The 115343-nt window shown below is 72.3% G+C and carries 98 protein-coding genes and 2 pseudogenes (1 of these 100 running past the window's edge); 34 read left to right on the forward strand and 66 right to left on the reverse strand.

Features of this window, described 5'->3' with window-relative positions; translation table 11 throughout:
- Window positions 1–354, reverse strand: a complete 354-nt coding sequence (locus tag B0675_RS00005) for a chorismate mutase (RefSeq protein ID WP_081216659.1) — start codon at window positions 352–354, stop codon at window positions 1–3.
- An 11-nt stretch (window positions 355–365) separates the two neighbouring features.
- Entirely contained in the window at window positions 366–1250 is an 885-nt protein-coding gene (locus B0675_RS00010; RefSeq protein ID WP_081216660.1) for an AraC family transcriptional regulator, read from the reverse strand.
- Window positions 1251–1347: 97 nt separating this feature from the next.
- Here B0675_RS00010 and B0675_RS00015 point away from each other — a divergent pair, with 97 nt between their 5' ends.
- Window positions 1348–3168, forward strand: coding sequence for a beta-galactosidase family protein (locus tag B0675_RS00015; protein WP_081216661.1), 1821 nt, complete (start codon window positions 1348–1350; stop codon window positions 3166–3168).
- Here B0675_RS00015 and B0675_RS00020 read toward each other — a convergent pair.
- Entirely contained in the window at window positions 3054–6185 is a 3132-nt protein-coding gene (locus B0675_RS00020) for an endo-alpha-N-acetylgalactosaminidase family protein (RefSeq protein WP_143661042.1), read from the reverse strand. The two genes, B0675_RS00015 and B0675_RS00020, sit on opposite strands and share 115 nt — an antisense overlap.
- A 140-nt stretch (window positions 6186–6325) precedes the next feature.
- Here B0675_RS00020 and B0675_RS00025 point away from each other — a divergent pair, with 140 nt between their 5' ends.
- Window positions 6326–6772 carry a GNAT family N-acetyltransferase gene (locus B0675_RS00025; protein WP_081216662.1) on the forward strand — a complete coding sequence of 149 codons (447 nt, stop codon included), beginning with the start codon at window positions 6326–6328 and terminating at the stop codon, window positions 6770–6772.
- A gap of 117 nt (window positions 6773–6889) precedes the next feature.
- On the opposite strand, the gene B0675_RS00030 is transcribed toward B0675_RS00025, so the two are convergent.
- The gene (locus B0675_RS00030; protein WP_323178203.1) at window positions 6890–7672 is read right to left on the reverse strand and encodes a serine protease; all 783 of its coding nucleotides are present in this window, start codon (window positions 7670–7672) and stop codon (window positions 6890–6892) included.
- 219 nt (window positions 7673–7891) lie between these two features.
- Here B0675_RS00030 and B0675_RS00035 point away from each other — a divergent pair, with 219 nt between their 5' ends.
- Window positions 7892–8785, forward strand: a complete 894-nt coding sequence (locus B0675_RS00035; RefSeq protein WP_081216664.1) for a hypothetical protein — start codon at window positions 7892–7894, stop codon at window positions 8783–8785.
- 125 nt (window positions 8786–8910) lie between these two features.
- The gene (locus B0675_RS00040) at window positions 8911–9657 is read left to right on the forward strand and encodes an ankyrin repeat domain-containing protein (RefSeq protein WP_081216665.1); all 747 of its coding nucleotides are present in this window, start codon (window positions 8911–8913) and stop codon (window positions 9655–9657) included.
- A 94-nt stretch (window positions 9658–9751) separates the two neighbouring features.
- On the opposite strand, the gene B0675_RS00045 is transcribed toward B0675_RS00040, so the two are convergent.
- Window positions 9752–10666, reverse strand: coding sequence for an SDR family oxidoreductase (locus B0675_RS00045; protein WP_081216666.1), 915 nt, complete (start codon window positions 10664–10666; stop codon window positions 9752–9754).
- On the reverse strand, window positions 10663–11457 hold the full coding sequence (locus B0675_RS00050) for an SDR family oxidoreductase (protein WP_241539653.1): 795 nt from the start codon (window positions 11455–11457) through the stop codon (window positions 10663–10665). The genes B0675_RS00045 and B0675_RS00050 overlap by 4 nt, the downstream gene beginning before the upstream one ends.
- Window positions 11458–11539: 82 nt before the next feature.
- On the opposite strand from B0675_RS00050, the gene B0675_RS00055 reads away from it, so the two are divergent.
- The 4 genes and pseudogenes from B0675_RS00055 to B0675_RS00070 all read left to right on the forward strand — a co-directional run bounded on the left by B0675_RS00055 (window position 11540) and on the right by B0675_RS00070 (window position 15076).
- Entirely contained in the window at window positions 11540–12292 is a 753-nt protein-coding gene (locus B0675_RS00055; protein WP_081216667.1) for an enoyl-CoA hydratase family protein, read from the forward strand.
- A complete protein-coding gene (locus B0675_RS00060; protein WP_081216668.1) occupies window positions 12289–13155 on the forward strand; it encodes a CoA-transferase in 867 nt (288 codons plus the stop codon). The genes B0675_RS00055 and B0675_RS00060 overlap by 4 nt, the downstream gene beginning before the upstream one ends.
- Window positions 13152–13874, forward strand: a pseudogene (locus B0675_RS00065) (CoA-transferase); the annotation flags it as partial. The gene B0675_RS00060 and the pseudogene B0675_RS00065, both read left to right, overlap by 4 nt.
- Window positions 13875–14011: 137 nt before the next feature.
- Entirely contained in the window at window positions 14012–15076 is a 1065-nt protein-coding gene (locus B0675_RS00070) for a nitronate monooxygenase (RefSeq protein ID WP_081216670.1), read from the forward strand.
- A gap of 186 nt (window positions 15077–15262) precedes the next feature.
- Here B0675_RS00070 and B0675_RS00075 read toward each other — a convergent pair whose 3' ends face one another.
- Genes B0675_RS00075 through B0675_RS00085 form a run of 3 tightly spaced genes read right to left on the reverse strand, consistent with a single transcriptional unit; the run spans window position 15263 to window position 17876 of the window.
- A complete protein-coding gene (locus tag B0675_RS00075; RefSeq protein WP_081216671.1) occupies window positions 15263–16420 on the reverse strand; it encodes an acetyl-CoA C-acetyltransferase in 1158 nt (385 codons plus the stop codon).
- Between the two features lie 37 nt (window positions 16421–16457).
- Complete coding sequence (locus tag B0675_RS00080; RefSeq protein ID WP_081216672.1) at window positions 16458–17069, reverse strand: TetR/AcrR family transcriptional regulator; 612 nt, start codon at window positions 17067–17069, stop codon at window positions 16458–16460.
- A 15-nt stretch (window positions 17070–17084) separates the two neighbouring features.
- Window positions 17085–17876 carry an SDR family oxidoreductase gene (locus B0675_RS00085; protein ID WP_081216673.1) on the reverse strand — a complete coding sequence of 264 codons (792 nt, stop codon included), beginning with the start codon at window positions 17874–17876 and terminating at the stop codon, window positions 17085–17087.
- A gap of 143 nt (window positions 17877–18019) precedes the next feature.
- Between B0675_RS00085 and B0675_RS00090 the strand changes: the two genes are divergently transcribed.
- Window positions 18020–19165 (forward strand): acyl-CoA dehydrogenase family protein, encoded by a 1146-nt coding sequence (locus B0675_RS00090; RefSeq protein ID WP_081216674.1) that lies wholly within the window; start codon window positions 18020–18022, stop codon window positions 19163–19165.
- Window positions 19165–20163, forward strand: coding sequence for an acyl-CoA dehydrogenase family protein (locus B0675_RS00095; RefSeq protein ID WP_081216675.1), 999 nt, complete (start codon window positions 19165–19167; stop codon window positions 20161–20163). The genes B0675_RS00090 and B0675_RS00095 overlap by 1 nt, the downstream gene beginning before the upstream one ends.
- Here the strand turns inward: B0675_RS00095 and B0675_RS00100 are convergent.
- From B0675_RS00100 to B0675_RS00110, 3 genes are all read right to left on the reverse strand, one after another.
- A complete protein-coding gene (locus tag B0675_RS00100; RefSeq protein ID WP_081216676.1) occupies window positions 20138–21763 on the reverse strand; it encodes a cytochrome bc complex cytochrome b subunit in 1626 nt (541 codons plus the stop codon). The genes B0675_RS00095 and B0675_RS00100 overlap by 26 nt on opposite strands.
- Window positions 21764–21936: 173 nt before the next feature.
- Window positions 21937–22491 (reverse strand): HutD family protein, encoded by a 555-nt coding sequence (locus B0675_RS00105; protein ID WP_081216677.1) that lies wholly within the window; start codon window positions 22489–22491, stop codon window positions 21937–21939.
- A complete protein-coding gene (locus B0675_RS00110; RefSeq protein WP_081216678.1) occupies window positions 22488–23207 on the reverse strand; it encodes a VWA domain-containing protein in 720 nt (239 codons plus the stop codon). The genes B0675_RS00105 and B0675_RS00110 overlap by 4 nt, the downstream gene beginning before the upstream one ends.
- Window positions 23208–23365: 158 nt before the next feature.
- Here B0675_RS00110 and B0675_RS00115 point away from each other — a divergent pair, with 158 nt between their 5' ends.
- Window positions 23366–24265, forward strand: a complete 900-nt coding sequence (locus tag B0675_RS00115) for a chitosanase (protein WP_081221499.1) — start codon at window positions 23366–23368, stop codon at window positions 24263–24265.
- Between the two features lie 182 nt (window positions 24266–24447).
- Here the strand turns inward: B0675_RS00115 and B0675_RS00120 are convergent, their stop codons facing one another.
- The 3 genes from B0675_RS00120 to B0675_RS00130 all read right to left on the reverse strand — a co-directional run bounded on the left by B0675_RS00120 (window position 24448) and on the right by B0675_RS00130 (window position 31587).
- Window positions 24448–25908 (reverse strand): glutamate synthase subunit beta, encoded by a 1461-nt coding sequence (locus tag B0675_RS00120; protein WP_081216679.1) that lies wholly within the window; start codon window positions 25906–25908, stop codon window positions 24448–24450.
- The gene (gene gltB, locus B0675_RS00125) at window positions 25901–30493 is read right to left on the reverse strand and encodes a glutamate synthase large subunit (RefSeq protein ID WP_081216680.1); all 4593 of its coding nucleotides are present in this window, start codon (window positions 30491–30493) and stop codon (window positions 25901–25903) included. The genes B0675_RS00120 and gltB overlap by 8 nt, the downstream gene beginning before the upstream one ends.
- A gap of 362 nt (window positions 30494–30855) precedes the next feature.
- On the reverse strand, window positions 30856–31587 hold the full coding sequence (locus tag B0675_RS00130) for a VIT1/CCC1 transporter family protein (RefSeq protein ID WP_081216681.1): 732 nt from the start codon (window positions 31585–31587) through the stop codon (window positions 30856–30858).
- 271 nt (window positions 31588–31858) lie between these two features.
- Here B0675_RS00130 and B0675_RS00135 point away from each other — a divergent pair, with 271 nt between their 5' ends.
- The 7 genes from B0675_RS00135 to B0675_RS00165 are packed head-to-tail and all read left to right on the forward strand — an operon-like array spanning window position 31859 to window position 39921.
- On the forward strand, window positions 31859–33010 hold the full coding sequence (locus tag B0675_RS00135) for an ADP-ribosylglycohydrolase family protein (RefSeq protein ID WP_241539654.1): 1152 nt from the start codon (window positions 31859–31861) through the stop codon (window positions 33008–33010).
- The gene (locus B0675_RS00140) at window positions 33007–34464 is read left to right on the forward strand and encodes an ADP-ribosylglycohydrolase family protein (RefSeq protein ID WP_241539655.1); all 1458 of its coding nucleotides are present in this window, start codon (window positions 33007–33009) and stop codon (window positions 34462–34464) included. Before B0675_RS00135 ends, B0675_RS00140 begins: the two co-directional genes overlap by 4 nt.
- A gap of 7 nt (window positions 34465–34471) precedes the next feature.
- Window positions 34472–35641: an ADP-ribosylglycohydrolase family protein gene (locus B0675_RS00145; RefSeq protein ID WP_081216682.1), complete on the forward strand. Its 1170-nt coding sequence runs from the start codon at window positions 34472–34474 to the stop codon at window positions 35639–35641.
- Window positions 35629–36993 carry an ADP-ribosylglycohydrolase family protein gene (locus B0675_RS00150; RefSeq protein WP_081216683.1) on the forward strand — a complete coding sequence of 455 codons (1365 nt, stop codon included), beginning with the start codon at window positions 35629–35631 and terminating at the stop codon, window positions 36991–36993. Before B0675_RS00145 ends, B0675_RS00150 begins: the two co-directional genes overlap by 13 nt.
- Entirely contained in the window at window positions 36990–37886 is an 897-nt protein-coding gene (gene rbsK, locus B0675_RS00155; RefSeq protein WP_081216684.1) for a ribokinase, read from the forward strand. Before B0675_RS00150 ends, rbsK begins: the two co-directional genes overlap by 4 nt.
- Window positions 37883–39085: a CoA transferase gene (locus B0675_RS00160; protein WP_081216685.1), complete on the forward strand. Its 1203-nt coding sequence runs from the start codon at window positions 37883–37885 to the stop codon at window positions 39083–39085. The genes rbsK and B0675_RS00160 overlap by 4 nt, the downstream gene beginning before the upstream one ends.
- A complete protein-coding gene (locus B0675_RS00165; RefSeq protein WP_081216686.1) occupies window positions 39082–39921 on the forward strand; it encodes a CoA ester lyase in 840 nt (279 codons plus the stop codon). Before B0675_RS00160 ends, B0675_RS00165 begins: the two co-directional genes overlap by 4 nt.
- Before the next feature lie 61 nt (window positions 39922–39982).
- On the opposite strand, the gene lgt is transcribed toward B0675_RS00165, so the two are convergent.
- From lgt to hisI, 11 genes are all read right to left on the reverse strand, one after another.
- Window positions 39983–41083 (reverse strand): prolipoprotein diacylglyceryl transferase, encoded by a 1101-nt coding sequence (lgt, locus tag B0675_RS00170; RefSeq protein ID WP_081216687.1) that lies wholly within the window; start codon window positions 41081–41083, stop codon window positions 39983–39985.
- Window positions 41084–41226: 143 nt separating this feature from the next.
- Window positions 41227–42003: a thioredoxin domain-containing protein gene (locus B0675_RS00175; protein WP_081216688.1), complete on the reverse strand. Its 777-nt coding sequence runs from the start codon at window positions 42001–42003 to the stop codon at window positions 41227–41229.
- 103 nt (window positions 42004–42106) lie between these two features.
- On the reverse strand, window positions 42107–42922 hold the full coding sequence (gene trpA / locus B0675_RS00180) for a tryptophan synthase subunit alpha (protein WP_081216689.1): 816 nt from the start codon (window positions 42920–42922) through the stop codon (window positions 42107–42109).
- Entirely contained in the window at window positions 42919–44211 is a 1293-nt protein-coding gene (gene trpB, locus B0675_RS00185; RefSeq protein WP_081216690.1) for a tryptophan synthase subunit beta, read from the reverse strand. Before trpB ends, trpA begins: the two co-directional genes overlap by 4 nt.
- A 203-nt stretch (window positions 44212–44414) precedes the next feature.
- Window positions 44415–44645 (reverse strand): hypothetical protein, encoded by a 231-nt coding sequence (locus tag B0675_RS42525; RefSeq protein WP_081221501.1) that lies wholly within the window; start codon window positions 44643–44645, stop codon window positions 44415–44417.
- A gap of 229 nt (window positions 44646–44874) precedes the next feature.
- Window positions 44875–45684, reverse strand: coding sequence for an indole-3-glycerol phosphate synthase TrpC (trpC, locus tag B0675_RS00195; RefSeq protein WP_081216691.1), 810 nt, complete (start codon window positions 45682–45684; stop codon window positions 44875–44877).
- A gap of 165 nt (window positions 45685–45849) precedes the next feature.
- Complete coding sequence (locus tag B0675_RS41210) at window positions 45850–46413, reverse strand: DUF2752 domain-containing protein (protein WP_081216692.1); 564 nt, start codon at window positions 46411–46413, stop codon at window positions 45850–45852.
- Between the two features lie 94 nt (window positions 46414–46507).
- Complete coding sequence (locus B0675_RS00205) at window positions 46508–46753, reverse strand: HGxxPAAW family protein (protein WP_081216693.1); 246 nt, start codon at window positions 46751–46753, stop codon at window positions 46508–46510.
- A 181-nt stretch (window positions 46754–46934) separates the two neighbouring features.
- Window positions 46935–47588 (reverse strand): TIGR02234 family membrane protein, encoded by a 654-nt coding sequence (locus tag B0675_RS00210; protein ID WP_081216694.1) that lies wholly within the window; start codon window positions 47586–47588, stop codon window positions 46935–46937.
- Between the two features lie 265 nt (window positions 47589–47853).
- Window positions 47854–49341, reverse strand: a complete 1488-nt coding sequence (locus B0675_RS00215) for an anthranilate synthase component I (RefSeq protein ID WP_081216695.1) — start codon at window positions 49339–49341, stop codon at window positions 47854–47856.
- Window positions 49342–49352: 11 nt separating this feature from the next.
- Window positions 49353–49766 (reverse strand): phosphoribosyl-AMP cyclohydrolase, encoded by a 414-nt coding sequence (gene hisI / locus B0675_RS00220; protein WP_107482523.1) that lies wholly within the window; start codon window positions 49764–49766, stop codon window positions 49353–49355.
- Between the two features lie 142 nt (window positions 49767–49908).
- Here hisI and B0675_RS00225 point away from each other — a divergent pair, with 142 nt between their 5' ends.
- Window positions 49909–50544, forward strand: a complete 636-nt coding sequence (locus tag B0675_RS00225) for a TIGR03085 family metal-binding protein (protein ID WP_081216697.1) — start codon at window positions 49909–49911, stop codon at window positions 50542–50544.
- A gap of 87 nt (window positions 50545–50631) precedes the next feature.
- Here the strand turns inward: B0675_RS00225 and B0675_RS00230 are convergent, their stop codons facing one another.
- The 13 genes and pseudogenes from B0675_RS00230 to hisD all read right to left on the reverse strand — a co-directional run bounded on the left by B0675_RS00230 (window position 50632) and on the right by hisD (window position 64078).
- Window positions 50632–52020, reverse strand: a complete 1389-nt coding sequence (locus B0675_RS00230; protein WP_081216698.1) for an MFS transporter — start codon at window positions 52018–52020, stop codon at window positions 50632–50634.
- Between the two features lie 19 nt (window positions 52021–52039).
- Window positions 52040–52627 (reverse strand): helix-turn-helix domain-containing protein, encoded by a 588-nt coding sequence (locus B0675_RS00235; RefSeq protein ID WP_081216699.1) that lies wholly within the window; start codon window positions 52625–52627, stop codon window positions 52040–52042.
- A 104-nt stretch (window positions 52628–52731) separates the two neighbouring features.
- The gene (locus B0675_RS00240; RefSeq protein ID WP_081216700.1) at window positions 52732–54156 is read right to left on the reverse strand and encodes a PucR family transcriptional regulator; all 1425 of its coding nucleotides are present in this window, start codon (window positions 54154–54156) and stop codon (window positions 52732–52734) included.
- 113 nt (window positions 54157–54269) lie between these two features.
- Window positions 54270–55871 (reverse strand): annotated as a pseudogene (locus B0675_RS00245) (helix-turn-helix transcriptional regulator); the annotation flags it as partial.
- A 1029-nt stretch (window positions 55872–56900) separates the two neighbouring features.
- Window positions 56901–57875, reverse strand: coding sequence for a dienelactone hydrolase family protein (locus B0675_RS00250; protein ID WP_081216701.1), 975 nt, complete (start codon window positions 57873–57875; stop codon window positions 56901–56903).
- 406 nt (window positions 57876–58281) lie between these two features.
- Window positions 58282–59037, reverse strand: a complete 756-nt coding sequence (gene hisF, locus B0675_RS00255) for an imidazole glycerol phosphate synthase subunit HisF (protein ID WP_081216702.1) — start codon at window positions 59035–59037, stop codon at window positions 58282–58284.
- Entirely contained in the window at window positions 59034–59447 is a 414-nt protein-coding gene (locus B0675_RS00260) for a RidA family protein (RefSeq protein ID WP_081216703.1), read from the reverse strand. Before B0675_RS00260 ends, hisF begins: the two co-directional genes overlap by 4 nt.
- Entirely contained in the window at window positions 59444–60169 is a 726-nt protein-coding gene (gene priA / locus B0675_RS00265) for a bifunctional 1-(5-phosphoribosyl)-5-((5-phosphoribosylamino)methylideneamino)imidazole-4-carboxamide isomerase/phosphoribosylanthranilate isomerase PriA (protein ID WP_081216704.1), read from the reverse strand. The genes B0675_RS00260 and priA overlap by 4 nt, the downstream gene beginning before the upstream one ends.
- On the reverse strand, window positions 60166–60810 hold the full coding sequence (gene hisH, locus B0675_RS00270) for an imidazole glycerol phosphate synthase subunit HisH (protein WP_179165204.1): 645 nt from the start codon (window positions 60808–60810) through the stop codon (window positions 60166–60168). The genes priA and hisH overlap by 4 nt, the downstream gene beginning before the upstream one ends.
- The gene (locus B0675_RS41215) at window positions 60807–60971 is read right to left on the reverse strand and encodes a hypothetical protein (RefSeq protein WP_179165205.1); all 165 of its coding nucleotides are present in this window, start codon (window positions 60969–60971) and stop codon (window positions 60807–60809) included. The genes hisH and B0675_RS41215 overlap by 4 nt, the downstream gene beginning before the upstream one ends.
- A gap of 88 nt (window positions 60972–61059) precedes the next feature.
- On the reverse strand, window positions 61060–61653 hold the full coding sequence (gene hisB, locus B0675_RS00275) for an imidazoleglycerol-phosphate dehydratase HisB (RefSeq protein ID WP_081216706.1): 594 nt from the start codon (window positions 61651–61653) through the stop codon (window positions 61060–61062).
- On the reverse strand, window positions 61650–62756 hold the full coding sequence (locus B0675_RS00280; RefSeq protein ID WP_241539657.1) for a histidinol-phosphate transaminase: 1107 nt from the start codon (window positions 62754–62756) through the stop codon (window positions 61650–61652). The genes hisB and B0675_RS00280 overlap by 4 nt, the downstream gene beginning before the upstream one ends.
- The gene (gene hisD / locus B0675_RS00285) at window positions 62753–64078 is read right to left on the reverse strand and encodes a histidinol dehydrogenase (RefSeq protein ID WP_081216708.1); all 1326 of its coding nucleotides are present in this window, start codon (window positions 64076–64078) and stop codon (window positions 62753–62755) included. The genes B0675_RS00280 and hisD overlap by 4 nt, the downstream gene beginning before the upstream one ends.
- Window positions 64079–64252: 174 nt before the next feature.
- Between hisD and B0675_RS00290 the strand changes: the two genes are divergently transcribed.
- The 4 genes from B0675_RS00290 (at window position 64253) to ybaK (ending at window position 68375) form a co-directional block, all read left to right on the forward strand.
- The gene (locus B0675_RS00290) at window positions 64253–65833 is read left to right on the forward strand and encodes an oxidoreductase (RefSeq protein ID WP_081216709.1); all 1581 of its coding nucleotides are present in this window, start codon (window positions 64253–64255) and stop codon (window positions 65831–65833) included.
- 219 nt (window positions 65834–66052) lie between these two features.
- Window positions 66053–67105 (forward strand): hypothetical protein, encoded by a 1053-nt coding sequence (locus tag B0675_RS00295; protein ID WP_179165206.1) that lies wholly within the window; start codon window positions 66053–66055, stop codon window positions 67103–67105.
- 11 nt (window positions 67106–67116) lie between these two features.
- Entirely contained in the window at window positions 67117–67857 is a 741-nt protein-coding gene (locus B0675_RS00300) for an LON peptidase substrate-binding domain-containing protein (protein WP_081216710.1), read from the forward strand.
- 17 nt (window positions 67858–67874) lie between these two features.
- Window positions 67875–68375 (forward strand): Cys-tRNA(Pro) deacylase, encoded by a 501-nt coding sequence (gene ybaK, locus B0675_RS00305; protein WP_081216711.1) that lies wholly within the window; start codon window positions 67875–67877, stop codon window positions 68373–68375.
- Between the two features lie 307 nt (window positions 68376–68682).
- On the opposite strand, the gene B0675_RS00310 is transcribed toward ybaK, so the two are convergent.
- From B0675_RS00310 to B0675_RS00325, 4 genes are all read right to left on the reverse strand, one after another.
- Window positions 68683–69381 (reverse strand): AAA family ATPase, encoded by a 699-nt coding sequence (locus B0675_RS00310; protein WP_081216712.1) that lies wholly within the window; start codon window positions 69379–69381, stop codon window positions 68683–68685.
- Window positions 69382–69415: 34 nt separating this feature from the next.
- Window positions 69416–70234, reverse strand: a complete 819-nt coding sequence (locus B0675_RS00315) for an ABC transporter permease (protein WP_081216713.1) — start codon at window positions 70232–70234, stop codon at window positions 69416–69418.
- Between the two features lie 88 nt (window positions 70235–70322).
- Window positions 70323–71297 (reverse strand): ABC transporter ATP-binding protein, encoded by a 975-nt coding sequence (locus B0675_RS00320; protein ID WP_081216714.1) that lies wholly within the window; start codon window positions 71295–71297, stop codon window positions 70323–70325.
- A gap of 149 nt (window positions 71298–71446) precedes the next feature.
- Entirely contained in the window at window positions 71447–72664 is a 1218-nt protein-coding gene (locus B0675_RS00325) for an NYN domain-containing protein (RefSeq protein WP_081221504.1), read from the reverse strand.
- Window positions 72665–72888: 224 nt separating this feature from the next.
- On the opposite strand from B0675_RS00325, the gene B0675_RS41220 reads away from it, so the two are divergent.
- Entirely contained in the window at window positions 72889–73065 is a 177-nt protein-coding gene (locus B0675_RS41220) for a hypothetical protein (protein ID WP_179165207.1), read from the forward strand.
- Between the two features lie 148 nt (window positions 73066–73213).
- On the opposite strand, the gene dnaE is transcribed toward B0675_RS41220, so the two are convergent.
- Window positions 73214–76753 (reverse strand): DNA polymerase III subunit alpha, encoded by a 3540-nt coding sequence (gene dnaE / locus B0675_RS00330; protein ID WP_081216715.1) that lies wholly within the window; start codon window positions 76751–76753, stop codon window positions 73214–73216.
- A 268-nt stretch (window positions 76754–77021) separates the two neighbouring features.
- Between dnaE and B0675_RS00335 the strand changes: the two genes are divergently transcribed.
- From B0675_RS00335 to B0675_RS00350, 4 genes are all read left to right on the forward strand, one after another.
- Window positions 77022–78350 carry a DUF2252 domain-containing protein gene (locus B0675_RS00335; protein WP_081216716.1) on the forward strand — a complete coding sequence of 443 codons (1329 nt, stop codon included), beginning with the start codon at window positions 77022–77024 and terminating at the stop codon, window positions 78348–78350.
- Between the two features lie 101 nt (window positions 78351–78451).
- Complete coding sequence (locus tag B0675_RS00340; RefSeq protein ID WP_081216717.1) at window positions 78452–79138, forward strand: hypothetical protein; 687 nt, start codon at window positions 78452–78454, stop codon at window positions 79136–79138.
- 136 nt (window positions 79139–79274) lie between these two features.
- On the forward strand, window positions 79275–80123 hold the full coding sequence (locus tag B0675_RS00345) for a thioredoxin domain-containing protein (protein WP_081216718.1): 849 nt from the start codon (window positions 79275–79277) through the stop codon (window positions 80121–80123).
- 116 nt (window positions 80124–80239) lie between these two features.
- The gene (locus tag B0675_RS00350; RefSeq protein WP_081216719.1) at window positions 80240–81910 is read left to right on the forward strand and encodes an alkaline phosphatase D family protein; all 1671 of its coding nucleotides are present in this window, start codon (window positions 80240–80242) and stop codon (window positions 81908–81910) included.
- Window positions 81911–81967: 57 nt separating this feature from the next.
- On the opposite strand, the gene B0675_RS00355 is transcribed toward B0675_RS00350, so the two are convergent.
- The gene (locus B0675_RS00355; protein ID WP_081216720.1) at window positions 81968–82537 is read right to left on the reverse strand and encodes a dienelactone hydrolase family protein; all 570 of its coding nucleotides are present in this window, start codon (window positions 82535–82537) and stop codon (window positions 81968–81970) included.
- 176 nt (window positions 82538–82713) lie between these two features.
- On the opposite strand from B0675_RS00355, the gene B0675_RS00360 reads away from it, so the two are divergent.
- Window positions 82714–83898, forward strand: coding sequence for a mechanosensitive ion channel domain-containing protein (locus tag B0675_RS00360; protein WP_107482525.1), 1185 nt, complete (start codon window positions 82714–82716; stop codon window positions 83896–83898).
- A 219-nt stretch (window positions 83899–84117) separates the two neighbouring features.
- Here B0675_RS00360 and B0675_RS00365 read toward each other — a convergent pair whose 3' ends face one another.
- From B0675_RS00365 to B0675_RS00385, 5 genes are all read right to left on the reverse strand, one after another.
- The gene (locus B0675_RS00365; RefSeq protein ID WP_081216721.1) at window positions 84118–85704 is read right to left on the reverse strand and encodes a Na+/H+ antiporter; all 1587 of its coding nucleotides are present in this window, start codon (window positions 85702–85704) and stop codon (window positions 84118–84120) included.
- A gap of 79 nt (window positions 85705–85783) precedes the next feature.
- Window positions 85784–86293 carry a GNAT family N-acetyltransferase gene (locus B0675_RS00370; RefSeq protein WP_081216722.1) on the reverse strand — a complete coding sequence of 170 codons (510 nt, stop codon included), beginning with the start codon at window positions 86291–86293 and terminating at the stop codon, window positions 85784–85786.
- Window positions 86290–87234 (reverse strand): RluA family pseudouridine synthase, encoded by a 945-nt coding sequence (locus B0675_RS00375; protein ID WP_081216723.1) that lies wholly within the window; start codon window positions 87232–87234, stop codon window positions 86290–86292. The genes B0675_RS00370 and B0675_RS00375 overlap by 4 nt, the downstream gene beginning before the upstream one ends.
- Window positions 87235–87400: 166 nt before the next feature.
- Window positions 87401–88087, reverse strand: a complete 687-nt coding sequence (lspA, locus tag B0675_RS00380; protein ID WP_081216724.1) for a signal peptidase II — start codon at window positions 88085–88087, stop codon at window positions 87401–87403.
- A 183-nt stretch (window positions 88088–88270) separates the two neighbouring features.
- Window positions 88271–89335, reverse strand: coding sequence for a TraR/DksA C4-type zinc finger protein (locus tag B0675_RS00385; RefSeq protein ID WP_081216725.1), 1065 nt, complete (start codon window positions 89333–89335; stop codon window positions 88271–88273).
- 582 nt (window positions 89336–89917) lie between these two features.
- Between B0675_RS00385 and ileS the strand changes: the two genes are divergently transcribed.
- Window positions 89918–93061, forward strand: a complete 3144-nt coding sequence (ileS, locus tag B0675_RS00390; RefSeq protein ID WP_179165208.1) for an isoleucine--tRNA ligase — start codon at window positions 89918–89920, stop codon at window positions 93059–93061.
- Between the two features lie 327 nt (window positions 93062–93388).
- Here ileS and B0675_RS00395 read toward each other — a convergent pair whose 3' ends face one another.
- The 16 genes from B0675_RS00395 to rsmH form a co-directional block, all read right to left on the reverse strand.
- A complete protein-coding gene (locus B0675_RS00395; protein WP_081216726.1) occupies window positions 93389–94594 on the reverse strand; it encodes a DivIVA domain-containing protein in 1206 nt (401 codons plus the stop codon).
- A gap of 46 nt (window positions 94595–94640) precedes the next feature.
- On the reverse strand, window positions 94641–94925 hold the full coding sequence (locus B0675_RS00400; RefSeq protein WP_028803186.1) for a YggT family protein: 285 nt from the start codon (window positions 94923–94925) through the stop codon (window positions 94641–94643).
- A gap of 53 nt (window positions 94926–94978) precedes the next feature.
- Window positions 94979–95620 (reverse strand): cell division protein SepF, encoded by a 642-nt coding sequence (sepF, locus tag B0675_RS00405; protein WP_081216727.1) that lies wholly within the window; start codon window positions 95618–95620, stop codon window positions 94979–94981.
- Between the two features lie 130 nt (window positions 95621–95750).
- Window positions 95751–96470: a YggS family pyridoxal phosphate-dependent enzyme gene (locus tag B0675_RS00410; RefSeq protein ID WP_081216728.1), complete on the reverse strand. Its 720-nt coding sequence runs from the start codon at window positions 96468–96470 to the stop codon at window positions 95751–95753.
- Between the two features lie 6 nt (window positions 96471–96476).
- Window positions 96477–97214 (reverse strand): peptidoglycan editing factor PgeF, encoded by a 738-nt coding sequence (gene pgeF / locus B0675_RS00415; protein ID WP_081216729.1) that lies wholly within the window; start codon window positions 97212–97214, stop codon window positions 96477–96479.
- The gene (ftsZ, locus tag B0675_RS00420; RefSeq protein WP_081216730.1) at window positions 97211–98407 is read right to left on the reverse strand and encodes a cell division protein FtsZ; all 1197 of its coding nucleotides are present in this window, start codon (window positions 98405–98407) and stop codon (window positions 97211–97213) included. The genes pgeF and ftsZ overlap by 4 nt, the downstream gene beginning before the upstream one ends.
- A gap of 276 nt (window positions 98408–98683) precedes the next feature.
- Window positions 98684–99469 carry an FtsQ-type POTRA domain-containing protein gene (locus tag B0675_RS00430; RefSeq protein WP_081216732.1) on the reverse strand — a complete coding sequence of 262 codons (786 nt, stop codon included), beginning with the start codon at window positions 99467–99469 and terminating at the stop codon, window positions 98684–98686.
- 25 nt (window positions 99470–99494) lie between these two features.
- Window positions 99495–100586 carry an undecaprenyldiphospho-muramoylpentapeptide beta-N-acetylglucosaminyltransferase gene (murG, locus tag B0675_RS00435; protein WP_081216733.1) on the reverse strand — a complete coding sequence of 364 codons (1092 nt, stop codon included), beginning with the start codon at window positions 100584–100586 and terminating at the stop codon, window positions 99495–99497.
- A gap of 6 nt (window positions 100587–100592) precedes the next feature.
- Window positions 100593–101957: a putative lipid II flippase FtsW gene (gene ftsW, locus B0675_RS00440; protein WP_081216734.1), complete on the reverse strand. Its 1365-nt coding sequence runs from the start codon at window positions 101955–101957 to the stop codon at window positions 100593–100595.
- 68 nt (window positions 101958–102025) lie between these two features.
- Window positions 102026–103453 carry a UDP-N-acetylmuramoyl-L-alanine--D-glutamate ligase gene (gene murD, locus B0675_RS00445; protein ID WP_081216735.1) on the reverse strand — a complete coding sequence of 476 codons (1428 nt, stop codon included), beginning with the start codon at window positions 103451–103453 and terminating at the stop codon, window positions 102026–102028.
- Window positions 103435–104508, reverse strand: a complete 1074-nt coding sequence (mraY, locus tag B0675_RS00450) for a phospho-N-acetylmuramoyl-pentapeptide-transferase (RefSeq protein ID WP_081216736.1) — start codon at window positions 104506–104508, stop codon at window positions 103435–103437. Before mraY ends, murD begins: the two co-directional genes overlap by 19 nt.
- Entirely contained in the window at window positions 104505–105911 is a 1407-nt protein-coding gene (murF, locus tag B0675_RS00455; protein ID WP_081216737.1) for a UDP-N-acetylmuramoyl-tripeptide--D-alanyl-D-alanine ligase, read from the reverse strand. The genes mraY and murF overlap by 4 nt, the downstream gene beginning before the upstream one ends.
- Before the next feature lie 4 nt (window positions 105912–105915).
- Window positions 105916–107583, reverse strand: a complete 1668-nt coding sequence (locus tag B0675_RS00460; protein WP_179165209.1) for a UDP-N-acetylmuramoyl-L-alanyl-D-glutamate--2,6-diaminopimelate ligase — start codon at window positions 107581–107583, stop codon at window positions 105916–105918.
- Between the two features lie 57 nt (window positions 107584–107640).
- Window positions 107641–109593 carry a penicillin-binding protein 2 gene (locus B0675_RS00465; RefSeq protein WP_277624232.1) on the reverse strand — a complete coding sequence of 651 codons (1953 nt, stop codon included), beginning with the start codon at window positions 109591–109593 and terminating at the stop codon, window positions 107641–107643.
- 5 nt (window positions 109594–109598) lie between these two features.
- A complete protein-coding gene (locus B0675_RS00470; RefSeq protein WP_081216740.1) occupies window positions 109599–110135 on the reverse strand; it encodes a hypothetical protein in 537 nt (178 codons plus the stop codon).
- A 22-nt stretch (window positions 110136–110157) separates the two neighbouring features.
- Complete coding sequence (rsmH, locus tag B0675_RS00475) at window positions 110158–111162, reverse strand: 16S rRNA (cytosine(1402)-N(4))-methyltransferase RsmH (RefSeq protein WP_081216741.1); 1005 nt, start codon at window positions 111160–111162, stop codon at window positions 110158–110160.
- Window positions 111163–111587: 425 nt separating this feature from the next.
- On the opposite strand from rsmH, the gene B0675_RS00480 reads away from it, so the two are divergent.
- The 4 genes from B0675_RS00480 to B0675_RS00495 all read left to right on the forward strand — a co-directional run.
- Complete coding sequence (locus B0675_RS00480) at window positions 111588–112136, forward strand: carbonic anhydrase (protein ID WP_081216742.1); 549 nt, start codon at window positions 111588–111590, stop codon at window positions 112134–112136.
- A 265-nt stretch (window positions 112137–112401) separates the two neighbouring features.
- On the forward strand, window positions 112402–113439 hold the full coding sequence (locus tag B0675_RS00485; RefSeq protein ID WP_081216743.1) for a MoxR family ATPase: 1038 nt from the start codon (window positions 112402–112404) through the stop codon (window positions 113437–113439).
- Window positions 113439–114800, forward strand: coding sequence for a DUF58 domain-containing protein (locus B0675_RS00490; protein ID WP_107482527.1), 1362 nt, complete (start codon window positions 113439–113441; stop codon window positions 114798–114800). The genes B0675_RS00485 and B0675_RS00490 overlap by 1 nt, the downstream gene beginning before the upstream one ends.
- A protein-coding gene (locus tag B0675_RS00495; protein WP_081216745.1) for a DUF3488 and transglutaminase-like domain-containing protein crosses the window boundary here: on the forward strand, window positions 114797–115343 show its 5' end (the start). 1850 nt of this gene lie beyond the right edge of the window; the window shows 547 of its 2397 coding nt (coding positions 1–547); its start codon is at window positions 114797–114799; the stop codon falls past the right edge of the window. Before B0675_RS00490 ends, B0675_RS00495 begins: the two co-directional genes overlap by 4 nt.

Below are 115343 nucleotides of genomic sequence, written 5' to 3' on the forward strand. Positions count from 1 at the left end.
TCATTGAGGATCTTGACTGGCCGCTCCTTCGCTGGTCAAAGAGTTATCGGCGATCCGCTCATGGTGTCTGATCACTTCAGCGATGATGAAGGTGAGGAGCTTCTCGGCGAAGGCCGGGTCCAGTTTGGCGTTCTCGGCGAGGCGGCGGAGCCGGGCGATCTGGTGGGCCTCGCGGGAGGGGTCGGCGGGCGGCAGCTGGTGGGCCGCCTTGAGGTGGCCGACCTGCTGGGTGCACTTGAAGCGTTCGGCGAGCATGTGGACGACGGCGGCGTCGATGTTGTCGATGCTGTCGCGCAGCCGGGCGAGTTCCGCACGGACGGCGGGGTCGGTTTCCTGGGGCTTGCTGGTGGTCATGTGAGCCAACCCTACGGGGCGGGCGGGGGTTCGATCATGGGTGGATCGTCGGGGTCGGGGACGCGGTTGCTCCAGCCGCCGGGGACGGTGCGGCCCTGTTGTTCGCGGAAGCGGACGGGCGGGATGCCGACGCGGCGGGTGAAGAGGCGGGAGAAGTAGGCGGGGTCGTCGTAGCCGACGCGGCGGGCGACGGCGGCGACGGGCAGGTCGGTGGCGGCGAGGAGTTCCTTGGCGCGGCCGAGTCGGATGCCGAGGAGGTAGTCCTTGGGGCTGCAGCCGGCGCCGCGGCGGACGGCGGTGCGCAGGGCGGCGGGGGTCATGCCGTGGCGGGCGGCGTGGTCGGCGACGGACATCGCCTGGAAGGCGTCGCGGGCGAGGGCCTGGAGGACCTCGTCGCCGTCGGGGGCGAGGTCGGCGCGGGCGCGGCGCAGGGTGACGAGGAGTTCGTGGACGGCGGCGCCGGTCTCGACCTCCAGGAGGGGGTTGCCGCGGCGGGCGGCGCGGGCGATGCGGGCGACGACGGCGCGGGCGGCGGCGGCGTCGGAGAGGGGGACGACGGGGCGGCCGGGTTCGATGTAGCCGAGTTCGGTGTACGTGCTGGTGGCGGGGCCGGTGAAGTCGACGAAGCACTCGTCCCAGCCGGGGTCGGGACCGTAGTGGTGGGGGGTGCCGGGGGTGAGCCAGAGGAGGGCGGGGGCGGTGACGGGGTGGCGGCGGCCGTCGGGGGTGCGGTACCAGCCGCTGCCGGCGCTGACGACGACGGCGACGTGGTGGTCGAGGGTGCGGGGCCCGACGGGAGGCAGTTCGCCGTGCTGGAGGCCGACGCCGAGGCAGGCGAGGCCGAGCCGGAGGTGCGCGGGTCCGGGGGTGAAATAGCGCATCCAGGTGTGGTACATCCGTTTTCGTCCCGCCCGGTCGTTCCTTTGCGTTGCGTCCAATCAGCGCTGATCTTTGTCCATGGACGCGGCCGCCGCCAGGGGTGATCGTGTGGCCATGAGCGAGTTCACGGTGGGGGACACCGATTTTCTGCTGGACGGGCGCCCGGTGCGGCTGCTGTCGGGCGCGCTGCACTACTTCCGGGTGCACGAGGGGCAGTGGGCGCACCGGCTGGGGATGCTGCGGGCGCTGGGGCTGAACTGTGTGGAGACGTACGTGCCGTGGAATCTGCACGAGCCGCGTCCCGGTGAGGTGCGCGACGTCGGGCAGTTGGGCCGTTTCCTGGACGCGGCCCGGGCGGCGGGTCTGTGGGCGATCGTGCGGCCGGGGCCGTACATCTGCGCCGAGTGGGAGAACGGCGGGCTGCCGCACTGGCTGACGGGGCGGGCGCGGACGCGGGATCCGGAGTATCTGCGGCAGGTGGAGCGCTGGTTCCGGGTGCTGCTGCCGGAGATCGTGGCGCGGCAGGTCGACCGCGGCGGTCCGGTGCTGATGGTGCAGGTGGAGAACGAGTACGGCAGTTACGGCTCGGACCAGGTGTATCTGGGGTGGCTGGCGGACCTGTTGCGGGCGGAGGGCGTGCGGGTGCCGCTGTTCACGTCGGACGGGCCCGAGGACCACATGCTGACGGGCGGGTCGGTGCCGGGGGTGCTGGCGACGGCGAACTTCGGGTCGGGGGCGCGGGAGGCGTTCGCGACGCTGCGCCGGCACCGGCCGTCGGGGCCGCTGATGTGCATGGAGTTCTGGTGCGGGTGGTTCGACCACTGGGGTGCGGAGCATGTCGTGCGGGATCCGCGGGACGCGGCGGACGCGTTGCGGGAGATCCTGGAGTGCGGGGCTTCGGTCAATCTGTACATGGCGCACGGCGGGACGAGCTTCGCGGGCTGGGCGGGCGCCAACCGGGGCGGTCAGCTGCACGAGGGTCCCTTGGAGCCGGACGTGACGTCGTACGACTACGACGCGCCGATCGACGAACTGGGGCGTCCGACCGAGAAGTTCTGGCTCTTCCGGGAGATCCTCGCCGCGTACGCGGAGGGGCCGCTGCCCGAGGTGCCGCCCGCTCCCGAGGCGCTGGGCGCGGATGTGGAGGCCGGGTTCGGGGGCTGGGCGTCGCTGGACACCGTGCTGGACGCGGTGGGCGGCGCGGAGGCCGAGTACGCGGTGCCGCCCACGTTCGAGGAACTGGACGTGGACCGGGGTCTGGTGAAGTACGTGGTGGACGTGCCGGGGCCGCGGCAGCCGTATCCGCTGTCGGTGAGCGGGCTGCGGGATCTGGCGGTGGTGTCGGTGGACGGGGTGCGGGCCGGGGTGCTCACCGAGGACGAGCCGCGGCTGAGGGAGCCGGTGGCGGGTCCGGCGCGGGTGGAGCTGTGGGTGGAGTCGCTGGGGCGGGTCAACTACGGTCCGCGCAGCGGGGAGCCGAAGGGCGTCACCGGGGGTGTGCTGCACGAGCGGCAGTATCTGCACGGGGTGCGGGCGCGGGCGCTGCGGCTGGACGCGCTGGACGGTGATGTGGGGCGGGTGCCGTTCGGGGAGGTGCCCGCGGACGGCTCCCCCGGCCTGTACCGCGGCACCGCGGAGGTGGCGGGGGCCGGGGACGCCTTCCTCGAACTCCCGGGCTGGACGCGGGGGTTCGTCTGGGTCAACGGGTTCGGGCTGGGCCGGTACTGGTCCGCGGGACCGCAGCGGGCGCTGTACGTGCCCGGTGCGGTCCTGCGGGAGGGCGTGAACGAGGTGTGGGTGCTGGAGCTGGAGGCGGCGGGTCAGCCGGTCTCGGTCACCTCGAAGGAGTCGAGGGCGAACTCGGCGGTGCCGTCGGCGCCCGTCTTGCGCAGGCCGACCCAGGCCTCGCCGGTGGCGGGTGCGGTGAACGCGTAGGAGTGGGTGGCGGGTCGGGTCGCGACGGGGAGGTCGGTGCGGCTGAGTTCGCGGGTCACCGTGCCCTCGTCGACGGCGGTGATCCAGGCGTACTGTCCGGCCTTCTCGTTCTCGTGGCGGAAGGTCACCCGGTAGTGCCTGCCGGGCTGGAAGCGGACCGTGTGGGGCACGGTCCGGTAGACCAGACCGTCGTTCTCGCCGCGTGACTTGAGGGACTGGGTGCCGTCGACGACATCGTCGATCACCTTGCCGTTCCAGCCGCGTCCGGTGAACGGCGCGTGCCGCTGGGCGATGTGGGTGCGCGGGTCGGTGACGCCGCCCGCGTCGCCCTTCACGAAGGGGCCCCAGCCCTGCGGGACGTGTTCGAAGTCCTCGCGGACGAGGGTGCCGGGCGGGGTGGCCGCGCGGACGGCGGGCACGACGCGGACGTCGGCGAACCGGACGCGCGCCTGTCCGGCCGCCGCCCCGAGCGTGAGGTGGACGGGGCCACCGCCCTCGGGGACGGTGAAGCGGGTGAACATCCGCTGGAACCGGGTGTCGTGCTTGCGGTCGGCGGCGACGTAGTTGCCGGCGGTGGACGTGCTGGTGGTGTTGGAGGCGGTGACACCGTCGGCGGTACGGACCCGGAGCGAGGCCTCGCGGCGGTCGTCCGCGCTCACGCCGACCTCGACCTGGACGGAGGCCGCGTACGTTCCCGGCTTGAGGCGGGTCAGCCGCTGGGAGACGGCGGCGGCGGAACCGGCGGCGACGACCAGCTCATGGTCGCCGACGGCGTTGAGCTCGACGGAGGCGGGTCCGGCGACCGTCCAGCCCTTGAGGGAGCCGGAGTTGAATCCCGGGTCGTGGAGCGGGGTGGCCTCGCCCCAGTCGGGGTCGGCGGCGTCGGCGACCCGGGTGCGGTGGACGACGTAGGGCTGACCGGCGGTCGCGTCGAGGGTGATCCGGCCGGCGCGCACCGGGACGTACGCCTGGAAGGCCCGCCCCTGGTCGGAGAGCCGGTACAGAGCGACTCGCGACAGGCTCTCCCAGCTCTTCGGGAGGCGCCAGTTGCTGCTGCCCCCGTCGGGGCTGTAGTGGTAGAGCTTGGTCGCCTTCCTGGGGTCCCAGGGCAGCAGGTAGGTGCCGCCGTCGTAGACGAGGCGTCCGTCGGTCGTGATGCGGCGGGTGCCGCCGGTGTCGGACACGGCGGTCACGGTGGTGGTCGTGCCGAAGGTGATCTCGTGCTCGCCCCAGGTGCGGATCGGATACGCCTGGAGGTACTTGGCGGGCAGGGAGTGCGTCCAGATCAGGTCGTGGAAGGCGGTCCAGTCGGTCTTGCCGGTCCAGCCCTCGAAGTTGCCCATGCGGGGAACGCCCAGCAGGGTGGGCCACTTGTCGGCGAAGACGTCCTTCTGGTGGTTGCGGACGAAGCGGATGAGCCGTGAGTTGATACCGCGGGAGGTGTCGGGGCCGTAGTCCGTCTCGGTCGCCCAGTGCGACCACAGGGTGGAGCGCTCCAGGCCGTGGCCCCATTCGGAGGTGACGTGCCAGCCCTGGTCGCGCAGGGCGCGCTGGAGGCGGTCGGAGTTCCATCCGGACTCGCGGAAGACGTCGATGTAGAGCGAGTTGAGGGCGGGGTCGGCGTCGCGGCGCAGGGCGGCGAAGCGGCGGACGATGTCGCCGGAGACGAGGTCGCGGCGGGCGTCGATGCGGTAGCTCTGGTCGAGCCAGTCCCACTGCGGGTCGTTCTTGTCGACGAGTGTCTCGGAGAAGGCGTGGGCGACGGGGTAGGACTCGGTGGCGTTGACGTGGACGGCGAAGTCGCTGTTCCACTTCCTTCCGGCCCGGACCAGGGTGTTGAGGTCGTCGAGGCCGCCGGCGCGTTCGTTGTAGTTGCCCGCGTAGTCGGGGTGGGCGGAGTCGTGGCCCTCCGACTGGTAGCCCTTGAGGATCGTGAACTGCCGCAGTCCGTCGGTCGCGAGGGAGATCCGCTTGACGTTGTCGAGGGTCGTGAGGAAGGGGTTGGTGGCCTGCGAGGCGAAGTTGAAGGGGATGTGCGGCACCACCCGTAGGCAGGTGTCCTCGGCGCCGAGCGGGGTGACCATGATGTCGCGGAAGGCGATCGCCGCGTCCTGCCAGTCGATCACCCCGTCGCCGTTGCGGTCGCCGGTGACGACGACGGTGGCGTACGGGAGCGGTTCGGTGTCGGTGGCGCCGGCGGCGCGGTGGGTCCACTGGCCGGGGGCGAGGCGGGCCTCGGTGAAGCCGTCCTTGCGGACGGTGCGGCGCCAGAGTCTGCCGTTCTCCCAGGAGGTGGTGGAGTCGGGCCTGTCGTAGACGGTGTTGGTCTCCAGGGCACCCGCGAGGCCGTGGTGGGCGACGACGGCGTACGCGCATCCGGTGGCCGCTTCCGCCGGGGTGTCCGCGGTCGGTGTGACCAGGGTGTCCCCGCTCTTGGCCTGGTCGAGCTGGACGCGGGCGGCGAGGAGCTGGGCGCCGGGCTGGTCGCTGCGGACGGCGAGCAGGGCGAGGTCGGGGATCTCCAGGGTGCCGACGGGAAGGGTGTCCGTGTCGTCGACGGCGGTGACCCGCCAGGTCACGCGCCGGTCCGTGACGGCGATCTCCACGTCGATGGTGGTGCCGCCGGTGAAGGCCAGGCGGTAGGCGGCCGACGCGGCGCCCGCGGTGACGGTGACGGTCGGGGTGTGCGCGGTGCCGTCGACGAGGACGGCGGCGACCGGGTCGGACTGGGCGTGCAGCACGGCGCCGGTGGCGCGGTCGGTGTAGGTGACGACCTGCGGGAAGGCGGTGGCGACGCGGACGTCGAGGTGCGCGGAGCGGAGGGTGACGGTGTCGTCGCCGGGGGCGGCCGAGGCCGCGGCGGGCAGGCCGAGCACGGCACCGATCCCGGCGGCAGCTCCGGCCGCGACGACGGTGCGACGGGTGGGGGTGAACGTGTCTGAGGGCTGCAAGGCTCTCCTCCTGGGGGGCGACGTTCCGGGGCGCCAGACTGCGCCGCGCGGGGCCGGTGTGCCCATGGACAAAGGAGGGGCAGCAGTTGGACTAACGGCCGCCGGCCCGGCCCGCCGGGAGAAAACCGTTCGGGTCTCCGCGAGGGCGCCGGCCCGCCGGGAGAAAACCGTTCGGGTCTCGGTCAGGGCGTTGGCATACTGCCGGCATGACCGGTCCACACCAGCAGCCCGTGAGCGCCTCGTTGCGGATCGGGGCCAAGGACGCCGAGCTGGAACAGCGGCTCGACGACGAACTCACCGCCTTCAACGCGGCGGCGACCGGGGCGGGCGCGCCCGAGCCGCTCTCGGTGCGGGTGACCGATGCCGAGGGGGCGCTCGTCGGCGGGCTCACCGCGTGGGTGTGGGGCAGTTGCTGCGCCGTCGACATGCTGTGGGTGCGGGCCGACCAGCGGCACGCGGGCTGGGGCGGCAAGCTGCTCCGGGCCGCCGAGGAGGAGGGCGCCCGGCGCGGCTGCACCGAGGTGATCGTCTCCTCCTTCACCTTCCAGGCCCCCGACTTCTACCGCGGGCACGGGTACCGGGAGACCGGCCGCACGGAGGGCATCCCGGGCGGGCACGAGGACGTTCACTTCCACAAGGTGCTGGCCGGCTGACGCCGTGCGGGCGCCCGAGGTGCGGCGCCCCGGGGCGCGCGTGACGGCGCCCGCGGCCGGGGACCGCGGGCGCCACGCGTACCGGTGCCGGTGGAACCCCGGCACCGGAGGCGGTGGTTACAGCCCGGCCGCGGCCCTGGCTATGTCGGCGGCGAAGGTCGAGACCTCGCTGTACACGCCGGGGTAGCCGGGTTCGGCGCAGCCCTCGCCCCAGCTGACGATGCCGACCTGGAGGTAGGCGCCCGTGTCGTCCTTGCGGAACATGGGGCCGCCGGAGTCGCCCTGACAGGTGTCGACACCGCCCTGCGCGACGAATCCGGCGCAGATCTCGTCACCGGGGACGAGATCGCTGCCGTACGCCTGCTTGCAGGTGGCGTCGTCGACGAAGGGGACGGTGGCCTTCAGGAGGTAGCGCTGCTGCGCGCCGCCCTCGCGGGCCGCGCCCCAGCCGGCGACGGTGAAGTTGCCGTTGTTGAACGCGGTGGTGGTGGCGATCTTCAGGGTGGGCAGTTCGATCGGCTTGGCGAGCTTGATGAGCGCCCAGTCCTTGCCCTTGCCGTTGTAGCCGGGAGCCTGGAGGACCTTCGTGGACTTGACCTTGACGGCGCTGCCGCTCTGCAGGTCGACGACGCCGGCGGTGGCGGTGATGGAGGTGTTGTTGCCGGAGCCGTTCACGCAGTGTGCGGCGGTGAGGACGATGCTCTTGGTGTAGAGGGCGCCGCCGCAGCCCATGGAGAGACGGACCATGAACGGGAACTCGCCCTGTGCGGCGCGGGTGCCGCCGACGACGGGTGCGGGGGCGGCCTGCGCGGTCAGCGGCTGGAGCGAGGCGGCGGCGAGCACGACCGCGGCGACGGCGAGCAGTCTTCGGACGAGAGCGGACTTCTTCGGAGACTTCAACGCGTTTCCTTTCGTGGGGGGTTGTCCGCCGGGCAGGGACACAGAAACGCTTGCTGGCATGCTCCTGCCAAGCTGGTGGGGATTATGGGGACCACCGCCGGGTGCGGGCAAGAGACGCGATCCGGCCAGACACGCCAAGGGCCTCACCGCGTCCCCGGCCGCCGGGCGGAAGCCCGCCTACAGTGGAGGGGAGTTCCGGCGCTTTCAGGGGGTGCTGACGTGGCGAACGGCGGACCCGTCGAGCACGGCTTCCCTCACCTGGACACGGTGCGGGCGTCGATCACCGCGCTCTGGAAACGGCTCTCGTACGACACCGTCCACACCTTCTCGGCCAGCGTGGCCCCGGCCGACGTTGCCTTCGCCGACCTGGACGACCTGCACCTGGGCGCCCAGCGCGTGGCCCGCGAGATGGTGCGGCACTACCGGCTCCCGGACGCCCGGATGATCATCGGCTTCCGCGAGATGACGCATGCGGCGAACGTCGAACTCGCGGCCGGGCCGGAGTACTTCATCGAGCTCAACGACCGCTTCCGGACCCACCGCAGGGACATCGGCGCCGCCCTCGCCCACGAGGTGATGCACGTCTACCTGCACCGCCTCGGCCTCGCCTTCCCCGGCACCCGCGACACCGAGATCCTCACCGACACCGCCGCGGCCTACCTCGGCGCCGGCTGGCTGCTCCTCGACGCCTACCGCGAGGACGCCGCCTCCTCGCAGAAACTCGGCTACCTGACCCCGGAGGAGTTCGGGTACGTCCTCGCCAAGCGGGCCCTGGTGTTCGGCGAGGACCCGTCCGTGTGGTTCACCAGCCCCCAGGCGTACACCGCGTACACCAAGGGCATGGCGCAGGCCCGCCGCGACGAGCGGCAGCCCCCGCTGACCGCGGCCGGCTGGGCGGGCCGCCGCCGCTACGCCAAGGACCGCAGACAGGCCCAGGAGCACCACTCCCCCGACCTCGCGGGCGTTCCCTACGCGTTCGTCCCCGACGCCGGTGGCCCGCTGCGCGTGGCGTTTCCCTGCCCGACCTGCCACCAGCGGATCAGGGTGCCGGTCCGCGGCCGGGTCCGCGCGCGCTGCGGGCTGTGCCGGACGGTGCTGGAGTGCGACACCTGACGCACGCGCCGGTGGTGACCGTCGGCGGACGAGCCCGGACATGACGGAGCCCCGGCGGCAAGGGGTGAGAGAGGACACTCCAAAAGCCTTTGCCTCGCGCGTCCTTGGCGAGCGAGGGTCGGAGGATGAGCACCGACGACCCGGCCGCCGCCCTCTTCACCGCCCTCTACGAGGGGGACGAGGACACGGTCGTACGGCTGCTGCGCGCCGGGGTGAGCGCCGAGAGCGTGGACGAGGACGGCCAGAGCGCGTTGTACGCGGCGGCGGTGAGCGACCGGGCCGGGATCGTGCGGCTCCTGCTGACCGGCGGCGCCGACCCCGACCGGCTCAGTCTGGGCACGGACGCCCCCCTGTGCGGCGCGGCCTGCGGCGGGCACGTCGAGGTGGTGCGGGCCCTGCTCGGCGCCGGGGCGGGGCCGGACACGGTGGAGGCGTTCGGCTTCACCGCGCTGACCTGGGCACTGCGGTGCGGCCACACCACGGTCGCGGAACTTCTCCTCGGGGCGGGGGCGGACCCGGACCGGCCGGGACCGTCGGGCGAGGCGCCGCTGGTGACGGCCGCCCGCCGGGGTTCGGTCGGCTGCGTGCGGGCTCTGCTCGCGCACGGGGCGGGAGCGCGGGCCGAGGCACTCGCGGAGGCGCGCCGTCTGCTCACCGTCGGTGTCGAGGCCGAACTGCGGGCCGGTCTGGCCCGCGCGCACGGGACCGGGCACCGCTCGGTCATCCGCCGCCACGGATCCGCCGAGGACGTCACCATCGAGGTGGAACTCCTGGACGCCCAGGGGAGTCCCTTCGCGGGCGACGAACTCCAGACGGGGCACGCCGCGATCCTCGCGCTGCTGACGGCTGCCCCGAAACGGCCCGGGCGCTGACGGCGGCTCCCGGCCACCCCGTGCCCGCACTCCCCTCCCCGTCACGTCCCCTCACATCCCCTCAGGCCGCTCCGTCCTGCTCCGCCCCGGCCGCCTACCGCGCGCCGTACACCGGCCTCGGTGTCGCCGCCTCCGCCAGGAGTTTCCGGGCCGCGTCGCCCGCCTCGGCCGGGGTCCGGCGCGCTCCCCCGTCCGCGCTCGGGCCGGGGCGCCAGCCCTCCATCACGGTGATCCGGCCGCCCTCGGCCTCGAAGACGCGGCCGGTGACCCCGGCGCTCGCGGCCGACCCCAGCCAGACCACGAGCGGCGAGACGTTCTCGGGGGCCATGGCGTCGAAACCGTCGTCCGGCGCCGCCATCGTCCCGGCGAAGGTCCGCTCGGTCATCCGGGTACGGGCGGCCGGGGCGATGGCGTTGACCTGCACGCCGTAGCGGCCCATCTCGGCGGCCGCGACCAGGGTCAGGCCGACGACGCCGGCCTTGGCCGCGCTGTAGTTGCCCTGCCCGACCGACCCCGACAGGCCCGCTCCGCTGCTGGTGTTGACGACTCTGGCCTCCGGTGTGCGGCCCGCCTTGGCCTCCGCCCGCCAGTGCGCGGCCGCGTGCCGCAGCGGCAGGAAGTGCCCCTTCAGATGGACCCGCATGACGGCGTCCCAGTCCTCCTCGTCGAGGTTGACGAGCATCCGGTCCCGCAGGAAGCCGGCGTTGTTGACCAGGGTGTCGAGCCGGCCGTACGTGTCCAGGGCGGTACGGACGAGGGACGCCGCGCCGTCGGTGGTCGCGATGTCGCCGCCGTGGGCCACCGCCTCGCCGCCGGCCGCGCGGATCTCCTCGACGACCCGGCGGGCCGGGCTGTCCGGACCCGGGACGCCGTCGAGGCCGACGCCGAGGTCGTTCACGACGAGCCGGGCGCCCTCGGCGGCGTAGGCGAGGGCGTGCGCCCTGCCGAGTCCGCGGCCCGCGCCCGTGACGATCACGACACGTCCCTCGCACAGCAACGGTGCGCTCATGACGGTTCTCCCAGCTGGTCCTTGTTGACGGTCGCGGCGTCGAGGAAGGCGGGCCGCTCGCCGCCTCCGTGGACGAGGATCGACGCTCCGCTGATGTAGGCGGCCGCGTCCGAGGCGAGGAAGACGGCGGCCGCGCCGACGTCGGAGGGCCGGGCGAGACGGCCCAGCGGGACCGTACGGGCGACGGCCTCCACCCCGTCCTCGCCGCCGTAGTGGAGACGGGCCAGTTCGGTGCGGACCATGCCGACGACCAGAGTGTTGACCCTGACCTCCGGTGCCCACTCGACGGCCATCGAACGGGCCAGGTTCTCCAGCCCCGCCTTCGCCGCTCCGTAGGCCGCCGACCCGGGCGAGGGACGGGACCCGCTCACGCTCCCGATCATCACGATCGACCCCCGGGCCCGCCTGAGGTGGTCGTACGCGGCGAGCGACGCGGTGAGCGGAGCGGTGAGGTTGAGCTCGATGACCCGGGCGTGCCGTGCGGCGTCCGCCCCGGCGAGCGTCCGGTAGGGGGCGCCGCCCGCGTTGTTCACGAGGACGTCGAGCCGGGGCAGCGCGGCGAAGAAGTCCCGCACGGCGGCCGGGTCCCGCAGGTCGACCGGCACGAAGTCGGCTTTCTCCAGGGGGACTTCGGGGGGTCTGCGCGCACAGACCACGACGTGGGCACCCGCCCGGGCGAAGGCCCGCGCGATCCCGGCGCCGACGCCGCGGGTGCCACCGGTGACGACGACGGTCCGTCCGTCGAGGTCCGCGACGGCGCCGTCGCCGCCGGTGGTGTCCAGGTTGTCCACAGGGCCTCCCGCCCGGCCGCGATCGCTGCTAGCTTCGCATCACACCTAACAAACGTTTGGTGGAAAGGTAGCTGATGTGCCCATGGGTGTCTCCACCTCGTCCCCGGAAAAGGGGATTTCCGTCATCACGGCCGACTACCCGCCGGTGAACGCGCTGCCGGTGCGCGGCTGGTTCGAGCTGGCCGACGCCGTCCGCGCGACGGGCCGCGACCCCGGGGTCCGCTGTGTCGTCCTGGCGGCGGAGGGACGCGGTTTCAACGCGGGGGTCGACATCAAGGAGATCCAGCGCGACCCCACCGGCCACGAAGCGCTGACCGGCGCCAACCAGGGCTGCGCGGAGGCCTTCGCGGCGGTGTACGAGTGCCAGGTGCCCGTCGTCGCGGCCGTGCAGGGCTTCTGCCTGGGCGGCGGCATCGGCCTGGTGGGGAACGCGGACGTGATCGTGGCGAGCGAGGACGCCACCTTCGGCCTGCCCGAGCTGGACCGCGGCGCCCTCGGCGCGGCCACCCACCTGGCCCGGCTCGTCCCCCAGCATCTGATGCGCGCCCTGTACTACACCTCGCGCACGGCCACCGCCGCCGAGCTGCACGCGCACGGCTCGGTCTGGAAGGTCGTCCCGCGCGAGGAACTCCGCTCGGCGGCGGTGGAGCTGGCGCGGGAGATCGCCGCGAAGGACGGGCGGCTGATCCGACTCGCCAAGGCCGCCATCAATGGCATCGACCCCGTCGACGTGCGCCGCAGCTACCGCTTCGAGCAGGGCTTCACCTACGAGGCCGGCTTCGGCGGAGTGGCCGGCCGCGTCCGCGACACCTTCGGCAAGGAGGCCCCCCGGTGAGCGACAAGACCATGTCGGCGCAGGACGTCGTCGGCCGGCTGGAGAGCGGGATGACGCTCGGCATCGGCGGCTGGGGTTCGCGGCGCAAGCCGATGGCCCTGGTCAGAGCGCTGCTCCGTACCGACATCACCGACCTGACGGTCGTCGCGTACGGCGGGCCGGACGTCGGTCTGCTCGCGGCGGCCGGCCGGATCCGCAAGCTCGTGACCGCCTTCGCGACGCTCGACTCGATCCCGCTCGAACCGCACTACCGCGCGGCCCGCGAGCGTGGCGCGTTCGAGCTGACGGAGGTCGACGAGGCGATGTTCATGTGGGGCCTGCACGCCGCCGCGAACCGGCTGCCGTTCCTCCCGGTGCGGGCCGGCATCGGCTCCGACGTCATGCGCGTCAACCCGGGCCTCAGGACGGTCATTTCGCCCTACCCCGATCCGTCGTCGGGAGTGCGGGAGGAGCTCGTCGCCATGCCCGCCCTGCGCCTGGACGCGGCCCTGGTCCACATGAACCGCGCCGACCGCGCGGGCAACGGCCAGTACCTCGGCCCGGACCCGTACTTCGACGACCTGTTCTGCGAGGCCGCCGACGCCGCGTACGTCTCGTGCGAGCGGATCGTCGACACGGCGGAGCTGACCAAGGAAGCCGCGCCGCAGACCCTGCTCCTCCAGCGGTCGGCCGTCACGGGCGTGGTGGAGACACCGAACGGCGCGCACTTCACGTCCTGCGCCCCGGACCACGGACGCGACGAGGCCTTCCAGAAGCTGTACGCGACCACGCCGTACGAGGAGTTCGCCGAGCGCTTCCTCTCCGGTGACGAGCACGCCTACCAGAGCGCCGTCCAGGCCTGGCGGAAGGAGCGGGACCAGTGAGCGTCACCCGAGCCGAGTACTGCGTGATCGCCTGCGCCGAGGCCTGGCGGGACAACGGCGAGGTGCTCGCCAGCCCCATGGGCCTCGTCCCGTCCGTCGGGGCCCGGCTGGCCCGGCACACCTTCGCGCCCGACCTGCTGCTGACCGACGGCGAGGCGCTGCTCGTCGGCCCGGACGGCAGCACGGAGGGCTGGTTGCCCTACCGGCGGCATCTGACGACGGTCACCGGCGGGCGGCGGCACGTGATGATGGGCGCGAGCCAGCTCGACCGCTTCGGCAACCAGAACATCTCCTGCATCGGCGACTGGTCCCGGCCCCGGCGCCAGCTCCTCGGAATGCGCGGCGCCCCGGTCAACACCTTGAACAACCCGACGAGCTACTGGATCCCCCAGCACTCCCCGCGGGTCTTCGTGGAGCGGGTCGACGTGGTGTGCGGGGTGGGGTACGACCGGGCGGCCGCCGCGGGCCCGAGCGCCACCCGCTTCCACCGCCTCCCCCGCGTGGTGACCGACCTCGCGGTCCTCGACTTCGCGTCCCGCGACCACTCGATGCGGCTCGCCTCGGTCCACCCGGGCGTCACCGTCGAGCAGGTCCGCGCGGCCACGGGGTTCGGGCTGACGATCCCGGACGACGTGCCGTTCACCCGCGAACCGACCGACGCGGAGCTGGAGTTGATCAGGACGGTGCTCGACCCGAAGGGGCTGCGGGACCGGGAGGTGCCGGACCTGGCGAGCACCCCGGTGAGAGACGACGGAAGCCGCGCCGACCGGGCGCGGGACGACAGGGGCCGGGGGGACAGGGGCCGGGACGAGCGGGCCCGAGGGAGCAGGCCCCCTGCGCGCGGGGACGGCCGCTGATGGAGACGGCCCTGACCGCCCTCGTCGGCGTCCGGCATCCCGTCGTGCAGACCGGCATGGGCTGGGTGGCCGGTCCCCGCCTGGTCTCCGCGACCGCGAACGCGGGGGCGCTGGGCATCCTCGCCTCCGCCACGATGACCCTCGACCACCTCCGCGAGGCCGTCCGGGAGGTCAAGTCCCGCACCGACGCGCCGTTCGGTGTGAATCTGCGGGCCGACGCCGGGGACGCGGGCGACCGGGTGCGGATCATCGTGGAGGAGGGGGTGCGGGTCGCGTCGTTCGCGCTCGCCCCCTCCCGCGAGCTGATCGCCGAGCTGAAGGAGGCGGGCGTGGTCGTCGTGCCGTCCGTCGGAGCACGGCGGCACGCCGAGAAGGTGGCCGCCTGGGGCGCGGACGCGGTGATCGTGCAGGGTGGCGAGGGCGGCGGGCACACCGGCGAGGTGGCGACGAGCGTGCTGCTGCCTCAAGTGGTCGACGCCGTGGACATCCCGGTGGTCGCGGCGGGCGGCTTCCACGACGGGCGGGGGCTGGTGGCGGCGCTGGCCTACGGGGCGGCGGGCATCGCGATGGGCACGCGGTTCCTGCTGACCTCCGACTCGACGGTGCCGGACGCGGTGAAGGCGCGCTATCTCGCGGCGACCGTCAAGGACGTCACGGTGACGACGGCCGTCGACGGGATGCCGCACCGCATGCTGCGCACCGAGCTCGTGGAAACGCTGGAGCGGGCGGGGCGCACGAGAACCCTCGCCCGCGCCGTGCGCCGGGCAGCGGGCTTCCGGCGCCTGTCCGGCCTGACCTGGTCGCGGATGGTCCGCGACGGCCTCGCCATGAAGCACGGCAGGGACCTGACCTGGAGCCAGGTCCTGCTCGCCGCCAACACCCCGATGCTCCTCAGATCGTCCATGGTCGACGGCCGCACGGACCTCGGGGTGATGGCATCGGGCCAGGTGGCCGGTGTGATCGACGACCTGCCGTCGTGCGAGGAGTTGATCGCGAGGGTGATGCGAGAAGCCCGGGAGACCCTCGACCGGCTCGCGGACCCGAGGGTCCCCCTACCGGACTGACGTGCACGACCGTGGCCCCGGGGCCCGGACGTCAGGCGTCCGGGGGCCTCACCGGGCCGAGCTCGGCGGCCGCCCCCAGGAGCCGCCGTCGAAGGCCGTTGCCGGAGGCCGTCGCCAGGCCGCCGACGAAGGCCGTCGCCAGGTCATCGTCAGAGGCCGTCGTCGGACCGTCCCCGGGGGCCGTCGTCAGAGCCGCTCGATGATCGTCACGTTGGCCTGGCCGCCGCCCTCGCACATCGTCTGGAGGCCGAACCGGCCGCCGGTGCGCTCCAGTTCGTGGAGCAGGGTGGTCATCAGCCGGACGCCGGTCGCGCCGAGCGGGTGGCCGAGGGCGATCGCGCCGCCGTTGACGTTGACGCGGTCCGGGTCCGCGCCGGTCTCCTTCAGCCACGCGAGGACGACCGGGGCGAACGCCTCGTTGATCTCCACGAGGTCGATGTCGCCGATGGACATGCCCGTCTTCTTCAGGGCGTGGGCCGTGGCCGGGATGGGCGCCGAGAGCATCCGGATCGGGTCCTCGCCCCGTACGGAGAGGTGATGGACCCGGGCCCGCGGGGTGAGGCCGTGTTCGCGGACCGCCCGCTCGGAGGCGAGCAGCATCGCGGCGGCGCCGTCGGAGACCTGGGAGGAGCAGGCGGCGGTGATGGTGCCGCCCTCGACGACCGGCTTCAGGGCCGCCATCTTCTCCAGCGAGGTGTCGCGGCGCGGTCCCCCGTCGACGGCGACCTCGCCGAACGGCACGGTCTCGCGGTCGAAGCGGCCCTCGTCGGCGGCGCGGATCGCGCGTCGATGCGAGCGGAGGGCGAACTCCTCCTGGTCGCGGCGGGTGATGCCCCACTTGGCGGCGATGAGTTCGGCGCCGTGGAACTGGTTGACGGGGCGGTCGCCGTAGCGGGCCCGCCAGCCCTCGCTGCCCGCGAAGGGGCCCTCGGTGAGGCCGAGTGGTTCGGCGGCCCGGCGCGAGGCGAAGGCGATGGGGATCTGGGTCATGTTCTGTACGCCGCCGGCGACCACGAGGTCCTGGGTGCCGGACAGGACGCCCTGGGCGGCGAAGTGCACGGCCTGCTGCGAAGATCCGCACTGCCGGTCCACGGTGACGCCGGGCACCTCCTCGGGCAGTCCCGCGGCCAGCCAGCAGGTGCGGGCGATGTCGCCGGCCTGGGGCCCGACCGTGTCCAGGCAGCCGAAGACGACGTCCTCGACGGCTGCCGGGTCCACCCCGGACCGCTCGACCAGCGCGGTGAGCACGTGCGCGCCGAGGTCGGCCGGGTGGACCGCGCCGAGTCCTCCTCCGCGCCGCCCGACGGGTGTGCGGACCGCTTCGACGATGTAGGCCTCGGCCATGACGACTCCCTCGCGAGGATGAGTGGTTCGCGTGCGGCTACGTGCGGACGGAGATCCCGTCGAGCACCATCGACAGGTACTGCCGGGCGATCTCCTCGGGACTGTGCTGACCACCGGGCCGGTACCAGGACGCGGCGACCCACACGGTGTCCCGGACGAAGCGGTAGGTCAGCCGGATGTCGAGGTCGGCGCGGAAGACCTCGGCGTCGACGCCGCGTTCCAGCGTGCTCAGCCAGGCCTTCTCGAAGTTGCGCTGCGACTCGGCGAGGAACGCGAAGCGCTCCTGGACGGCGAGGTGGCGGGCTTCTTTCTGGTAGATCGCGACGGCCGCGCGGTGCCGGTCGATCTCCCGGAAGGACTCGGTGACCAGGGCCTCCAGGGTCTCGCGGGGGCCGAGCCCGGCCTCCAGGACGGTGTCGTAGCCGTCCCAGAGCTCGTCGAGGAAGGTCCGCAGGATCTCCTCCAGCATCGATTCCTTGGAGTCGAAGTGGTAGTAGAGACTGCCCGCGAGCATTCCGGCCTCGTCCGCGATCTTGCGGACGGTGGTGGCGTTGTAGCCCTGCTCGGCGAAGACCTCGGCGGCGGTGCCGAGCAGTTCGCGGCGGCGCTCCGGAGTGGCGGTCACCTGGGGCTTCTTCTTGGTAGGCACACGGTCATTGTCGTCCTATGCGTGCTGGCTGCTCACGGACACGACCTCGCCGGTGAGATACGAGGAGTAGCCGGAGGCGAGGAACACGATCACGTTGGCGATCTCCCAGGGCTCGGCGTACCGGCCGAAGGCCTCGCGGGCGGTGAGTTCCTCCAGCAGTTCGGGCGTGGTGACCTTCACCAGGTGGGGGTGCAGGGCGAGGCTCGGCGAGACCGCGTTGACCCGGACCCCGTACGCGGCGGCCTCGATCGCCGCGCACCGGGTGAGCGCCATGACGCCGGCCTTCGCGGCGGCGTAGTGGGCCTGCCCGGACTGGGCCCGCCAGCCGACGACGGACGCGTTGTTGACGACAGCCCCGCCCCCGCCCTGGTCCCGGAGCCTGCGCAGCGCGGCCCGGGTGCATCGGAACGTGCCGTTCAGTGTCACGTCCAGGACGCGGGACCACTGCTCGTCGGTCATGTCGACGAGGGCCGATGTCCCGCCCAGGCCCGCGTTGTTGACGACGACGTCCAGGCGGCCGTGCAGCCGGGCGGCGGTGTCGAAGAGGGCCTGGACCTGGTCCTCGTCGGTGACGTCGCAGGGCAGGGCGGCGACCCGGTCGGCGCCGAACTCCCCGGCCAGGGCCGCGGCGGTCTCCTTGAGCCGACGGGCGTGCGCGTCACTGACCAGGACGCGCGCGCCCTCCTCCAGGAAGCGGCGTGCGGTGGCGCCGCCGATGCCGGCCCCCGCCGCGGCGGTGATGACCGCGGTGCGGCCCTGCAGCAGCCCGTGTCCGGGGACGTACGCCGGACTCTCGACGTCGCTCATGACCCCAAGCTAACCTACCAAACACTTGTTAGGGAAGCGTCCCGTCACCCGGCGAGACCCCGTGACCCCGCCGACGCAGGCACAGCCAGAGTCCCCGTCGCAGTCGCAGTCGCGGTCGCTGCCGCAGCCGAGAGGTGAAGCCGATGGATCTCACCCCCTCCCCCGCCGACGAGGCGTTCCGCGCCGAGGCCCGGACCTGGCTGGGCGCCCATGTCCCGACGGTCCCGCCGCCCTCGCTGGAGACCGAGGAGGGGTTCGCCGCGCACCGCGCCTGGGAGGCCGAACTCGCGGCGGACCGTTGGTCGGTGGTGTCGTGGCCCACGGCCTACGGCGGCCGGGACGCGGACCTGATGCGCTGGCTGGCCTTCGAGGAGGAGTACCACGCGGCGGGTGCGCCGGGCCGGGTCGGGAAGAACGGGATCAGTCTGCTCGCGCCGACCCTCTTCGACCACGGCACCGCGGAGCAGCGGGCGCGGGTGCTGCCGCCGATGGCGACGGGCGAGGTGGTCTGGGCGCAGGCATGGTCCGAGCCCGAGGCCGGTTCCGACCTGGCCTCGCTGGCGTCGCGCGCGGTGCGGGTGGCCGGCGGCTGGCTGCTGAGCGGGCAGAAGACCTGGTCGTCGCGGGCCGCGTTCGCGGACCGCGCGTTCGGCCTGTTCCGCAGCGAGCCCAGCCTGCCGAAACCCCATCAGGGCCTGACGTACCTGATGTTCGACCTGCGCGCGCCCGGCGTCACCGTGCGCCCCATCGGCCGGCTCGACGGGAAACCGGCGTTCGCGGAACTCTTCCTGGACGACGTGTTCGTCCCGGACGAGGACGTGATCGGCGAGCCGGGGCAGGGCTGGCGGGTCGCGATGTCGACGGCGGGCAACGAACGCGGCCTGACGCTGCGTTCACCCGGCCGCTTCCTCGCGGCCGCCGACCGGCTGGTGGCGCTGTGGCGCGACGTCGGCGACCCGGCGGACTCGGCGCTGCGCGACCGGGTGGCGAACGCGGTGATCGGCGCCCGCGCCTACCGGTTGTTCACGTACGCGGGTGCCTCCCGGTTCCTCGACGGGGAGGGCGTCGGTCCGGAGTCGAGCATGAACAAGGTGTTCTGGTCCGAGCTCGACATCGCGCTGCACGAGACGGCCCTCGATCTGCTCGGCGAGGACGGCGAGTTGGCGGACACGGCGTGGTCCGAGGGGTACGTCTTCTCGCTCGCCGGCCCGATCTACGCGGGCACGAACGAGATCCAGCGCGACATCGTCGCCGAGCGGCTGCTCGGCCTTCCGAAGGGGCGCCGCTGATGCGTTTCCTGCTCGACGACGAACAGCGTGCCTTCGCCGCCTCCCTGGACGCGATGCTGTCCGCCGCGGACACCTCGTCGGCGGTGCGGGCCTGGGCCGAGGGCGATCGCGTGCCCGGCTCGGTCCTGTGGTCGCGCCTCGCAGAAGCCGGGGTCTTCGCGCTGGCGGTACCGGAGAAGTACGAAGGTGTCGGCCCCCTCCCTGTCGAACTGGTCGTGGCGTACGTGGAGTTGGGCCGCCACGCGGTTCCGGGGCCGGTGGCGGAGACGGTGGCGGCGGCCGCCCTGCTGGGCGGTCTGGGCGAGCGCGGCGAGTCGGGGCCCGCCGAACGGCTGCTGCCGGGACTGGCCTCGGGCGGGAGTGTCGCCACGCTCGCCATGGACGGCGGGTACGCGCTCGACGCCGACGCGGCGACCGTGCTGCTCGCCGTGGAGGGCGAGAGCCTGTACCGGGCGTCCGGTCACGGTCCGGTGCGCGTGTCCGTGGACCGTGCCCGGCGCCTGGCCCGGCCGGAGGCCGGCGGTGAACTCCTGGCGCGCGGGCCGCAGGTCGCCGGCGCGGTGCGGGAGGCGGTGACGTGGGCCCGGCTCGCGACGGCCGCCCAGGCGCTCGGCGTCGGCCTCGCTCTCCTCGACCGGACCGTCGCGTACGTCGGGCAGCGCACCCAGTTCGGTGTGCCCGTCGGCTCGTTCCAGACCGTCAAGCACCGGCTGGCGGACGCGAAGATCGCCCTGGAGTTCGCCCGCCCCCTGCTGTTCGGAGCCGCCCTGTCGATGACGCCCGCGGACGTGGCCGCCGCCAAGGTCACGGCGGTCGAGGCGGCGTACGCCACGGCCCGGACCGCGTTGCAGCTGCACGGCGCGATCGGCTACACCGCCGAGTGCGACCTGTCGCTCTGGCTCACCAAGGCGCGCGCCCTGCGCACCGCGTGGGGAACCCCGGCCGAGTGCCGGGCGCGGGTGCTGGCCGGTCTCAGTGGTGATCGCCCCCGCTCGTGATCTCCCGGTACTCCTCGGCCGTCGGCTTCGGGACGCGGGCGGAGGGTCCCTGGAGACCGCGCGCCAGCCGGGCCCGCAGCCGCCGGGTGGGGCCGGCCCGGCGGGCCACGCCGTTCGCGTCGACCAGCCTGCCGATCTCGAAGGGCGGTGCCTGCTCGTGCTGGGTGAGGGTGAACCGCTGTGCCGGGGTCAGGGGTTCGTGGACCTCGACGTACTCGCCGTGCGGGAGCCTCTTGATGGTGCCGGACTCCCGTCCGTGCAACACCTTGTCCCGGTCGGCGCGTTGCAGCCCCAGGCAGACGCGCCGCGTGACGACGAAGGCCAGGGCGGGTCCGACGAACACGCCGACGCGGACGAACCAGGTGATCGCGTTGATCGAGAGGTGGAAGTGGGTGGCCCACAGGTCGTTGCCACCGCCGACCAGCAGGATGGCGTACAGCGTCAGCCAGGCGACGCCGAGCGCGGTGCGGGTGGGGACGTTGCGCGGCCGGTCCAGGATGTGGTGCTCGCGCCGGTCGCCGGTGATCCACGCCTCGATGAACGGGTAGACGGCGATGGCGGCCATGATGAGCGGGAACAGCGAGAACGGGATGAAGACACCCAGCTGGAGGGTGTGGCCGAAGGCGTTGATCTCCCATCCCGGCATCACCCGGATCAGTCCCTCGGAGAACCCGAGGTACCAGTCGGGCTGGGCGCCTGTGGTGACCAGGTCGGGACGGTAGGGCCCGAACGCCCACACCGGGTTGACGGTGGCGATCGCACCCATGATCGACAGCACGCCGAAGACCAGGAAGAAGAAGCCGCCGGCCTTCGCCATGTAGACGGGCATGAACGGCATGCCGACGACCGACGTCTGATTCTTTCCGGCCCCCGGGTACTGCGTGTGCTTGTGGTAGAAGACCAGGATCAGATGGGCGACGACCAGCCCGAGCATGATGCCCGGCAGCAGCAGAACGTGGATGGGGAAGAACCGCGGGATGATGTCGTGCCCCGGGAACTCGCCGCCGAACAGGAAGAAGGAGATGTACGTCCCGACGACCGGGATGGACAGGATCGCGCCCTGCGCGAAGCGGACCCCGGTGCCGGAGAGCAGGTCGTCCGGGAGCGAGTAGCCGGTCAGCCCGGTGAGCAGTCCGAGCATCAACAGGGTCCAGCCGAACAACCAGTTGACCTCGCGCGGCTTGCGGAACGCGCCGGTGAAGAACACCCGCATCATGTGCACGAGCATCCCGGCGAGGAAGACCAGCGCCGACCAGTGGTGGATCTGGCGGATCAGGAGTCCGCCGCGCACGTCGAAGCTGATGTCCAGGGTGGACTCGTAGGCCCTGGTCATGATGATGCCGTTCAGCGGCTCGTACGAGCCGTGGTAGACGACCTCCACCCCGCTGGGCTCGAAGAACAGGGTGAGGTAGACGCCCGTGATGATCAGGACGATGAAGCCGTAGAGGCAGACCTCGCCCAGCATGAACGACCAGTGGTCCGGGAAGACCTTGCGCATGTTGGCCTTGGCCAGCGAATAGATCCCGAGCCGGCCGTCGGCCCAGTCCGCCAGCCGCTCGCCCTTGGCCGTCTCGACACGCCGCCCCTCGCGCACACTCATTCGCAGCCCCCTCGGCCCCAGGGTGCCACGCCCTCCCCGCCAAGCCAACGGTGCCTTGCCACTGGGGAGTTGATGCGACCGGAAAGGGCCGAGCGACAGCCCCTCCGGCGATTGAGGAGCGGGCAGCGCCCCCGGGAACGGGACGGGAAGGGGCGGAGGGGGCGAAGAAGCGTCTACGCGTCCACCCGGATCACCGCGACCGGCCCGGCCCCCCGGAGAGTCGCCGGCTGCGCCGACAGCAGGGCGGCGTCGTAGCACCCCAGGGACAGCCCCGCCAGCTCCGCGGAGGAACCGAGTGCCACGACCAGTACGGCCGGCCCCGCCGGGACGGCCACCCCGTCGCCGGGGAGCAGGACCTCGACGCCCGGCGCCACCGAACCACCCCGGTTCCACATGACGTTGAGGTTCACGACGGGCCCTCCGAGCAGCCGGCACCCGGTGGGCAGGCCACCGGGAAAGCCCTGCGGGACGTACCGGGTGTCGACGAGCCTGCGCGCGTCCCCGACCGTCAGGTCCATCCCGGCCCCCTCGACCATGGTGAGGATCCGGTCCACGCCGGCGAAGGCGGAGAAGGGCCCGTCCGCGCGGACGTCGGCGAGGCTGACCCGCCACGCGAAGCCGGACATGTCCGCGCCCTCGGGACGGACGAGGATCTCCCGGGTGACTCCGCCGCCGTTCTTCCAGGGCACGGCGGTCCGCCCGGCGGCGGGCAGGAGCTGGACGCTCATGTGAGGATCCCCTCGGCCCGGGCGGCGGCGAGCCACTGCGGGAACTCCGCGACGAGCCGGTCGTACAGCTCCCCGTCGGTCATCTTCCGCGGGTCCGAACCGGCGTGGAAGAAACCGGCGTTGTCGACGGCCCGTTTCTGCGGGACGGCCAACTCGTCCAGCCTGCGCAGGAATTCGAACTGCCTGCTGGCGGGGTCACCGAACCCTATGAACTGCCAGAACAGCGGGAGCCGGGCCGCCTTGCAGACGTAGCGTTCGGCGGCGAGCTTGTTGATCGGTCCGCCGTCCGTCTGGAAGACGACGAGAGCGGGCTCCTTGGAGCCGCTGTCGAGGTAGTGGTCGATGACCGCGTCCATGGCGAGGTGGTAGCTGGTCTTGCCCATATGGCCCAGCCCGGCCACGATCCGCTCGATCCGTCCGTCGTGGTTGTCGAGGGCGATGTCGGTGACGGCGTCGACGTCGGTGGAGAAGAAGACGACCGGGACGGTGCCGTCGTCGTCGAGGTGGGCGGACAGCCCGAGCACCCGGTCGGCGAGGGCCTGCACACTGCCGTCCTTGTAGTACGGCTTCATCGACCCGGAGTAGTCGACGACCAGGTAGACGGCGGCCCGTTGCCCGCTCAGCCCGTGCTTGGTGAGGGAGACCCCGGCGCTCTTGTACAGGTCGACCAGCGCGGGCGCGGTCTCCTCGACCTTGGTCAGGCTGATTCCGGCCATGCGGGGGCTCCCGTCGTACGAGGGTTGCGGTACGCCGAGGTTACGGCACCGCCCCGGGCCGGGACGGTGCCCACCGGGGCGGGTGCGCGCGTGAACTTCGGGTGCGGCACACCCGTACGCCGTCCCCGCACGCACCGTCCCTGCGTACCCTGTCCGTCATGAAACGTGCGGGTTTCCTGTTATTGGCGGTTGTTCCGGTCCTGGTCACGACAGCGGTGTACTGCGCGCTGCCCGAGCACCCGGCCAGAGCCGATGCAGGGGCGTCCGCACCGGCGTCCCGGCAGGCCACCGGGCGGACCGGAGCGACGGCCGAGCGCGGCGCGGACGACAGGAGGGCCGCCGCCGTGCCGGCGGGGCTCGCGGCCCCCGGCAAGAAGGAGCTGGCCCAGCAGCTGGTGGCCAGTGCCGAGAACTCGACACTCGACTGGCGTGAGGCGTACGCCTATGTCGAGGACATCGGTGACGGCCAGGGGTACACGGCGGGCGTCATCGGCTTCTGCACCGGCACCCACGACCTGCTCACGCTCGTGGAGTCGTACACGAGGAAGCATCCGGACAACGGGCTCGCCCGCTACCTCCCGGCGCTGCGCAGGGTGGACGGGTCGGACTCGCACGAGGGCCTGGACCCGGGTTTCCCGGCGGCGTGGCGCCACGAGGCGACGGTGCCGGCGTTCCGCGCGGCACAGGACGCCGAGCGCGACCGGGTCTACTTCGACCCCGCCGTCCGGCAGGCGCGGCGCGACGGGCTGGGCACCCTCGGCCAGTTCATCTACTACGACGCGATGGTCATGCACGGCCCCGGCACCGGCGACTACGGCTTCTACGGCCTGCGCGACCGTGCGCTGCGCGAGGCGGATCCCCCCTCGAAGGGCGGCGACGAGGAGGCGTACCTCGACACGTTCCTGGACGTGCGCCGCGCGGCGATGCGGTCCCGGGACGCGCACCGCGACACCACCCGCATCGACACGGCCCAGCGCGTCTTCCTGCGCGAGGGGAACCTCGGTCTGGACACGCCGCTGGTGTGGAAGGTGTACGGCGAGACGTACCGGGTGCCGTAGTCCGGCGGCGCCCGCGCGAACACGGCCGCGTGGACCGCCGTTGCGCGGGCATGCGGCGGCGCCTGCCAGGTCGTCCGGTCGGGGACAGGGAGGCAGGCGCCGTCTCGTGTTCCGCACGCCTTTGTGCGGGACGTTCTTGAGTGACCGTCGGGTCACGCGATCGGGGTCACCGATCCGCGGGGTCAGACCATCAGTGAGCGGTCCGTCGGGCGGATCGGGGCGGGCAGGTCGCTCGCTCCGGTGAGGAAGCGGTCGACACCGCGGGCGGCCGAGCGGCCCTCCGCGATGGCCCAGACGATGAGGGACTGGCCGCGGCCAGCGTCACCGGCGACGAACACACCGGGCACGTTGGTCGCGAAGTCGGCGTCGCGGGCGATGTTGCCGCGCTCGTCGAGCTCCAGACCGAACTGGGAGACCACGCCGTTCTCGACGTCGGTGCCGGTGAAGCCCATGGCCAGCGTGACGAGCTGTGCGGGGATCTTGCGCTCCGTGCCCGGCTTCTGGGTCAGCTTCCCGGCGACGAACTCGACCTCGACGAGGTGCAGCCACTGGACGTTGCCGTCCTCGTCGCCCTCGAAGTGGGTGGTGTTGACGGAGTAGACCCGCTCACCGCCCTCCTCGTGCGCGGAGGTGACCTTGTAGAGCATCGGGAACGTGGGCCAGGGCTGGCCCGGGTTCCGCTCCTCGCCCGGCTGCGGCATGATCTCCAGCTGCGTGACCGAGGCCGCGCCCTGGCGGTGGGCGGTGCCCACGCAGTCCGCGCCGGTGTCGCCGCCGCCGATGACCACGACGTGCTTGCCCTCGGCGGTGATGGGGGGCGCCACGAAGTCGCCCTCCTGCACCTTGTTGGACAGCGGGAGGTACTCCATGGCCTGGTGGATGCCGTTCAACTCCCGCCCGGGGGCGGGCAGATCACGGGCGGTGGTCGCACCGGCGGCGATGACCACGGCGTCGTACCGCTTGCGCAGGTCCGTCGCCTTGAGGTCGCGGCCGATCTCGACGCCCGTACGGAAGCGGGTGCCCTCCGCGCGCATCTGCTCGATGCGGCGGTTGATGTGCCGCTTCTCCATCTTGAACTCGGGAATGCCGTAGCGCAGCAGGCCGCCGATGCGGTCGGCACGCTCGTACACGGCGACCGTGTGGCCGGCGCGGGTGAGCTGCTGGGCGGCGGCGAGACCGGCGGGGCCGGACCCGATGACGGCGACCGTCTTGCCGGAGAGGCGCTCCGGGGCCTGGGCCGCGACACTGCCGCTGTCCCACGCCTTGTCGATGATCGAGACCTCGACGTTCTTGATGGTCACGGCGGGCTGGTTGATGCCGAGCACGCACGCCGACTCGCACGGGGCCGGGCACAGGCGGCCCGTGAACTCCGGGAAGTTGTTCGTGGCGTGCAGCCGCTCGGACGCGGCCTGCCAGTCCTCGCGGTACGCGTAGTCGTTCCACTCGGGGATCAGGTTCCCGAGCGGACAGCCGTTGTGGCAGAACGGGATGCCGCAGTCCATGCAGCGCGATGCCTGCTGGGAGATGATCGGGAGCAGCGAGCCCGGAACGTAGACCTCGTTCCAGTCCTTGACGCGCTCCTCGACCGGCCGGGAGGTGGCGACCTCACGGCCGTGGTTCAGAAAGCCCTTGGGATCAGCCATTGGTCGCCGCCTCCATCATCTTCTCGGTGATCGCGGACTCGTCGAGTCCGGCTCGCTCGGCGGCGTCCTTGGCGGCGAGCACTGCCTTGTACGTGCTGGGGATGATCTTGCTGAAGCGCTCCACGGCCACGGGCCATTCGGCGAGCAGCTTCTCGGCGACCGTCGAGCCGGTCTCCTCGGCGTGGCGGCGCACGACGTCGTGCAGCCACTGCCTGTCGGTGTCGTCGAGTTCCTCGACGGCGTCCACGTTGCCGACGTTCACGTTGTCGCGGTCGAGGTCGATCACGTACGCGACGCCGCCGGACATGCCGGCCGCGAAGTTGCGGCCCGTCTCGCCGAGGACGACCGCGTGACCGCCGGTCATGTACTCGCAGCCGTGGTCGCCCACGCCCTCGGAGACCACCGTCGCGCCGGAGTTGCGGACGCAGAAGCGCTCACCGGTGCGGCCGCGCAGGAAGAGCTCGCCGCCCGTCGCGCCGTACGCGATGGTGTTGCCCGCGATGGTCGAGTACTCGGCGAGGTGGTCGGCGCCCCGGTCGGGACGGACGATCACCCGGCCGCCGGAGAGGCCCTTGCCGACGTAGTCGTTGGCGTCGCCCTCCAGGCGGAGCGTGACACCGCGGGGCAGGAAGGCGCCGAAGGACTGGCCCGCGCTGCCGGTGAAGGTGATGTCGACGGTGTCCTCGGGCAGGCCCGCGCCGCCGAACTTCTTCGTCACCTCGTGGCCGAGCATGGTGCCGACCGTGCGGTTGATGTTGCGGATCGCGACCTGGGCGCGGACCGGCTGGGCGTCGGTCGCGGAGTCCGCGGCGAGCGCGTCGGCGGCCAGCTTGATCAGCTCGTTGTCGAGCGCCTTCTCCAGACCGTGGTCCTGCTCGATGACCTGGTGCAGCGCCGCGCCCTCGGGCAGTTCGGGCACGTAGAAGAGCGGGGACAGGTCCAGGCCCTGCGCCTTCCAGTGGGTGACGGCGCGCTCCACGTCGAGGTTCTCGGCGTGGCCGACGGCCTCCTCGATGGTGCGGAAGCCCAGCTCGGCGAGGATCTCGCGGACCTCTTCGGCGATGAACTTGAAGAAGTTGACGATGTACTCGGCCTTGCCGGCGAACCGCTCGCGCAGCACCGGGTTCTGCGTGGCGATGCCGACGGGGCAGGTGTCCAGGTGGCAGACGCGCATCATGACGCAGCCGGAGACGACGAGCGGCGCGGTCGCGAAACCGAACTCCTCGGCGCCGAGCAGCGCGGCGATGACGACGTCGCGGCCGGTCTTGAGCTGGCCGTCGGTCTGCACGACGATGCGGTCGCGCAGGCCGTTGAGCAGCAGGGTCTGCTGGGTCTCGGCGAGGCCGAGCTCCCAGGGGCCGCCCGCGTGCTTGAGGGAGGTGAGCGGCGAGGCGCCCGTTCCGCCGTCGTGGCCGGAGATGAGGACGACGTCCGCGTGGGCCTTGGAGACACCGGCCGCGACCGTGCCGACGCCGACCTCGGAGACCAGCTTCACGTGGATGCGGGCCTGCGGGTTGGCGTTCTTGAGGTCGTGGATCAGCTGAGCCAGGTCCTCGATGGAGTAGATGTCGTGGTGCGGCGGCGGGGAGATCAGACCGACACCCGGGGTGGAGTGACGGGTCTTGGCGACCCACGGGTAGACCTTGTGGCCGGGCAGCTGGCCGCCCTCGCCGGGCTTGGCGCCCTGCGCCATCTTGATCTGGATGTCGTCGGCGTTCACGAGGTACTCGCTGGTCACGCCGAAGCGGCCGGACGCCACCTGCTTGATGCTGGAGCGGCGGGCCGGGTCGTACAGCCGGTCCGCGTCCTCGCCGCCCTCACCGGTGTTGGACTTGCCGCCCAGCTGGTTCATGGCGATGGCGAGGGTCTCGTGCGCCTCCTTGGAGATGGAGCCGTACGACATGGCGCCGGTGGAGAAGCGCTTGACGATCTCGGAGACGGGCTCGACCTCGTCGAGGGGGATCGAGGCGCGGTCCGAGGTGAAGCCGAACAGGCCGCGCAGCGTCATGAGGCGCTCGGACTGCTCGTTCACCCGGTCCGTGTACTTCTTGAAGATCTCGTAGCTGCCGGAGCGCGTCGAGTGCTGGAGGCGGAAGACCGTCTCGGGGTCGAACAGGTGCGGTTCGCCCTCGCGGCGCCACTGGTACTCGCCCCCTATGTCCAGGGCGCGGTGCGCGGGCGCGATGCCGGAGGCCGGGTAGGCCTTGGCGTGCCGCGCGGCGACCTCCTTGGCGATGACGTCGAGACCGGCGCCGCCGATCTTGGTGGTCGTGCCGTTGAAGTACTTCTCGACGAAGGCCTTCTCCAGGCCGACGGCCTCGAAGACCTGGGCGCCGCGGTAGGAGGCGACGGTCGAGATGCCCATCTTGGACATGACCTTCAGGACGCCCTTGCCGAGCGCGTAGATCAGGTTGCGGATGGCCTGTTCGGCCTCGATGCCCTGGAGGAAGGTGCCGGCGCGGACGAGGTCCTCGACGGACTCCATCGCGAGGTACGGGTTGACGGCCGCGGCGCCGAAGCCGATGAGCAGGGCGACGTGGTGGACCTCGCGGACGTCGCCGGCCTCGACCAGCAGGCCCACCTGGGTGCGCTGCTTGGTGCGGATGAGGTGGTGGTGGACGGCCGCGGTGAGCAGCAGGGAGGGGATCGGCGCGTGCTCGGCGTCGGAGTGGCGGTCCGACAGGACGATCAGCCGCGCGCCGTTCTCGATCGCGGCGTCGACCTCGACGCAGATGTCCTCGATCCGGGCGGCGAGCGAGTCGCCGCCGCCGGAGACGCGGTAGAGGCCGGAGAGGGTCGCGGCCTTCATGCCGGGCATGTCGCCGTCGGCGTTGATGTGGATGAGCTTGGCCAGCTCGTCGTTGTCGATCACCGGGAAGGGCAGGGTGACGCTGCGACAGGAGGCGGCCGTCGGTTCGAGGATGTTGCCCTGCGGCCCGAGGGAGGAGCGCAGGGAGGTGACCAGCTCTTCGCGGATCGCGTCCAGCGGCGGGTTGGTGACCTGCGCGAACAGCTGGGTGAAGTAGTCGAAGAGGAGGCGCGGGCGCGCCGAGAGCGCGGCGATCGGCGAGTCGGTGCCCATCGAGCCGATGGGCTCGGCGGCGGCCTTGGCCATCGGCGCGAGGATGATGCGCAGCTCTTCCTCGGTGTAGCCGAAGGTCTGCTGGCGGCGGGTGACCGAGGCGTGGGTGTGCACGATGTGCTCGCGCTCGGGCAGGTCGGAGAGCTCGATCTCGCCGGCTTCCAGCCACTCCGCGTAGGGCAGGTCGTCCGCGAGGCCGGCCTTGATCTCGTCGTCCTCGATGATGCGGTGCTCGGCGGTGTCCACGAGGAACATGCGGCCGGGCTGGAGGCGGCCCTTGCGGACGACCTTGGCGGGGTCGATGTCGAGGACGCCGACCTCGGAGCCGAGGACGACGAGGCCGTCGTCGGTGACCCAGTAGCGGCCGGGGCGCAGACCGTTGCGGTCGAGGACCGCGCCGACCTGGGTGCCGTCGGTGAAGGTGACGCAGGCCGGGCCGTCCCAGGGCTCCATCATCGTGGCGTGGAACTGGTAGAAGGCGCGGCGGGCCGGGTCCATGGAGTCGTGGTTCTCCCACGCCTCCGGGATCATCATGAGCACCGAGTGCGGGAGCGAGCGGCCGCCGAGGTGCAGGAGTTCGAGCACCTCGTCGAAGGAGGCCGAGTCGGAGGCGTCCGGCGTGCAGACGGGGAAGATCCGCTCCAGGCCCTTGTCGCCGAACAGGTCCGAGGCGAGCTGGGACTCGCGGGCCACCATCCAGTTGCGGTTGCCCTTGACCGTGTTGATCTCGCCGTTGTGCGCGACGAAGCGGTACGGGTGGGCGAGCGGCCAGCTCGGGAAGGTGTTGGTGGAGAAGCGGGAGTGCACGAGCGCGATCGCGGAGGCGAAGCGGCGGTCGGACAGGTCCGGGAAGAAGGGTTCCAGCTGGCCGGTGGTCAGCATGCCCTTGTAGACGATGGTCCGCGCGGACAGCGACGGGAAGTAGACACCGGCCTCGCGTTCGGCGCGCTTGCGCAGCACGAACGCGGTGCGGTCGAGGGCGATGCCCTCGCTCGCGTCGTCGCTCACGAAGATCTGGCGGAAGGCGGGCATCGTCGAGCGGGCGGTGGCGCCGAGGAGTCCGGGGGCGACCGGGACCTCGCGCCAGCCGAGGACGGTGAGGCCCTCTTCGGCGGCGATCGTCTCGATCCGTGAGACGGCCTCGTCCGTGCCGTCCTCGGGCAGGAAGGCGATGCCGACCGCGTACGCACCGGCTGCGGGAAGTTCGAAATCGGCCACCTCGCGGAAGAAGGCGTCCGGGACCTGGGACAGGATGCCCGCGCCGTCGCCCGAGTCGGGCTCGGAGCCGGTGGCACCGCGGTGTTCCAGGTTGCGCAGAACGGTGAGCGCCTGCTCGACCAGCGCGTGGCTCGCCTCACCGGTGAGGGTGGCCACGAAGCCGACGCCGCAGGCGTCGTGCTCGTTGCGGGGGTCGTACATACCCTGGGCAGCAGGGCGAGCATCCATGAAGGACCACTTCTGGCCGTTCACGGAGTGCTGGGACGGCTGGCGCGGTGTACGCATCGGCTCTCCCGTCGTCGTCGTGGCATATGACTGATGCCGAGGGACGACGTTGGCCCTCTGCTGGGTGCAAAATTTCGTGCAGGTTACATGATGGAGCGGTTCTCGGGAACCGGATACTTCGTTCCAGCATGCGGACACCGCGGGGGTTGCGGCGGCACCGCGCTCGGCGGTGGAAGATATGGGGCCTCGACGGACAGATCGTTGCTCGTCGGACCTGGTCGCGGCAGGCTTCGTGGCCTGTCACGGGAGTGCTGCGCAGGCGTCATTGCCTGCGGTGCTTACGGCTCATTCCCAGTGGTCAAGTAATCGAAACCGCTGAGTAACAACTACTTATGCAGTCCCTTGCATAAGCGCTCGTCGCGTCATCCTACGGCCGTACCGAACAGGCTGCCCAGGGCGTACGTCACACCGGCCGCGGCACCACCGAGAGCGAACTGCCGCAGCCCGCTGAACCACCAGCTGCGGGCGGTCACCTTGGCGACCACGGCGCCGCACCCGAAGAGGCCGATCATCGCGAGCAGCAGCGCGGGCCACAGGGCGGTCGCGCCGAGCAGGAACGGCAGGACGGGCAGCAGGGCGCCCAGGGCGAACGAGCCGAAGCTGGACACGGCGGCGACGGTCGGGGAGGGCAGGTCGCCCGGGTCTATGCCGAGCTCCTCGCGCGCGTGGATCTCCAGCGCCTGCTCGGGGTCGCGGGAAAGCTGCCGGGCGACCTCGCGGGCCAGCTCGGGCTCGACGCCGCGGCCCTCGTACAGCGCCGCCAGCTCGCGCTCCTCGTCCTTGGGGTGCTTGCGCAGCTCCCGGCGCTCGACCTCCAGCTCCGCCTGGACCAGCTCGCGCTGCGAGGCGACCGAGGTGTACTCGCCGGCGGCCATGGAGAAGGCGCCTGCCGCGAGGCCGGCGAGTCCGGTGATGACGATCGTCTGGTGCGAGACGTTCCCGCCGGCCACGCCGGTCATCAGCGCGAGGTTGGAGACGAGGCCGTCCATCGCGCCGAACACGGCCGGGCGCAGCCATCCGCCGTTGACGTCGCGGTGGGTGTGGTTGTCGCGGTGCGCCTCGTGCAGCGTCGCCTCGGTCTCGATGATCGCCACGGTGGTCCCCCTGAAAACTTGATTGGACGTCTTCCACTTTTCGACAACACCAAAAGTACGCCGTGCCATTCCATCCCGCCAGCAAGGAAAGGCTGCGCTAACCTGGGGCTTTACCCTTTTCCGCTCATCCGTGGCATGACACGCACAGATGTCGACCGGGTGACAGTGGGGCGCGCGAGGCTCTTGTCAACCGCCAAGGTGGGACAGATCCGCAAAGGGTTCCGCGCCCGCACTCCGCGCACCTGCAGGGGCCCTGAGAGGAGAGGCACGTATGGCTTCCATCGCCTGCATTCCCTCGGCCCCGGTTCCCGGGAGCGCCGCCGGTCTCCGCGACCGGGCCCGCGGCGCGCTGCTCGGACTCGCCGTCGGGGATGCGCTGGGCGCCCCCGCCGAGAACATGAAGCCGTCGGAGATCCGTGCCCGGTGGGGCCGGATCACCGGGTACGTCGCCGAGCATCCGGCGGGCACGGACGACACCGAGTACGCGATCTTCTCGGGACTGCTGCTGGCCCGGCACGGGTCGGCGCTCACCGTGGCGCACGTCGAGTCCGCCTGGCACCAGTGGATCGCGGACCTCGACGAGGGCCCGTTCCGCGGGGCCGGATTCAGCGAGCGCGGCACGCTGGAGAACCTCCGCCGGGGGCTCGCGGCACCCATCTCCGCCCAGCACCGGCACGCCTGGAGCGACGGTCTGGCCATGCGCGCGGCCCCCTTCGGGGTCTTCGCGGCCGGGCGGCCCGCCGAGGCCGCGCGGCTCGTGGCGATCGACGGCTCGGTGAGCCACGAGGGCGAGGGCATCTACGGCGGCCAGGCCGTGGCCGCGGGCGTCGCCGCCGCGATGGCCGGCGCCCCCACGATCTCGGTCGTCGCCTCCGCGCTGGCCGTCATCCCGGACGACTCGTGGACGGCCCGTTCGCTGCGCCGCGCGGTGGCGGTGGCCCACCACGGCGAACGGGCGGTGCGCTCCGCGGTGGTGATCGGCGGCTACCCCTGGACCGACCTCGCGCCCGAGGCGGTGGCCCTCGCCTTCGGGGCGTACGCGGCCGCGGACGGCGAGTTCACCGAGTCCGTGCTCACCGCGGTGAACATGGGCCGCGACGCCGACACGACCGCCGCGGTCGCCGGGGCGCTGGCGGGCGCGACCCGGGGTGCGTCGGCGATCCCGGTAGCCTGGGCGTCCGCCATCGGACCGGCCCGCGGCAGCTGCCTCCCCTCCATGGAGGGCCACCACATCCTGGACGTGGCCGAACTCCTGGCCCCGGAGTCCGGGGAGAAGTGGCGGGCCGCTCCGGCCGCCGACCCTCCTGTGGCCCGACCACCCGACGCCTGCGCGCCCCCGGCTCCCCCGGGGGTCCCTCTCCTCGGCACCGGGGCCGGCGTGCGCACCCCTGACGCGGCCTCCGACGGCGAGGTGCGGTCGTGAGCCCCCGCCCGGCCGGGGACATCTCCGGGGAGCACGCGGGCGAGGGAGCGGCGCCGGCGGGGGCCGCGGCCTTCCTGTCGCCGTCCGTCGCGGCGGGCGAGGCGGAGACGCCGACCCTCCTCGCGGGGAACCCTCCGACGGTGGCTCCGGCGGGGGGTGCCGAGCCCGGGACGGTCGGATTCACCGCGGAGACGGTGTCCCCCCTGCGGGCTCCCGAGCCGCCGACGAACGCCGGCGACGCCCGGAACCGGGTGACTCGCCCGGACGAGCTCACCGGCGACGCGCCGGCCGGCCCGGGCACGCCCGGTGAGCCGCTCCGGCGGATCGAGGGGCTGCTGCTCGGGCTGGCCGCCGGTGACGCCGCCGGCTGGCCCGCCGCCCGGCACCGGGCCGCGCGGATGCCGGAGTGGACGCGGCGGCTGACCCGCGAACTGGACACCTTCGCGGAGCAGAACGCCACGACGACCCTGCCCGTGCCGATCGCCCTGAACCAGCCACCGGAGCCGCTGCGGCTCGGCCCGTCGGACGACGCCGAGTGGGCGGCGTTCGCGGCGGAGGCCGTGCTGCGGGCCGGCGAGACCGCGGCCCTCGGCGACATCGGCCACGAGCGCCGGATGCGCGCGTCCATCGACCTGTCCTGGAACGCCGTGGCCAGCGAGGTCGCCGCCGCGGCGGACCGCGCCCCCGAGGTCGAGTCCGCCCTGCTCCCCCTGCGGGCCCGCATCTCGGTACGGGCGGGACTCGGCAACCTCGCCACCGGGCTGCGCCCGCCCGCCACCGGTCACGACAACCCGCACTACTTCGACGACGCCGCCTGCGTACGGGCCTGCGTACTCGCCGTCGCCCATCCGGGAGAGCCCCGACTCGCCGCGGAACTCGCCGAGTTCGACGCCCGCTACACCCAGGACGGCGACGGGGTGCACGGAGCCCGCGCGATGGCGGCCGCCTTGTCCCTCGCGCTCGCCGGGCATCGCGTCGAAGCCTGCGTGGACGCCGCCCTCGCCGAACTCCCGGCCGGTACGGAGATCGGCCGCAACGCCCGGCACGCCCTCGCCCTGGCCGAGGGCAGCGAGAACGCCTTCGCCCTGGTGCCCCTGCTGGAGCACCAGATCGTCGACCACGTCTACAGCTACGGCATCGCGGCGGCCGAGACCGTCCCCGTCGCGCTGGCCCTCGCGATCGCCTCACGCGGCCGGATCGCCGAGGCGGTACCGGCCGCCGCCTGCCTGTCCCGGGTCGCCGACTCGGCCCCGGCCCTCGCCGGGGCGCTCTGCGGGGCGCTCGGCGGGGGCGCGGCCCTCCCCGCCTCCTGGCGCGACGCCTGCCGCACCCTTTCCGGCTGTGCCCTTCCGCGACTGACCGGCACCGATCTGATCGGGCTCGCCGAACTCCTCGAAGCGGCGGGACGCGCCGACCCGCTCGATTCCCCGGAACTGGCCACCCCAGAGGGATGATTCGGGCATGACGCCCAAAGGAGTAGGAACCGGAAGCCTCGACGAACGGATCGCCGGAGCCCTCGTCGGAGCCGCCGTCGGCGACGCGCTCGGCGGTCCCGTCGAGGGGTACTCCCCCGACCAGATCGCCGAGCGCCACGGCGGCCGCGTGCACGGCATCGTGGGCCCCTGGAACGGCGACGACTGGCCCACCGCCCGCCCCATCGCCCCGTACCACAAGGGCGACGGACACGTCACCGACGACACCCTCATGACCCACGCGCTGGTCCGGGTCTACGCCGGCGTCCGCGACCACCTCGACGCCTACTCCGTCGCCACCCACCTGGTCCCGGACCTGATGACGACCCCGCGCTGGATCCCGGAGCTGGAGGCCGAGGCGCTCCCCCTCCAGCGGATCTTCCTCGCCGAGAAGTGGCTGGTGGCCCGGCTGCACTACGGCCACGTCGACCCCCGCGAGGCCGGCTCGGGGAACATCGTCAACTGCGGTGCCGCGATGTACATGGCCCCCGTCGGCCTGGTCAACGCGGCGAACCCGGCGGGCGCGTACGCGGAGGCGCTGGACGTCGCCGGCGCCCACCAGTCCTCGTACGGACGCGAGGCGGCGGGGGTGTTCGCGGCGGCCGTCGCCGCCGCCTGCGCACCCGGCGCGACCCCCGGCTCGGTCGTCGCCGCGTGTCTGTCCCTGGCCAAGGACGGCACCCGCGACGCCGTCGAGGCGGTGTGCGAAGTGGCCTCCCGGTACACGGACTTCGAGTCGGCGCTCGTCCCGCTGCGCCGGGCGGTGGCCCCCTACGACACGGTCGGCCCCGACTACCGGGCCCCCTCCCTCGGCGCGCGACGGCCCTCCCGCCTGCACTCCATCGAGGAACTCCCCGTCGCGCTCGGCATGTTGATCGTCTCCGGCGGCGACTTCCGGCACGCGGTGCTCGGTTCGGTCAACTACGGGCGCGACTGCGACTCCATCGCCACCATGGCCGGGGCCGTCGCCGGAGCGCTGGGCTCCACGGTTCCGCACGACTGGGCGAAGACGGTCGCGGAGGCCAGCCGTCTCGACCTGGACGCCCCGGCGCGCACGCTCACCGAGGTGACGCGGGAGATCTTCGCTCGTGACGTCGAACGCCGCCGGGCCCACGAGACGGCGTACGCGACGCTGACGGGAACACCGTGCTCCGGCTGACCTGGGTGCAGCCCGAGGACCTCCTCGGCCACGAGCTCCACCAGGCGGCCCAGGACGGCCGCGACGCCGCCTCCGTCGCCGCTCGCTGGCGGGCCGCGGGCGGCGGACAGGCCCCGCCGCGCGCGGGCGCCTCGGCGGTCCCGGCATCGCCGTCGCTGCGCCGGCTGGCCCTCGACCTGCTCGACGAACTCGACGCGCTGCCGGCCCCGTCGGCCGACGACGAGCCGACGGAACTGCCCCTGATCAGGGCCCGCTGCCCGCACTGGCCGGCCCCGCCGTCCACACCCGCGCCCCCTCCCGACCCGGCCCGGCTGGAGGCCGCCTGGCTGGGCCGGGCCGTGGGCTGTCTGCTCGGCAAACCCGTGGAGAAGCTCCCCCTCCACGGCATCCGGGCCCTCGCCCGGGCCGCGGGCAACTGGCCCCTCGACTCCTGGTTCACCGCACGGGGCGTCCCACGGGACCTGCTGGACGAGCACCCCTGGAACCGGCGCTCCGCCCCCACCTCCCTCGCCGAGAACATCGACGGCATGCCGGAGGACGACGACCTCAACTACCCCTTGCTGAACGTCCTGTTGCTCCAGCGCCACGGCAGGGACTTCAGCACGGCGGACGTGGCGCGGCTCTGGCTGGACGAGCTCCCCGCCGGCCGCACCTTCACCGCCGAACGCGTCGCCTACGGCAATCTGCTGGCCGGCGTCGAACCTCCGGACACCGCCCGCCGGCGCAACCCCTTCCGGGAGTGGATCGGCGCCCTGATCCGCGCCGACGTGCACGGCTGGACCAACCCCGGCGACCCGGCCGGGGCAGCCGGACAGGCGCACCGTGACGCCGTCCTCACCCACACCGCCAACGGCGTCTACGCGGCCATGTTCATCGCGGCCGTCATCGCCGAGGCCGCCGACGGCGCGAGCGACGTCCACACCTGCCTGCGCACCGGACTCACCGTCGTCCCGCCCGCCTCCCGACTCGCCCGGGCCGTCCGGCACGCCGTCCGACTGGCCCACACCGCGGCCGACTTCGATGCCGTCGTCGACGAACTGCACGCCACCCACCACGGCTACCACTGGGTGCACGCCGTGCCCAACACCGCACTGATCGCCGCCGCCCTCACCCACGCGGACGGCGACTTCGGCGCCTCGGTGTGCCGCGCCGTCTCCGGCGGCCTGGACACCGACTCGAACGGCGCGACGGCCGGAAGTGTCGCGGGACTGCTCGCCGGTGACCCCGCCGCCCTGCCCGACCGGTGGACGAGCCCCCTCAAGAACCGGCTCGCCACCTCCATCGGCGACTTCGACGGCGTCGGCTTCGACGCCCTCGCCCACCTCACACAACGGGAGACCGTTCGCCCATGACCCACATCGCCGTGCTCGGCAGCACGAACATGGACCTCGTCGCGTACGTCGCCAAAGCCCCGCAGCGCGGAGAGACGGTGACGGGCCGCGAGTTCCGCACGATCCCCGGCGGCAAGGGAGCGAACCAGGCGGTGGCGGCCGCCCACGCGGGAGCCGACGTCTCGCTGATCGGCGCGGTCGGCGCCGACGCCTTCGGCACCCAACTCCGCTCCACGCTGGAGCACTTCGGCGTGAACACCGACCATCTGCGCACCATCGAGGGCCCGTCCGGAACCGCCCACATCGTGGTGGACGACGAGGGCGCCAACGCGATCGTCGTCATCCCCGCCGCCAACGGCACCGTCACCGCCCTCGCGCCGGGCGACGAGGGTCTCATCGCCGGCGCCGACGCGCTCCTCCTTCAGCTGGAGATCCCGCTGGAGGCCGTCGTCGCGGGCGCCGAGGCCGCCCGGCAGCACGGCGTGCGCACCATCCTCACCCCCGCACCCGCCCAGTTCCTGCCGCCCCGGCTGCTGTCCTCCATCGACCTGTTGGTCCCGAACCAGCACGAGGCCGCCGCCCTCACCGGGTTCACCGACCCGGCCGGAGCCGCCGCCGCCCTGCTCGAACAGGTCCCGGAGGTCGTCGTCACCCTGGGCGCGGCCGGCTGCCTCTACGCGGCCCGGGGCGCCGAACCCCTCACCGTGCCCGCCCCGGAGGTGACCGCCGTGGACTCCACCGGCGCCGGCGACACCTTCGTCGGCACCCTCGCGGTGGCACTGGCCGAAGGCCGGGAGATGCCGGAGGCGCTCTCCTGGGCGTCGTCGGCCGCCGCCCTGTCGGTACAGCGGCACGGCGCGACGTCGTCGATGCCGTACCGCTCGCAGATCGACGCCGTCCGGTCCGGCTCATGAGCGCCCGACCGGAGGGTGGCTCCCTCGACGGCCTGCGCGTCCTGGACCTCGCGACCCTGTTCGCGGGCCCGCTCGCCGCCACCCTGCTCGGCGACTTCGGCGCCGAGGTCGTCAAGGTCGAGCACCCGAGCAGGCCGGACCCCTCCCGCGGCCACGGCCCCTCCAAGGACGGCATCGGTCTGTGGTGGAAGCTCCTCGGCCGCAACAAGCGCACGATCACGCTCGACCTGTCGAAACCCGGCGGCCGGGCCACCCTGCTCCGGCTCGCCGCGGACGCCGACGTGATCGTCGAGAACTTCCGTCCGGGCACGCTGGAGAAGTGGGACCTCGGCTGGGAGGAGCTGTCCGCGGCGAACCCCCGGCTGATCCTCGCCCGGGTCACCGCCTTCGGCCAGTTCGGCCCCTACGCGCGCCGCCCCGGCTTCGGCACGCTCGCGGAGGCGATGAGCGGCTTCGCGGCGATCACCGGTGAACCGGACGCGCCGCCGACCCTGCCCCCGTTCGGCCTGGCCGACTCGATCGCCGGGCTGGCGACCGCGTACGCCGTGCTGACCGCGCTCAACGCGCGCGACCGCACCGGCGAGGGCCAGGTCATCGACATGGCGATCATCGAGCCGATCCTGACCGTGCTCGGCCCGCAGCCCATCTGGTACGACCAGCTCGGTCACGTACAGGCCCGCACCGGCAACCGCTCGGCGAACAACGCGCCCCGCAACACCTACCGCACGGCCGACGGCTCCTGGGTCGCCGTCTCGACGTCGGCGCAGTCGGTCGCCGAGCGGGTGATGCGGCTCGTCGGCCGTCCGGACGTGATCGACGAGCCGTGGTTCGCGACCGGCGCGGAGCGGGCCCGGCACGCGGACGTCCTCGACGGGGCGGTCGGCGCCTGGATCGCCCGGCACAGCCGGGACGAGGTGCTCGCGGAGTTCGAGAAGGCGGAGGCGGCGGTGGCCCCCGTCCAGGACGTCCGGGACGTCATGACCGACCCGCAGTACCAGGCCCTGGACTCCGTCACCACCGTCGACGATCCCGAGCTGGGCCCGCTGCGCATGCAGAACGTCCTCTTCCGGCTCTCGGCCACGCCCGGCGCGATCCACTGGGCCGGCCGCCCGCACGGCGCGGACACCGACGACGTGCTCACCGAACTCGGTCTGACCGGGCCGGAGATCGAGGCGCTCAGAGCGGAGGGCGCGCTGTGACGGCGGAGCTGCTGCCCCTGACCTACCTGTACGCGCCCGGTGACCGCCCCGAGGTGGTGGCCAAGGCCCTCGCCTCCGGTGCGGACGTCGTGCTCGTCGACCTGGAGGACGCGGTCGCCCCGGACCGCAAGGGGTACGCCCGTGCCGCCACCGCCGAGCTCCTCGCGCAGCGGCCGCCCGTCCCGGTGCACGTGCGGGTCAACGCCCTCGACGGCCCGTTCGCCGACACCGATCTGAAGACCCTCTCGCCGCTGCCCGGCCTGTCCGGTCTACGGCTGCCGAAGGTCACCTCGCGCTCCGACGTCGTCCGGGTCGCGGAGAGCGCGACCCCGGCGGAGGGCGGCGCGATCCCGCTGTACGCCCTGCTGGAGACGGCCCTCGGCATCGAGCAGGCCTTCGACATCGCCTCGTCGCACACGGCGCTGCGGGGCATCGCGATCGGTGAGGCGGACCTGCGCGCCGACCTCGGCATCCGCGACGAGACGGGCCTGGACTGGTCCCGGGCCCGGGTGATCGTGGCCGCCCGTGCGGCCGGACTGCCGCCGCCCGTCCAGACGGTCTACCCCGACATCCGCGACGTGGAGGGCCTGGCCGCGTCCTGCGCGCACGGGCGCGCGCTCGGCTTCCTCGGCCGCGCGGCCATCCACCCCCGCCAGCTCCCCGTCATCGAGCGGGCCTACCTCCCCACTCCCGCCGAGATCGACGCGGCCGAGGCGGTCGTCGCGGCGGCCGCCGCGGAACCGGGCGCCCAGGCCCTGCCGGACGGCCGCTTCATCGACGCGGCGGTGGTCACGGGGGCCCGCCGCACCCTCGCCCTGGCCCGGCGCACGGTCTGAACGACGCGAAGGGGGCGCCGCGTCCTGGAACGCGGCGCCCCCTTCGGCGTACGGGCGGAACTCAGCTCTTCTTGGCCGACCCGGCCTCGTCCCGGGACGCGGCCGACGACGCGGACGGGGCGTCGGACGCCTCGTCGGGCTCCCTCCGAGCCGCGGACGCCTCGGCGTCGGTGGGCTCCGCGGAACCGGCGGAGTCCTCGGCGGCGGGCTTGTCGAGGCCGACCGACGGGGCGTCGTCCGCGTCCTTGCCGTCGGCCTTCTCGGCGTTCTCCGCGTCCGTCCCGGTCTCGCCGTCCGCTCCGGCAGAGGGCGTCGACGTGTCGGCGTCGGAGGGGGCGTCCGGACCGGCGCCGGGCTCCACGACCGCCTCGCGGCCCGGACGCATCCGGGACGAGAGCACGATGTACAGCACCGCGAGGAGGAAGACGCCGATCGCGGTCCAGTCGTTGAGACGCAGGCCCAGGATGTGGTGGGCGTCGTCGACGCGCATGTACTCGATCCAGAACCGGCCCACGCAGTACGCGGCGACGTACAGCGCGAAGGCGCGTCCGTGGCCGAGCGTGAAGCGGCGGTCGGCCCAGATGACCAGCAGGCCGACGCCGATGCACCACAGCGACTCGTACAGGAACGTCGGGTGGTAGTAGCCGGGGACGCGGCCGTCCGTGGAGGACGTGATGTGCAGCGCCCACGGGAGGTCCGTCGCCCGGCCGTACAGCTCCTGGTTGAACCAGTTGCCCCAGCGCCCGGCCGCCTGCGCGAAGGCGATACCGGGGGCGACGGCGTCGGCCCACGCGGGCAGCGGGATGCCCCGGCGGCGACAGCCGATCCAGGCGCCCACCGCGCCGAGCGCGATCGCGCCCCAGATGCCGAGGCCGCCCTCCCAGATCTTGAAGGCGTCCACCCAGTCACGGCCGGCGCTGAAGTACAGCTCGTAGTCCGTGATCACGTGGTAGAGACGCCCGCCGACGAGGCCGAACGGCACGGCCCAGACCGCGATGTCCGCCACCGTGCCGGTCCGCCCGCCCCGGGCGATCCAGCGCCGGTTGCCGAGCCAGACGGCGAGGAAGACGCCGATGATGATGCAGAACGCGTAGCCGCGCAGCGGAATGGGGCCGAGGTGCAGCACACCGCGCGACGGGCTGGGGATGAAGGCAAGTTCCATGGCAGGGTCGACGCTACCGTGCCGGACGCCGCCGACGGCGGGCAGCCCTGCAACGGGTCCATAACGTGCTGTGACCCAGGAGCCCCCGGCGGTGCTGCCCCGGCCCGTCCGACAGGCCGGGGCCACCTGGGCCGAGGGACGGCTCAGCCCTTGTTCTCGGCCTCGACCATCTGCTTCAGCTTGGCAGGGGTCATCGACTGGTCCGCGTAGATGTTCTTGCCGCCGAGGAGCACCGTCGGCGTGCCGTTGAAGCCGCTGCTCTGGAACGCGGCGTTCGACTTCGTGACCCAGCTGTCGTGCGTCCCGTCGTTCACACACTTCTGGAACGCGGGGGTGTCCAGGCCGTCGACCTTGCCGGCGAGCTCGATGAGCTTGGCGTTGTCGGCGAAGGTGTCCTCGGTCTCCTGGGGCTGGTTCTCGTAGAGCACGTCGTGGTACGCGCTGAACTTTCCGGCGTCCTGGGCGCAGGCCGCGGCGTTCGCCGCCTGGCGGGAGCCGCTTCCTCCCATGTTCCCGTCGATCAGCGTGACGAGGTGGTACTCCACCTTGAGCTGACCGGCGTCGACCAGCTCGTGGATGGTCGGGCGGTACGTCGTCTCGAAGGCCTGGCAGGCCGGGCAGCGGAAGTCCTCCCAGACCGTGAGGGTCGACTTGGCGCCGTCCTTGCCGACGGGGATGGCGAGACTGTCCTTGCCGGTGGCGCCCGAGGGCGTCACGACCGGGCCCGCGGCGTCGCTCTTCTTGTCCTTGCCCGAGTTGGCGGCGACCACGCCGATCACGGCCGCCAGACCCAGCACGCAGACCACCGAGGCCCCCACGATCAGCGCGCGCCGGCGCTTCTCCGAGGTCTTCTGCTTCTCTCGCTCCGCCGCCATCCGCTCGCGGGCGCTGCGCTTTCCGTCACGGTTCTTCTCGCTCACATCCGGCAGAACGAACCGGGGAGGCGCAGCGCGCCTCCCCGGTCCAAGGTCCACCCGTTCGAGTGAGCGTATTGTCCGTTACGTACGGACACGCTCTCCGGCGTCACGCCGTTTCGCGCACGCCCTTCGCGAGGTCGCCCGCGAGCGCGCGGACGGCGTCGAGACCGGCCGCCTCGTCCGGGGCGTCCAGCATCAGCTTCACGAACGCGGAGCCGACGATCACGCCGTCGGCGAAGCCGGCCACCTCGGCGGCCTGGGTGGCGTTCGAGACGCCGAGGCCGACGCAGACGGGCAGGTCGGTGGTCGCCTTGGTGCGCGCGACCAGTTCCTGGGCCTGCGCCCCGACCGAGGCGCGCGTTCCGGTGACGCCCATCAGCGAGGCCGCGTAGACGAAGCCGCTGCCCGCCGCGGTGATCTCGGCGAGCCGGGCGTCCTTGCTGCTGGGCGCGACGACGAAGACGGTCGCGAGGCCGTGCTTCTCGGCGTGCTCCCTCCACAGGGCCGACTCCTGCACGGGCAGGTCGGGCAGGATGCAGCCCGCGCCGCCCGCCTCGGCGAGCTCGGCGGTGAACCGCTCGACGCCGTAGCGGTCGATGGGGTTCCAGTACGTCATGACGAGGACCGGCCTGCCGGTGGCCGCGAAGGCCTCCCGGACCGTCCGCATCACGTCCGCGATCTTGAGGCCGCCGCGCAGGGCGATGTCGTCGGCGGTCTGGATGACGGGCCCGTCGAGGACGGGGTCGCTGTGCGGCAGCCCGACCTCGACGATGTCGGCGCCGCCCTCGAAGACGGCCTTGACGGCGGAGATCCCGCCGTCGACGGTCGGGAACCCGGCCGGCAGGTAGGCGATGAGGGCGGACCGGCCCTCAGCCTTCGCGGCGGCGAGCGTGTCGCTCAACAGCTGGATGTTGCCGCTCACTTGGCGTCCCCCTCGATCTCCGCGTGCTCGCCCTCGGCGTCCGCCGGGACGACGGCGTCGGCCCCGGTCTCGTACAGGCCGAAGTAGCGGGCGGCCGTGTCCATGTCCTTGTCGCCGCGCCCGGACAGGTTGACGACGATCAGCCCGTCCTTGCCCAGCTCCTTGCCGACCTCCAGGGCCCCGGCGAGGGCGTGGGCGCTCTCGATGGCCGGGATGATGCCCTCCGTGCGGGAGAGCAGCCGCAGGGCCTGCATCGCCGCGTCGTCGGTGACCGCGCGGTACTCGCCGCGGCCGCTGTCCTTGAGGTGGGCGTGCTCGGGGCCGATGCCGGGGTAGTCGAGTCCGGCCGAGATCGAGTAGGGCTCGGTGATCTGGCCCTCCTCGTCCTGGAGGACGTACGACCGCGATCCGTGCAGGATGCCGGGCTCGCCGGCGGTCAGCGTCGCCGCGTGCTCGCCGGTCTCCACGCCGTGCCCGGCCGGTTCGCAGCCGATCAGGCGGACGTCGCTGTCGGGGATGAAGGCATGGAAGAGGCCGATGGCGTTCGAGCCGCCGCCGACACAGGCGACGGCGGCGTCGGGCAGCCGTCCGGCGCGCTCCAGGATCTGCCGGCGGGCCTCGACGCCGATGACGCGGTGGAAGTCGCGGACCATGGCGGGGAAGGGGTGCGGGCCCGCCACCGTGCCGAAGAGGTAGTGGGTGCGGTCGACGTTGGCGACCCAGTCGCGGAACGCCTCGTTGATGGCGTCCTTGAGGGTGCGCGAGCCGGACTTCACGGCGATGACCTCGGCGCCGAGCATCCGCATCCGGGCCACGTTCAGCGCCTGGCGCTGGGTGTCGATCTCGCCCATGTAGATGGTGCATTCGAGGCCGAACAGCGCGCAGGCGGTGGCCGTGGCGACGCCGTGCTGGCCGGCGCCGGTCTCCGCGATGACGCGGGTCTTGCCCATGCGCTTGGTGAGCAGGGCCTGGCCGAGCACGTTGTTGATCTTGTGCGAGCCGGTGTGGTTGAGGTCCTCGCGCTTGAGGAAGACGCGTGCGCCGCCCGCGTGTTCGGCGAAGCGCGGCACCTCCGTGAGGGAGCTGGGGCGTCCGGTGTAGTGGACGAGCAGGTCGTCGAGTTCGCGGGCGAACTCGGGGTCGGACTTCGCCTTGTCGTACTCGACGGCGACCTCGTCCACGGCGGCGACCAGCGCCTCCGGGATGAACTTGCCGCCGAACGCGCCGAAGTAGCCCTCGGCGGTGGGGACTTGACCCTCGGGGTCGGGAATGAAGAACTCGCTGGGCATGCGGTTACCTCGCAGGGGCGACAGCCCCGGTTACGGGTCGGACAGGGGTCACGGCAGCCGGACGCACCCGCGCTCCGCCGTCACCGACGTGCTCGTCGGTGACACCGTCGCCCCGCCGCGTGCCCCTCCGGACCGCGACGGACGTGCTGTCACGGGAACGGGGGGTGCGGTACCGGCCGGTCCCCCCGGAGGAAGAACCGTGTTCAGGCCGCCTGTGAGGTGGGGCCGGCCGGACGGGACGGGAGCGCGCGTACGCGCCCGGGCCATCGCATGCCGTTGACCTGACCCGGCTCGTCGCCGATGACGTAGCGGACGCGGCGTCCGTGGACGCGGCGGGCGGGGGCCCGGCAGCCGCGCGGACGGCAGCCGCGGGCCAGCCGCGCGTAGGGATCGCGGGCCGAGGAGGCGGCGGGGAGCGCCGCGCCGGACGGCACGAAGGGCCGCCCGGCCCGGGAGCGGCCGGCGAGGTCGAGGGGCCCGTCCGGCGCGGCGGACGGGACGGAGTCCGCGTCGTCCGTGCACGGTAGGGGCGATCCGGCGCGGGACCGGAGGAGATCGCCGGACCGGTCCGGCAGGGCCGACCCCGCGCGCGCCGGTACACCGTCGGGGCGGGAGCCCGGACGGGGTACGGCGGCGGCGAGGGTCGGGGTGGTCACCGGCGGGTCAGTCCCGTCCGTGCCGCAGCGCCGGGTGGGCACCGGCGGCGACGAGGTCGGAGACGGCGGTCTTCGGGTCGCGGCCGGTGACGAGGGACTCGCCGACGAGGACGGCGTCGGCGCCCGCGTTGGCGTACGCGATGAGGTCGTGCGGGCCGCGGACACCGGACTCGGCGATCTTGACGAGGTCGTCCGGGATCTCGGGGGCGACGCGCTCGAAGGTGGTGCGGTCGACCTTCAGCGTCTTGAGGTTGCGCGCGTTGACACCGATGATCTTCGCTCCGGCGTCCACCGCCCGCTCGACCTCGTCCTCGTCGTGCACCTCGACGATCGGCGTGAGCCCGATGGACCCGGCGCGCTCGATGAGGGACTCCAGGGCGGGCTGGTCGAGGGCCGCGACGATGAGCAGCGCCAGGTCGGCGCCGTACGCGCGGGCCTCCCAGAGCTGGTACGACGTGACGATGAAGTCCTTGCGCAGGACCGGGACGTCCACGCGGGCGCGGACGGCCTCCAGGTCGGCGAGCGAACCGCCGAAGCGGCGCTGTTCGGTGAGGACGGAGATGACGGCCGCGCCGCCCGCCTCGTAGTCGGCCGCCAGGGCCGCCGGGTCGGCGATCGCGGCGAGCGCGCCCTTGGAGGGGCTGGACCGCTTGACCTCGCAGATGACCTTGACGCCGTCACCTCGCAGGGCGGCGACGCCGTCCTTGGCCGCGGGAGCCTTCGCCGCGCGCTCCTTGAGCTCGTCGAGGCTGACGCGCGCCTGCCGCTCCGCGAGGTCGGCACGGACTCCGTCGATGATCTCGTCGAGCACACTCACGCGAGCGGCCCCCTTCCCTGCGGTGGACGGTTGAAGCGGTGGAGCAGTCGACCCGGGTTCACCGTCGCTGACGGAAAAGTGGGTCACTGCGATGGTATCCGGAGGAAGGCGTAGCCCTCGCATCCGGTTGACGCCGGTCCCACTACCTGGACATTTGTCATTTGATCAAGGATGCAACCAGCCGCCGAAGGGCAGGTTCCGGACAACCGTGAAGACCAGCACCAACGCGCCCACGCTCCACAGGTGGACCGGTCCGAGGTCGAGCCGGGTGGGCCGGCCGCGCACGACACGGATCACCCAGAAGGCCCACACGGCGGCGAAGACGACATAGCCGGCGACGGCGAGCGCGTTGTCCGTGAGCGCGGCGGCGATGTCTCCGTGGACGAAGGCGTGCGCGCTGCGCAGACCGCCGCAGCCGGGGCAGTACACGCCGGTGAGGCGCAGCAGCGGGCAGACCGGGTAGTGGCCCGGCTGGTTGGGGTCGACGGCCCCGACGTAGGCGAAGGCGCCGACGACGGCCGCGAGCATCCCCGCCGGGACGGCGAGTCGCCGCAGGACCGCGCCGGTGCCCGCCCCCGTCGAAGGGCCTGCGGGGGCCGCCGGGGCCGGAGCGGGGACGGTGTGCGCCGGCGCGGCAGGACCGGTGTGCGGCTTGGTGCCGGACGTGCTCCGGGGTGCGGGGCTCCCGGTCTGCGTCACCCTCTGGGATTCGGCGTTCACCCGACGCATTCTGCCCCGCGCGCGGGGCGGACGCTCGCCCGGTACGCGAAAGGCGGCCCCGGCGGATGTGCCGGGACCGCCTTTCGGCGAAGACCTTCGCGGATCAGGCGTCGGCGCTCGCGGTCTCCCGGGCGCGCGCGACCTGCGGGGAGGAGGTCTTCGGCTGGCCCAGGCCCATGCTCCGCATGACCATGCCGACGACACCACCGAGGGCGACGACGACCAGACCGGCCCAGAAGCCCAGCGGGTCGGCCATCACCATGAAGGCACCCGAGATGCAGAAACCGATGAAGGCGATGATGACACCGGTCCAGGCGGCCGGGGTGTGACCGTGGCTGCTGCCCGCCATGACTTGCTCCTCGTTGCTGTGTGCGTGTGTGAGTCGGACGCTCACCGTCCATTGTCCCGTACGGACGGGTCTGCCGTGAGCCGGGGGTGGCCGCTCGCGCGCCGGTCCGGACAGGTCGGGACGTGCGGCCCGGGGCGTGGGACCCGGCGGGGCGGGGACGCAGGTCCTGCCGGGGCGGGTCTCAGGTCCCGGCGGGGTCGGGGCCGGTCGGGTCCTCGCCGCGGTCCAGGGCCTTCCAGAGGTCCTCGGGGCGGTCCGGGTCCACCGGCTTCGTCCTGCGGGGCCGGGGGGCGCCGTCGCGCTCGTAGCGGCCGGACATGGCGGGCCACAGCCGGCCGTAGCGCACGGCGAGCAGGCCGGCCAGCAGGATCAGCGCGCCGCCCGCCGCGGCCACGTACGGCCAGGCGGTGTGGCTGAGTCCGACCGCGGTGGCGGCGGTGTTGCCGGAGGCGGCGGCGGCCTGTTCGTCGAGGGCCGAGCTGTCGCCCGCGCCGAGGACGGCCGCCACGACCGTGCCCGCGCCGGAGAGGGCGAGCAGCACGGAGACCAGCAGGCGGCCGGAGCGGCGGACGGCGAAGACGGCGACGAGCGCGGCGAGGCCGACTATCGCGAGCGCCGCGGGCACACCCGTGACGTCGCTGCCCTTGGCGGTCAGCGGAAAGGCGCCGCCGGCCACGGTCGCGGTCCCCTCCGCCCAGCTCTGCCGGGTGGACAGCAGGGCCACGGCCGCGCCGAGCGCACCGCTCAGCAGGGCCACGCCAAGGCTGCGGCGGCCGGACCGGGAGGGTCCGGCGGCTTCGGATCGGGGGTGAGGTACAGCAGTCACGTACTCCACTATCGCCTGAACCCCGGGCGAACCGTCACCCGGGGCACACGTGACCCTCGTCCTATTGCCCGCACCGGCCCGGCCGCGCCCCCGGCCGGACGTCCTTCAACTGCCCGCCGCCCGACCGCTCCAGGGGGCCGGTCCGGGCGCGCGAGGGGCACCGCCGGGTGGGCCCGTCCCCCCGTTCGCCGGGGGTGACGACCGCGGCGCCCGGCCTGCGTGACGCCCTCGGCTCGGCCCTCCGGGCCCCGGGGGCTGAGCCCGGCCGCGGGGGTCAGGTGCCGAGGCGGTTCGCCGTGTGGACTGCCCTCAGTACCGCCGCCGCCTTGTTGCGGCACTCCTCGTCCTCCGCCTCCGGGACCGAGTCGGCGACGATGCCGGCGCCCGCCTGGACGTACGCCGTGCCGTCGCGCAGCAGGGCCGTGCGGATGGCGATGGCGGTGTCGGAGTCGCCCGCGAAGTCCAGGTAGCCGACACAGCCGCCGTACAACCCGCGCCGGGAGGGCTCCAGTTCGTCGATGATCTGCATCGCGCGCGGCTTGGGCGCGCCGGAGAGGGTGCCGGCGGGGAAGCAGGCGGTGAGCACGTCGAACGCGGTGCGGCCGGCGGCGACGCGGCCGGTCACCGTGGACACGATGTGCATGACGTGCGAGTACCGCTCGATGGACATGAAGTCGACGACCTCGACGGAGCCCGGCTCGCAGACCCGTCCCAGGTCGTTGCGTCCGAGGTCGACGAGCATGAGGTGCTCGGCGCGCTCCTTGGGATCGGCGATCAGCTCGTCGGCGAGGGCCTGGTCCTCCTGGACGGTGGCGCCGCGCGGCCGGGTGCCCGCGATGGGGTGCACCATCGTCTGCCCGTCCTCGACCTTGACGAGGGCCTCCGGGGAGGATCCGACGACGTCGAATCCGTCGAAGCGGAACAGGTACATGTACGGGGACGGGTTGGTCGCCCGCAGCACGCGGTAGACGTCCAACGCGCTGGCCGTGCAGGGCGTTTCGAAGCGCTGGGAGGGGACGACCTGGAAGGCTTCGCCGGCCCGGATGCGCTCCTTGACGTCCTCGACGGCCGCCCGGAAGTCGGGGCCGCCCCAGAGCGCGGTGTACTCCGGCAGTTCCGAGGGCGGGAGCGCGGCGGGCGGCTGGGAGACCGCGCGCGAGAGGTCGGCCTCCATGGCGTCGAGGCGGGCGACCGCGTCGGCGTAGGCCTCGTCGACACCCGTGTCGAGGTCGTTGTGGTTGATCGCGTTGGCGATGAGCTGGACCGAGCCGTCCCAGTGGTCGAGGACGGCCAGGTCGCTGGTGAGCAGCATGGTCAGCTCGGGCAGCTTCAGGTCGTCGCGTTCGCCGGGGCCGATCTTCTCCAGGCGGCGCACGATGTCGTAGCCCAGATAGCCGACCATGCCGCCGGTGAACGGGGGCAGGCCCTCGCCGTGCGGGGTGTGCAGCGCCTGGATGGTGGCGCGCAGGGCGACGAGCGGGTCACCGTCCACGGGCACGCCGACCGGCGGGGTGCCGAGCCAGTGCGCCTGTCCGTCCCGCTCCGTGAGGGTCGCGGCGGAGCGGACGCCGACGAAGGAGTAGCGGGACCAGGACAGGGAGGTGCGGCCGTTCTCGGCGGATTCGAGCAGGAACGTGCCGGGGCGCTCGGCGGCCAGCTTGCGGTAGAGCGCGACCGGCGTGTCGCCGTCCGCGAGCAGCTTGCGGCTGACGGGGATGACACGGCGGTCGGTGGCCAGCTTGCGGAACGTCTCGAGGTCCATGGCGGCTGACCTTACTGATTCCGCGCGGGTGCACCGGAATCGGCGCCCCCGGGTGCGGTCCCGGCGTCCTTCAGCAGCACGTCGGCGTCGAAGCAGGTGCGGTCGCCGGTGTGGCAGGCGGCACCCACCTGGTCGACACGCACCAGGACGGTGTCCGCGTCGCAGTCCAGGGACACGGACTTCACGTGCTGGACGTGGCCGGAGGTGTCGCCCTTCACCCAGTACTCCTGGCGGCTGCGCGACCAGTAGGTGCAGCGACCCGTGGTGAGGGTGCGATGCAGCGCCTCGTCGTCCATCCAGCCGAGCATCAGCACCTCACCGGTGTCGTACTGCTGGGCGATGGCGGGGACGAGTCCGTCGGCGCCGCGCTTGAGGCGGGCGGCGATCTCGGGGTCGAGGCTGCTGGGCGGAGGCGTGCTGGTCATGCGTGCCATTGTGCCGCGCCCGGCGGACGGACCCGTCCGTTGTCCACAGGCCGGACCTGATGGCCGTCCCCGGGGCGGCCCTGGCCGGATCCGCCCTGTCCTCCACTGGGCGGACCGGCTACCCGGTCGTAGGCTGGCTGGCATGTCGACCCATGCGAAGCGTGAACGACTCCTTCTCGCCGACCTGTTGGAAGCCGTGGGCCCGGAGGCCCCGACCCTCTGCGAGGGCTGGAACTCCCGGGACCTCGCGGCCCATGTGGTGGTCCGCGAGCGCCGCCCCGACGCGGCCGGCGGCCTCCTCGTCAAGCAGCTCGCCCCGCGCCTCGACCGGGTGATGGCGGAGTTCGCCACGAAGCCGTACGAGGAACTGGTCCAACTGGTCCGTACGGGCCCGCCGCGGTTCTCGCCGTTCTCGCTGAAGCAGATCGACGAGGCGTCGAACGTGGTCGAGTTCTACGTCCACACCGAGGACGTGCGGCGGGCGCAGCCCGGCTGGACTCCGCGCCCGCTGGACGCGGTGTTCCAGGAGGCCCTCTGGTCGCGTCTGGAGCGCACGGCCCGGCTGATGGGGCGCGGCTCCCCGACGGGCGTGGTGCTGCGGCGCCCGAACGGCCAGACGACGGTCCTGAACAAGAACACGCCGGTCGTGACGGTGACCGGCGAGCCCTCCGAGCTGCTGATGTTCGCGTTCGGCCGGCAGGCCGTCGCGGACGTCGGGCTGGACGGCGACAAGGAGGCGATCACCAGGCTTCAGGAAGGGAAGCAGCTGGGGATCTGAGGACACCGGGCCGGGAGTCCCCCGCCGCGGCGGTCGTCGTTCGCCGGCCGGCGGCCGTGGGCACCCGGCTCGTTCGGTCGCGCACCGTCAGCGGGGCAGCTCGGCCCGCCGCAGGTCCCGTACGGCCAGCGCGACGACCCCGCCGAGGCCGCACACGACCGCGCTGCCGGCGAAGACCGGTCCGGTGCCCCACCAGCCGATGGCGGCGGCGGTCAGCGGCATGCTGAGCGGGGCGAGGCCGAGACTGACGATGCCGGCGACGGCGGTGACCCGGCCCAGGTAGACGGGGTCGGACTGGGTCTGCAGGAGTGCTCCGCACAGGGCCCCGCTGAGTCCGGCGAGCAGTCCGATGGCGAGGGCGACACCGACGGCCGCGCCCACGCCCGGCACCTGCGCGAGGGCGCCGATGGCGACCGAGCCGCCGAGGAGTGCCGCGGCGCCGGCGCTCCCGGCGCGCGGCAGGGTGCCGCGCCAGGCCAGCAGCAGCGCGGCGGCTCCCGCGCCGGCGCCGAAGGCGGCGACCACGAGGCCCATGCCGGAAGCGCCCCACCCTCGCCGGTCGGCCAATAGGGCCAGTCCCACGTTCAGGGGGCCGACGAAGCCGAGGTCACCGAGGGCGATGGTGACGATGAGCGGGGCGAGGACCCGGTGGCCGCGGATGTAGCGCAGTCCGTCGCGCAGATCGCGCCACGCGGTGGCGGGTCGCTCCGGTACCGCCGCCGTACCGTCCTCGGCGCCGGACACGCGTGCGTGCGGGCCGGACACGTCCCCGCGCGCGGGGGCGCCGTCCGGGTCCCCGGGCGGGCCGACGGCCTCGGCACCGGCGGGCGCCGTGTTCGCCGTGTTCGCGTCGTCGGCCGACGGCGTCTCCCCCATCCGTACGGAGATCAGCAGCGGCACCGAGACCGCGATGAGCAGGCCGGCGAGCGCGAACGCCGTCGCCGAGCCGCCGAGGGCCACGCCGAGTCCGCCGAGGGGCGCGCCCACCACGTTGGCGAACCGGACGGCGAGGCCGCGCATGCCCTGGACCCGGGCGAGCTGGTCCCGGCCGGTGACCCGGGCGGGCAGGGCGCCCACGGCCGGCATGAACACGGCGTCGACGATGCCGAAGACCACGGCCAGCAGCGCCAGCAGCCACAGCCCGGGACGGGCCACGAAGAGCAGCGCGGCGACGGTCAGGACGGCCGCGCACCGCACCGCGTCGCTCCCGATGACCACCCGGCGCGGCCCGAACCGGTCGGCGACCACTCCCCCGCCCAGCATCAGCAGGGCCCGCGGCACGGCACTGACAGCCATCACGAGCCCCGCCTGCGAGGGCGTGCCGGACCGGACGGCCGCCCAGGACAGGGCGATGTAGAAGACGTTGTCGCCGATCATCGAGGCCGTGTAGGCACCGAGCCAGCGCAGTACGTTGCCGTCGCGGTGGGCGGGTCCGGCGGGGGGCCGGACGGCGGGCGGTATCACGGTCGTGGTCATGGACCGGGTCCTCTCGGAGTCAGGCGCGGAACGGGAAACCGTACGTGTGCAGGGCGACGTGCTCGCGCCCCTCGGTGTCGCCTGCCGCCTCGTCCGCGCGGCCCTTCTCGTCGTACTTCCGGATGACGTCGAGCAACTCCTTGTTGAGCGCGATCAGTTCGGCCGGTGTCAGACGCAGGTTGGACTCGGAGTCGGACGCGGCGTCGCCCCATTCGGTGCCCCAGGCGTGCCGCTCGTCCAGGAAGCGCCGGTAGAGGGCGGCCCGCTGGTCGACGACGAGCCGGGCGAAGGCGGTGTGGGCGGCGGCCGTCTCGGGGGCGCTCCGGAAGTCCTCGTCGTGGACGCTCACGCCCTCCGAGGCCGCCTGCCACCAGCGTTCACGGCCGTCTCCGCTGCGCGGCTCGGCCGCCTCGATCAGGCCGTGCTCGGCGAGTTTGCGCAGGTGGTAACTGACCAGTGAGGGTGCCTCGTCGACCTGCTCACCGAGCTGGGACGCGGTGGCCGCACCCGCGACGTGCAGGGCGCGGTACAGCTGCATGCGGAGCGGGTGGGCGATCGCCTTGAGCGTCCCCATGTCGCTGATCCGCCGGTCTTCCTTGCGTGGCATGCCGTCAGCGTAGATACGAAGGGAAAGTTGCGCAATAAAAATTGCGCAACTTTCCTTTCGCGCTGCGGTCGCGGCTCCCCTCGCGGCAGGACGCCGGGCGCCGCTCAGGGGTCGAGCAGTGTGTGTGCGGCCAGCGCCAGGGACAGCTCCACCACGTCCGCCGGGCGGGTCAGCGAGCGGCCGGTGAGCTGCTCGCAGCGGCGCAGCCGGTTGAGGACCGTGTTGCGGTGGCAGTAGAGCCGCCCTGCGGCCCGCTGGGCGGACCCGTCGCAGGCGAGCCAGGCCGTGAGGGTGTCCAGCATGATGTCCCGGTCGGACAGGTCCAGCCGCAGCAGCGGCCCGAGGACCCGCTCGGCGAGCGCGGCACCGAGGGCCGGCGCGGAGACGACGAGCGCCGCGGGCAGGTGCTCCTCCAGCACGACGGTGCCGCCGGACCGCGGGCAGGCCCGCAGGGCGGTGTCGGCCAGCCGGCGGGCGTCACCGATCGCCGCGAGTCCCTCCACCACCGGGCTGACCCCGATCCGGGCCACCGGCGGCGCGGTCAGCCGGCGGGCGATCTCCCCGGCGTCCACGTCGAGTCCGTACGCCCATGGGCGCCCCTCGTCGGGTCCGTCGCCGCCGTCGCCGCCGTCCGAGGGGCGCCCCTCCGTGCCGTACTCCGGTCCTGCGCCGGTGTCGAGGAGTCCGCTGTCGTGGCCGTGGCCGGGTCCGTCCCCGTCGTGGGGGTGACCCCCGAGCAGCACGATGCCGTAGCTGCCCGCGCCATCGCGTTCACGGTCGCGGTACCACAGGACCCGCAGGCCCGAGAGGCGCACCTGGCTCCGCGCGTCGGCGAACGCCCGGCCGGCGGGCACGCGGGCCAGGAGGACCGCGTACCTCCCCTGTTCGGGGAGGCCGAGGGCGGCCGCGGTGGCGGGCAGGTCGGCGATCCGCGCGGTGCCGTCGAGCAGCGCGGCCGTCATCAGACGCAGCCTGTTCTCGCGGCGCCACATCAGCTCACGCTCGGTCTGCCGGTAGGCGTCGGCCACCACCGCGCAGTGGTCGTCGACGAAGTTCCAGACATCCGCGGCCACGTGGACGAGCAGGCGGGCGTCGGCGGGATGCCGGCGGGTCGTCTCGTCGACGAGTTCCTGCCAGATCATGCCGCCGCCGAGACGGAAGGCGCGCAGCAGGGCGTCCAGCGGGAGTCCGCGCTCGGCCCGCGCCCTGCCGATGGCCCAGGAGCAGCGCTGGGCGTCCTCGCGCAGTTCGCCGGGCCGGATCAGGGAGCCGACGTTGAGCCGCAACGACCGCTGCACCTCGTCGCGCACGCCGTCCGCGTCGGCCTCCATGGCCGTGCGGTAGGCGGGTTCACGCTCCCTCAGCAGGGTCATCAGACGCTCGGTCAGTTCGGGCAGGCCCGCCATCAGCGCCCGGGCGGCGCGGTGCAGGACCGAGAGCGCCTCCGCGTCGACGGCGGAGCGCGCGGCCGGTACCAGGGGCCGCCGTCCGGGCAGGGGCCGGCCGTGGGCGGGTACGAGGTGCTGCATCGCTGTCCTCCACCGGAGTCGGCTCGGTCCGGCCGGTCCCGGCGGCCGACGCGCGGCACACGGGTGCTCCGGACCTCCTGATCCCGCAGGATGACATACCGCCCAGTCGGTACCTAGGGGTGTGCGGAGGTCTTCTCCGCGCGCTCCACCCAGCGGGAGAGTTCCACCCGGGAGCGGACCCCCAGGGCGGCGAAGACATTCCGCAGGTGGTGGTCCACCGTGCGGGGGCTGACCGACAGGCGCAGCGCCACCTCGCGGTTGGTCGCCCCCTCCGCCACGCAGCGGGCGATCCGCAGCTGTTGGGGCGTCAGGAGGGCGAGTGGACCCACCGGTTCGGCGGGGCCCGCGTCGCCGGTGGCCCGCAGTTCCGCTCTCGTCTGCGCGGCCCAGCCCAGCGCGCCGCCCCGCTCGAAGGACACGAGCGCGTCCCGAAGGCGCCCGCGGGCCTCCCCCGGTCTGCGCCGCCGCCTCAGCCAGGCCCCGTAGAGGAGTTGGGTACGGCCGCGCTCGAAGTCGCCGCCGGCCTCCTCGTGATGGGCGAGCGCGGCGGCGTACAGCGGCTCGCAGCCGTCCCCGTCGCTCAACAGCGCCCGGCAGCGAGCCAGTTGCGCGGGGGCCTGTGGATCGGCGCCCTGCGCGGCCCAGTGCGTGAACTCGGCGAGTGCCGACCGGGCGGCCTCCGCCTGGCCGGTGCGGGCGGCGGCCTCGACGAAGCAGGGGACGGCGAGCATCCGCAGGGCGAAGTGTCCGTGCCGCGGCCCGGCCCCGATCAGCGGGCCGAGCCGCGCGGCGGCCTCCGGGAGCCGGCCGCGGGCCAGATCGGCACGGGCCCGCGCCCATTGGGACAGGGTGGCGGCCTGCGCGAGACCGTGCGGGGCGGCGATGCGCTCGGCGGCGGACGCGTGCTCCGCGACGGCCTCCTGCGACCCCTCGACGGACGCCGCCAGCGCGAGGATCGCATGGTGGTGGGCCACGAGGTTGCTCTGCCCGGCCGCGAGCGCGGTGCGCAGGCCGTCCTCGGCGTGGGCGCGGGCGCGCGCGTGCCGGCCGGCACGCAGTTCCCCGTAGGCAAGGCGTTCCAGTGCCTGGGCGACCAGGATGCGCGGTCCGCGCGCCCTGGCCACGGCCAGCGCACGGGCGTTGGCCCGGCAGGCGGCGGCGAGGTCCCCGGCCACGAGCGCGGCGCCCCCGGCCAGCAGCAGGGACTCGGGGCCGTCGGGAATCCCGGCGGCCCCCGCCCCGTCGACCACTTCCCGCAACCGCGTCCGTCCGGTGTCCAGGCGGCCCCGCATGACCGCCGACATCCCGGCCCGGTACGCGGCGACCCCGCCGTCTCCCTCCGGCGGCCCGGCCACGTGGTCCGGTCCCCCGGAACGCGCCGCCCCCGCAACGGGGTTCACGTCGTCGGATCCGCGCCGTCCGGGCCCGGGGCCGAGGGCTTCCAGGCAGGCCGCCGCGTCGCCCATCGCCCAGGCGGCCTCCATCGCGGCGAGCCGGGCGGCCAGGGCGCGGGCGGGCTCGGCCTCGGCCAGCAACTCGGCCGCCAGCAGCAGTACTTCGCGGGCGTCGGCGACGGGACCGTCCTGGAGGCCGAGCTGCCCGTTCACCAGCTGGGCCGCCCCGCGGACCACGTCGGGCGCCCCCTCGTACCCGGCGCCCGCGAGCAGCTCCCGCGCCCGGGCCGGACGTCCGGCGAGACGGGCCCGCTCGGCCGCGTCGATGAGCCCGAGGGCGCGTCCGGTCGCGTCGGCGGTTCCGGACCCGGGCAGCCCGGATGCGGGACCGGCGGAATCCGCGCCCGCGAACCCGTCGCCGCCGGCCGGTCCGGCTTCGGCTCCCCCGGCGGGGAGGGCGGGTCCGGCGGATTCCGTACGTCCGTCCTTGCCCGGAGGGACGGTCGACGGTCCGCCCGGGCGGGTGGGCCCGGCGCAGGGCCCCGGTGCGGGACCCGGAAGTCCGGCGGCTCGGGTACGCCCGTCGTCGGCCCGAAGCACGGCCGACGGTTCGCCGGGACGGGCCGGCCGCGTGGCGGACTCCGTTGCGGGGCCCGGGAGTTCGCCGGTGGCCGGAGCGACCCCCGGCGCTCCTCCGGGTCCCGAGCGTCCACCGGCCCGGGCGGTGCCCCGCGGGCCGGTGTCGTATACGGCCGTCGGTCGACGCGGGTCGACCGGCGGCCCCCGGTGCTCGGCACCGTCCTGCGGGTCCCGGCTCCGGGGGCTCCCGGGACGACGTGCGGCCCGTCCGGTGCCGGCGTCGTCGGCGCGGTCGAGCGGCTCGGGGGCGGTCGCTGCGGCCCGGGGTGGAGTGGAGCCCGGCAGGTCGGGGGGATCCGCCGGGCACCCGGGAGGAGCCGGGCGGCCCGGGTCGCGGCTCCGGCCCGGTTCGTGTGCCGCCCCGTGCGAGGGCGGCGTCAAGGCGCTCCGGCCCGCTGTCCGGAGTGGACTTCGCGCAGTCGCGTTTCCCGTCACGACGGTCACGTTACTTCCGCGTAAACGAAGGCGGAAGACCCGCGTTCACTTGCCCGACTCACCCCGGAAACCCGCTGTGACCAGGAAGGACAGGGTGCCGACGGGGTGCCGGCTGGGCGGACTCCCAGGCCCGGGGGGCAAGGCTTGTGCACCGGCACAAGTGCCGCCGCGCCCCGGCCCCCGGCGGTCGCACCCCTCCCGGGGCCGGGCGCGGACGCGGGTGACGGCCACCGCTTCCGGTGGCCGTCACCCGCGCACGGGCGGTGCGGGTCGGGGTCAGGAGGTGTGCGGGCAGTTGCCCCGGTACTCGGCGATCGTCAGGGACGCCTGCGGCAGCGGGCACAGGAACTGCTCGTAGCGGGTGTCGTCGTCGATGAACCGCTTCAGCCACGAAATGCTGTACTTCGCGATCGTGGTGTTCGAGCTGTTGGGCGTGAAGTGGGTGGCGCCCCGCAGCTCCAGGTAGGCCTTGTCGAGCGTGCTCGGCAGGCTCCGGTAGAAGGGCTCGGAGTGCGTGGCCACCGGCGCGATCGTGTCACCGTCGGCGCCCACGATCAGGGTCGGCGTCTTGATCTCCGGCCAGGTGGTGTCGAGGTTCCAGCCGGTGAGCGGGATGGCCGCCTGGAGCGACGGGCGGCTCTTCGCCGCCTCCAGCGTGCCGCCACCGCCCATGGAGTGGCCCATCACGCCGAGCCGGGTGCTGTCGATCCGGGTCCGCACGGAGCTGCGCTGGGTCAGGTAGTCGAGTGCGGCGAGCAACTGCCGCCCACGGCTGTCGGGTTGGTCGAGGGTGGTCAGGGTGTCGATGGTGAAGACCACGAAGCCCTGGGAGGCGAGCCGCGGCCCGAGCCAGGATATGGACGACTGGTACGCGGTGTATCCGGGGGAGATGGCGACCGCGCCGAAGGTCCCGTCGCTCGTCGAGGTCGGGTAGTAGATGGTGCCGCCGCCGAAGCCGGACACCGACAGCGAGGAGACGCTGGTCTGCGAGACGGCGTACGACCCGCGGGTCGCCTCGATGCTGGCCGTCGTGGGGGCGGGGCCGCGCTCGTAGGGGTTCGCGGCGAGCTGCGCAGCGACGGCCGGCTCTGCGGCGGCCTGCGCTCCGGTGGCCTGGGCGGCGACGAGTCCGCCGGCGGCCAGGAGCGCCGCGAGACCGGCCCGCACCAGACGGCTCGTGAGCCGGTGCGGCCGGTGTCCGGACGGGGCGGGGCCGCCGGGAGCGGCGGGGAGTGCGCGGTTCTGCTGCACGGTGGGTGCATCCTCTCGGTGAGGGACGACGGACCCGCACCGCGTCACGGCGCCGCCGTGGCGTGGGTGTCGGATGGCGCACGCCGTGGAACGGCGGGGTCCGTCTCGGTGGTTGCGGTGGCAACTGTCCGGCCCTCGACCGCCCGCGCACATCGGCAGAATCACCGGCCTTGGCTTGCACCCGGCCGCACCCGTCCGACCGGGCGACGGCGACTCCCGCCGTGTCCTCCCCCCCGGCCGGAACCGGCACCGTCCACGCCGGGGACGGCCGGATCGGCCCGCGCACGGACGACGTCACGGCCGGGCCCCCGCGCCCCACGGCCGCAGCACGAGAACGGCCCGCACCCGGCAGCAAGTGCTGCTCGGGTGCGGGCCGTTGACGTCGTACGGTGTCCGGTGAGCGGGACTAGCGGACGGGGTGTCCGGCCTCCCGCAGGGTCTCCTTGACCTCGCCGATCCGCAGATCCCCGAAGTGGAAGACGGACGCGGCCAGTACGGCGTCGGCGCCCGCTCCGACGGCGGGCGGGAAGTGGTCGAGCCGGCCCGCCCCGCCGCTGGCGATCAGCGGAACGGTGACGTGCTTGCGTACGGCCTCGATCATCTCGATGTCGTAGCCGTCCTTCGTGCCGTCGGCGTCCATCGAGTTGAGCAGGATCTCGCCCGCGCCCAGCTCGGCCGCCCGGTGCGCCCACTCGACGGCGTCGATGCCGGTGCCCTGCCGGCCGCCGTGCGTGGTGACCTCGAACGAACCGCTCTCGGTCCTGCGCGCGTCCACGGAGAGCACCAGCACCTGGCGGCCGAACCGCTCCGCGATCTCGCGGATCAGGTCGGGCCGGGCGATCGCGGCCGTGTTGACGCCCACCTTGTCGGCGCCGGCCCGGAGCAGCTTGTCGACGTCCTCGGCGGTGCGGACACCGCCGCCGACCGTCAGCGGGATGAAGACCTGCTCGGCGGTGCGGCGCACCACGTCGTACGTGGTCTCGCGATTGCCCGAGGACGCGGTGATGTCCAGGAACGTCAGCTCGTCGGCGCCCTCGGCGTCGTACACCTTGGCCATCTCGACCGGGTCGCCCGCGTCGCGCAGGTTCTGGAAGTTGACGCCCTTGACGACCCGGCCGTTGTCCACGTCCAGGCAGGGGATGACCCGAACAGCCAGGCTCACGACGCCTCCTCGTCCACCGGGCCGCCCGGACGGAACGCCTCGACCTCGACCTCGACGACCAGGCGCGAGTCCACGAACCCGGACACGATGATCATCGACGAGGCGGGACGGATGGCGTCGAACAGCTCCTTGTGGGCGCGGCCGACGTCCTCCACGTCCCGGGCGTGCGTGATGTACATGCGCGTACGGACGACGTCCTCCCGGCCGAGGCCGAGCTGCTCCAGCGCCGCGAAGGCCACGTTGAAGGAGGTGATCGCCTGGTCGTACGGGCCGCCCTCGGTGATCTCGCCGTCGAGCACGGAGGTGCAGCCGGAGACCAGCACCAGGCCGTTCGGCAGCTCCACCGCGCGGGAGTACCCGAAGGCGTCCTCCCAGGGCGCCCCGGTGTTCACCCGGCGTACGGCGCTCACGCGGACACCGCTTCCAGGGCCTCTTCGAGGGTGAACGCCTTGGCGTACAGCGCCTTGCCCACGATGGAGCCCTCGACGCCCAGCGGCACCAGCTCGGCGATGGCGCGCAGGTCGTCCAGCGAGGACACCCCGCCGGAGGCGACCACCGGACGGTCGGTGGCGGCGCACACGGTCCGCAGCAGGTCCAGGTTGGGGCCCTGGAGGGTGCCGTCCTTGGCGATGTCCGTCACCACGTAGCGGGCGCAGCCCTCGGAGTTGAGGCGCTCCAGCGTCTCGTAGAGGTCCCCGCCGTCGCGGGTCCAGCCGCGGCCGCGCAGCGTCGTGCCGCGGACGTCGAGGCCGACGGCGATCTTGTCGCCGTGCTCCGCGATGACCTTGGCGACCCACTCGGGGGTCTCCAGGGCGGCGGTGCCGAGGTTCACGCGGGTGCAACCGGTGGCGAGGGCGGCGGCCAGGGAGGCGTCGTCGCGGATGCCGCCGGACAGCTCGACCTTGATGTCCATCGCGCGGGTGACCTCGGAGATGAGGTCGCGGTTGTCGCCGGTGCCGAACGCGGCGTCCAGGTCGACGAGGTGCAGCCACTCCGCGCCCGCGCTCTGCCAGGCGAGTGCCGCCTCCAGCGGGGAGCCGTACGAGGTCTCGGTCCCGGACTCGCCGTGCACGAGACGGACGGCCTGGCCGTCGCGGACGTCGACGGCGGGGAGGAGTTCGAGCTTGCTCACAGTGTTCCGATCCAGTTGGTGAGGAGCTGGGCTCCGGCGTCGCCGGACTTCTCGGGGTGGAACTGGGTGGCCCACAGGGCGCCGTTCTCGACGGCCGCCACGAACGGCTTGCCGTGCGTGGACCAGCTCACCAGGGGCGCGCGCATCAGCGGGTTGCCGACCTCAAGGGACCAGTCGTGGACGGCGTAGGAGTGGACGAAGTAGAAGCGCGCGTCGGCGTCGAGCCCCGCGAAGAGCCGCGAGCCGGGCGGGGTCTCCACGGTGTTCCAGCCCATGTGGGGCACGACGTCGGCCTCCAGCGGTCCGACCGTGCCGGGCCACTCGTCGAGGCCCTCGGTCTCCACGCCGTGCTCGATGCCCCGCGTGAAGAGGATCTGCATGCCGACGCAGATGCCCATCACCGGGCGGCCGCCGGCCAGCCGGCGGCCGATGATCCAGTCGCCGCGGGCCTCCTTGAGGCCCCGCATGCAGGCGGCGAAGGCGCCGACGCCGGGCACCAGCAGTCCGTCCGCGTTCATCGCGGTGTCGAAGTCGCGCGTTATCTCCACCTCGGCTCCGGCGCGGGCCAGGGCTCGCTCGGCGGAACGCACGTTGCCGAACCCGTAGTCGAAGACGACGACCTTCTTGGCGGCCGCGCTCACGCCCACACCGCCAGCCGCATCACGCCCGCGACGAGACACATCGCGGCACCGAAGGAGAGCAGCACGATGAGGCTCTTCGGCATCTGCTGCTTGACGAAGGAGTAGATACCGCCGAGGAGGAAGAGACCGACGACGATGAGAATGCTGGAAAGACCGGTCACAGTGTTGTCCCGTTCGCTTCTCCGCCCGCACGGCGCGGCGGTGCGGCCATCGTCGTTGTCTGCGGCCCGGTGGCCGCGCGTGCGTCGCTCACAGTGCGCCCTTGGTGGAAGGAAGAATGCCCTCGGCGCGGGGGTCCCGCTCGGAGGCGTAGCGCAGGGCCCGGGCCAGCGCCTTGAACTGGCACTCCACGATGTGGTGCGCGTTGCGCCCGTACGGCACGTGGACGTGCAGGGCGATCTGGGCCTGGGCCACGAAGGACTCCAGGATGTGCCGGGTCATCGTCGTGTCGTACTCGCCGATCATCGGCGCCATCTTCTCGGGCTCGGTGTGCACGAGGTAGGGGCGGCCGGACAGGTCGACGGTCACCTGGGCGAGGGACTCGTCCAAGGGGACGGTGCAGTTGCCGAAGCGGTAGATGCCCACCTTGTCGCCGAGCGCCTGCTTGAAGGCGGCGCCGAGCGCGAGGGCGGTGTCCTCGATGGTGTGGTGGGAGTCGATGTGCAGGTCGCCCTCGGTCTTCACCGTGAGGTCGAACAGGCCGTGCCGGCCGAGCTGGTCGAGCATGTGGTCGTAGAAGCCGACGCCGGTCGACACGTCGACCTTGCCCGATCCGTCGAGGTCGATCTCGACGAGGACGGACGTCTCCTTCGTCACCCGCTCCACGCGTCCTACGCGGTTCATGCGCTCTGCTCCTTCTTCAAGTCACGTACCGCGTCGAGGAACGCGTCGTTTTCCTCCGGGGTTCCGGCGGAGACCCGCAGCCACGCCGGTACGCCGTTGTCCCGGACCAGGACGCCCCGGTCGAGGATGTGCCGCCAGGCCTCGTGGGAGTCGGCGAACCGGCCGAACTGCACGAAGTTGGCGTCGGACTCGGTCACCTCGAAGCCGAGGGCGCGCAGTTCGGTGACCAGCCGGTCCCGCTCGGCCTTCAGCTGCTCCACGTATCCGAGCAGGACGTCGGTGTGCTCCAGGGCGGCCAGCGCGGTCGCCTGGGTGACGGCCGACAGGTGGTAGGGCAGCCGGACGAGCTGGACGGCGTCCACCACGGCCGGGTGGGCGGCGAGGTAGCCGAGGCGCAGTCCCGCCGCGCCGAATGCCTTCGACATCGTGCGGGAGACGACGAGATTCGGCCGTCCTTCGAGCAGCGGCAGCAGCGAGTCGCCGTGACTGAACTCGACGTACGCCTCGTCGACGACGACCATCGACGGCTTGGCCCGCTGCGCGGCCTCGTACAGCGCGAGGACCGTCTCGCGCGGGACCGCGTTACCGGTGGGGTTGTTGGGGGTGGTGATGAAGACGACGTCGGGCCGGTTCTCGGCGACGGCCTGCTCGGCGGCGGCGACGTCGATGGTGAAGTCCGCGCTGCGCGGGCCCGGGATCCAGGCCGTGCCCGTGCCGCGCGCGATGAGCGCGTGCATCGAGTACGAGGGCTCGAAGCCGATCGCGCTGCGGCCGGGCCCGCCGAAGGTCTGGAGCAGCTGCTGGATGACCTCGTTCGAGCCGTTGGCCGCCCACACGTTCTCGATGCCGACCGGGTGCCCTCCGGTCTTCGTCAGATAGGCGGCCAGCTCGGTGCGCAGCTCCACCGCGTCCCGGTCGGGGTAGCGGTTGAGCCCGCGGGCCGCGTCACGGACCCGCTCGGCGATCCGCTCGACGAGCGGTTCGGGCAGCGGGTAGGGGTTCTCGTTGGTGTTCAGCCGTACGGGGACGTCCAGTTGGGGCGCCCCGTAGGGGGACTTGCCGCGCAGCTCGTCCCGGACGGGGAGATCGTCGATGCCGGTCACTTGCCCTCGGGTACCTTCCATCCGAACCTCGCCTTGACCGCCGCGCCGTGCGCGGGCAGGTCCTCCGCCTCCGCGAGCGTCACCACGTGGTGGGCGACGTCGGCGAGGGCGTCCTTCGTGTAGTCGACGATGTGGACGCCGCGCAGGAAGGACTGGACGGACAGGCCCGAGGAGTGGCAGGCGCAGCCGCCGGTGGGCAGGACGTGGTTGGAGCCCGCCGCGTAGTCGCCGAGCGAGACGGGGGCCCAGGGGCCGACGAAGATCGCCCCGGCGTTCCTGACCCGGTCGGCGACGGCCGCCGCGTCCGCGGTCTGGATCTCCAGGTGCTCGGCGCCGTACGCGTTCACCACGCGCAGGCCCTCGTCGACGCCGTCGACCAGGACGATGGCGGACTGCCGGCCGTTCAGGGCCGGGACGATGCGGTCCTCGATGTGCTTGGTGGCCGCGACCTGCGGTTCCAGCTCCTTCTCCACGGCGTCCGCGAGGGAGACGGAGTCGGTGACCAGGACGGCGGCGGCGAGCGGGTCGTGCTCGGCCTGGCTGATCAGGTCCGAGGCGACGTGCACGGGATCGGCGGTGTCGTCCGCGAGGACGGCGATCTCGGTCGGGCCGGCCTCCGCGTCGATGCCGATGCGGCCGGTGAAGTAGCGCTTGGCGGCGGCGACCCAGATGTTGCCGGGGCCGGTCACCATGTCGACGGACGGGCAGGACTCGGTGCCGTACGCGAACATCGCGACGGCCGTGGCGCCGCCCGCCGCGTAGACCTCGTCGACGCCGAGGAGGGCGCAGGCCGCGAGGATCGTGGGGTGCGGCAGGCCGCCGAACGCGGACTGGGCCGGGGAGGCGAGCGCGATGGACCCGACGCCGGCCTCCTGCGCCGGGACCGCGTTCATGATCACGGAGGAGGGGTACACCGAGCGGCCGCCGGGCGCGTACAGCCCGACGCGGTCGACCGGCACCCACTTCTCGGTGACCGAGCCGCCGGGCACGACCTGGGTGGTGTGCGTCGTCCGGCGCTGTGCGCGGTGGACCAGGCGGGCGCGGCGGATGGACTCCTCCAGGGCCGCGCGCACGGCGGGGTCGAGCTGCTCCAGCGCGTCGGTGAGCGCCTCGGCCGGGACCCGTACGGAGTCCAGCCGGACCCCGTCGAACTTCTCCGCGAAGTCGATCAGCGCCGCGTCGCCCCGATGATGCACGGCCTCGCAGATCGGACGCACCTTCTCCAGGGCGGCCGAGACGTCGAAGTCGGCTCGGGGCAGCAGGTCGCGCAGGGCGGTGCCCTCGGGGAGGGCGTCACCGCGCAGATCGATTCGAGAGATCACGGGGACAATTCTCTCAGACGGCACGGAGACGCCGGACGCCTGTATCAATGGCTGATACAAGCCACCTTGGGTTCACCGGAAGATCCCCTTCACCGATAGCGTTCGGGCGGTCACTGAGCGGGCATTGCACGCATGTACGAAACCCGCGAACAGCCGGGGAGGAAGGGACGTGCCGTGACCGAGGGTGCCGGCGTCCGCACCGGGGACCTGCCGGACGAACTGACCGCCGCCGAGGCCGGGATGTGGCAGGCGTTCCGCAACGGCAGCGTGTACGACCTGCGGTGCGGGGACGGCACCGCCGACGATCCGCACGGCGGCCATCCCTGGGGCCCCGAGCGGAGTGTGCGGGCGCGGATCGTCGCCTGGCTGCTGCTCGACGGGCCGCCGCCCCTGCAGGGCCGGGTCGCCTCCCTGAAGCTGACCGGCGTGCTGATCACCGGAGTGCTCGACCTCGCGGGCGGCACGGTGGTGCCGTACGTGGAGCTGAAGGGGTGCCGCTTCGAGAAGGAGGTCCTGCTGCCGGAGTCCCGCTTCACGACCGTACGGCTGGTGGACTGCGCGGTGCCGCGTCTGGAGGCGGCCCGGCTGCACACCGAGGGCGATCTGCATCTGCCCCGATGCCGCTTCCACAACGGTGTCCGGCTGACCGACGCGCACATCGGTACGGACCTGCTGCTCAACCAGGCCGTGGTCTACCGGGACCGGCGCGGGCGGTCGATCACGGGCGACGGGATGACCGTCGGGCAGGACCTCCAGGCGGAGATGCTGGAGTCGCACGGCGAGCTGAGTCTGCGCGGCGCCAGCGTCGGCGTCTCGCTGAGCCTGCGCGGCAGCCGGCTCAGCAACCCGTACTCCCGGCTCGCCCTCAACGCCCCCCAGCTGACCGTCAACCGCACGGTGTACATGACCCCCGCGGGCCTGGGCAATCCGGTGCTGACCAGCGGCACCACCCCGGCGCGCGGCACGCTGGTGCAGCGGTTCGAGTGCCAGGGCGGCGTCCGCCTGGACGACGGACGGTTCGGCGACGCGCTCGACCTGGAACGGGCCCGTTTCGTCCTCGGCGAGGACCAGGAGCTGTCGTTGCGCCGGGTCCAGACGCCCGAGCTGCGTTTCCTCGGCGAGGCGCCGGAGCGCGGCAAGGTCGTGCTGTCCGGCGCGCGGATCGTCACCCTGGTCGACCGGGCGTCCAGCTGGCCCGCCCCCGGCGCGCTGCACATGGGCGGCTTCGCCTACGAGAGCCTCGTGCCGCAGGGCGCCTTCCCCCTGACCCGGCGCCTGGAGTGGGTGGCGGCGGCGACCGCCGAGTACAACCCGGAGCCGTACGAGCGGCTGGCCGCCGTGCTGCGCGGCTCCGGCGAGGACGAGGACGCCCGCGAGGTGCTCCTCGCCAAGCAGCGCCGCCGCCGCGAGACCCTGCCCCTCGCCGCGAAACTCTGGGGGTACGCGCAGGACTGGACGGTCGCCTACGGGTACCGGCCCGGCCGGGCCGCCCTGTGGATGGCGGTGCTGTGGGCGGCGGCGTCGGTCGCCTTCGCGCACGCCGACCATCCGCCGGTCGACGCGGGCTCGCATCCCCAGTGGAACGCCTCGCTCTTCGCCCTGGACCTGCTGCTGCCGGTGATCGACCTGGGCCAGGTGGGGGCCTGGCAGCTGCGCGGCGGCTGGCAGTGGCTGTCCGCCGCGGTGATCCTCCTCGGCTGGATCCTGGCGACGACGGTGGCGGCCGGAGCGACCCGGCTGCTGCGACGCGGCTGAGGCGGCGGCCCGTACCGCCCGGGGCCGCTCCCGCCGCCCCGTCCGCGCACCTCGCCGTGGGCGCCCTGGACGGTCCCGGAGCAGGTCAGGCCCCACGCGGAGTCCGAGCACCGGAACGAGCCACTCTTTGCCCGTCCTTGACCGGTCCCGAAGCAACCGATCGACGGTTACGAAAGCGTCACCGCCTCCCTCTGGTGCAGCCCCGACCTGCGGTTTTCAATGGTCGACACCATGGCACTGCTGCGCGCTCTCATCCGTACGGCCCGGATGGCACGGAACACCTCCCGCCTCGCCGTCGGGCTGCCCGCCGACGACGAGGTGCTGCTCGACGCGCCCGACGAACGTCTCGGCCCCGCGCTCGTCGCGGCGGGCCGAGGCGAGTACGCCCCCGCCGCGAAACTGCTCGCCGCCACCCGTGAATCCGCCGAGTGGGAGAGCCGCGACCGGTATGCCCTGCGCCTGGCGGCCTTCGCGCGCTCCCGCGACCAGTGGCTGCGGGAATGGCGGGCCGCCGACCCGCACGATCCGGACGCGCTGCTCGTCAGGGCGGAGCTGGCGGTGCGACGCGGCTGGGAGTCGCCCGCGCGGGCCGAGCTTATGCGTGAGGCGAGCCCGCTGATCACCTCCGCCGCCGAGGGCGATCCGCGCGACCCGGTGCCGTGGCGGATCGCGCTCGACCACGCGCGCGGCACGAACCTCGGGCACACCGCGTTCGAGCGGCTGTGGGGCGAGGCCGTCCGGCGCTCACCGCACCACTATGGCTGTCACGTCGCCGCCCTCCAGTACCTGTCGGCGGCCTGGTACGGCTCGCACCAGGAGTGCTTCGACTTCGCCGAGCCCGCCGCCACGGACGCGCTGCCGGGCTCCCTCGTCCAGGCGCTGCCGGTCCGCGCCGCCTTCGCGTACCTCACCGAGGGCGGCGGTCCCGGCGTCCCGCGGAAGCGACTGGACGCGGCCGCCGACCTCGCGATCGAGCTCTCCGCCACCTACGCCGCCGCCGACCCGTGGCCCGCCGAGGTGCGCAACCTGCTGATCTACGTCCTCATCCGCCTCGACCGCTGGCAGGACGCCCTGGAACAGCTGCGCCTCGTCGGCCCGTACGCGACCTCGTTCCCCTGGGACCGGGTCTCCGACGACCCGCTCGGCCAGTTCCTGGAGATGCGCGACGGCGTCCGTCTGGAGGTCGCGGCGGGGCTTCCGCTGCGGGCTCCGCGCCCTGATCGGCATCCAGTCGGTGGGCACGACGGTCGTGATCGCTCCGGCGACCATTAGGCTTTCGCGTCGTGACCACCGTCCGGCTCCCGCTCTTCCCCCTGAACTCGGTGTTGTTCCCCGGGCTCGTGCTTCCTCTGAACGTGTTCGAGGAGCGCTATCGCGCGATGATGCGCGATCTGCTCAAGATCGCCGAGGACGAACCGCGCCGCTTCGCGGTCGTCGCCATCCGCGACGGCCACGAGGTCTCGCCCACCGCTCCCGGCATGCCGGACCAGACCGCCGTGCCCGAGCGCGGGCCCGCGGCCGGCTTCGGCGACGACCCGGTGAAGGCCTTCCACGCGGTCGGCTGCATCGCGGACGCGGCGACCGTCCGGGAGCGCGCCGACGGCAGCTTCGAGGTGCTGGCCACCGGGACGACCCGCGTCCGGCTCCTTTCGGTGGACGCCTCCGGGCCGTATCTGACGGCCGAGCTGGAGGAACTGCCGGAGGAACCGGGCGAGGAGGCGGGCGCGCTCGCCGAGGGCGTGCTGCGTGCCTTCCGCCAGTACCAGAAGCGGCTGGCCGGAGCGCGCGAGCGTTCGCTGTCGACCGGGGCGGACCTGCCGGACGAACCGGCCGTGGTGTCCTACCTCGTCGCCGCCGCCGTGATGCTGGACGTCCCGGCCCGGCAGAGCCTGCTCCAGGCCCCGGACACGGCCTCCCGGCTGCGCGAGGAGCTGAAACTGCTGCGCACGGAGACGGCCATCATCCGTAATCTGCCGTCGTTGCCCGCGTCGGAACTGACGCGCGGCCCGACGAGCCTGAACTGACGCGCGCGGGAAGGCCGATGGCGAAGAAGTCGAAGAAGCAGCAGCCCGGAGGAACCCCGGCGACGGTGGCGCTGACCGAGGCGGGGGTGCCGTACACGGTCCACGCGTACGAGCACGACCCCTCCCACCCGTCCTACGGCGAGGAGGCCGCCGAGGCCATGGGCGTCTCCCCCGAGCGGGTCTTCAAGACCCTGGTGGCGGACGTGGACGGCGCGCTGGTGGTCGCGGTGGTCCCGGTGGCGGGCTCGCTCGACCTGAAGGCCCTCGCGATCGCCGTGGGCGGCAAGCGGGCCGCGATGGCCGACCCCGCGGCGGCGGAGCGTACGACGGGCTACGTCCGGGGCGGCATCTCGCCGCTCGGCCAGCGCAAGAGGCTCCGCACGGTGCTGGACGCCTCCGCGGCCGCCCACGCCACCATCTGTGTCTCGGCGGGCCGTCGCGGCCTGGAGGTCGAACTGTCCCCGGCCGACCTGGCGCAGCTCACGGAGGCGGTGTCCGCGCCCGTCGGACGCGCGTGACGGCCTGACACCGCCACGCGCCGGCCCGGCCGTCCCGGTCACGGCCACGCGCGCGTGCCGCTCGGCGAGGCCCCCGCGGACGCGCCGTGCACGCGCCCTCGACGGATGTCCGGTCCTCGGTTAAGCACGAGGGACATGTCGAAGAGAACGCGCAAACGCAAGTGGCGCACCAGAAAGGGCCGCCCGAACCACGGCCGCCGTCCGGCATGACCCACGCTCCGCAGCACGGCACCGCCGGCCGGGACCGGTCTCCCCCACGGGGCTCCGGGACCGGCCGGCGGTGCACACCGCCCCGGGACCGGTGGGACTAGACGGGGGGCCCTGAGGGCGTCGATCGGTACGGGCTCTGCTGGTACGGATCGGGGTCCCGGGGACCGAACAGGGCGGTGAGGGCCAGATGGACCACCAGCGCGGTCAGCGACCACGCGAGCAGCGCGCCCTTCGCGCCGAGCTTCAGCGGCGCGGAGAACGTGACGCCCTTGCCGACGGCCCTGGCGTGCGCGACCACGTTCTGCGTCGGACCGAGCCAGACGCCGATGCGCCAGGCGAGCAGCGAGCCCAGCAGACCGCCGAGGGCGAGCGCCGCCACCAGCGGCACACCACCGCGCCGGCGCAGCAGGAACACGACCAGCGCGCTCAGGGCCCCGAAGCCCAGGGCGAGAAGAGTGAACGTTCCATCGACGCCGATGGCCTGCTCCCCCTCGGTGTCCTTGATGTACACCGTGGTGTCGTCCGCGATCAGCGGCACGTGGGGTGCCAGCCACCACCAGAGCACTCCGAGGAGCGCCCCCGCGAGCGCCACCGCCACCGTGATCACGGCGGCCTCCCGCAGTTCGGTCTTCATCCCGGGTCCGTCCTGTCCGTAGGAGGCCTCGTACGCCGCCGGGTACGCGGGGTGCGCCGCGGGTCCGTGCGTCTGCGGGGCCTGCCAGGCATGGTGCGGTTGCTGCCGGTCCTGGGGGGACTGTTCGTGCGGCGGCGGAGGTGGAGTCAGCGGAGCGGTCACCCTGACATCGTGCCAGGCCCGGCTGTCACCCGCGTCACCGGACGGCTGCCCGGCGGTAGGCCCAGGTCGCCAGGGCCAGCGAGACGACCCCGACCCCGGCGCAGACGGCCAGATCGCCGAGGACGGCGGCCCAGTCGGGATGGGCGCCGAAGGTGCGGGCGAAGGCCTCGACGCCGTAGGTCGAGGGCAGCAGATCGCGGGCGTACCGGACCACGGTCGGCATCCGGTCCGCGGGCAGCACACCCAGCAGCAGCGCGGCCGACATGCCCAGCTGACCGAGCAGGGTGGCCAGCTCGGGACGGGGGGCGAGCAGCCCGAACGCGGCTCCGAGACCGGCGAGTGCGGCGCCCGCGAGGGGGACGACCGCGGCGAGCACCCACAGATGGGCGAGCGGCAGCCCGAAGAGCACGCAGCCGAAGACGGCGGTGACCAGGGTGCCGGGCACGGTGAAGGACGCGTACGCGCCCGCGGCCCCGAGCACCACGGCCGCCGGGGGCACCGGCAGCGTCGCGTAGTGGTCGAGCCCGCCGCTCGCCCGGAGCTGTCCGAAGTACTGCGCGAGCAGGTTGAGGGCGACGAACGCGACGACCAGGACGGTCGACCCGGCCACCACGGCCCGCGCCTCGGCGCCGCCGTCCACCACTCCGCGCATCATGATCATGATGCCGACGGACTGGAAGGTGGCCACGAACAGCAGCGGGATCCGCGCGACACGGGCCCGGGAGAGCTGCGCCCGGTACACGGCGGCCAGCGACGGCCAGAGCCGCGCGGGCGGCCCCAGTTCCGCGGCACCGGTGTCCGCTGCCAGCGGCAGCGCACTGCCCGGCAGAACTCCGGCGGGTACGACACTCACGTCGAGCTGCTTCCCTTCACTCCGGCAGCCGTCCTGTTCGGCACACGTACGACGCCCTCCTCCCGTACGGATTCCACGCCCCGGGCACTCACGCCTTCACCAGTCCTTGCGTCGCGTGCCCGCCGAGGGCGAGATAGACGTCCTCCAGGCTCGGTGTGGCCAGGGTGAAGTCGTCGAGGGCGGCGAACGCGGCGCCTCCGGTGACCGTGGCCACGGCCGCGCGGGCCTCCTCCGGCGCGAGCCGCAGCGTCCAGCGGCGGCCCGACTCGACCGCGCGGTCGCGCAGGGCGGCGACCTCGGGGACATGCAGCGGGGCGCTCGTACGCCAGACGAGTTCCACCCGCACCTCGCCCGCGACGCGTTCCTTGAGCCCGGCCGGGGTGTCGCAAGCGATGACCCGCCCCTCGTCCATGACGGCGACCCGGTCGAGGACGGTCTCGGCCTCGATGACGTTGTGGGTGACGAGCAGGACCGTGGCGCCCTGGTCCACCCGGCGCCGGTCGACGGCGGCCCAGACGGCGCGCCGGGCGACAGGGTCCATGCCGGTGGTGGGCTCGTCGAGCACGAGCAGCGGGCGCCGCCCGACGAGCGCGGAGGCCAGGCAGGCAAGCCTGCGCTGTCCGCCGGACAGCTTCTTCAGGGGGCGGGAGGCGAGCGCGGTCAGGCCCAGCTCGTCGAGGACGGCGTCCCGCTCGGCCCGCGCCGTGCGCAGGTCGAGTCCGCGCAGCCGTCCGGTGGTCTCGGCGGCGAGGGAGACGGTCAGCTCGTCGAGGGCGGTGGACTCCTGCCCGAGGTAGGCGAGGATCCGAGCGGCCCGCTCAGGGTGGCGCACGATGTCGTGCCCGAGGATCTCGACGCTGCCGCTGTCGGGGCGCATCAGCCCGGTCAGCTGGCGGACCAGGGTGGACTTGCCGGCGCCGTTCGGTCCCAGGAGCCCGAAGATCTCACCGCGGCGGATGTCGAGGCGTACGTCGTCGGTGGCCCTGACCTCGGGCGTCGCCGGGGTGCCCCGACGGCCGCGGACGGCCGGGTAGGTCTTGGTCAGACCGCGCACGGCGCACACGACATCGCCCCTGTGCCCCATCCGGACCGCCTGTGCCGTGCGCGTACTCACGAAGGACGAGAGTACGGGGTCCGATGCCCCGTTATGCGCCCGGGGCCGTTGCAGGACCCCCGAGAGGGCCCTCGCGCGCCCTCTCCGAAGGCTTGCGATCACTCCCCTGCGGGCGCGTGCTCGGCGGTCGTGCGCACGTCGATCTCACGCCAGAAGCCGGCCCGGATCGCGTACCGGTCGTGCTCGTCGATCTGGTCGTCCTTGTGCGCGAGCAGGCCGAACCGGGCGGCGTAACGCAGCAGTTCGCCGTCGACCCGGTGCGGGACGCGGGGGTACATCGCCGACAGCTTCTGCAGATGGCCCGCGTCGGTGAGACGCGCCATCCAGCGGCGGGCGAAGACCTGACCGACCTCGTACGGATCGCCGCCGACGGTGGTGATGTCCTCCTCGCGGTCCGCCCAGCGCTGCTCGGCCGAGGTGAGCTGCGCGAGGGTGGGCAGCGCGGCGGCCTCGGCCGGCTCCGCCACTCCCCCGGGCCGGTCGACCCAGCCCTTGTCCGAGGACCAGCGCAGGGTGGCGTTCGTGGGGTGCTGGGCGGCCTGGGTGCCCGGTCCGCGCAGCGCGGCCAGGTCCTTGGGGGTCGGCACGCCCTTGGGGGCGGGCACGCGCTCCTGGACGCCGTTCTGCGATTCGGCGGCCTGATGGTGCTCGGGCTCAGGCGCGGAGTGCTCGGCCGCCGCCGCGAGGGCCGACTCGGGGAGCGGCGCGGAGAGGATCGCGGCGATCTCCGGGCGCGGCACCGGCGGCGGCGCGCACACTCCGCCGAAGTCCTTCGCACGGACCGCCTTGGTGATCCACACACGGTCGAGGACCCGCCGCTCGTCCGCCTCGGCCACCAGGTCCTCGGACTGGTTGTAGTCACCGTCAGCGGCCTGCACGGCCCACAGGTGTACGGCGACGCCGTGCTCCTTGGCGGCCATCATGCCCGGCAGCAGATCCCCGTCGCCGGTCACCAGGACCACGTCGGAGCAGGCGCGGTTGCGGGCCAGCTCGGTCAGTTCGGCGTGCATCGCGGCGTCCACGCCCTTCTGCGCCCAGCGTCCGTCGCTGCGGGTCAGCGCGCCCAGGCGCACGGTCACCCTGGGCATCACCCGCAATCTGCGGTGCTCCGGCTGCGGTACGCGGTCGGGGGCGCCGTCGAACCAGTAGATGCGCAGCAACGGCCGCTCGGTGTCGGACTCGGCGCGCTCGCGCAGGCCCTGGATGAGGGCGGCGTGGTCGACCGTGATCCGGGAGCGCGAGGGCTCCCCGGCGAGAAGGCTGGCAGCAGCCCCGAGCAGATACCCGGCGTCCACCAGGACGATGCAGCGGTCCACGCGGTCCACCCTCTTTCCGGGAGGTTTGCTTCGGGCTTCCTTGGAGTCTGCCCGACCGTGCGGAGGTTAACGGCCGGAACTCGATCTTCGGCGTGGCGGATCGGGCGAGCACGTACCGACAGGGCTTATTACGCACGGTAATTCTACGAAATGCGCCACTTGCCAGCCTATGTGAATCTGGTCGCGGCCCTGGCCCCTACATCCCCCTCAGGAGGCTGATCACCATGGCGAAGAACAAGAACCGCAAGCAGGGCGGGCAGCAGGACCGCTCCTCGCAGGCCGAGCGTGCGCAGGAGCAGGCGCAGCGGTCGTCGACCGAAGCGCAGTCGCCGATATCGCAGGCGCAGGGCAGCCCCGCCGATGTCGCCCGTAAGCATCAGAAGCGCTTCGGCCACAACTGAGGTCGCTGCGTGGGCCGTTGAGGTCCAGGGTCCGTGGCAAGACCCACCGGGTGATCGAGCCCGGGTATGACCCGAGGGGCGCATCCGCATGCGGATGCGCCCCTCGCGCAGGTCACTTGGTCCGGCCGCCGCGGGGGCCGGTGGGCGCTCAGCCCGCCAGGCAGGACGGGCCGAGCAGCACCTTCAGGTCGCCGAAGAGCGCCGGGTCGGGCTTCACCCGGTGCCGGTCGAGCCGCAGCACCGTGGTCTTGCGCGGGCCCTGGAGCTTGATGCGGACCTCGCTCTCGCCCTTGTGGTGGCTGAGGATCTCGCCGAGCCTGCTGACCATGGGCGGAGTGACCTTCAGCGCGGGGATGGTGAGGATCACGGGCGCGTTGGTCCCGGCGTTGGACAGGTCGGGGACCTGGAGTTCCATCGCGACCAGGCGCGGCACGTCCTCGCGCTTGTCGAGGCGTCCCTTGACGAAGACCACGGCGTCCTCGACGAGTTGGGTCGAGACCAGCTGGTAGGTCGCGGGGAAGAACATGCACTCGATGGAACCGGCGAGGTCCTCGACGGTGGCGATCGCCCACGCGTTGCCCTGCTTGGTCATCTTGCGCTGGAGGCCCGAGATGATGCCGCCGATGGTCACCACCGCGCCGTCCCCGTGCTCGCCGCCGGTCAGCTGCGAGATGCCGGCGTCCGCCTTGTCCGACAGGACGTGCTCCAGGCCGAAGAGCGGGTGGTCGGAGACGTACAGGCCGAGCATCTCCCGCTCCTGGGCGAGCAGATAGACCTTGTCCCACTCGTCGGTGGTGAACTCGACGTCGAGTCCGAAGCCGGGCTCACTGGTGGCCTCGTCGCCCATGCCGCCGAAGAGGTCGAACTGGCCCTCGGCCTCCTTGCGCTTGACCGCCACCACGTTGTCGATCATCGGCTCGAACTGCGCGGTGAGGCCCTTGCGGGTGTGCCCCATCGTGTCGAAGGCGCCCGCCTTGATCAGCGACTCCGTGGTGCGCTTGTTGCAGGCGACGGCCTCGACCTTGTCGAGGTAGTCGGGGAAGGAGCCGTACTTCCCCTTGGCCTTGCGGCTGCGGATGATCGACTCCACCACGTTCGTGCCGACGTTGCGGACGGCGGAGAGGCCGAAGAGGATCACGTCGTCGCCCTGGGCGGCGAAGTTCTGCTCGGACTCGTTCACGTTGGGCGGCAGCACCTTGATGCCCATGCGCCGGCACTCGTTGAGGTAGACGGCCGACTTGTCCTTGTCGTCCTTGACCGAGGTGAGCAGCGCCGCCATGTACTCGGCGGGGTAGTTCGCCTTCAGGTAGCCGGTCCAGTACGAGACGAGTCCGTACGCGGCGGAGTGCGCCTTGTTGAAGGCGTAGCCGGCGAAGGGGACCAGCACGTCCCACAGGGCCTGGATCGCCTCGTCGCTGTAGTTGTTCTCGCGGGCGCCCGCCTGGAAGAGGACGAAGTTCTTCGCCAGCTCGTCGGCCTTCTTCTTGCCCATCACGCGGCGCAGGATGTCGGCCTCGCCGAGCGAGTACCCGGCGATGATCTGGGCGGCCTTCTGGACCTGCTCCTGGTAGACGATCAGGCCGTAGGTGACCGCGAGGACCTCCTGGAGCGGCTCCTCCAGCTCCTTGTGGATCGGCGTGATCTCCTGGCGGCCGTTCTTGCGCTCCGCGTAGTTGATGTGCGAGTTCATGCCCATCGGGCCCGGCCGGTAGAGGGCCGAGACGGCGGAGATGTCCTCGAAGTTGTCGGGCTGCATCTGGCGGAGCAGCGAGCGCATCGGACCGCCGTCGAACTGGAAGACACCGAGGGTGTCACCGCGGCAGAGCAGTTCGAAGGTCTTGGGATCGTCCAGCGGCAGGGCGAGCATCTCCAGGTCGATGCCCTTGTTGGCCTTCACCATCTTGATGGCGTCGTCCATGATCGTGAGGTTGCGCAGGCCGAGGAAGTCCATCTTCAGCAGGCCCAGCGACTCGCACTGGGGGTAGTCCCACTGCGTGATGGTCACGCCGTCGGTGTGCCGCACCCAGATCGGGGCGTGGTCGACGATGGGCTCGCTGGACATGATCACGCCGGCCGCGTGCACGCCCATCTGCCGGACCAGGCCCTCGACGCCCTTGGCGGTGTCGATGACCTTCTTGACGTCCGGCTCGTTCTCGTACATCGCGCGGATCTCGCCCGCCTCGCCGTACCGGGGGTGCGAGGAGTCGGTGATGCCGTTGAGGTCGATGCCCTTGCCGAGGACGTCGGCGGGCATCGCCTTGGTGAGCCGGTCGCCCATCGCGTACGGGTAGCCCAGCACGCGCGCGGAGTCCTTGATGGCGTTCTTCGCCTTGATCTTGCCGTACGTGCCGATCATGGCGACCTTGTCGGCGCCGTACTTCTCGGTCACGTACCGGATCACCTCGACGCGCCGACGTTCGTCGAAGTCGATGTCGACGTCGGGCATGGAGACGCGCTCGGGGTTCAGGAACCGCTCGAAGATCAGGCCGTGCGGGATCGGGTCGAGGTCGGTGATGCCCATGGCGTAGGCGACGATCGAACCGGCCGCCGAGCCACGGCCCGGGCCCACCGCGATGCCCTGGTTCTTGGCCCACATGATGAAGTCGGCGACGACGAGGAAGTACCCCGGGAACCCCATCTGGATGATGACGTCCATCTCGTACTCGACCTGCTTCTGGCGGTCGTCGGGGACGCCGCCGGGGAAGCGCCGCTCCATGCCGAGCCGGACTTCCTCCTTGAACCACGTGATCTCGGTGAAGCCCTCGGGGATGTCGAACTTCGGCATGAGGTTCTTCGCCTCGAACATGCCGCTCGTGTCGATCTGCTCGGCGACCAGGAGGGTGTTGGCGCAGCCCTGCTGCCAGGCGTCCGAGGAGTCGACGGCGTACATCTCGTCCGTCGACTTCAGGTAGTAGCCGGTGCCGTCGAAGCGGAAGCGGTCCGGGTCGGAGAGGTTCTTGCCGGTCTGGATGCACAGCAGGGCGTCGTGCGCGGTCGCCTCGTGCGCGTACGTGTAGTGCGAGTCGTTCGTCACCAGGGGCGGGATGCCGAGCTTCCTGCCGATCTCCAGGAGCCCGTCACGGACCCGGCGCTCGATCTCGATGCCGTGGTCCATCAGCTCCAGGAAGTAGCGGTCCTTGCCGAAGATGTCCTGGTACTCGGCGGCCGACTTCAGGGCCTCGTCGAACTGGCCGAGGCGCAGCCGGGTCTGCAGCTCGCCGGAGGGGCAGCCGGTGGAGGCGATGAGTCCCTCGGACCACTGGGAGATCGTCTCCTTGTCCATCCGGGGCCACTTCTGGAGCCAGCCCTCGGCGTACGCGTCCGAGGAGAGCTTGAAGAGGTTGTGCAGGCCCGTCCGGTTCGCCGCCCAGATCGTCTTGTGCGTGTAACCACCCGAACCGGACACGTCGTCGCGCTTCTGGTGCGGCTGGCCCCACTGGATCTTGCGCTTGTTGCGCCGGGACTCGGGCGCGACGTACGCCTCGATGCCGATGATCGGTGTGACGCCCGCCTTCTTGGCCGTGTGGAAGAAGTCGTAGGCCCCGTGCAGGTTGCCGTGGTCGCTCATCGCGATATGGGTCATGCCCATGTCGTTGCACGCGTCGAACATGTCCTTGAGCCGCGCGGCACCGTCCAGCAGCGAGTACTGGGTGTGGACGTGCAGGTGCGTGAACGGCGGCTTCGACACGGTTGCGGCCTCCAAGAAGAACGATCGGCGACAGGCTGCGGACAGTCTGGGGGGTCAGCGTCGAAGTCTATGACGCCCGACTGACACTCCGCGGAGCATCACCCGTACCTTCAGGCGGGGCCCCGGGCCCGGGGGTGTGCGTTCGCCGCCGGAGGCCGGGCACTCCGGCGTATCTTCGTCCGTTGGAAGTGGACGGACACCCTTGTCCCGGGTGCGGCGCGTCCGCTCCCTCATGTCCCGCACCACCTGCACCAGGAGGCACCCAGCGATGTCGGTCCCGCAGCTCAGCGACGAGCAACGCGGCGAGCAGATCCTCGCCGTATTCGACACCGCCTTCGGCGAGCTCCTGGCCGCCGACCCGGCCGCGTTCCGCGTGAAGTTCCGCAAGATGGCAGCGTCCGCCTTCGCCTTCTACCGGGGCACGGCCGGCCTGTTCTACCACGACCTCGAACAGGACAAGCGCGGCGGCCCGTACCTGGACGAGCGCACCTCGCGCGTGTGGATCCACGGCGACCTGCACGCGGAGAACTTCGGCACCTACATGGACGCCCAGGGCCGCCTGATCTTCAACGTGAACGACTTCGACGAGGCCTACGTCGGCCCCTTCACCTGGGACCTCAAGCGCTTCGCCGCCTCCGTGGCCCTGATCAGCTACGCGAAGGCGCTCAGCGACGACCAGATCACCGAGCTGGTCCGGATCTACGCGGGTGCCTACCGCGAGCGCATCCACGCCCTCGCGACGGGCGCCAAGAACGACGAGGTCCCCCCCTTCACGCTGGACACCGCCGACGGCCCGCTGCTGGGCGCGCTGCGTGTGGCCCGCTCCCTCACCCGCTTCGGACTGCTCGACTCGATGACCGAGATCCGTGACTTCGAGCGCCGCTTCGCCCCGGGCGGCGGCTCCATCGAGCTGGACGCGGCCACCCGCTACAAGGTCCTGGCCGCCTTCGACGGCTATCTGGAGACCCTCCCGGAGTCCTCGCTCACCCGCCCCGACTCCTACCGGGTGAAGGACGTCGTGGGCCGCCGCGGCATCGGCATCGGCTCGGCCGGCCTCCCGTCGTACAACATCCTCCTGGAGGGCAACAGCGACGCCCTGGAGAACGACGTGGTGATCTACATCAAGCAGGCCCAGACCCCGGCCGTCTCCCGGCACATCACGGACCCCGCGGTGCGCGGCTACTTCCAGCACGAGGGCCACCGCACGGTGATCTCGCAGCGTGCCCTCCAGGCGCACGCCGACCCGTGGCTCGGCTGGACCGAGCTGGACGGCGCGGGCCAGCTCGTCGCCGAGGTCTCGCCGTACGCGGTGGACCTCGACTGGAGCGACCTCGACGACCCCGAGGAGATCGCCTCGGTCGTCGCGGACCTCGGCCGGGCCACCGCGGCGATGCACGCGGCGGCGGACGACGACAGCGGCCACTCGGAGCTGGTCCCGTTCTCCACCGAGCGCGCCATCGACGCCGCGATCGCCGGTGACGAGGAGGGCTTCGCCGGTCTCCTGGTCGACTTCGCCCACAGCTACGGCTCCCGGGCGCGCACCGACCACCAGATCTTCGTGGACCTGTTCCGCAACGGACGGATCCCGGGCCTGTAGCCCGGCGGGCCACGCGGGGTCTCCGCAGCACAACGCTCCCGTAACGCACAGGCACCCTTTAGGGGGCTCTTACGGCAGCGCGTGGGAGACTCTCCTCCGCTATGGACATATCCGGGATCCAGCTCAGAGCCGTGCGCGCGGCGGTGTTCACGGCTGTCGTCGTGACGCTGTCCGCCGCGTCGCACGTGCTGCTGTCCCGGGCCCCGCTGCCGCTGACGACCGTGGCCGCGATCGCCGCCGCCGTCTTCGCCGTCTCCTTCGCGCTGGCGGGCCGCGAGCGCGGCTTCGGCCGGATCGCGGCCCTGCTGATCCCGCTGGAGCTGGCCGCCGACACGGTCTTCACCACGGGCCAGCACGTCTGCTACGGCAGCGCGGGCGGCCCGGTCGCCGGTCCCCTGCGCGCCGTGGGCCTGGACGTCCTGTGCGGCGGCGGCAGCGTGGGCACGCCCCTCTCCCGGGTGACCGGCGGGGCGCCCGACCACGCCGGCGTCCTGCTCGCGCACGCCGACCCGGCCGCCGCCTGGCTGCTGCTCGGCGCGCACCTCGCCGTCGGCTTGCTGGCGGCCGCCTGGCTGCGGCGCGGCGAGCGCGCCCTGGACCAGCTCCTCCGCGCGGTGGCCGCCTCGACGTTCCGGCCGCTGCTGCTCGCGGTCGCCGCGGTGACCGTCCGGCTCGCCCCGGCCCGTCCGCTGCCGCGCGCCCCGCGCCGGACGACCGCCGCCCGCACCCTCCCGTTCGTGCACTCCCTGGGCCGACGCGGACCGCCCGTCGCCGCCGCTCTCGCCTGAGCGACCGCTCCCGAGGAACGCCTCCCGAGCGACGGCTCCCCGCAACCGCCCCGCGCCACGGCTCCCCCGGGCGCCGGCAGTCCCCCTCACGTATTCCGCGTACGACACGTGCGCGTCCCCCTTGGAGATCACCACTATGAGCAAGCGGAACAGCCAGTCGGCGAAGACGGCGGCCCGCGAGCGCCTGCGCGTCGAACGCGAGCGTCAGGCCAAGCGCGACAAGGTCAAGCGCCAGGCGATCGTGGCCGGCTCCCTGGTCGCGGTCCTCGCGATAGCCGGCGGCATCGGCTACGCGGTCGTGCAGAACAACAAGCCGTCCCAGTGGGAGGCCGTCGCGAGCGACAAGGTCGTCGCCCCGGCCAACACCACGGGCACGAACGGCACCACGGTCGTTCTCGGCAAGAGCACCGCCAAGAAGACCCTGAAGCTGTACGAGGACCCGCGCTGCCCGATCTGCGCCTCCTTCGAGCAGACCGTCGGCCCGACCCTGAAGAAGGACTTCGACGCCGGCAAGTTCAAGATCCAGTACATCGGCGGCACGTTCCTCGACGGCGACACCGACGACAAGGGCAAGATCCAGATCGGTTCCCGCGGCGAGGGCTCCAAGAACGCCATGAGCGCCCTGGGCGCCGCGCTGAACGTGAGCCCCGAGGCCTTCCTGGAGTACAAGACCGCGCTCTACTCGGCGAAGTACCACCCCGACGAGACGGACGACAAGTTCAAGAGCGACGACTACTTGATCAAGGTCGCGAACACGGTCGCCGCACTGAAGAACAACACCGCGTTCCAGAGTGCCGTCAAGGACGGCAAGTACGACGCCTGGGGCCTGGCCATGTCCGAGACGTTCAACACGAACAAGGACGACGTGAACGGCACCCCGAGCCTGGTGATGGACGGCAAGAAGCTCACCGGAGCGGACGGCCAGGCCGCGCCGATGTCCGTCGCCGACTACACCAAGGCGATGGAAGCGGCTCTCAAGGGCTGACCGACGGCAGGTACACCGGCGACCCAGGCGATCTGAGCGGCCGGCAGGCGAAGAGCGGGCGAACTTTCACAAGTTCGCCCGCTTTTTGGCTGTACCGGTCGGTAACCTGATCGGCCGTGACCAGTCGACAGAGATCATCCGACTCCGCGGGCGTCCTCGACTCCCGTGCCCCCAGCCGCCGTTCGGTCGTCAAGGCCGCGGCCGCCACCGCCGTCCTCGCCGCTCCGCTCGCCGCCGCGCTGCCCGCGCGGGCCGCGACCGGGGCCCCCGCCTTCCTGCACGGCGTCGCCTCCGGTGACCCGTTGCCCGACGGCGTCCTCCTGTGGACCCGCGTGACCCCCGAGTCCGGTGCCGTACCGGGCTCCGGGCTCGGCGCGGACACCGAGGTGAGCTGGACCGTCGCCACGGACAAGGCGTTCACCACGGTCGTCGCCAAGGGCTCCACCGTCGCGACGGCCGCCTCCGACCACACCGTCAAGGCGGACATCCGCGGCCTGCGGCCCGCCACCGACTACTGGTTCCGGTTCTCCTCCGGAGGCACGGACTCCCCGGCGGCGCGTACCCGCACCGCGCCGGCGGCGGACGCGGCGGTCCCCGGTCTGCGCTTCGGCGTGGTCTCCTGCGCCAACTGGGAGGCGGGCTACTTCTCGGCGTACCGCCACCTGGCTGCCCGCAACGACCTGGACGCCTGGCTGCACCTGGGCGACTACATCTACGAATACAAGTCCGGGGAGTATGGCACCCGGGGCACGGTCGTCCGGCCGCACGCCCCGGCCAACGAGATCATCACCCTCGCCGACTACCGCACCCGGCACGGCCGTTACAAGACCGACCCGGACCTGCAGGCCCTGCACCACAAGGCGCCCGTCGTGGCGATCTGGGACGACCACGAGTTCGCCGACAACGCCTGGTCGGGCGGCGCGGTCAATCACACCGAGGGCGCCGAGGGCACCTGGTCGGCCCGTCAGTCCGCCGCCAAGCAGGCGTACTTCGAGTGGATGCCGGTCCGCCCGGCGATCGCCGGCACCACCTACCGCCGGCTGCGCTTCGGCAAGCTCGCGGACCTCTCCCTGCTCGACCTGCGCTCCTTCCGCTCGCAGCAGGCGGCCACGGCCAGCGGCTCGGTCGACGACCCGGACCGTACGATCACCGGCCGCGCGCAGCTCGACTGGCTGAAGACCGGGCTCAAGGCCTCGGACACCACCTGGCGGCTGGTCGGCAACTCCGTGATGATCTCGCCGTTCGCGGTGGGGGCGCTCTCCGCCGATCTGCTCAAGCCGCTCGCCAAGCTGCTCGGACTGCCGCAGGAGGGCATCGCCCTCAACACCGACCAGTGGGACGGCTACACGGACGACCGCCGCGAGCTGCTCGCGCACTTGCGCTTCAATGCGATCCGCAACACGGTGTTCCTGACCGGCGACATCCACATGGCCTGGGCCAACGACGTGCCGGTGGACGCCGGCACCTACCCGCTGTCGGCCTCCGCGGCGACCGAGTTCGTGGTCACCTCGATGACCTCCGACAACCTCGACGACATCGTCAAGGTCCCGGAGGGCAGCGTCTCCGCCCTCGCGTCGCCGGTCATCCGCGCGGCCAACCGCCACGTCCACTGGATCGACACCGACCGCCACGGCTACGGCGTCCTGGACATCACGACCGCCCGCGCGCAGATGGACTTCTACGTCACCTCCGACCGCACGAACCCGAACGCGACCTCGTCCTGGGCCCGCTCGTACCGCACCCGCAGCGGCACCCAGACGATGGAGCGCACCTACGACCCGGTGTAGCACCGGGTCGCGGACCCCTGCCTACGCCTCCGCCTACGCCTCCGCCTCCGGCTACGGCTACAGACTGTCGATGAAGCCGAGTGCCACCTTCCAGGTGGCCTCGGCCGCCTCGGCGTCGTAGTCGGGGAGGTCGGGGTCGGTGTAGAGGTGGCCGGCGCCCGCGTAGCGGTAGACCTCCACGTCGGCGCCGGCTCTCTGCATCTGGAGGTACCAGGCGCTCAGCCAGTCGTCGGTCTCGAACTGGTCGGGCTCGGCTACATGCAGCTGGACGGGCAGGTCGTCCACCGAAGCGGTCTCCGCGATGTCCGACGTGCCGTGCAGCAGGAGCAGCCCGCGGGCCTTCTCGTCGCCGAGGGCCAGCGTCTGCGCGACGGAGGCTCCGAGGGAGAAGCCCGCGTAGACCAGGCCCCGGTCGGAGTAGGGCGCGGCGGCCAGCACGGCGCGCTTGAGCAGCTCGACCTTGCCGATCTCCTCGTTGAAGGCCATGCCCTCCTCCACGGTGTCGAAGGTGCGCCCCTCGAAGAGGTCGGGCGTCCACACCTCGTGTCCCGCGGCCCGCAGCCGGTCCGCCGCCGCGCGCACCGCGGGGCGCAGACCGTACGTCGAGTGGAAAAGCATGATGTCCATGGGTTCCATGGTGCCAGCCGGGACCGACAGCCCAGAACGGAGGCCGTGCCCCGTGTCACATCGACGTCGTGGCACCGCTGATCAGGCGGCGTACGCGGTGCCGCCGTCGCGACCTACCCCGTTTCGCCCGGAGATCACATGTTCATGAACGCCGCGAGCCGGTTACGTTCCTTGGCATGGAGAACGTACTGCGCCCGGTGATCGTCGTCGGCGGCTCGGTCGTGCTCGCACTGCTCATCGGGTGGTCCGTGGACTTCCTGTTGCGTCGGGTGGACGACCGGCACAGAGAGACCTCCCTGTGGGGTCTGCTCCGCCGTGGCCGCATCCCCTTCCAGCTGGTCCTGTTCGCGGCCCTGCTCAGAGGCTCCTTCGACCAGGCGAAGCTGCTGATGGAGCACCGCGTCGGCATCGGCAGAACCCTGACCCTGATCCTCATCGGTGCCGCCGCCTGGCTGGTCGTGAGCATCACGACGGCGATCGTGGACACCTCGTACTCGCGTTACGCGAACGCGCACCGTGATCCGGCGCGGGTGCGCCGGGTCCGGACCCAGGTCGCGCTGATCCAGCGCGTGGTCACCGCCGTCGTCGGCGTGGTCGCCGTGTCCGCGATGCTGCTGACCTTCCCCGCGATGCGGGCGGCGGGCGCCTCGCTGCTGGCCTCGGCCGGAATCCTGGGCATCGTCGCCGGTGTCGCCGCCCAGTCCACGCTGTCGAACCTCTTCGCCGGACTGCAGATCGCCTTCGGCGACATGGTGCGGCTCGGCGACACCGTGGTCGTCGACGGTGAGTGGGGCACCGTCGAGGAGATCACCCTCACCTTCCTCACGGTGCGGACCTGGGACGAGCGCCGGATCACCATGCCGGTGTCGTACTTCACGTCCAAGCCGTTCGAGAACTGGTCCCGCGGCACTCCGCAGATGACCGGGATCGTGTTCCTGCATCTCGACCACTCCGCCCCGGTGGAGGCGATGCGCGGGAAGCTGCGCGACATCCTGCGCGAGTGCCCGGCCTGGGACGGCCGCGACTACGGTCTCGCCGTCACCGACACGACGCCCAACACCCTGCAGGTCCGCGCCCTGGTCACCGCGAAGGACGCGGACGACATCTGGACGGTACGGGTCACGGTCCGCGAGCAGATGATGCGCTGGCTGACCGAACAGCACCCCTACGCGCTGCCCCGGGTCAACACCGCCGAGGCGGTGCTCACGCCCGGTCAGGGACGCCGCGCCGGGCACGACGACCGGGACGGCGGGGACCGCGAGGACGGCGTGCCGTCCCGCTTGCACCGCAGCCGCTACTCGTACTCGTTCGCCAACGCGTACTCCAAGGAGCCGCCCAGGACGGGTCCCGGCCGGGGGTGACCCCCCGGGGTCGCCGCCCCCTCCGCTCCGCGAGCCCGGTCCGGGCCTGCCCGCACCGAACCGCGCGGGCGGGCCCGGACCTGTTCGGGCCGCGGTTCCCGCCCGTCCGGAGCCGGCCGCCCGGGCCTGCCCGCGCCGGTCCGGGAAAGACGGGGTACGGACCCGTCCACGAGCCTCCGGGGAAGCCCTCCGGAGAGGGCGGTGCGGGGTCCTGCCCGGTCAGCGCAGGCTGCGGACGTCGAGATGCCGCAGGACCCGGTCCACGATCTCCGGATCCGCTCCGGGCTCGCTGCGCGCGGACAGCACCTCGTGCCGCGCCGCGCTCATCATCTCCCCCTGGATGCGCCGCATCCGCTTGATCCGCCGGACGCGCTTCTCATGCCCCTCGCGCCGCTCCTCGTCCCCCAGGTCGGGGCTGATCCGCACCCCGATCTCGAAGGCCCGGCGCAGCAGCTGCTCGGAGACCTCCTCCGGGAGCTCCTCCGCGTCCTCGATCTCCCGGAGCCGCTTCTTCGCCGCCTTCGCGGCCCGCAGCGCCAGCTCCTTCTCGAACGCCTTCTCGACGTCCTCGTCGGCCCGCACCCCGAGCTTCCTGACCAGCCACGGCAGCGTGAGCCCCTGGATCAGCAGCGTGGCCATGATCACCCCGAAGGCGATGAAGACGATCTCGTCGCGGTCGGGGAACGGTGACCCGTCGTCCATCTTCAGCGGGATGGCGAGGGCGAGGGCGACGGACGCCACCCCCCGCATCCCGGCCCACCACATGACCACGGTCTCCCGCCAGGACGTGGGGATCTCCTCGTCGTAGTCCCGCTTGGCGTGCAGCCGCTTGGTCAGCCAGGTCGCGGGGAGCAGCCAGGCGAGGCGGACCAGCACGACCACGGCCACGATCGCACCGGCCCAGCCGAGCATCTCGCCCCACCGCCCGGCCGCCGTGCGGAGCGCGTTGTGCAGTTCGAGCCCGATGAGGCCGAAGGCGACCCCGGTGACGAGCGTGTCGACCACGTCCCAGACGGTCGAACCGGCGAGCCGGGTCATGACGTCGTCGGCATCGGTGGCGTACTCCGACAGGAACAGGGCGGTGGTGAGCACGGCGAGCACGCCGGAGCCGTGCAGTTCCTCGGCCAGCACGTACGAGGCGAACGGCACCAGCAGGGTCAGGCCGATCTGCAGCGTGGTGTCGTCGAGCAGGGTCATCAGCTTGTTCGTCGCCCAGCCCAGCGCGACGCCGATGACGACGGCGACGACGGCGGACAGCACCAGGTCCAGGCCGGCCCGCCAGGGCGAGAAGGTCCCGCTGACCGCGGCGGCGATGGCGACGTGGTAGAGCACGATGGCCGTCACGTCGTTGAAGAGCCCCTCCCCCTCCAGGATCGACACCAGCCGGCGGGGCAGGCCGAGCTGGCCGGCGACGGCGGTCGCGGCGACCGGGTCGGGAGGTGCCACGAGCGCGCCGAGCGCGATGGCCGCGGCGATCGGCAGACCGGGCACGATGGAGCTGGCTACGGCCGCCACGACGAGCGTGGTGACGAACACCAGGGCCACGGCGAGCAGGAAGATCGGCCGCAGGTTGGCCGCGAACTGTCTCCACGAGGTCCGCCGCACCGCCGCGTACAGCAGCGGCGGCAGCAGCGCGGGCAGGATCAGCTCCGGCGGGATGTCCACGTTCGGGACGAACTCGGGCAGGGCCAGGGCGATGCCGAGCAGCGTCATCAGGACCGGGGAGGGCAGCCCGAGCCGGTCTCCCACCGGGACGCTGATCACGGCCCCGAGCAACAGCACGAACAGCAGGGCCAACTGATCCACGGTCAGCGCTCCGGCGGGGTCTAGGCGATCATGGTCGATCCGGACCTCAAGCGTGCCATGCCGCTAGGACAAACCCCGCTCACAGGGCCTTGCGCATCGCGCGGTGCGGGATTCCGGCGTCGGGGAACTCCGGGCCGTAGGCCGCGTATCCGAGCCGTTCGTAGAAGCCGAGGGCGTGGGTCTGGGCGTGCAGGTCGACAGCGGCCAGGCCCCGCGCGTGTGCGGCCCGCTCGATGGCTCCGACGAGCGCCGCGCCCACGCCGAGCCCGCGCGCCTCACGCGTCACGGCGAGCCGTCCGAGGGAACCCACGGCCGGGTCCCGGCCGGTCTTCGCCGCGGCCGCCTCGCCGTGCAGGAGCCGCCCGGTGCCGAGCGGTACGCCGTCCTCGCGGACCGCCAGCACATGCAGGGCGCCGGCGTCGTACGCGTCGTACTCGATGTCCTCCGGTACGCCCTGCTCACCGACGAAGACGTCCTTGCGGACCCTGAAGCAGGCCTCGCGGTCGGTCGCCTCCTCGGCGACCCGCACCACGTACGAGGTGCCCGGGGTCGCCGCGGAACCCGCCGCCGTCCCGTCCGCGCCCGTCACGCGTAGCTCTCCTCACGCACCTTGTCGAGGGCCCGCTGGAGGTCCTCGGGGTAGCCGCTCTCGAACTCGACCCACTGCCCGTCACCGGGGTGCTCGAAGCCGAGCCGCTTCGCGTGCAGCCACTGCCGGGTGAGGCCGAGGCGCTTGGAGAGGGTGGGGTCCGCGCCGTAGGTCAGGTCGCCGACGCAGGGGTGCCGGTGGGCCGACATGTGGACGCGGATCTGGTGGGTGCGCCCGGTCTCCAGCTTGATGTCGAGCAGGGAGGCGGCGCGGAAGGCCTCGATCAGGTCGTAGTGCGTGACGGAGGGCTTGCCCTCGGCGGTGACCGCCCACTTGTAGTCGTGGTTCGGGTGGCGTCCGATGGGCGCGTCGATGGTGCCGCTCGTCGGGTCCGGGTGGCCCTGCACGAGTGCGTGGTAGCGCTTGTCGACCGTGCGCTCCTTGAACTGGCGCTTGAGCGACGTGTACGCGTACTCCGACTTGGCGACGACCATCAGGCCCGAGGTGCCCACGTCGAGGCGGTGCACGATGCCCTGGCGCTCGGCGGCGCCGGAGGTGGAGATCCGGTAGCCGGCGGCGGCGAGACCGCCGATGACGGTCGGGCCGGTCCAGCCGGGGCTGGGGTGGGCGGCCACGCCGACGGGCTTGACGATCACGACCACGTCGTCGTCGTCGTGGACGATCTCCATGCCCTCGACGGGTTCGGCGACGATCTGCACGGGCGCGGGGGCCTGCGGCATCTCGACCTCCATCCAGGCGCCGCCGTGCACCCGCTCGGACTTGCCGACCACCGAGCCGTCGACCGAGACCTTCCCCGCCGCGGCGAGCTCTGCGGCCTTCGTACGGGAGAAGCCGAACATGCGGGAGATGGCGGCGTCGACACGCTCGCCCTCCAGGCCGTCGGGCACGGGCAGGGTGCGGATCTCGGGAATGGTGCTCACCCGTCGAGTATGCCGGACGCCCCGGACACCCCCGGACCACGGCCCGAACACGCGTACCCCCGGAGCCCCGGTGGAGCGATTCCTCAGGACGGTTTCGCCGGTGGTTCCCGACCCCCCGCGACGAGCGGGGCCGGGGTGCTCCCCCGGCCCGCCGTCGGGCCGTGCGTCAGTCCTTGTGGACCGTTCCGTCCGGGTCGAGACCCCGGAAGGACAGCAGGACGATCAGGATGCCGCCGCAGACGATCGCCGAGTCGGCGAGGTTGAAGACGGCGAAGTGCTTGGGGGCGATGAAGTCCACGACCGCGCCCTCGAAGACGCCCGGCGAGCGGAAGATCCGGTCGGTCAGGTTGCCGAGCGCGCCGCCGAGCAGCAGCCCGAGGGCGATGGCCCACGGCACGCTGTACAGCTTGCGGGCGAGCCGGGCGATGACGACGATCACCGCGGCGGCGATCACCGTGAAGATGATCGTGAACGCCTCGCCGAAGCCGAAGGCCGCTCCCGCGTTGCGGATGGCCTCGAACTTGAGCCAGTCCCCGACGATCTCGATCGAGTCGTGGTGCTCCAGCTTCGCCACGACGATCATCTTGCTGATCAGGTCGAGGGCGTACGCGAGAACGGCCACCGTGAAGAGCACGGCGATCTTGCGCCTGCCCCTCGGCCGCTCGCCCGTCCCGTCCGCCGCGGACGCCGGGGCGGAGTCCCCGGAGGGCCGCTCGGCCGGGCTCTGCCCGTCGCCGCCGGACCGGTCTCCCGACGCCGTGTTCCCGTCGGAGGTCCCGTCGGACTGCTCCGGCCCGGCAGACGCCGCCCCTGGGATGCCCGGCGTACCGATGATGCGCTCCGCCTCTGCCACGTGAGTGAGTCCCTCGACCTAGGTTCCTGACTGAGGACGAGGGTACGGCACACCCCCGCGGGCCCCCGTGCTCAGGAGGCCTCCCGTGCCGCGCGGGCGGAGCCCTCCCGCGCGGCGCCGGGACCGTCCGCCCCGGGCGTCAGGGGTACGGCGGCGCGGTGCGCGGGAGGACCGGCCGGCGGTTCAGTGCCGGCGCTCCTGCTTCTGCTTGCACTCGACGCACAGCGTGGCGCGCGGGAAGGCCTGCATCCGGGCCTTGCCGATGGCGTTGCCGCAGTTCTCGCAGAGCCCGTAGGTGCCGGCGTCGAGGCGGTGCAGGGCGCGCTCGGTCTGCTCCAGCATCTCGCGCGCGTTGGAGTTCAGGGCCATCTCGTGCTCGCGCGTGATGTTCTTCGTGCCGGTGTCCGCCTCGTCGTCGCCCGCGCCGTCACCGGAGTCCCGCATCAGGCCGGCGAGGGCGGCCTCGGAGGTCGAGATCTCGGCGCTCAGTCGCAGCGCCTCCGACTGGAGCTCCGCACGTGCCTCCTCGACCTCCTCCGGGGTCCAGGGGTCCTCGCCGGGGCGCACCGCGAGTTCGCCGGACTCCGCCGCGGCGGGCCGCGCCTTGGGAACCGCGGTGGCCTTCTTGGCGGCCGTGGCCGTGCCAGGGGTCTTCTTCGCAACCACCGTCGTGGCTCCCGTCGTCTCCGCGGCCTCCGCCGCGCCCTCGGCCGCGGACGCGGCCGTCTTCTTGGCCGTGCTGGTGCTCTTCCGCGCCGTACCCGCGCTCTTCTTCGCCGCGGCCTTTCCGGACGCCTGCTTCTTCGCCGCGGCCGCCGCCCTCTTGGCGGGCACCTTCTTCGCCGCGGCCTTCTTGGCGGTGGCCTTCGTGGCCGCCTTCTTGGCGGGCACCTTCTTGGCGGCGGTCGCGGGGGCACCCGCGTCGGTGGCCTTCCCGCTGTCCGCCGCCTTGGAGGTGCCCTTCTTGTCGGCCGCCTTGGAGGTGCTCCTCCTGGCCGTGGTCTTCTTGTCGGCGGCTTTCCCGGCGACGGCCCCGTCGGCCGTCTTCGCGGTGACGGTCTTGGCCGTCACCGTCTTCGCGGTCACCGTCGCGGCCGGGGTCGCTGTCCTGGAGGTCGTCTTCACCGGTTTCGCCTCGCTCGTCGCGGAAGCCCCCTGTGCGCTCTTCTTCCCACCCACATTCTTGGCCGCCGAACCCGTGGATCTGCCGGACGCCGACTGCTGTACGGCGGTCTTCTTCGCCACCATGGCCGCGGCCCCTTCACATTTTGTGATCTTGCTCGCGCGTCGTGCTGGGACGATAAATCGACTTCTGGCCCGCGGCAACGGGGCACGCCCGCGCATCGCCCGCCCCGCGGGACCCGCGGGGCAGGCATGCATGCGTTGTGCCCAGCTCCCCGCCGGGTAATCCGCCGGGACCGCCGTCCCGGGATCCGGACGCGCGCCCCGTGCCATTCGGGTCACCGCGCAGGCCACGGCGGTGCCCGGGAAATCCGGTCGGCCCCGGTCCCCGGGGCGCCGTACACTGGGCGCAGCGAGAAGCGTGGATGGGGACGAGTAGCGGCGTACGCGGCCAGGAGCGACCCGGGGACGGTGGAAGCCCGGGGGCCAGCGCGACGTGAAGATCACCCCGGAGCCGCCGGCAGAACACCCCTGAGGGGCCAGTAGACCCGGCATCGCGACCCCAATGAGGGGGCTCACCGGTGCGAACGGCGCACGGGCGGGCCAAGGAGGGTGGTACCGCGGGAGCGCGCCGAACACGGCGTCCGCAGCAGCAACGCTCTCGTCCCTCCGACGGAAGGCAGAAAGTCCGTTGGAGGAAGCTCGCCGATGACAGCGCCGACGTACCGCCAGGTGCCCGCCCAGGTCGACCTGCCCGCCCTCGAGCACGCCGTGCTCGACTTCTGGCGCGAGCAGAAGATCTTCGCCAAGAGCCTCGACCAGTCCGAGGGCCGCCCCGAGTGGGTGTTCTACGAGGGCCCGCCCACCGCGAACGGCATGCCGGGCGCCCACCACATCGAGGCGCGCGTCTTCAAGGACGTCTTCCCGCGCTTCCGCACCATGCGCGGCTACCACGTGGGGCGCAAGGCCGGCTGGGACTGCCACGGCCTGCCCGTGGAGCTGGCGGTGGAGAAGGAGCTGGGCTTCACCGGCAAGCAGGACATCGAGGCGTTCGGCATCGCCGAGTTCAACGCGCAGTGCCGTGAGTCGGTGACCCGTCACACCGACGCGTTCACCGAGCTGACGAACCGCATGGGCTACTGGGTCGACCTGGACGACGCCTACCGGACCATGGACCCCGAGTACATCGAGTCCGTGTGGTGGTCGCTGAAGGAGATCTTCAACAAGGGCCTGCTGGTCCAGGACTACCGCGTGGCCCCCTGGTGCCCGCGCGACGAGACGGGCCTGTCGGACCACGAGCTGGCGCAGGGCTACGAGACGATCGTCGACCCTTCCGTCTACGTCCGTTTCCCGCTCACCTCCGGACCGCTGGCCGGCCGTGCCGCGCTCCTGGTGTGGACGACCACGCCGTGGACCCTGGTCTCCAACACCGCCGTCGCCGCGCACCCGGACGTCACCTATGTCGTCGTGACGAACGGCGAGGAGCAGCTCGTCGTCGCGCAGCCGCTCGTCGAGAAGTCGCTCGGCGAGGGCTGGGAGACCACGGGCGAGTCCTTCACGGGCGCCGAGATGGAGCGCTGGACGTACCAACGTCCGTTCGAACTCATCGAGTTCCCCGAGGCCGCGCACTTCGTGGTCAACGCCGAGTACGTGACGACCGAGGACGGTACGGGTCTGGTCCACCAGTCCCCCGCCTTCGGTGAGGACGACCTCAAGGTCTGCCGCGCGTACGGCCTGCCCGTGGTGAACCCGATCCGCCCGAACGGCACCTTCGAGGAGAGCGTCCCCCTGGTGGGCGGCGTCTTCTTCAAGAAGGCGGACGAGAAGCTCACCGAGGACCTCCAGAGTCGCGGCCTGCTCTTCAAGCACGTTCCGTACGAGCACAGTTACCCGCACTGCTGGCGCTGCCACACCGCGCTCCTGTACTACGCGCAGCCGTCCTGGTACATCCGCACCACGGCCGTCAAGGACCGTCTCCTGGAGGAGAACGAGGGGACCAACTGGTTCCCGGAGTCCGTCAAGCACGGCCGCTTCGGCGACTGGCTGAACAACAACATCGACTGGGCGCTTTCCCGCAGCCGCTACTGGGGCACACCGCTCCCGCTGTGGCGCTGCGAGGAGGGCCACGTCACCTGTGTCGGCTCGCGCGCCGAGCTGACCGAGCTGACGGGCACCGACCAGTCGGACCTGGACCCGCACCGCCCGTTCATCGACGCGGTCACCTTCCCGTGCCCGGAGGGCGGCTGCGGTCTGACGGCGACCCGCGTCCCGGAGGTCATCGACGCCTGGTACGACTCGGGTTCGATGCCGTTCGCGCAGTGGGGCTACCCGTACAAGAACAAGGAACTGTTCGAGAGCCGCTACCCGGCGCAGTTCATCAGTGAGGCCATCGACCAGACGCGCGGCTGGTTCTACACGCTGATGGCCGTCGGCACACTGGTCTTCGACAAATCCTCGTACGAGAACGTCGTGTGCCTCGGCCACATCCTCGCCGAGGACGGCCGCAAGATGTCCAAGCACCTGGGCAACATCCTGCAGCCGATTCCGCTGATGGACCAGCACGGCGCGGACGCCGTGCGCTGGTTCATGGCGGCCGGCGGCTCCCCGTGGGCGGCCCGCCGCGTGGGCCACGGCACGATCCAGGAGGTCGTCCGCAAGACGCTCCTCACGTACTGGAACACCGTCGCCTTCCAGGCGCTGTACGCCCGCACCGCCGACTGGGCCCCCAGCGAGGCCGACCCGGCCCCCGCCGACCGCCCGGTCCTGGACCGCTGGCTGCTCTCCGAGCTGCACGCGCTCACCGACCAGGTGACGCAGGCACTGGAGGCCTACGACACGCAGCGCGCCGGCAAGCTCCTCTCGGCGTTCGTCGACGACCTCTCCAACTGGTACGTGCGCCGGTCCCGTCGCCGCTTCTGGCAGGGCGACAAGGCCGCGCTGGGCACCCTGCACGAGGTCGTGGAGACGGTCACGCGGCTGATGGCCCCGCTGACCCCGTTCATCACCGAGCGGGTCTGGCAGGACCTGGTCGTCCCGGTGTCCCCGGACGCCCCCGAGTCGGTCCACCTGTCGTCCTGGCCGGAGGCGGACCTGTCCGCCATCGACCCGGAGCTGTCGCGCCAGATGCTCCTGGTCCGCCGCCTCGTGGAGCTCGGCCGGGCCACGCGCGCGGAGTCGGGCGTCAAGACGCGTCAGCCGCTCTCCCGCGCGCTGGTCGCCGCGACCGGCTTCGAGACGCTCGACCGCGAGCTGCACGCCCAGATCACCGAGGAGCTGAACGTGAGCTCCCTCGCATCGCTCTCCGAGGTCGGCGGCTCACTGGTCGACACGACCGCCAAGGCGAACTTCCGCGCGCTGGGCAAGCGGTTCGGCAAGGGCGTCCAGGCGGTCGCCAAGGCCATCGCCGAGACGGACGCCGCCGCGCTGTCGCTCGCCCTGCGCGAGGGCAACGCCTCGGTCACGGTGGACGGCGAGGCCGTGACGCTGGCGCCGGACGAGGTCATCATCACGGAGACCCCGCGCGAGGGCTGGTCGGTCGCGTCCGACTCCGGCGCCACGGTCGCCCTCGACCTGGAGATCACCGAGGAGCTGCGCCAGGCGGGCCTCGCCCGTGACGCGATCCGGCTGATCCAGGAGGCCCGCAAGAACAGCGGCCTGGACGTTGCCGACCGCATCGCGCTCCGCTGGTCCTCCACGGACCCGGCGGTCACCGCGGCCCTCGCCGAGCACGCGACGCTCATCTCCGACGAGGTGCTCGCCACGGACTTCGCGCAGGGTGAGGCCGACGGCGCCTACGGTGAGCCGTTCACGGACGAGGGCCTGTCCCTCACGTTCCGCCTCCGCAAGGCGTAACACCCCGGCACCGGCCCGCCGGGACCGTACGGACCGAAGGCCCGGGGCCGCCAGGATCTCCTGGCGGCCCCGGGCCTTCGGCATTGCTTCACCCGGACAAGCTCCCGCGCGTGCACGCCCCTTCAGGAAGCGCGGACGACCGCCGCCGCTCAGGCACCCCCGTCCCGGCACTTCCCCGCACACGCCCCCGCCGTCCGGCTCCCGCTCGCCCGCCCGGGAGCCGCCGCGCCGCCGGCGCCTCACGGACAGCACAAAAGGGCGGAGCCCCCGGATGATCCGGGGGCTCCGCCCTGAACGCTGCCGACGCCTAAGGCGTACGCGAGGCCGTCAGTTGTCGTCCTCGTCGATGAGGAACCCGCGCATCGGCGAGGGCGCCTGCTGCATCGGCGACGGGCCCTGGGGCCGCACCGGAGCCATCGGCTGGGTCATCGCCGGCGACATCTGCTGCTGTCCGCCGTAGGACGGCGCGGCCGGAGCCGGACCACCCATGCCCTGGTTGCCGCCGCCGTAGGACGGGGCACCGGCGCCCGCGGGAGCCATGGAGGGCGCGGAGGACGACGGCAGGGAGGCCGCGGCCGGGGTGCGCGGCGGGGCGAGCGAGTCGTCCGCCTGCGTCTCCAGCTGGCGCAGCTGCGACTCCAGGTAGGACTTCAGACGCGTGCGGTACTCGCGCTCGAAGCCGCGCAGGTCCTCGACCTTGCGCTCCAGCGTGGCGCGGGCGGACTCCAGGGAGCCCATCGCGACGCGGTGCTTCTCCTGCGCGTCCCGCTCCAGGGCGTCGGCCTTGGCACGGGCGTCGCGCTCCAGACCCTCGGCGCGGCTGCGGGCCTCACCGACGATCTTGTTGGCCTCGGAACGGGCCTCGGCGATCGCCTGGTCGGCGGTCTGCTGAGCCAGCGAGAGAACACGGGCGGCGCTGTCGCCACCGGGGCCCTGCTGCGGCATCTGCGGACCGTGGCCGCCCATGGGGCCACCCATGGGACCGCCCATCGGGCCGCCCATCTGCTGCATCTGCTGCATCTGGCCGGGACCCTGGCCCATCGGGCCCTGACCCATCGGACCGCCCTGGCCCATGGGGCCCTGGCCCATCGGACCCTGACCCATGGGGCCCTGGCCCATGGGACCGCCCTGCCCCTGCTGGCCACCCTGGCCGCTGGGACCGGCGGGAAGCTGCGGCGCACCGCTGGGCAGCTGGGGCGGGCCACCCATGGGGCCGCCCATCTGCTGCTGCGGCGGGCCCGATATGCCCGCGGGCACGGGAGCACCCGGGCCACCGCGCATACCCTGCGGGGGACCCTGCTGCTGGTCCTGCTGCTCGGGCGGCTTGCGCATCCCCTGCTGCTGCTGGTTCTGCGCGGCCGCGCGCGTGGCGGCGGCCAACTTGGCGCGCAGGTCCTCGTTCTCGCGGAGCAGGCGCGTCAGTTCGGCTTCGACCTCATCGAGGAAGGCATCGACCTCGTCCTCGTCATAGCCTTCTCGGAGGCGGACGGTCGTGAACTGCTTGTTCCGCACGTCCTCGGGGGTCAACGGCATCTCTTCACCTCAACGTAGTCGTCGGCATTCGGCAAGACCGTATCGTTCACAGCCGGCTCACGACGGAGATCAGGATGTAGACGATGATCATCAGTACGAAGAAGGACAGGTCAAGCGCCACGCCCCCGAGACGCAGCGGCGGAATGAACCGCCGCAGAAGCTTGAGCGGTGGATCGGTGACAGTGTAGGTGGCCTCCAGAACGACCACCATCGCCTTGCCGGGTTGCCATGAGCGGGCGAACTGGAAGACGTAGTCCATGACCAACCGGAAAATCAGCACGATGAGGAAGCACATCAGCGCGATGTAGAGAACCTGCCCGACCACGCTCATGATCCCGTGCTTCCCTCTCCCCTGTTTTCCCTGCGGTGTTCCGGTCCTGCGTCTCAGCTCTGGTTGAAGAACCCGCCCTCTGCGATGCGGGCCTTGTCCTCCGCCGTGACATCGACGTTAGCAGGCGACAACAGGAACACCTTCTGCGTCACCCGCTCGATGCTGCCGTGGAGACCAAACACCAAACCGGCCGCAAAGTCGACAAGTCGCTTCGCATCCGTGTCATCCATCTCGGTGAGATTCATGATCACCGGGGTGCCTTCACGGAAGTGTTCCCCGATGGTACGGGCCTCGTTGTAGGTCCGGGGGTGCAGCGTGGTGATCCGGTAAGGCTCTCGTTCCGACACGACCTTGGGCATGATCACCGGGGCGTTCTTCTCCAGGGGCTGACGTTCTTGTGTGATGGATGCCACGGGGGCGATCCGTGCCGGACGCCCGGACTCCGCGGCCAGCGAAGCGGAATGGGGCACCGGATCGCGCGGAGCCGAGGGCTGTACCACTCGTACCGATTCGTCCCGTTGGGACTGGTGCGCCTGATGTGACTGGTGGGGCGGCTCGTGCCGTCGCCGGTCCCGCTCGGGCTCCGGGTCGAGCTCGGGCTCGAAGTCGTCGTCGGGGTCGAATCCCCTGCCGTCGTACCCATCGTCCTCCACGAGGCCGAGGTAGACCGCCATCTTGCGCATCGCGCCGGCCATTGCTCTGAGTCCTCCGCTCTGTGGTGGATCGGCTGACGAACTGCCAAGTGCCTGCGATCCACGAGGTCGTTATGCCCGCCTGCGGCGGAAATGACCATATTTTCTGCTGTGGTCCGACTTCTTGGCGACGTTACCCGAGCCTGGGTCGGACTCCGAGTACCGCAGTACCGACGCGTACATGTGTCGCTCCGGCTGTCACGGCCTGTTCGAGGTCCGAGCTCATCCCTGCCGAGACCATGTTCGCAGCCGGATGCGCCCGGCGCAGGACAGTCGACAAATCCATCAGCCGCTCGAACGCCGCCTGTTGCCGGCCCGCGTACTCACCGGTGAGCGGGGCGACGGTCATCAGTCCGTCGAGCCGGAGTCCGGGAGCCCCGGCGACGAGTTCGCCCAACTCCTCGATCCCGCCGGTCCCCACGCCTCCGCGTTCGCCGCGACCGCTCTCCTGCGCGTCCAGCGCCACCTGGATCAGGCATCCGATCCGGCGCTCGGTCCGCACCGCCTCCTTCGAGAGGGCCGTGACGAGCCGGGCACGGTCGACGGACTGCACGAGATCCGCGTAACCGACCACGGAACGCACCTTGTTGGTCTGCAGCTGCCCGACGAAATGCCAGGTGAGCGGCAGATCGGCGCATTCCGCCGCCTTGGGCGCCGCGTCCTGGTCCCGGTTCTCGGCGACGTGCCGCACGCCGAGTTCCGAGAGAATCCGCACATCGCTCGCCGGATACGTCTTGGTGACCACGATGAGGGTCACCTCTTCCCGCTTGCGACCGGCCGCCGTGCACGCCGTCGCGATGCGGTCTTCCACTTTCGCCAGGTTTTCGGCGAGTTGAGCCTTACGGTCCGTCATGCCCCATCAGTCCAGCCAGACATAGCCCGCGAGCCGCCCGGTGGTGCGGTCCCGTCGGTACGAGAAGTGGTCCCCCGACTCGATCGTGCAGACCGGCGACTGCTCCCGGTCGCGCACGCCGAGCCGTTCCAACTGCGCGTGCACCCCGGCGGTCACGTCGACCGCGGGAGTTCCCCAGCTCGTCTCGGAGTACGCCGCCGGTTCGACGGCGGCGACCTCGGCGCGCATCGCGTCCGGTACTTCGTAGCACCGGCCGCAGACCGCGGGGCCGGTGCGGGCGGTGATCCGGGACGGATCGGCGCCGAGTTCCACCATGGCCCGCACGGCGGCCGGTACCACGCCGGCGACCATGCCCGGCCGTCCCGCGTGAGCGGCGGCCGCCACCCCGGCGACCGGGTCGGCCAGCAGAACGGGGGTGCAGTCGGCGGTGAGGACGGCGAGCGCCAGTCCCCGCCGCGTCGTGACGAGGGCGTCGACGGACGGGATGTCAGCGGAGTCCCACGGACCCTCGACCACCGCGACGTCCGGACCGTGCACCTGGTTCATCCAGACGACCCCGGCCGGGTCGAGCCCGAGCGCCTTGGCGGCCAGGTCCCGGTTGGCGCGTACCGCCCCGGGGTCGTCGCCCACCGCTCCGCCGAGGTTGAGCTCCTCGAACGGAACGGCGCTCACCCCGCCCCACCGGTCGGTGAAGGCGAAGTGGGCGCCGCTCGCGTCGCTCGTTCCGGAGCGCTGTCCTATCACTTCAGGAAGTCCGGCACGTCCAGTTCCTCGGCCGCGCTGTCCGAGTAGGAACGGGACGGCGGGACCGGCGGGGAGACGGGGAGTTCGTTGACCGGCTCCGGAGCGGGCTCCGGGGCCGCGGCCTCCTTCGGGGTGACGCTGCCGAGCGACCCGAAGGACGGGCGGCTCTCGGAGGTGCGCGCCGGGGCGGGCTCCTCACGTCGGGCCGAGGTCGAACCGAGGACGTTGTCCCGCTTGGCCGGCGGCTGACCGCCGTCGAAGCCGGCGGCGATGACGGTGACCCGCACCTCGTCGCCGAGGGCGTCGTCGATGACCGCGCCGAAGATGATGTTGGCCTCGGGGTGCGCGGCCTCGCTCACCAGCTGGGCGGCTTCGTTGATCTCGAACAGGCCGAGGTCGGAGCCACCGGAGATGGAGAGCAGGACGCCTCGGGCGCCGTCGATGGAGGCCTCGAGGAGCGGCGAGGAGATCGCCATCTCCGCGGCGGCCACCGCGCGGTCGTCGCCACGGGCCGAGCCGATGCCCATGAGGGCCGAACCCGCCTCGGACATCACGGACTTGACGTCGGCGAAGTCGAGGTTGATCAGGCCGGGGGTGGTGATGAGGTCGGTGATGCCCTGAACACCGGAGAGCAGGACCTGGTCCGCCGACTTGAAGGCGTCGAGGACCGAGACCTGGCGGTCCGAGATGGACAGCAGCCGGTCGTTCGGGATGACGATGAGGGTGTCGACCTCTTCGCGGAGCTCGGCGATGCCGTCCTCCGCCTGGTTGGCGCGGCGCCGGCCCTCGAAGGTGAACGGGCGGGTGACCACGCCGATGGTGAGGGCGCCCAGCGAGCGGGCGATGTTCGCCACCACCGGAGCGCCGCCGGTGCCCGTGCCACCGCCTTCACCGGCTGTCACGAAGACCATGTCGGCCCCCTTGAGGACCTCCTCGATCTCCTCGCGGTGATCCTCGGCGGCCTTGCGGCCGACTGCCGGGTTGGCTCCGGCCCCGAGGCCGCGCGTGAGTTCCCGGCCGACGTCGAGCTTGACGTCGGCGTCGCTCATCAACAGCGCCTGTGCGTCGGTGTTGATGGCGATGAACTCGACGCCCTTGAGACCGACCTCGATCATCCGGTTGATGGCATTGACACCACCGCCGCCGACACCGATGACTTTGATGACTGCGAGGTAGTTCTGCGGTGCTGCCACGTCGAAGGCCTCTCGCCTCGAGTTACGTGTCGTCGCCTCGCGGTGTTCGCGATCCGACGACTGATGCCGAATGGGACGGTCCGAACGCCGACCCGAACCCTAACGCTGAAGTTTAGGGTTACCAGTGTGTCTGTTCCTTGGACTCTTCCGAACAGGACACTAAGTCGACAAGTGGCGCACGTTCAACGAACACGCCGAACCTCCCGTTTTTCTTTTCACCCTATGTGATCAGGCATGTCACTGCCCAACCAGGGTGCTGGCCTGCACAGATGTGCGTCAACTCCCCGACGAGGCAGGGGCGGTGGGAGCACTCACGTCGAAGTGCCGGGCCTTCGGAGCGGCTTTCATGAGAGCGGTGAGTGTTCTGGCCTTCGCCGGGCCCTTCTCGCCGCTGCCCCACTCCACGGTCCTGCCGTCCTTCAGCTCCAGCGACACGGAGTCGTAGGAACGGACCTTGACCGCGCGGGTGTCCCGGGCGACGGGGGGCGGAATGTCCCCGGCGATCCGGACCGCCGCGCGCACCAGCCGGTCGGCGGGGAAACGGCGCAGCGACTCGGGGCGGGACACGGCCAATTCCAGCGAGGGCACGTTCTTCGGGGCGTCGGAAACGGTGGCGAATCGCACGCCTTCGTCGTCCACTTCGATGAAGTTTGGCCCTTTCTCGATCAGCAGGACCGGAGTCCGCTCGATGACGTTCAGGCTGATTCCGTGCGGCCAGGACCTGACGACGTCGACCGAGTCGATCCGTGGCAGTTTCCGGCGCAACCGCGTCTCGATCGCGCCCGTGTCGACGGAGATCAGCGGGGAACCGACCGGGAGGTCGGCCGCGTTCCGCACCTGTCCGGGTGTCAGGACCTTTGTGCCGGAGGCCGATACACGCTCCAGCCGCAACCAGGGCGAACCGTACAGAACCCACAGCGTCGCGGCACCGGCCAACACCAGGGCGAGGATAAGGATGATGAGCCTATGAGGGCGGCGGAGCCGCCCGAGGAAGGGCGGCCGGGGCGGGCCGGATTCCAGCTTCTGCCGTTCACCGCGCTCGGCGGTCGTCGGTCCGGCCACGCTCCCTGCCTTCCCTCATACGGTCCTAGCGGTGGCGCGAGGCGATCGCCTCGTACACCATGCCGACGAGCAGGTCGTCGGCGTCCCGGCGGCCGAACTCGCTGGCGGCGCGGGACATCTCGTACAGCCGGTGCGGATCGGCGAGCACGGGCAGCACGTTCTGCTGCACCCACTGCGGGGTCAGTTCCGCGTCGTCGACCAGCAGTCCGCCGCCGGCCTTGACCACCGGCTGGGCGTTCAGCCGCTGTTCGCCGTTGCCGATGGGCAGCGGGACGTAGGCGGCGGGGAGCCCGACGGCGGAGAGTTCGGCGACGGTCATCGCGCCCGCGCGGCAGAGCATCATGTCGGCCGCGGCGTACGCGAGATCCATCCGGTCCACGTACGGTACCGGGATGTACGGGGGCATCCCCGGCATCTGGTGCACCTGCGGCAGTTCGTTCTTCGGGCCGACCGCGTGCAGGATCTGGATTCCGGCCTGCTGGAGGTACGGAGCGGCCTGCTGCACCACCTCGTTGAGGCGGCGGGCACCCTGCGAGCCGCCCGACACGAGGAGCGTCGGCAGGTTCGGGTCGAGCCCGAACGCGGCGCGCGCCTCGGGCCGTACCGCGGCACGGTCGAGGGTGGCGATGGAGCGGCGCAGCGGGATGCCGATGTACCTGGCGCCGCGGAGCTTGCTGTCGGGCGTGGAGACGGCGACCTGGGCCGCGTACCGCGAGCCGATCTTGTTGGCCAGGCCGGGGCGCGCGTTGGCCTCGTGGATGATGATCGGCACGCCGAGGCGCTTGGCCGCCAGGTAGCCGGGCAGGGCCACGTAGCCGCCGAAGCCGACGACCGCGTCCGCCTTGGTCCGCTCCATGATCTGCTCGACGGCCTTGATCGTGCCGCGCAGCCGTCCGGGCACCGTGATCAGTTCGGGGGTGGGCTTGCGCGGCAGCGGTACGGCGGGAATGAGCGCGAGTTCGTAGCCGCGCTCGGGTACGAGTCGGGTCTCAAGTCCGCGTTCCGTGCCCAGGGCCGTGATCCCCACGGTCGGGTCCTGCCTCCGCAGGGCATCCGCGAGGGCGAGCGCGGGCTCGATGTGGCCGGCGGTCCCCCCGCCGGCGAGTACGACATGCACCGAAATTCACCGCTCTCCGGACGAACGCGCCGCCGAGGCACGCCGTCGCATCGTGTTCCATCTCCGAGGCCCCGCGGCCCCCGCGGAGCCTCTCACCGCAGCCCGCTTTCTGCCAAAGCGGGGTTGCCGCATGGCGAGGGCCGCCCGCGCGGCGGGGTCGTCACGCGCGAAGGCGATCAGGAGCCCGACGGCGAACATGGTCGGCAGCAGGGCGGAACCCCCGTAGGAGAACAGCGGGAGCGGGACACCGGCGATCGGCAGCAGACCGAGCACCGCACCGACGTTGATCACGGCCTGCGCCGTGATCCAGGTGGTCACGCCTCCCGCGGCATACCTCACGAAGGGGTCCTCCGTGCGTCCGGCCACGCGGATACCCGCATAGCCTAGAGCCGCGAAGAGGGCGAGGACCGACAGCGTCCCCGCGAGGCCCAGTTCCTCCCCGGTGATGGCGAAGATGAAGTCGGTGTGCGCTTCGGGCAGTTGGCCCCATTTCTCCACGCTGGCTCCGAGGCCGGAGCCGAAGAACCCGCCGGAGGCGAGGGCGTAGATGCCGTGCACGGCCTGCCAGCAGGTGTCGTGCGGGCCCGGTTCGGTGGCGCCGATGCACGCCAGCCGGGACATGCGGTTGGGGCTCGTCTTGATGAGGATGAAGCCGATGGCGAGTGCGACGGAGAGCACACCGACGAACAGCCGCGTGGGGGCTCCGGCCAGCCACAGCAGGCCGAACAGGATGGCCGTGAGGATGATCGCCGTGCCCATGTCGCCGCCGAGCATGATCAGGCCGAGCAGCATGAAGGCGGCGGGTACGAGCGGCACCAGCATGTGCTTCCACTGGGTCAGCAGCCGCTTGTCCTGTTTGCGGGCGAGCAGGTCGGCGCCCCACAGGACGAGCGCGAGCTTGCCGAACTCGCTGGGCTGGATCTGGAAGGAGCCGCCGAGGGAGATCCAGTTCTGGTTGCCGTTGATCTCGACCCCTATCCCGGGCACCTGGACCAGGGCCATCAGGAAGACGGCGCCCGCCAGCATCGGGTAGGCCAGGGCCCGGTGCAGCTTCACCGGCATCCGCGAGGCGACCAGCATGAGCACCCCGCCGATGACGGCGGCCAGGAACTGCTTGCGGAAGAAGTACGAGCCGGGCAACGACAGCTGGAGCGCGGTGATCTGCGAGGCCGAATAGACCATCACGAGGCCCAGCACGGTGATCAGCAGGCTGCCGCCGAGGATCAGGTAGTAGGCCGTCAGGGGCCGGTCCCAGGCCCTGCGGGCGCGGGTGACGAACCGGCCCGCGGGGTTGTCGTGGGGGGTGCGGGCGAGGGCGGGGCGCCGGGCCGCCCGCTGCACGGGAGGTCGTCCGGTACGGCTAGTCGGCATCGGCGTCTCCGGGCCACAGCGAAGTCACGCGTCCGTCCCTCCCAGGTTCGCCCGGCGAGCCGGCCGGGTCAGGCGCCGAGTTCGCGAACCGCCTCCGCGAACGCGTCACCGCGCTTGTTGTAGTTGGCGAACATGTCCATGGACGCGCAGGCCGGCGCCAGCAGCACCGTGTCCCCGGGCTCGGCGAGCCCCTTGGCCTCCTGGACAGCCGCGAGCATCGCCCCAGTGTCGGTCCGGTCGAGGTCGACGACGGGTACTTCCGGGGCGTGTCGCGCCAGGGCTTCGCGGATCAGCGCGCGGTCCGCCCCGATCAGGACGGCGCCGCGGAGCCGCTTCGCCGACTTGGCGACCAGCTCGTCGAAGGTCGCGCCCTTGGCGAGCCCGCCGGCGATCCAGACGATCGACTCGTAGGCCGCCAAGGAGGCTTCCGCGGCATGCGTGTTGGTCGCCTTGGAGTCGTCGACGTAGGCGACCTCGTCCACGTCGGCGACGTGCGCGATGCGGTGGGCGTCGGGGGTGAAGTCCCGCAGCCCGTCCCGTACGGCCCGGGCGGGCACCCCGTAGGCGCGTGCCAGGGCCGCCGCGGCAAGGGCGTTGGCGATGTTGTGCGGGGCGGGCGGCCGGACGTCGGAGACCTCGGCCAGCTCCTGGGCGTTCTTCTGCCGGTTCTCGACGAAGGCGCGGTCGACCAGGATGCCGTCGACGACGCCGAGTTGGGAGGGCCCGGGAGCGCCGAGGGTGAAGCCGATCGCCCGGCAGCCCTCCTCGACGTCCGCAGCGCGCACCAGGTCCTCGGTGGCCTTGTCGGCCACGTTGTAGACGCAGGCGACCCGATTGCCCTCGTACACGCGGCCCTTGTCGGCGGCGTACGCCTCCATGGAGCCGTGCCAGTCGAGGTGGTCCGGCGCGAGGTTGAGCACCACGGCGGAGTGGGCGCGCAGCGAGGGCGCCCAGTGCAGCTGGTAGCTGGAGAGTTCGACGGCGAGGACGTCGTACTTCTCCTCGCCGAGGACCGCGTCGAGCAGGGAGACACCGATGTTGCCGACCGCGGCCGTGCGCAGGCCCGCCGCCTTCAGGATGGAGGCGAGCATCTGGACGGTGGTGGTCTTGCCGTTGGTGCCGGTGACGGCGAGCCAGGGAGCGGGCTCCCGGCCGTCCAGGTCCCTCAGCCGCCAGGCCAGTTCGACGTCGCCCCAGACGGGGACGCCCGCCGCCTCGGCTGCGGCGAACAGCGGCTTGCCGGGCTGCCAGCCGGGGGCCGTCACGACGAGGTCGGTGCCCTCGGGCAGGGTCGCGCCGTCACCGAGGCGCACGGTGACGCCGAGCGCCTCCAGTTCCGCGGCCTGCGCCCGGGCCCGGTCGTCGTCGCCGTCGTTGACGACGGTGACGACCGCGCCGAGGCCGTGCAGGACCTTGGCCGCCGGGATGCCCGAGACTCCGAGTCCGGCGACGGTGACGTTCCTGCCCTGCCAGTTGGTCACTTCTTGGCTGCCCATCCTGCGTAGAAGAGGCCGAGTCCGACGATGACGCACATGCCCTGGATGATCCAGAAGCGGACCACGACAAGGACTTCGGACCACCCCTTGAGTTCGAAGTGGTGTTGCAGTGGTGCCATGCGGAAGACGCGCTTCCCGGTCAGCTTGAAGGAGCCGACCTGGATGACCACCGACATGGTGATGAGGACGAAGAGGCCGCCGAGCAGGGCGACCAGGATCTCCGTGCGGGAGCAGATCGCGAGACCGGCGAGCGCGCCGCCGAGGGCCAGCGAACCGGTGTCGCCCATGAAGATCTTGGCGGGCGAGGTGTTCCACCACAGGAAGCCGAAGCAGGCGCCCATGAGGGCGGAGGCGACGACCGCGAGGTCGAGTGGGTCGCGTACCTCGTAGCAGGCGCCCGGGTTGGTCAGGGTCGCCGCGTTGGCGCAGGACTCCTGGAACTGCCAGACGCCGATGAAGGTGTAGGCACCGAAGACCATCGTCGCGGCGCCGGTGGCGAGACCGTCCAGACCGTCCGTCAGGTTCACGCCGTTCGACATGGCGAGAATCATGAACAGGGCCCAGACCACGAACAGCACCGGGCCGATGGACCAGCCGAAGTCCTGGACGAACGAGAGCTTCGTGGAGGCCGGGGTGTTGCCGCGGTTGTCGGCGAACATCAGCGCCAGCACCGCGAAGCTGATGCCGACGATCAGCTGTCCGGCCATCTTCGCCTTGGCCCGCAGGCCCAGCGAACGCCGCTTGATGATCTTGATGTAGTCGTCCAGGAACCCGACCAGGCCCATGCCCGCCATCAGGCCGAGCACCAGCAGGCCGGAGAACGTGGGCGTGTAACCCGTGATCACCTTCGACAGGAAGTACGCGATGATCGTCGCGAGGATGAAGGCGATACCACCCATGGTCGGCGTACCGCGCTTGCTGGCGTGCTCGCGCGGGCCGTCGTCGCGGATGTACTGGCCGTAGCCCTTGCGGGCCAGCAGCTTGATCAGCAGCGGAGTGCCGACCAGAGTCAGGAACAGGCCAATGACTCCCGCGAACAGGATCTGCTTCATCATCGGGCGGAAACCTCACCCTCGGCACCGTCGGAGAGCAGCGCCAGCGCCACCCGTTCCAGCCCGACGGACCTGGACGCCTTCACGAGTACGACGTCTCCCGGGCGCAGCTCGCTGCGCAACAGGTCGACAGCCGCCTGTGCGTCGGACACGTGCACCGACTCCTCACCCCACGAACCCTCGTTATATGCGCCCAGTTGCAGCCAGGACGCTTCCCTGCCCCCGACCGCGACGAGCTTGCCGACATTGAGCCGGACGGCAAGCCGTCCGACCGCGTCGTGCTCGGCGAGCGCCTCGTCCCCGAGCTCGGCCATCTGACCGAGCACCGCCCAGGTCCGCCTCCCCTTGCCCATCGACGCGAGCGCGCGCAGGGCGGCTCGCATGGACTCGGGGTTCGCGTTGTAGGCGTCGTTGACGACCGTCACGCCGTCCGGACGCTCGGTGACCTCCATCCGCCAGCGGGAGAGGGAGCCCGCCTCGGAGAGCGCACGGGCGATCTCGTCTGCGGACATGCCCAGCTCATGGGCGACGGCGGCCGCGGCGAGCGCGTTCGACACGTGGTGCTCACCGTACAGGCGCATGGTCACATCACTGCACCCGGAGGGTGTGCGAAGGCTGAAGGCGGGCTGTCCGTTCTCCGTGAGGCGGACGTTCTCGGCCCGTACGTCCGCTTCGTCGGACTCTCCGAAGAGGATCACGCGCGCCTTCGTACGGGAGGCCATCGCGCGGACGAGGGGATCGTCCGCGTTGAGGATCGCGGCGCCTTCCTCGGGAAGGCCCTCGACCATCTCGCCCTTTGCTTGCGCGATCTGTTCGCGGCCGCCGAACTCGCCGATGTGGGCGGTGCCGACGTTGAGGACGAGACCGATCTTCGGCGGGGTGAGTCCGGTGAGGTAGCGGATGTGCCCGATGCCGCGGGCGCCCATCTCCAGGACGAGGAACCGGGTTTCCGCGGTGGCGCTGAGCGCGGTGAGGGGCAGTCCGATCTCGTTGTTGAGGGAGCCGGGCGTGAAGACCGTCGGCGCCTTGATCCGCAGCACCTGCGCGATGAGGTCCTTGGTGCTGGTCTTGCCCGCGGAGCCGGTGAGCGCGACGAGGGTCGCGCCGAGGCGCTCCACGACGTGGCGGGCGAGGGCGCCGAGAGCGGCCTGCACGTCGTCGACCACGATGGCGGGCACGCCGACGGGGCGGGACGCCAGGAGGGCGACCGCGCCGGCTCCGACCACCGCCTCGGCGAAGTCGTGGCCGTCCGCGCGTTCGCCGACGAAGGCGACGAAGAGGCTGCCGGGCTCCACTTCACGGGAGTCCCGGACGACCGGTCCGGTGACCTGTACCGCCGGATCCGGTATGTCGTACGTCTGCCCGCCGACGACTGCTGCGATCTCGGCGAGAGAGAGGGCGATCACAAGTTCATCCCTGGGTCTGCTGGATAGCTTCGCGAAGCACCTGGCGGTCGTCGAAGGGACGCACCACCCCGGCGATGTCCTGGCCCTGCTCGTGTCCCTTGCCGGCGATCAGCACGGTGTCGCCCGGCTTTGCTCGCGCGACGGCCGCGGCGATGGCGGCGGCCCGGTCCTCGAAGACCTGGACCTCGCCGCGCTCGTGGGCCGGCACCTCGGCGGCACCCGCGAGCATCGCGGCGAGGATGGCCAGGGGGTCCTCGGAGCGGGGGTTGTCGGAGGTGAGGACGGCGGTGTCGGCGAGCCGGGCCACGGCCGCGCCCATCGGCATCCGCTTGGTCCTGTCCCGGTCGCCGCCGCAGCCGAGCACCACGTGCAGCTCACCCTCGGTCACCTTGCGCAGGGCGCGCAGGACCGACTCGACGGCGTCCGTCTTGTGGGCGTAGTCGACGACGGCGAGGTACGGCTGGCCCTCGTCGATCCGCTCCAGGCGGCCCGGGACGCCCGGTACGGCGGCGACGCCGTCCGCGGCGGTCTGCGGGTCGATCCCCGCGACGGCGAGGGCGACGATCGCGGCGAGGGTGTTCGCCACGTTGAACGGGCCGGCGAGCGGCGAGCGCGCGGTGATCCGCTCGCCCTTGGGGCCGACCGCGGTGAACGTCGAGTCCATCGGGCCGACTTCGACGTCCTCGGCGCGCCAGTCGGCGTCCGGGTGGCCCTCGGCGGAGAAGGTGACGACGGGGACACCGGCCTCCACGGTGAGCCGGCGGCCGTACTCGTCGTCGAGGTTGACCACGCCGAGCCTGCTGCGCTCCGGAGTGAACAACTGGGCCTTGGCCTGGAAGTAGTCCTCCATGCCGGAGTGGAACTCCATGTGTTCCGGGCTCAGGTTGTTGAAGACGGCGATGTCGAAGACGCAGCCGTCGACGCGGCCGAGGACCAGCGCGTGGCTGGAGACCTCCATCGCGACCGAGTCGACCCCGCGCTCGCGCATGACGGCGAACAGGGCCTGGAGGTCGGTGGCTTCGGGGGTGGTGCGCTCCGACTTGATGCGCTCGTCGCCGATGCGCATCTCGACCGTGCCGATGAGCCCGGTGGAGCGGACGGTCTTCAGACCGCCCTCGACCAGGTAGGCGGTCGTGGTCTTGCCGGAGGTGCCCGTGATGCCGATCTGCAGGAGATCGCGCCCCGGGTGGCCGTAGATGGTGGCCGCCAGCTCCCCCATCGATCCGCGCGGGTCGTCGACGACGAGGACCGGCAGACCGGTGGCCGCGGCACGCTCGGCGCCGGTCGGGTCGGTGAGGACGGCGACGGCACCGAGTCCGGCCGCCTGGGTCACGAAGTCGGCGCCGTGCAGACGCGCGCCGGGCAGGGCGGCGTACACGTCACCGGGGCGCACCGCGCGGGAGTCATGGGTGATGCCCGTGACCTCCGCGTCGCTCCCCGGCTTCTCGGCGCCCAGCTGATCGGCCAGTTCTCCGAGATGTGTGGCGGAGACGTGAACCGGTCGCGGCGGCCCCGGATATGTCACAGGAACGCCCTTCTGGGTGGTTTGGGACTGATCAGCGGTTGGCACGGCGGTGAGCGTACCGGGCGCACCCCCGCCGGGGCGAAGCGAGGGCGGAGGCGGGTCCTGCGCCGAGGAGCGGTTCCCGGGGTCCGGGGTGATCGTTGTCACGAGTGGTTCCTGGTCCGTTGTGCGTGGGGGCTGATCAGGGTGAGCGGTCGGGGGTGGTCACGGCGTGTAGGTGACGGGCAGTCGGGCGGCCTGGGCGCCGGTGGGCGGGACCTGGAGGGTCTTCAGCGCGAACTCCATGACCTGCTTGTAGACGGGCCCGCAGATCTGACCGCCGAAGTAGCTGCCCTTGGTGGCGTTCTGGATCGCGCAGTACACGGTGATACGGGGCTTGTCCGCGGGGGCGAACCCGGCGAACGACGAGGTGTAGCCGTGGTACTTGCCGGTGGCGGGATCCACGCGGTTGGCCGTACCCGTCTTGCCCGCGACCCGGTACCCGGGGATGCGCGCCTTGATGCCGGTGCCCTGCTCGTCGTCCACCACGGACTCCAGCATCTGGGCGAGGGTCTTCGCCGTCTTCTCGCTGACGACCCTCGTCTTCTTGGGCTCGGCGGCGGGGGTGAAGCGCCCGTCGGGCCCCTTCGCCCCGCGTACCAGCGTCGGCTCGATCCGGACGCCGCCGTTGGCGATCGTCGAGTAGACGGACGCGGCCTGCATCGCGTTGATGGAGACGCCCTGGCCGAAGGGGATCGTGTACTGCTGCGAGGTCGACCAGGTGTCCGGGGGCGCGAGGATGCCCGCCGTCTCACCGGGGAATCCGAGCCCGGTGTGGCTGCCGATGCCGAACTTGCGCAGGTACGAGTAGAGGACCCGGTTGGCCTGCTTCTGCGTCTTGCCGAGCTGGCCGGTCGCCAGGATGGTGCCGATGTTGCTGGACTTGGCGAGGACGCCGTTGAGCGTCAGGTACCAGGTGGCGTGGTCGATGTCGTCCTGGAAGAGCCGGTCGCCGCGGTGCAGCCTGTTGGGCACCACGACATGCGTGGTCGGCGTCGCCGCGTTCTCCTCCAGGACGGCGGCCATCGACATCAGCTTGGCGGTGGAGCCGGGTTCGTACGCGTCCTGGAGGGCCGCGTTGCCCATGGCCGCCGCGTTGGCCTGGGTGAGGTCGTTGGGGTCGAAGCCGGGCGAGTTGGCCATGGCGAGGACCTGGCCGGTGCGGGTGTCCTGCACTATCACGTAGCCGCGGTCCGCCCTGGACTTCTTCACCTGCTCGGTGATGGCGTCCTGCGCGGCCCACTGGATGTCCCGGTCGATGGTCAGCTCGACGTCGGAACCGGCCACGGCGGGCGTCTCGGTGGAGCCCACGGTCGGCACCTGACGGCCGCCGGACTGGGCGTAGCGGATCTTGCCGTCCTTGCCGGACAGCTCCTTGTCGAGCTGCTGCTCGACGCCGCCGCCGCCCTTGCCGTCGGCGTTGACCCAGCCCAGTATCCCGGCGGCGAGAGCGCCGTTCGGGTACACGCGCTTGCTGGCTGGCACCGCGAGGACGCCCGCGAGGACGTTGACGGTGCCCTTGTCGGTCTCCGCCTTGGTCGCGAGCGTGCTCTTCAGGTCCTTGATCTGCTGCCAGACCTGCGGGGTGCGCCGGTGCGCGAGGAGCGTGTAGCGGGTGTTCTTCGCACGCAGCTTCTTCGCGACGGTGTCGGTGTCCTGGCCGATGATCGGACCGAGCAGCGCCGCGGCCTGCTCGGGCGCGTCCGTCACCTTGGTGGCCGCTTGCGTGAACATCGTCGGGTCCGCGGTGATGTCGTACGCGTCGACGCTCGTGGCCAGTTCGATGCCGTCGCGGTCGGTGATCCCGCCGCGCACGGCGGCCAGCGTGCGCCCGACGTACCGGTTCTGTTCGGCCTTCGCCGCGTAGGTGCTCGCGTCCACGGCCTGGACCTGGAGGAGCCGTACGACGAAGGCGATCATCACCAGCGTCAGCGCGAGGCTCACCATGCGCAGCCGGGGGCGCGGGCTGCCGAGCCGGATGACGCGCGGTCCTGCGGGGCGGCGCGAGACCGGCCGGCGTACGGGCCGGCCGCCGGGACCCGGTCGGCGCCGGCCGCCGGGGGGCACGGGCCGGGCGGGGCCGGGCACACGGCGGCGGGGCGGTTCCCTGTCGGACACTTCCGTCACCTGCCGGGGATCGTGGAGGGCTGTGTGGACGGGGCGGGGGCCCGGGTGGTGAGCGGGCCCGGGGAGGACTGCCCAGGGGCGGGCGGGGCCGCGGGGCTCGCCGGTGCGGCCGTGACCGGGGCGAGGACCTCGGGCGGCGGGGTCACCGGCGTCCGCGCGGCGGACTGCCGGGCGGCGGATCCGGGGACGCCCAGGATCGAGCCGTCGGGGTTGAGGAAGGCCGGGTCGCCGCCGGGGACCATGCCGAGCTCGCGGGCGCGGCGCTGGAGGGCGTCGGGCGCGGAGTAGGCGTCCACGTCGCGCTGCAGTGCCTGTTCCTCGTCGGTCAGGCTCTTGGTGTCCTTCTGCAGGTCGTCGAGGCGGAACGCGCCCTCGCTGAGCGCCGAGTTCAGGACCAGGAGTCCGATGAGGCCGCCGCCGAGCAGGAGGACGACCAGCAGGACGAAGGGGGTGCGGGCGGCCTGTCCGGCGCCGGCCGGCAGAAGCCGTGCGAGCCGGGCGGCCCTCCCCCTGAGTTCGGGTTTTCCGCTCACTCGCCCTCCTTCTCCCCGCGCCTCACTCGGCGGCGTCCTCACGGATGCGTTGCGCTCCCCGCAGCCGGGCGGGTGCCGCTCGCCGGTTCTCGGCGACCTCTTCCTCGGTGGGAAGTTCGGCACCGCGGGTGAGGAGCTTGAGCCGGGGCTGGTACCGCTCGGGGACGACGGGCAGTCCGGGCGGCGCGGTGTTGGCGGCGCCGGCCGCGAACACCTGCTTGACGAGCCGGTCCTCCAGCGAGTGGTACGACAGCACGGCGACGCGTCCGCCGACGGCCAGCGTCTTCACCGCCGCGGGGACGGCCCGCTCCAGGACGCTGAGTTCGCCGTTGACCTCGATGCGCAGCGCCTGGAACGTCCGCTTGGCCGGGTTGCCGCCGGTGCGCTTGGCCGCCTGGGGCAGCGCGTCGCGGATCAGCTCGACGAGGCGGGCGCTGTTGGTGAACGGCTCCTTGTCGCGCTCGCGCACGACGGCGGAGACGATCCGCTTGGCCTGCTTCTCCTCGCCGTACGCGCGCAGGATCCGCACGAGTTCGCCGGGCGGGTAGGTGTTGAGGACCTCGGCGGCGCTCATGCCGGTCGTCTGGTCCATGCGCATGTCGAGCGGCGCGTCCTGCGCGTACGCGAACCCGCGGTCGGCCTCGTCGAGCTGCATGGAGGAGACGCCGAGGTCGAACAGGATGCCCTGGACGCGCGGGATGTCCAGGCGGTCCAGCACGTCGGGGAGTTCGTCGTAGACGGCGTGCACCAGGGAGGCCCGGTCGCCGAAGGGTGCGAGGCGTTCCCCGGAGAGGCGCAGCGCCTCCTTGTCGCGGTCCAGGGCGACGAGCCGTACGTCGGGGAACCGGGTGAGGAGTGCCTCGCTGTGACCGCCGAGGCCCAGCGTGCAGTCGACGACCACGGCTCCGGGCTCGGTGAGGGCCGGGGCGAGCATGTCCAGGCACCGCCGGAGCATGACCGGGACGTGCCGCTGTCCCTCCGGTCGCCCGCTGCCGTCCTCGGTCGGAAGCGCTTCGCGCCCTTGCATTCCGGGCCCTCTCAGGTCCGGCGCGGCGATACGCACCGCCGGGTCCCCACCCGCTCGGGAAGGGGAGGCCTGCTGGCGCCGGATGAGAGGCGTCAGCCGACCGGGAGCGGGAGGAGGCCGAGCCGTACGTACGCGCCGCGCACGTGGGGAGACGCCGGAAAGTCGCCGGGTCTCCAGGGAAGTCAGTCCAGCGGGGAGAGCCTCGCCTCCCGCTTCGCGTCACTTTAGTCCACGGTGTCGCGCGGTCAATCAACCGGCCTGCGCGTCGCGGGCACCACTCGGAACGAAGCCGCATATCGGCATGAATCACCCGTACGGGCTGACCGTCACCGCCCGTGTGGATTAGCTCACAACAAGCCGCGATGGCGTTCTTTGTCCCCTCTCACAGCAGGACTACTCCGCACGTGACCAGTAACGTCGTGGCTATGACGACCTCTGCATCCGTTCCCACCGAACCCGAAGGCGCCATAGCCGCGGACCGCACCGTCACGGACCGGCTCGTCGACGCGAACGGGCAGTACGCCTCCGCGTTCACCGACCCGGGGATGGACGCCCGCCCGGTGCTGCACGTCGCCGTGGTCGCGTGCATGGACGCCCGGCTGGACCTGCACGCCGCGCTCGGCCTGGAACTCGGCGACTGCCACACCATCCGCAACGCGGGCGGCGTGGTCACCGACGACGTGATCCGTTCCCTCACCATCAGCCAGCGGGCGCTCGGCACCCGCAGCGTGGTCCTCATCCACCACACCGGCTGCGGCCTGGAATCCCTCACCGAGGAGTTCCGCCACGACCTGGAGATGGAGGTCGGCCAGCGCCCCGCGTGGGCAGTCGAGGCCTTCCGGGACGTCGAGCAGGACGTACGCCAGTCGATGCAGCGCGTGCGCACCTCCCCGTTCCTGGTGCACACCGACGACGTGCGCGGCTTCGTCTTCGACGTCACCACGGGTCTGCTCCGCGAGATCGACCCCGCCTGACCCTCGGCCCGCGAAGCCCCAGGTCGCCGCGGTCGTCACCGCGTGGGACCCTCTCTTCACGAAAAACCCCGGCCTCACGGTGCCCAAAGGACCGTAAGAGCTGACATATCGCGGCCAGTTGTCCACAGGCGAGTGACACGAACCGGTAACGGCAACAAGAATGCGGGTGTGGCGTCACGCGGAACTGTTCGCGCGTGGTGTCCGTGTTTCGGGGTGGGCCGGTCCGCACAGGGCGTCGGCCCGTGAAAGGGCCGAGGAGGGCCGGGTGACGACCTATGACGATCGAGCGAGCCTCACTGATCTGACCGCCACTGCGGAGCGTGTCCGCAGTTCGGTGGAAGGAGTGATCGAAGGCAAGCCTGAGGTCGTACGGCTTTCGCTGACCGTGCTGCTCGCCGAGGGACATCTCCTGATCGAGGATGTCCCCGGCGTCGGCAAGACCATGCTGGCCAAGGCACTGGCGCGGTCCATCGACTGCTCGGTGCGGCGTATCCAGTTCACACCCGACCTGTTGCCGTCGGACATCACCGGTGTCTCCATCTGGGACCAGCAGCGGCGTGACTTCGAGTTCAAGCCGGGTGCAATCTTCGCGCAGATCGTGATCGGCGACGAGATCAACCGCGCCTCGCCCAAGACGCAGTCCGCGCTCCTGGAGTCGATGGAGGAGCGGCAGGTCACCATCGACGGGCAGACCTACGAACTGCCCAGCCCGTTCATGGTGGTCGCCACCCAGAACCCGGTCGAGATGGAGGGCACCTACCCCCTCCCGGAGGCCCAGCGGGACCGCTTCATGGCCCGCGTCTCCATCGGCTACCCGAGCGCCGAGGCCGAACTGCAGATGCTGGACGTGCACGGCGGGGTGAACCCGCTGGACGACCTCCAGCCCGTCGCCCACGCGCACGACATCGTCAAGCTGATCGACGCGGTCCGCACGGTCCACGTCGCCGACCCCGTCCGCCGGTACGCGGTGGACCTGGTGGCCGCCACCCGCACCCATCCGGACCTCAGACTCGGCGCCTCGCCGCGTGCGACGCTGCACCTGCTGCGCGCCGCCAAGGCGTCCGCCGCCCTCAGCGGCCGTGACTACGCCCTGCCGGACGACGTGCAGGCGCTCGCCGTCGCGGTCCTGGCGCACCGCCTGCTGCCCACGGCCCAGGCACAGCTGAACCGGCGAACGGCCGAGCAGGTCGTCCTGGAGATCCTCCAGCACACCGCCATCCCCGCCGCACCCCAGCAGCAGTCCGGTCTCACGATGGGCCGGGGGGCACCCACGTTCGGCCAGCAGCCGCCCCGGAGGCTCTGATGAGCCACGGGGGCCCGGAGCACACCGCCGAGGAGGACAAGGGCGGGCTGCGCACCGCGCTCGCCGGGCTCACCACACGCGGGCGGTCCTTTCTGGCCGCCGGCGTGGCCGCCGCGATCTGCGCCTACGTCCTCGGGCAGAGCGACCTGCTCCGGGTCGGCCTGCTCCTCGCCGTGCTGCCGCTGGTCTGCGCCACCGTGCTGTACCGCACCCGCTACCGGGTCGCCGGCAGCCGCAGGCTCTCCCCCGGGCGCGTGCCCGCCGGCTCGGAGGCCCGCGTCCACCTGCGCATGGAGAACGTCTCGCGGCTCTCCACGGGACTGCTGATGCTCCAGGACCGCGTGCCGTACGTGCTCGGTCCGCGTCCCCGGTTCGTGCTGGACCGGGTGGAGGCGGGCGGACGCCGCGAGGTGTCCTACCGGGTGCGCTCGGACCTGCGCGGCCGGTACCCCCTGGGCCCGCTGCAGCTGCGCCTGACGGACCCGTTCGGGATGTGCGAGCTGACCCGTTCCTTCTCGACGTACGACACCCTGACGGTCATCCCCCGCGTGGAGGCGCTGCCGCCGGTGCGGCTGGCCGGCGAGGCCAAGGGGTACGGGGACGGACGGCAGCGGTCGCTGGCGCTCGCCGGCGAGGACGACATCATCCCGCGCGGGTACCGCTACGGCGACGACCTGCGCCGCGTGCACTGGCGGCTCACCGCGCGCTACGGCGAGCTGATGGTCCGTCGCGAGGAGCAGCCCCAGCGCTCCCGCTGCACGGTGCTGCTCGACACCCGGGGCGTCGCCTTCCGGGGCGCGGGCCCCGACTCGGCCTTCGAGTGGGCCGTCGCGGGCGCTGCGTCGACGCTGGTGCACATGCTCGAACGGGGCTTCTCCGTGCGGCTGTTGACGGACACCGGCAGCTCGGTCCCCGGCGAGGGCGCCGAGGGTTTCACGGGCGCCAGCCAGGAGTCCGCGGACGCCGCCGGAATGATGATGGACACGCTCGCCGTGATCGACCACTCGGACGGTACGGGCCTGTCCCCCGCGTACGACGTGCTGCGCGGCGGGAACGAGGGGCTGCTGATCGCCTTTCTCGGGGACCTCGACGAGGAACAGGCCTCGGTGCTGGGCAAGATGCGCCAACGCAGCGGCGGGGCCGTCGCGTTCCTGCTGGACAGTGAGTCCTGGGTGCGGGAACCCTCCGACGTGTCCGGCCCGTTGGACAGGAGCGAGGACCGCTTGCGCATGTTGCGTGAGGCGGGCTGGACCGCCGTCACGGTGCCGCGGGGGGTGCCCCTCGCCGAGCTGTGGCGGGAGGCGGACCGCCTGCGCACGCACATGGCGTCGACGGGGACGACCACGGGGGGTGGCATATGAGCGGGCGGGCCCGACTGGCCGTGTGCGCGACCGCGGCCACACTGATGGCCTCCTGCGCGCTGCTGCCGCTGGTGGACCCGGCGACCTGGCTCTTCCAGGCCGCGTTCCTGCTGGCCGTCCAGAGCGGTGTGGGCGCCCTGACGCGGCGGGTGCCGCTGGCCCGGCCGCTGACCGTGGCCGTGCAGGCGCTGGTGACGCTGATGATGCTGACCCTGGTCTTCGCCCGTCGGCAGGCCGTCGCCCTGATCGTGCCCGGCCCGGAGGCGTTCCAGCACCTGGGAACCCTCCTCCAGGCGGGCACCGACGACGTCGGCAGGTACTCGATCCCGGCCCCGCTGTCCGACGGCATCCGGCTGATGCTGGTCGGCGGTGTCCTGGTGATCGGGCTCGCGGTGGACGCCCTCGCGGTGACCTATCGCAGCGCCGCCCCCGCCGGACTGCCGCTGCTCGCGCTGTACTCGGTCGCCGCCGGTCTCGCCGGTGGCGGCGCGGCCTGGCTGTGGTTCCTGCTCGCCGCGGCCGGCTATCTGATGCTTCTGCTGG

The sequence above is a fragment of the Streptomyces sp. M41(2017) genome, from assembly GCF_002078175.1.
Classification (GTDB): domain Bacteria; phylum Actinomycetota; class Actinomycetes; order Streptomycetales; family Streptomycetaceae; genus Streptomyces.

What these genes read in the sequence shown, in the direction of transcription:
- B0675_RS00020 (WP_143661042.1), bottom strand. Translation starts at nt 6,185, where the DNA reads ATGGGCACACCGGCCCCGCGCGGCGCAGTCTGGCGCCCCGGAACGTCG.
- B0675_RS00085 (WP_081216673.1), bottom strand. Translation starts at nt 17,876, where the DNA reads ATGAGCGACGTCGAGAGTCCGGCGTACGTCCCCGGACACGGGCTGCTG.
- B0675_RS00395 (WP_081216726.1), bottom strand. Translation starts at nt 94,594, where the DNA reads ATGCCGTTGACCCCCGAGGACGTGCGGAACAAGCAGTTCACGACCGTC.
- B0675_RS00335 (WP_081216716.1), top strand. Translation starts at nt 77,022, where the DNA reads ATGTCGGTCCCGCAGCTCAGCGACGAGCAACGCGGCGAGCAGATCCTC.
- gltB (WP_081216680.1), bottom strand. Translation starts at nt 30,493, where the DNA reads ATGCGTACACCGCGCCAGCCGTCCCAGCACTCCGTGAACGGCCAGAAG.
- hisB (WP_081216706.1), bottom strand. Translation starts at nt 61,653, where the DNA reads ATGAACCGCGTAGGACGCGTGGAGCGGGTGACGAAGGAGACGTCCGTC.
- ybaK (WP_081216711.1), top strand. Translation starts at nt 67,875, where the DNA reads ATGGCGAAGAAGTCGAAGAAGCAGCAGCCCGGAGGAACCCCGGCGACG.
- ftsW (WP_081216734.1), bottom strand. Translation starts at nt 101,957, where the DNA reads ATGCCGACTAGCCGTACCGGACGACCTCCCGTGCAGCGGGCGGCCCGG.
- B0675_RS00015 (WP_081216661.1), top strand. Translation starts at nt 1,348, where the DNA reads ATGAGCGAGTTCACGGTGGGGGACACCGATTTTCTGCTGGACGGGCGC.
- B0675_RS00070 (WP_081216670.1), top strand. Translation starts at nt 14,012, where the DNA reads ATGGAGACGGCCCTGACCGCCCTCGTCGGCGTCCGGCATCCCGTCGTG.
- B0675_RS00345 (WP_081216718.1), top strand. Translation starts at nt 79,275, where the DNA reads ATGAGCAAGCGGAACAGCCAGTCGGCGAAGACGGCGGCCCGCGAGCGC.
- lgt (WP_081216687.1), bottom strand. Translation starts at nt 41,083, where the DNA reads ATGGAACTTGCCTTCATCCCCAGCCCGTCGCGCGGTGTGCTGCACCTC.
- rbsK (WP_081216684.1), top strand. Translation starts at nt 36,990, where the DNA reads ATGACCCACATCGCCGTGCTCGGCAGCACGAACATGGACCTCGTCGCG.
- B0675_RS00055 (WP_081216667.1), top strand. Translation starts at nt 11,540, where the DNA reads ATGGGTGTCTCCACCTCGTCCCCGGAAAAGGGGATTTCCGTCATCACG.
- rsmH (WP_081216741.1), bottom strand. Translation starts at nt 111,162, where the DNA reads ATGCAAGGGCGCGAAGCGCTTCCGACCGAGGACGGCAGCGGGCGACCG.
- B0675_RS00385 (WP_081216725.1), bottom strand. Translation starts at nt 89,335, where the DNA reads ATGGTGGCGAAGAAGACCGCCGTACAGCAGTCGGCGTCCGGCAGATCC.
- B0675_RS00480 (WP_081216742.1), top strand. Translation starts at nt 111,588, where the DNA reads ATGACGACCTCTGCATCCGTTCCCACCGAACCCGAAGGCGCCATAGCC.
- B0675_RS00025 (WP_081216662.1), top strand. Translation starts at nt 6,326, where the DNA reads ATGACCGGTCCACACCAGCAGCCCGTGAGCGCCTCGTTGCGGATCGGG.
- B0675_RS00295 (WP_179165206.1), top strand. Translation starts at nt 66,053, where the DNA reads ATGGTCGACACCATGGCACTGCTGCGCGCTCTCATCCGTACGGCCCGG.
- trpB (WP_081216690.1), bottom strand. Translation starts at nt 44,211, where the DNA reads ATGCCCAGCGAGTTCTTCATTCCCGACCCCGAGGGTCAAGTCCCCACC.
- B0675_RS00215 (WP_081216695.1), bottom strand. Translation starts at nt 49,341, where the DNA reads ATGGACCTCGAGACGTTCCGCAAGCTGGCCACCGACCGCCGTGTCATC.
- B0675_RS00090 (WP_081216674.1), top strand. Translation starts at nt 18,020, where the DNA reads ATGGATCTCACCCCCTCCCCCGCCGACGAGGCGTTCCGCGCCGAGGCC.
- B0675_RS00490 (WP_107482527.1), top strand. Translation starts at nt 113,439, where the DNA reads ATGAGCCACGGGGGCCCGGAGCACACCGCCGAGGAGGACAAGGGCGGG.
- B0675_RS00095 (WP_081216675.1), top strand. Translation starts at nt 19,165, where the DNA reads ATGCGTTTCCTGCTCGACGACGAACAGCGTGCCTTCGCCGCCTCCCTG.
- B0675_RS00010 (WP_081216660.1), bottom strand. Translation starts at nt 1,250, where the DNA reads ATGTACCACACCTGGATGCGCTATTTCACCCCCGGACCCGCGCACCTC.
- B0675_RS00205 (WP_081216693.1), bottom strand. Translation starts at nt 46,753, where the DNA reads ATGGCGGGCAGCAGCCACGGTCACACCCCGGCCGCCTGGACCGGTGTC.
- B0675_RS41210 (WP_081216692.1), bottom strand. Translation starts at nt 46,413, where the DNA reads ATGCGTCGGGTGAACGCCGAATCCCAGAGGGTGACGCAGACCGGGAGC.
- B0675_RS00115 (WP_081221499.1), top strand. Translation starts at nt 23,366, where the DNA reads ATGAAACGTGCGGGTTTCCTGTTATTGGCGGTTGTTCCGGTCCTGGTC.
- B0675_RS00160 (WP_081216685.1), top strand. Translation starts at nt 37,883, where the DNA reads ATGAGCGCCCGACCGGAGGGTGGCTCCCTCGACGGCCTGCGCGTCCTG.
- B0675_RS00120 (WP_081216679.1), bottom strand. Translation starts at nt 25,908, where the DNA reads ATGGCTGATCCCAAGGGCTTTCTGAACCACGGCCGTGAGGTCGCCACC.
- B0675_RS00005 (WP_081216659.1), bottom strand. Translation starts at nt 354, where the DNA reads ATGACCACCAGCAAGCCCCAGGAAACCGACCCCGCCGTCCGTGCGGAA.
- B0675_RS00075 (WP_081216671.1), bottom strand. Translation starts at nt 16,420, where the DNA reads ATGGCCGAGGCCTACATCGTCGAAGCGGTCCGCACACCCGTCGGGCGG.
- hisI (WP_107482523.1), bottom strand. Translation starts at nt 49,766, where the DNA reads ATGACCAGCACGCCTCCGCCCAGCAGCCTCGACCCCGAGATCGCCGCC.
- B0675_RS00360 (WP_107482525.1), top strand. Translation starts at nt 82,714, where the DNA reads ATGGAGAACGTACTGCGCCCGGTGATCGTCGTCGGCGGCTCGGTCGTG.
- B0675_RS00105 (WP_081216677.1), bottom strand. Translation starts at nt 22,491, where the DNA reads ATGAGCGTCCAGCTCCTGCCCGCCGCCGGGCGGACCGCCGTGCCCTGG.
- B0675_RS00235 (WP_081216699.1), bottom strand. Translation starts at nt 52,627, where the DNA reads ATGCCACGCAAGGAAGACCGGCGGATCAGCGACATGGGGACGCTCAAG.
- murD (WP_081216735.1), bottom strand. Translation starts at nt 103,453, where the DNA reads ATGGGCAGCCAAGAAGTGACCAACTGGCAGGGCAGGAACGTCACCGTC.
- B0675_RS00145 (WP_081216682.1), top strand. Translation starts at nt 34,472, where the DNA reads ATGACGCCCAAAGGAGTAGGAACCGGAAGCCTCGACGAACGGATCGCC.
- B0675_RS00040 (WP_081216665.1), top strand. Translation starts at nt 8,911, where the DNA reads ATGAGCACCGACGACCCGGCCGCCGCCCTCTTCACCGCCCTCTACGAG.
- mraY (WP_081216736.1), bottom strand. Translation starts at nt 104,508, where the DNA reads ATGATGAAGCAGATCCTGTTCGCGGGAGTCATTGGCCTGTTCCTGACT.
- B0675_RS41220 (WP_179165207.1), top strand. Translation starts at nt 72,889, where the DNA reads ATGGCGAAGAACAAGAACCGCAAGCAGGGCGGGCAGCAGGACCGCTCC.
- ileS (WP_179165208.1), top strand. Translation starts at nt 89,918, where the DNA reads ATGACAGCGCCGACGTACCGCCAGGTGCCCGCCCAGGTCGACCTGCCC.
- B0675_RS00355 (WP_081216720.1), bottom strand. Translation starts at nt 82,537, where the DNA reads ATGGACATCATGCTTTTCCACTCGACGTACGGTCTGCGCCCCGCGGTG.
- B0675_RS00340 (WP_081216717.1), top strand. Translation starts at nt 78,452, where the DNA reads ATGGACATATCCGGGATCCAGCTCAGAGCCGTGCGCGCGGCGGTGTTC.
- B0675_RS00110 (WP_081216678.1), bottom strand. Translation starts at nt 23,207, where the DNA reads ATGGCCGGAATCAGCCTGACCAAGGTCGAGGAGACCGCGCCCGCGCTG.
- B0675_RS00045 (WP_081216666.1), bottom strand. Translation starts at nt 10,666, where the DNA reads ATGAGCGCACCGTTGCTGTGCGAGGGACGTGTCGTGATCGTCACGGGC.
- B0675_RS00410 (WP_081216728.1), bottom strand. Translation starts at nt 96,470, where the DNA reads ATGACGGACCGTAAGGCTCAACTCGCCGAAAACCTGGCGAAAGTGGAA.
- B0675_RS00225 (WP_081216697.1), top strand. Translation starts at nt 49,909, where the DNA reads ATGTCGACCCATGCGAAGCGTGAACGACTCCTTCTCGCCGACCTGTTG.
- B0675_RS00400 (WP_028803186.1), bottom strand. Translation starts at nt 94,925, where the DNA reads ATGAGCGTGGTCGGGCAGGTTCTCTACATCGCGCTGATGTGCTTCCTC.
- B0675_RS00100 (WP_081216676.1), bottom strand. Translation starts at nt 21,763, where the DNA reads ATGAGTGTGCGCGAGGGGCGGCGTGTCGAGACGGCCAAGGGCGAGCGG.
- sepF (WP_081216727.1), bottom strand. Translation starts at nt 95,620, where the DNA reads ATGGCCGGCGCGATGCGCAAGATGGCGGTCTACCTCGGCCTCGTGGAG.
- B0675_RS00230 (WP_081216698.1), bottom strand. Translation starts at nt 52,020, where the DNA reads ATGACCACGACCGTGATACCGCCCGCCGTCCGGCCCCCCGCCGGACCC.
- B0675_RS00135 (WP_241539654.1), top strand. Translation starts at nt 31,859, where the DNA reads ATGGCTTCCATCGCCTGCATTCCCTCGGCCCCGGTTCCCGGGAGCGCC.
- B0675_RS00240 (WP_081216700.1), bottom strand. Translation starts at nt 54,156, where the DNA reads ATGCAGCACCTCGTACCCGCCCACGGCCGGCCCCTGCCCGGACGGCGG.